Genomic DNA, 114,715 nt, shown 5'->3' with positions numbered 1-114,715 from the left:
ACCCAAACAATTAGGTGTTCCCATTGATTGTGACATCACTCTCACTGAAAAAAATCTTTGGATCAGTTCTGCACCAAAACTCCAGTCCGCACTCGTACAAAATAGGCCACTCCCACAGAATGCTGTGGTTTCTGGAATGAAATTCCCTGTGCCACTATCTCGAACTCTGCGTGACCGTGGAGGGATTTCTATATTGGAAATCTATGGATCCACAGAAACAGGAGGAATTGGTTCCAGAGACCCTTTGAGGCAAAACAGGTTCCAGTTACTTCCAGGATTAAAAACAAAGTTTCAAACTTTAGAAGGATTAGATGAAACGGAACTCCAAATTCAAAGTCCTTTTCTTTCGCAGAAATCCTTTGTGTTGACAGACCAAGGTTGGACCAAAGAGGAAATACCAGCTAACGAATACTATTCGACAGGAGATTTAGGGAATTGGTCGGAACTTGGATGGTATCTTTTAGGAAGAAAAGATAGGATCATCAAACATAGTGGGAAAAGAGTTTCTTTAGATCGGATTGAATCAGAAATCCTCGGGCTTTCTCTAGAAGGTGAATTTTTTTGTGTCCCTGTCTTCGATGATTTTGGACAAACGATTGGGCTGTTTTCAACAGGAACTTTAACTACATCGGAAATATTGCAAATTTTACGAAGGGAGTTGCCAGATAGCCATGTACCCAGGGTAGTGCTAACAAATATTACGATACCAAAACTACCCAATGGAAAGCCAGACTACCCCACCATCACAAAACTTTGTAACGAGGAATACCAACGGATCCAAAACCGAATGGCAAAGATTTCGAAACCAATCGATTCTCATTCCAGTATTCTAGAAATTTTAGAATCCATCCTTGGAAGAAAACCAGATCCCGATAAACATTTAATTTACGATTATGGAATGGATTCGATTCAATATACTGATTTAATTCTGAAATTAGAAAAAAAAATAGAACATAAAATCCCAGAAGAGGATAAACAAACCAGTTACTTTGTCAGCCTTTCTGGGATTGAAGAATATATTAAAGAAAAACTCTATTTATTAAGATGAAATCCCTATCTTAATTTGACAAATATCCAATTGGAATCGGATGTTTTATCGTGATACAAATGGATCACAACGTTTGTCGGTTTCATCTTATATGTGAATACATAATTGAAAGCGATGTCTAAGTCTCCAGTTACCATCCCTTCTTTAAACCTTCCATAAAAAATTCTGTTATTAGTACAAATGGCTACTTCTGTGAAAAAGTTTTTCCCCACTGCAGTTTGGATGGGCACATTTGCGAGTTCTGATTCATATTTGTTATACAACAGGATTTTTCCAGTTCCATCCACCTTTACAATTCCAAAGGCAGCTGCATCCGCTTCCGCTTGTGTCAATGTTCCTAATTTGCTAAGAATATTCGGGTCTATAAATTTACTCATTAATTTAGTTCCTAATTGAAATTTGTTTTTTTTTAAGTTTCGTATTCAGAATACATGGAGTTCAATTGTTCTTCCATTCCCTGGATGAGAGCGATTACTTCTTCCATAGAATTTGTTTTTGTTTTTGTGAACAATAGTGTCTTTTCTTCGTATAGACTTGAGAGTTGTTCTTCTAATAACCCAGAATCGACTGGAATTGTCTGGTCTGTAGTTACACTGAAAGTAGAATTTTCTTTTTCTGCATACAATGCTTCTACTTGTGCGATTAAATCCTTTGTCACTTCAATGAGACTGGTTACGTCTTCTGCGCCACGCACTTGATTGCGAACTAGCTCATTGATCCAGTATATGACAGAGTTCTGAGATTTTGCTTTTTCTAAGCGCAATCGTTCAGAAAGAGGATAGTGTTCGTCGATTTCCCTTTTGGTAAATATCATAGTCTAATGCATTAGATGGGGAAATTGTGAGTTTTCTCTAAAAAAAATATATAAAAAGTGATTTTTGATAACCCAATGGGAAATAATAGACATAAGTTTGAAATACTCAATGAAAAATATGAGGTTTATCCTCAACTCATCCGTTTAGAAAACTTTTTAGTAACAATCCTAGTTGTATTTGCAAGCATAATCATTTTGCAGTCATTCCTCGGGAGTATCCCTGCTCCATTCCCTATCTTCATTACTTGGGGGACAGTCCTGTTAACCGTTCTTTATCTCTTTTTACTCAATAAAAAACGAAAACTCATCAAACAATGGATAGGGCCAAAATTCAAAACGGCTGATCCTGTGCTTTTACTTTCTGGACTAGGGATCGATATCAATGAATATTCAGATACCCTATTACAAAACTGTTCTTCCCTCAATAAACGAATGGATATCATTAGCAATCATATCGTAGATCTCAATGAAAAAATTCATATCGCAGGCAAGGACATTGACCGCGTCTATCAAATCGTATCGCAACTCGCAACAGATGAAGTTAAACTTATGGAAGCAGTCGGGAAAACTTCTGAAGAAATTGATATTATGTTTGATATTGTGAATATTGTAATCGCAGAAATCCAAAGTAGAACGGAAACTATGGAGAATTTAGTATTTTTAAGTAAGGATGGGCGAATTAAAGTAGGTGATACAAATAAAACCATTAAAAAGTTTAGTGAATCTTCTGGTAATATTTTGAAACTAATCGATTTAATCAACGGAGTCTCAAAAGAAACAAACCTTCTTGCAATCAATGCTGCCATCGAAGCAACTCACTCTGGTTCTGAAGGAAAGGGATTCACAGTCATAGCCGATGAAATTGGAAAGTTATCTACAATGACTGCAAACAACGCTAGACAAATCACTAAGATACTCAAAGAAAACGTAAATGATTATGGGAAAGCAGAAAGATTGGGTATTGAATCTGGTAACGCTTTTCAATTTATTGCGGATGAAATTCATATTGTTCATGGAACTATAGCGGAAGTGATTCAATCCATTCAAGAATTGAAATCAAGAGGTGGTGCCATCCTTTCGAAAGCAAAAACCCTTGATGATATTGCGGAAAGGGTTAGGGATACGTCCGGTGAAGTTTATGGTGAAATTGTAACGATACATACAAATTTAGAAGATATCCAAGGTCTGTCTGAGAAAATCCGCAGGGAATGTGAGGAAATTCGTGAAGAACAACAAGGAACCTTACAACTTACCTTTAAAATGAAAGGGCAATTGCGGGAAATTTCGAGTCAAACAGACGAAATTTTAGGAGCACCGGAATCTTAATTTTTATGGTTTCTCCCTTGGTAACTTACAAGAAATAATAGACCGATCATTCTATGTTTCCAATCCTAGTGTTTATGAGACACAGAGATATTCTTCTAGAATACAAAGTAAATCCCTTGTGGCATTTTTTAGAACAAACATATGGGTTCGAACAAGCCTTTCGTATGTTTAAACCCTATGAAGGTGCCAATATTCTACCTCAACTTGTGGATCAAAACACTATGGTAGTGACTATGCCCCTGATCTTATCAAACACGAATTATGTGGGGACCCATTTCGGAGGATCCCTCTACTCTATGTGCGATCCTTTCTTCATGTTTTTACTAATGATGAATTTGGGAAAAGATTATATGGTTTGGGATAAAGGGGCCAAAATTGATTTTGTCAAACCCGGAGAAGGTACAGTCACTGCCACCTTCCATATCCCGAACAGTGAATTTGAAGACATAAAAGAACTCTTAAAAAAAGAGAAAAAAACTATTCGGACCTATGAAACGGAAGTGGTCGGCGAAGATGGCAAAACCGTCGCCAAAATTACAAAAGATTTATACATTCGAAGATTGGTATAAATCTCTAAAACTGAATTCGATTGTTTCCATCAAACCCAGACCTGGGCAATCGAAATTCTAATTTGGATCTAGACTTAAGTCGGATATAGGATGCCCCTTTCGGACATTCTCCAGACCATCCGTATCCTTGCCCGACTTCAGAAAATAACTCTTGTTTTATGATGGTTCGGTCAGAATTCAAAAACAAAATTTCCACAACTAAACTTTTACTATTTGTTTCTAAAACGATTCGGCCAACTCGTGCCGCTGGAAATTCCGAAAGTTTCCATTCCCAGACCTTTCCATGAAATTCATATTCATAGTTAGGTGATCTTGGAGGGAGTGTGGCTGCCGATTGGTAATCTCCCAATTGGTTCTTACGAAACTCTGATCCAATTCCTAAATCCCAATACCTCTGAGAATAAAAAAGTGCATAATTCAAAGGTAGGCCCACAGAAAGAATGAGGAGTAAGGGAGAAAACCAAATGGTTTTTCTAAATTTATCAAAGGAAGGAGAATGCCCAAATCCCTTTTCCCCAAGAAGGATTAGGTAAAAACAAAGAAAGGCCCCATCAGAATTTTGGATTTGAACTCCAAAAAAGAGAGGGATGAGAAGTAATATTGCCTGTTTCCAAAGACCACGTTCCCACAAAAAAACACCAATCAAAAACGAAAAGACAACTGTACCAAGGATTCCTAAGTCATGTACCAACCAAAGATAAAAGTTAGGTGGGAAATCAATCATTCCATTGGAAGTTTTGATTCCCACTCGGTAGGGATCCAAAAGTCCTAAGGGGAAGGACCCAATCCCATTCCCTAACCAAAGATTATTTTTAATCCCTTCTACACAGATTGTCAGTAACTCCGCTCGGATCAGATCCATACGTTTGAGTGCTAAATATGGTTGAGATCTCCAAAGAGAGACTGCATCCATAAAACGTTTCGATAACTCAACTAGATCCCAATCTTTTTGTAAAAAACTAAGTCCATACAGTGTGAGAAATCCCAAAACAGGAATGAATAAATACAAAACAAACCTTGTGATTCTTTTTTTTGTAATGGATATAATCCACAAATCGGTAGTTAGGTGGATAATTCCGATTGTATTGGAAATGGTCCAGACTACCCAAAAAGCTTTCCCTTGTTTGAGTCCAAGCCAAGTCACAAAAAGAAAGGATAAAATCGCAAGAACCAAACTAAACCTTTCTTTGGATTTTCGCCAATTAGTGATGAGTTTTGTGATCCATAGAAACGAAAGGATTGGTAGGATCCAAGACGCAGAACCTGAGTCCTGCAATAGTCCTGTTGTTCGTCCGACCTTAACACTTTCTAAAGTCCCTTCGGAAAAAAATTCCAAACTCCAGAGAGACTGAATCGCCATGACGAGTAAATTGATTCCTAGTCCTAAAAAAATTCCAAACCGAATCTGCTCCGACAAACTGTCCTTAGACGGTGTTGGCATAGACCTTTCTTCAGAGAAAAGATATAAAATCACAAGAGAAGTGGGAACCAAGATCTTACATGAAAGGCCCATCGCTTCTCTAGAGGAAAGAGAGGGGAAGTATAAATACTCCTGGATTCCAAGCCCTGTAACCAAACCAAGACCTTGGTATTGGAAAAGACAAAGCAGGGTCAGAATAGAAAGAAACAGAACAAAACCAAAGTATGTGGAATACCAAATGGGTTGGTTGGATTTCCCAGTGGGGTTTCGGATCATCCAGTCGGTTAGTATTTGCTCGGATTGTTTGGGAAGGGCTGTTTCATTTCGGCCAAGAAGGATGAGGATGACCTCTCGGCTCCAAATCCCGAGAATGGAGCCGAGAAATAGACCTACGAGCTGATACGAACCCACCATCGGTAGTCCCGATAGATAAGGGAGCCGGAGGAAGGTGAAAACCCCGAGAGCTGTAAATATCCTACCCCATTTTCTCTGGTAGAGTTGAGGAAAGAACGCAAAAGCAAACTGCAAAAGAAAGGAAGGGTAGAAAGAGGATGCCGGTACAGGCTCTACATACCGATGGAGGCTCCAAACGAAAAAAGTACAGAAAGAAAAGAAAAGAAGATCAAAAATAGGTAAGGAGCGCAGGCGGCCTAGAAAATTCACGATAGAAAGAGTTTAGAGCCTGGGCCAGTGAATCAATTGTAAATTTAAAGGAAACGGGAGAATTCGGGGTGTTTAGTGAGAAAAAGAATCAAGGGATTCTCTTAATCTAGAGAATCCACATCCATTCCGGTAGCAGGATAAGCAGACAAAGAATCCATGCGGTAACCAGCACGGTTTCGGCTTTTTGCCATTTGTTCTGCAAATTCTACGGTAAATCTTGTCCACGGAAGCGCCTTGAGCCTCGCGATCGGAATTTTTTTCTTTGTTCCTTCGCAGATCCCATAGGTTCCGTTTTCAATCTTTTCTAACGCAAGTTCGATCTCGCGTAGAGTTTCAATTTCGTTTTCAGTCAAAACAGAAGATAAAGCTTCTGAATTGAGTTCGGATGCGATGTCCGCAATATCCCCCATTTCTTTCAATCCAGAAGGAGAACTGGTGTCTTCCCATTGGTTGAGTTTGATGAGAAGCGACTCTTTTTTCTCTTGGAGGAGCTCACGCACCTCTTCGATGAACTTTTTGTCCACTCCCTTCTCTGCTGATGAAGATTTTGCAGCTGGTTTCGGCATCTTATCCCTTAGACTTTGGATTCCTTGTGATCAGTATGTGATTTGCAAAATTTGCAATATTTTTTAGTCACAAGTTTTTCCGACTTCGTCTTCTTATTTTTAGTCTGGAAGTAATTTGACCGCCCAGGTATCGCACATGGGACACAGGTTAGTTTTATGATTTCTCTCATAATTTATGCCATGACGTACCGACCCCATATATAGTCAATCGACAATAGCGGGTTTTTTCGGTTCCTTCCGGAAATAGGTCGCAAATAAACTTCCCAAGAGCGAATGAGTCAAACTCGATAAAGCACTAGGAATGGCGGTGCTTGGATCTAAAAAATGGGTCTTTGCCAAGACCGCCCCAAGCCCAGAATTTTGCATCCCCACTTCAATCGATATTGTTTTTGCTGTTTTGGGGTTCTTAGTCAGAAACCAACTGAAGATCCCACCGAGTCCAAACCCACCTAGGTGCAAAATTACCACTGCAAAGAAGATACGAAAGTCTGACTTAAGGATGGTTTCTTTTCCGCTGGCAATGATCGAGGCCACAATCATCGCTATGAGGAATACAGAGAGAACCGGAAAAAGGTCTTGTATCTCTTTTGTGAGTTTAGGGAAAAGTGACTTTAAAAATAAACCCAGAGCCACAGGAACTAAGATCACTTGGAAGGTAGTAATGACAAGACCCCACCTGTCAATCTCCAATCGACTTCCAATGAGTAAGGCCACAAGGAATGGTGTCATAAAAATTCCAAGGATGGTAGAGACAGAAGTTAAAGTGACACTTAGAGGTACATCTGCTTTGGAGAGAAATGTTATGACATTCGATGCGGTTCCGCCAGGGCAACAAGAAACAAGGATCAGTCCCACGGCATAAGCTTCCGGCAGTTGGAACAAATACCCAAGAGAGTAACCTAACAGTGGCATAATGGTATATTGCAAAACCGTTCCAATGAGAATGGGTTTGGGTTGTTTTAAAATCCGAAGGAAGTCTTCTGCCTCAAGAGTGAGTCCCATCCCAAGCATAATGGCACCAAGGCTATAAGTGATCCAAGGGCCTTTAAACCAAATGATTTTTTCTGGATATAAAAATCCAAAGCCTGCGATAAGGAGTAGGACCAGAGGGAAGGCATTCACTATCTGTTTAGAAATTTTTATCAACATATTTGATGGATTCACTATTCGCCTAACTTTGGCTCAAGTATTCTTTCAAAGCCTCTTTCACTCGGGCCACATGTTCTTCTTCGATGGCAATGTGAGGTGCCATCCGTAACCGACCCAAACGAACAGCCGTGGTGATTCCTTTTTGTTTTAAGAAAGATTGGATGGCTTCAGGTTGGAATTTAGAAGGATCCTTGTGTCCAGTGATGGCAAGGATTCCTGTTTTGACGGTGGGAAAAGCATCCGATTCCAAAGTAAATCCAAGGTCGTGGATTGATTTTTTAAATAGATCTGCAATTTCATAAATTCGTTCTCTCACTCGAGAAAATCCAAGTGTGGACAACATCCGAAGGGATGCATAAAAATAAATCCAATCATTGAAGTTGATGGTACTTTGTTCAAATTGGTCGGCTGCCGGTTTCCATTCATCTCTGTAAGGAAAATAGCTGGAATCGTTGACTACACTGGCTTGGCCTTTGAAAATAAGTTGGAATCCTATGGATTCTTCTTTGGATAAATACACAACCCCAAGTCCCAAAGGACCAAGTAACCACTTCCAGGCGGCAAAGGCACAAAAAGCCACTTTGATTTTGCTAAAGTCAAGGGCGATATGGCCGACGGCTTGGCTTCCATCAATCACAAGTTTGGTGTGATGGGTTTCACAAAGCTTTGATACGGCTTCCATATCAAAAACCACACCCGTGCACCAATGAACAGGTGATAGGCTAAGAATAGATACATCCCCTTTTTCTAATTCCAACTTTAGATTGAGAAGAAAATCTTCGGGAGTTTTTCCCACAGGGATAAATTCGAGCCCCACACCTTTTTCTTTCCAATGTTCCCATGGATAGACATTACTTGGGTATTCGTTTTCCAAAACTAAAATCCGTTTTCCCTTAGGAATCTGGATGCTATGAGAATAAAGATTGATCCCCTCACTCGTGTTATGTACAATCCCAATCTCAGAGGGATCGCAGGCAAGGATTTCTGCGATATAACCTCGGATAGAAGACTTGATCAAGGGCTCAGCAAAGTTCGGAGCAAAGATACCGTATCTTGCATATTCCTGAAAGTAGAGGTTCATCATCTCGATGGCATAGGTAGATACCGGTGTGGTTCCGCAATAATTCAGCCAAACAGAATCAGTTTGTACGGGAAAGTATTGGGAGATCCCTTTCCAATTGGCAAAGGGAGGAAACGAAGGAAGTTCAGAGTGATTCACAGACATGCAAAAATAGAAATATCTGAAGCGACAGAAGAGAAAAGTAAAAAAAAATGGGACCGTGCTCTCTTCTCGGATTTACCTCTCTCGGTCGGCGTTTAGTCACAATATCGCCCTTTTTCGCAAACTCATTGGACCAAAAACCAAGTTTACTGCCATTATTAAGTCCAATGCCTATGGGCATGGACTTCTTGCCACCGCCTCCATCGCCCTGGATGCCGGTACCGATTATTTGGGGGTCAATTCTTTAGAAGAAGCCTTATCCATTCGGAGGGTGTATACCAAAGCCACCATCCTCATTATGGGAAGCATTCCTAACCTCGCGGAAAGAAAAGAATCCTTGGCTGATGAAAACTTTTGGGTGATGGTCTCTCGTGTGGAAGAAATGGAAATCTTAGCCAAACTTTCCCCCACTCCCAAAATCCATTTGAAAGTCGATACGGGAATGTCAAGGCTTGGAATCCCAACCAATAATGCCGAAGTCCTGGCTAAAGAAATTTTTGAAAAAAAACTACCTCTCTCTGGAATTGCCACTCACTTTGCAAGTACAGAAGATTTTACAGAACATAGTTACTCGATGTTACAACTCGGTAGGTTCCAAGATACGATAGACACATTCGCCAAACATGGGTTTATTGATCTGATTTGTCATTGCGCTTCTTCTGCTTCTGCCATGTTGTTTTCCGAAGCAAGGATGGACTTGGTTCGTGTCGGAATTTCTCTTTATGGACTTTGGCCCAGTTTAGAAACCAAACTTTCTCTCTCTCTTATGAAAAAAGATGTGGGGATGTTAAAACCAGCGCTTACGTGGAAAACACAAATCCAACACATCCAAAACCTAAACCAAGGAAGTTTTATTGGTTACGGGTCCACATATAAAACCACTCACGATACGAAATTGGCAGTTGTTCCCGTCGGATACTATGAGGGACTGGACAGGAAACTTTCCAACAACGGGTATATGTTAGTTCGCGGTGAACGTGCTAAAATTTTAGGTCGGATTTGTATGAATATGACAATGCTTGATATCACACATATTCCAGATGCCACCATTGGTGACGATGTAGTCATTATTGGAAAATCGGGAAACGAAACCATATCAGCCGATGATCACGCGACTTGGACAGGAACTATCAATTATGAAGTGGTGACAAAAATTCTAGGATCCTTTCCCCGCATCATAGAAGACTAGAGGATTTATATGTCAGAAAGACAAATTTATAACTGGAAAAATCACAGACTCACTTACGTTAAACATAAATCTCTGAATCCAAAATCCAAAGAAACCATTGTGCTTATCGGTGGTTGGTGTTCGGCGGCAGGGTATTGGGGTCTTAACATTCCTTTTTTTCGTGAACTGGGCGATGTCATTGAACTAGACTTAGTGGGTCATTATCCCGCTCAAATCTTTGATCAAAAAAAAGGACTCACCCTCCAAGATTTTTTAGAAACACAAGCGCAAGGAATATGGGCCTCTGCGGGCGAAAAAGACATCACTCTCGTGGGTCACTCCACAGGTGGAATGGCAGTCCTTGCCATCGCTTCCCTATTCCCACAAAGGATCAAACAAGTGATCTCCATAGCACCTTTTGTCCACGGTCCCGTACCTGGGATTTTAAAAATCGGTGTGGTGGGACTTCGGGCGAACTTAGGAAGTTTTTTTGACTTTGGATTTAAACTTGGGAAGTCCCTCCCTAAAGCTTTACAAATTGGATTTTCTTATGGAGTGTATGACTCTGCTGCCTTCCATGCAAGAGAAGACATTAAACAATTCTTAAAAGAATACAACCCACAATTTGAATGTTTGAATCCAAGACAAATTCTCATGATCCTTGAGATGTTGGACAGAACTGACATCAGACCCATAGTCTTTGGAAATCGGGTTCCTACCCTCATCATGCGTGGAGAAGAAGATCCTATCATTCCAGGAAAGGATGTAATGGAATTAGAAAGAACCACTCCTCATGTGAAGGCAGTTTTATTTTCTGAATGTGGACACTTTGTACATATGGAAAAACAAAAAGCGGCAGAGAAAGTAATGAAAGATTTCATTCTAATGAAAAAAGCTTCAGCGGCTAAAAAATCTTTTTTTTAAAACAGGCGATGGTTTAAACTCGGAAGTTGGTTTCTAATATCAATTAACTTTTGTAAGTCGATATCTGCAATGGCGAATCCTTCTTCATTGTCTATTTCATCTAGAATTTCTCCCCAAGGGGAAATGATAAGTGAATGACCAAAGGTTTTACGATTCCCATGAGGGTCATGGGTTCCTGTTTGGCCCGGTGCCAAAACATACATAAAATTTTCGATCGCACGAGCACGGAGTAATACATGCCAATGGGCAACCCCTGTGGGAACCGTAAAGGCTGCCGGCAAAAAACAAAGTTCCACACCCTTCTCGGACAAAGCACGGAAAAGTTCTGGAAATCGAATGTCATAACAAATTGCCGAAGAGATCTTTCCATATTCGGTTTGGATGACCTCAGGAACTTTTCCGCCACTCTCTGTAGAATTAGATTCGCTGTAATTGAACCCATCCCCAACCACCGCATTAAAAAGATGGGCTTTGTGATACCGAAATACTTCTTCACCACTGGGACTAACAATGACGGCAGTGTTGAATACCTTACCCGTAGGAGCTTTTGTGGGGAACCCTCCTCCGAGTAGAAAAATTCCGAGGTCTTTTGCTGTCTCTTTCAGAAAGGCAGTGGTCTCCTCTTCAATTTGGCCAAGGAGATTTTTTTTCTCTGCTTCCGAACCCATAAACGAAAAGTTTTCCGGTAGGCCTATGACTTTGGCACCGGCACTCGCAGCCTCTTCCACAAGTTGCCTACACTTAGTTAGGTTATTTGAGACTCTTGCTGTACTTGTGACTTGCACTGCGGCGGCTTTAAATTTCATTATCATAAATGAGGTCTTTTATGAACCACCATTCTGAAAAAATCAATCATATCTTGGAAGCTCTTCCCTATTTGATCAATTATTCGGGGAAAACCATTGTCATCAAATATGGTGGAGCTGCCATGGTGGAAGAAGAGTTAAAAGCATCTTTTGCAGAAGATATTGTACTCCTCAAATACCTAGGAATCAATCCTGTTGTTGTACACGGTGGTGGGCCTGAAATCAACTCCCTTATCAAGTCTTTAAACCTCAATACCCAGTTCATTCGTGGCCACAGAGTCACAGACGAAGCCACCATGGAAGTGGTAGAGATGGTTCTCACTGGCAAAGTAAACAAACAGATTGTTTCTCTCATCCAAGAAAAAGGGGGGAAACCAGTTGGTCTATCGGGAAAAGATGGTGGCCTTGCCCTTGCAGAAAAATATCTTATGGAAGTCGAAGGTGAGGACGGTAAGGTTCAAAAAATCGATTTAGGCCTTGTGGGAGAAATCTCCGAAGTGGATCCCAAGATCATATTCACCTTACAACGTGAAGGTTTTATACCCATCATCTCACCTGTTGCCATGTCGAAAGAGGGCCAAACACTCAATATCAATGCTGATACCATGGCAGGGGCCATTGCACAAGCTCTCCATGCAGACAAACTCATTTTACTCACAGACACACCCGGTATTCTGATTGATGGTCAATTGGTAACGGGTCTAAAAAAAGCGGACATTCACAAATATATAAAAACTGGACAGATCTCTGGTGGCATGATACCTAAAGTAGAGTGTTGTTTGGGAGCCATTGACTCAGGTGTCAAACGGGCCCACATCATTGACGGTCGAGTTCCCCATTCCGTCTTAATTGAAATATTGACGAACCAAGGGATTGGAAGTTTGATCGAACAAGGATAGATTCGGATGCCTACTAAACTACTGACATTAAGTCTGATTTCAGACATTACAAGCCGTATCAATTCGCAAGAAGATTTGGATACACTTCTCGGCGAGATCATGGGAATCACCCGTGATGTTCTTCAAACAGAAGGCTCCTCCCTTCTTCTATATGACAAAGAAAATGATCAGTTAGTGTTCAATACAACGAGTGGTTTAAAAGAAGAATCCCTTGCCCACCTAACAGTTCCTAGGGGAAAAGGAATCGCCGGAATGGTTTTAGAAACTCTCAAACCAGAAATTGTCAACGATGCCGCAAACGATCCAAGAATATTCAAAGCCATTGACCAAAAAGTCGGATATGTCACAAGGAATCTCCTTTGTGTTCCTATGATTGCCCAAGGAGAAGTACAAGGTGTACTCGAAGCCGTAAACTCTTTGGACAACCGTGATTTTAATAACAACGATATCAAAATTCTAAGATACCTTTCAAACTTAGCCGCCATCGCCGTCAAAAATCGCCTTCTAATAGACAGCTTAAATTTACGCGCCAACGAACTCAATTGCCTCTTTCAAATTTCCCAAGCCCTTGCTAACATCCAAAGTTCGGATGAATTTATGGACCTTGCTGTCAAAACCATATCCGAAGTTTTACAAGTGGATCGGGTTTGTCTCAACTTTGAAAAAATTGAAAAGAAGGGCCTTCCAAGATCCAAATCCAAAGGATTTTCGGACCAAATTCATGATGAAGATGTAGAAGTTTTACTCTTTGCTGACAAAGCCGATTGGATGTTTAAAGGGATCAAAATCATTACCGCAAATTCTCCCCAAGGAATCCAACTCACTCACAAAGGACTTTTCCAACATAGTCTGATCCTTTTCCCCATTCTCAAAAACAAAGAATGGCTTGGTTCTCTTGTGGTATCAGACAAAACATCCCGCACTCGTTTTGATGAAATGGACATTCGGATTTTGCGAACGCTGACAAACCAAGTCGGGGAAGCCTATACCGCCTTACAAGTAAAGATACAAAGTGAACGTTTGAAAAACATAGACCGCGATATGCAAGTCGCAGCTATGATCCAAAAACACTCACTCCCCATCATTCCTAAACAATACTCACTTTTAGAATTTGATACCTACTACCAAGCTTCCCGTGAAATTGGTGGAGACTTCTATGATATGGTAGTTCATGGAAAAGATGAAGTCTCTGTAATCATTGCCGATGTATCTGGAAAAGGAACACCAGCTGCCCTTTTTATGGAGTTTTCAAAAACAGTTTTACAACAAGAAGTTTCTAAAACCACTTCCACTAGCGAAGCTCTCTTCAATGCAAATCAAATCTTACAAGACAAATCTGGTTTCCTTATGTTTGTCACCGCTATGCTTGTACGAATCAATATGACCAAAAAAGAATTAACCTATTCTTCTGCAGGTCATAATATGCAAATCATCTATCGCAAAAAACATCATAAAATCCAACACCTTTCCGGAAAAGGCCAACCGATGGGGATTGGAAATTGCGAATTTTCCGAACATACTGTGAGTTATCTTCCTGGTGATTTATTGGTTTTATACACAGATGGTGTAACAGAAGCCATGAATACGAAAGAAGAACTCTTTTCAGAAGAGAGATTGGAATCTGTCATCCTATCCCATATCAATGATCCACCGGAAGTGGTAAGACAGGCAATTTTACAAAAAGTAAGTGAATTTGTGGGAGAAGCAGAACCACATGATGACCTTTCTCTCTTTATTATTCGTCTAAACTAATAATAAGGAGTTTTTATGAAACGCATTCTATACGCCATGGCAGTGGCCTTACGATTGGACAAACTGCACAAAGCTATGTTAGATGCTGTCATCGAAACGCGCGTCAAAAACGCACTACAAACATCTGACAAGTTACGTAAGGAACAAGACCGTATGCGAGAAAAAGATTTTCGCAAACAAATGGAAGACTTACAAAACAATCATAACAGTAGTTTTGAAAATTATAAGTTAGAAACAGAAAATCTAATTCGAATTTTCAAAAACCAAATCCTTGTCGAAAAAAAAGAAGTTTTAAAAGAACGCGAAGTGGTGCGCGAAATGCAACGCCAAGCGATGATCCGCGAAAATAGATTCCAACACTACATCTTACGATTCAAAGAAATTCTCTTTGTCAATAAAAAGGTGGTAGAATCCATCCAAAGCCTTGTCAAAGTTGAATCTAACATCGAAGACCTGTTATACGAAATCGACAACTATGATGAAAGTAAATTCATCAAAAAACCAGAAATGATTTTGGATACCGAGTTTCTAAAAGAACTCCACCAAAAAGAAGAAGAAATCAGGGACAATATCCTCAAGTTTCAAAAAAAAGTAGAAAACAGCTGATCTTTATCGATCAGCCTTTCGCTTTCATTTCATTCGGTTGGCCTGTCGAGGCAAGGAGAGCTCGCCATAAAGTACTCCTCTCGGGCCGTAATACCTTTCTTTCGGCAATGGCAAGGGAGATGGGCATGACAGTAAACACATTGTTCCAAATTCCCACAACACATCCCGTCCTTCCCGCAAAAGCAGCGTGTACCGCGTTTTGTGCGAGAAACCCGCAAAACACAGAGTCTTCAGCATTGGCCGGGACGGAGCGAATGATATAACTTGGGTCTATGTACTTTAAGTTGAGAGTGACTCCCTCTTTTTTGAAATATTCCGTGATTTTGTCTTTAATGAAAATTCCAATATCCGCCAACTTCTTGTTACCCGATTGGTCTTTTTCCCCTTTGTCTTCAAAGTACTTTTGACCGGCACCTTCTGCCACAATAACCACAGCATGCCCTCTTCTTTGTACTCTTTCTTTGAGAACATGGAGAAAGGCACCTTCTCCTTCTAAATCAAAATCAAGTTCCGGGATGAGGACAAAATTTACATTTTTAGAAGCCAGTGCGGAATTGACGGCGATAAAACCAGAATGCCTTCCCATCAGTTTCACAAGGCCAATTCCATTCGGTGCCCCCTTGGCTTCTTCATGGGCGCAGTTTACGGCTTCCACCGCCTTACTAAAGGCAGTCGAAAATCCAAATGTCTTCTGAACATAATTGATATCATTATCAATGGTTTTGGGAATCCCCACAATGGCGATGTCTTCCTTTCGTTTGCGCACTTCCTCTTGGATGGCCTGGGCCCCGCGGAGTGTCCCATCCCCACCAATACAAAACAACATCTTCACACCGTAGAGAAATAATGTATCCACCATATCTCCAATATTTTGGCTCCCGCGAGAAGAGCCTAAAATAGAACCACCAAAGTTCATAATATGAGCCACTTTGTCGGGAGTGAGTTCAACCGGCCTATGCCCAAATTTTTTCACAAGGCCTTCATAACCAAAGGGAAAGCCCAAAATACGGGGCACTTTGTACCGGTAGTGAAGCTCCATTACGAGAGCCCGAATGACATCGTTGATTCCTGGGCAAAGACCGCCGCAAGTCACAATGCCTGCCGTGACTTCTTCCGGGCGAAAGTAGATCTTTTCTTTGGGACCTGCTTGTTCAAAGAAAACGGGACTGGTTTCTACCGTCTTTTTGGCATCAGCAGGCCCTGAAAATATCGTTTGGAAAAGAACGACGGAGTTGTCTTCCGTCCAGTAGTCGTACCCCGCTGGGTTTGGAATGGTGCAAGGACCAAATTGTTCGACCTTGGTATCGTTTTCATTCATCGATAAACTTATAACAAAAAAAGAGAGAGAGGAAAGCAAATTTCATTGCCAAACTAAGGAAAAGCAGGCAGAAATGCATTTAGATGCTTAAAAAGATAGTACTACTTGCCCTTCTCGCCTCTATGACGAGCCTCACTCTTTTAGCACAGGGATTACCTTTCTTTTCCAGTTATTCGTTTTCAGATCCAAGAGCTTCTTTATTCCAAGTGGGCGGGTCACATAACGGAAATTTGGCGATCCTTATCCCTTTCCGATTCCCAAAGGAACTAGAACTCGGATATGATGGGAAACTCCCCAAATCGGACGACCCAATGGCTGGGATTCAAATTTTTTCACCCGTAATCCCCTTCACAACAACAAACCCTTACCGCAATCCAGAAGGGAATTTTGATGTCCGCCCCGAACGAATGAACTCAGCCCTACTTTCTTACCAACCCAATGTCACTTATGTGTATTACCGCAGCGGTTTCACTTTTGACTTAGGCCTAAGCATGGGAATGTCAATGAACCAAGGTGCTTCTGGCTATGTGGATATAGCAGAGTCAAGAGTGAGGATCAAATACCGACTCAATCGAAATTTGTTTTCTTTTATTAAAAATTCTCGTTGGGAATTATTTTTACAACTTTCCGAACTCCACCGTTTTGATAACGATATCAATAGCCGTCTTAACTCTTCAATCCGTGCCCAAGAACCTTCTCGTACAAACTTTGTGGGAAGGCAAGTCTACATCACACCTGGAATCAGCATTTCGAATAGCAATTTAACTTTTGAAGGTATGGTTCGAGTTCCGCTCAACGCTAGGGAAGCAGGTCGAACTTTGGATGAACTTTGGGCACCGGAAATCCAAGGAAACTTGGGTCTCAAATATTATATGCCTGTGGCTCCATCATCTAACGCTAACTAGATATTTTCAATTCGAAAGTTGCCAAACCGGCAACAACAATCATTTCTAAAACAAAATACAATTCACCAAAGATCGTTGTTTGTTCCAAATTCAAAACAAGATATACCATTGTCACCAAACAGTACAAAAAGTTAGCAATCGCAATCACACGTAAATAAAACTTCCACTGGAACGGATCCGTAAGATAACATAACAATGAATATATGGCATAACCTACGGGTAAAATAGATAAAATAAAAAGTGTTTCTATAGGCATCCCGAGTAGGTCTACAAATAAAGGGAGCACGAGAGTAAGTAACACTGCGGAAAGGATAGCACCCAATCCATCCATAAGAAATATATACCTGGGATTATTTTTAAAAAATGTCATTGAATCTACCATGGTTCTATCTTTACTTTTTATGGCACATCGAATTTGATTCTAAATTAAAATCGTATCGAACCACCGACCGGGCTCTACGCTGCAATCTTTCCCAAATGATTCTAAATCGATATTTTATTCCAATTTAGGAAAGGATTTCCGCTTTCGATCCCTTGTGCAGGGCAATTACGCTTCACTCACAAACCGTTTCCAAGACAAATCCACATCCATCTTAGAGATATTTTCTTTTCTACGAGAAATACGAAACTCAAGTTTGTTTGCAGGTTCACGTATCTCATTCCAAACAATTAAGGTTTCTTCTGTGGGACAACTTGCCTCACCACAACTCACTTCTAGAATTTCTAATTCAGCATCTCTTGGTATGTTTGTGTATTCTTGTAACCAAGTAGCAAGTTTGGAATGGAAAGGGAATCCACCACCAAGCGTTCCTTTGGCGACAGATTTCCATCCATGACTGTGATTATTCTTTAATAAACCCACCTCATCCCCCTTGACATCGCAAGCGTCCATCACTTAAGTCTTAGACTTCCGAGATGGGTCATAGTTGAGAATTGGTGACAACCATCGTTCCACTTCCGATTTTTCCATTCCTTTGTCTTTTGTATATTCTATCACTTGGTCTTCGTTGATTTTACCGATGGCAAAATACCTAGACTCAGGGTGGGAAAAATAATACCCACTCACACTGCTTGCCGGCCACATCGCACAGGATTCTGTGAGTTGGATGCCGGCATTTTTTTCCACATCCAGAAGTTTCCAAATTTTCTTTTTTTCGGTATGATCAGGACAAGCAGGATACCCAGGGGCCGGACGAATGCCGCGATACTTTTCACGAATGAGATCTTCTGTGGTTAGATTTTCATCTTTTCCAAATCCCCATTCTCCGCGCATTCTATGGTGCATGTATTCGGCAAAGGCTTCGGCAAATCGATCCGCAAGAGCCTTCACTAAAATCGAATTGTAATCGTCTTGTTTGGCCTCATAGGTTTTTGCTAACTCTTCAATTCCATGCCCAGCCGTGACCGCAAAAAAACCAATGTAGTCATTTTTATTTTTTTCTTTGGGGGCGATAAAATCCGCCAAACTATAGTTTGGTTGGTTAGTCATCTTGACAGTCTGTTGGCGTAACATCGGGTATAAACCCAAAGATTTGGACTTAGAATCATCTTCAAAAATTTCAACCACTTCGCCATGAGAAACTGCTGGAAACATTCCTACAACAGCTCTTGGTTTGAGGGACGGGTTTTCCAACATTTCTTTTAAAATGATTTGTGCATCATTAAACAAAGAGGTGGCTTCTTTTCCAATCACTGGATCCTTTAGAATTTGAGGGTAACGACCTTTGAGTTCCCAAGCTAAAAAGAAGGGAGACCAATCGATAAAAGGAAGTAAGTCAGTTAAACTGACATCATCAATTTTTTTTACTCCCGTAAAACTTGGTTTTGGTGGAGTATAGTCATCCCATTTGGCATGGAATTTATTTTTGATGGCATCCTGAATGGGTAGGATATTTCTCTCGTTCTCACGAGAATAAAATTCTTCTCGGATTTTGGTTTGTTCTTCGATCACAGATTTTGCATAATCCACTGCTGTTTGCGGGTTGAGTGCACTGTTCATCACATTCACAACGCGAGACGCATCCATCACATGAAGCACAGGCTTGGAATACTGTTCGGCAATTTTCACGGCAGTGTGTGCCGGGGAAGTTGTTGCCCCACCAATCAGAAGGGGAACTTGGAAACCTTGGCGTTCCATTTCTTTGGCAACATAAACCATCTCATCAAGAGAAGGAGTGATAAGACCAGAAAGTCCAATCGCAGCCACTTTTTCTCTTTTTGCCGTTTCTAAAATTTTTTCACAAGGAACCATCACACCCAGGTCTATCACCTCATAGTTGTTACATGCAAGCACAACCCCCACAATATTTTTCCCAATATCGTGAACATCTCCCTTTACAGTTGCGATGAGGAATTTAGCTTGTTTACTTTCGTCTTTTTGGTTTCGTTTTTCTTCTTCCATGTAAGGAAGTAAGTAGGCCACAGCTTTTTTCATTACCCGTGCACTTTTTACTACTTGTGGTAGAAACATCTTCCCTGCACCAAAAAGTTCCCCTACTACTTTCATCCCATTCATAAGAGGCCCTTCAATCACTTCAAGGGGTCTTGCAAAACTAGTACGAGCTTCTTCTGTATCTTGGGTTACAAATTCATCAATCCCTTTCACAAGAGCATGAGTGAGACGTTCTTCTACAGATCCACTCCTCCAGGCATCATCTTTCTTTTGGACTTTAGCCTCACCATGGAAGGTAGCTGCTGCATCAATCAAACGTTCTGTGGCATCGGGGCGACGATTTAGAATTACATCTTCAATCAGCTCGAGTAAGTCTTTTGGGATTTGTTCATAAACTTCTAACATTCCCGCATTCACAATCGCCATATCCATTCCTGCTTGGATGGCATGGTATAAAAATACGGAGTGCATCGCTTCTCTAACAGGATTATTGCCACGAAATGAGAAGGAAATATTACTTAAGCCCCCGGAGACTTTGCCGCCGGGACAAACTTTTTTGATCTCACGAGTGGCTTCAATAAAATCCATCGCATAGTTATTGTGTTCTTCGATTCCAGTCGCAACAGTAAGGATGTTTGGATCAAAAATAATATCGGTAGGATCAAAATCTAATTTTTCCACAAGAAGGTCATAAGCACGTTTACAAATACGGACTTTGTCATCTTTCGTTGCCGCCTGCCCTTGTTCGTCGAATGCCATCACTATGGCCGCAGCCCCAAATCTTTGGATCGTGCGCGCATGACTAAGAAAAACTTCCTCTCCCTCTTTCAAAGAGATCGAGTTAACAATGGGTTTACCTTGGATGCATTTTAATCCAGCGAGTAACACTGACCATTTGGAAGAATCCACCATAAAAGGAACTCGAGCAATGTCTGGTTCGCCGGCAATTAAGTTTAAAAACTTAGTCATGGAAGCTTCTCCATCCAGGAGAGCCTCATCAAAGTTAATGTCGATGATGTTCGCACCCGCTTGCACTTGTTGGAGAGCGACTTGGACCGCCTCTTCGAAATTTCCATCTAAAATAAGTTTTTTGAATTTCGGAGATCCAGTGACGTTATTTCTTTCCCCCACATTGATAAACCCTTGGTCTTTCGTGAGTTTTAATGGTTCAAGACCCGCAAACGTACTGACTTTCGGTTGTTCTTTTAGGGGACGAGGCGCAATGCCCGACACAGCTTCTTTAGCAGCTCGGATATGGTCCGGGGTTGTTCCACAACATCCACCCACAATATTTAAAAATCCTGCTTCTGCAAAGTTCTTCATCCAACCACCGAACTCTTCTGGTGTTTGGTCATACCCACCAAAGGCATTGGGAAGACCTGCGTTCGGGTAACAAGACACATAACAATCCGCTACACGAGAAAGTTCTTCTATATAGGGGCGCATCTCCCCGGCACCGAGCGCACAATTAATTCCAACGGCGAGGGCTTTTGCATGTTTGATCGATATATAAAATGCTTCTCCTGTTTGGCCGGAAAGTGTTCTACCAGAGGCATCGGTAATCGTCACCGATAGTACTACGGGAATTCGAATTTGACGTTCTTCAAACACCTTCTCGATCGCAAAAATACAAGCCTTAAGATTTAAGGTGTCAATATTTGTTTCTGGTAAAAGTAAATCCACTCCACCATCGAGAAGAGCTGAGACTTGTTCATAAAAACAATCCACTAACTCATCAAAGGTGACAGCACGGAAGGCCGGATTATTCACATCCGGGGAAAGGGAGGCAGTTTTCACAGTAGGCCCAATGGAACCCGCAATGAATACATCTGTTTTCCCAGTTTTTTCTTTGTATTTGGCGACTGCATTTTTAGCACAAGTTACGGCCGCAAGGTTTAGATCCCGAACTGCAGACTCCATTTGGTAGTCGGCTTGAGAGACTATGTTGGAGCTAAATGTATTGGTTTCAATGATGTCGGCACCGGCTTCAAGGTATTCCAAGTGGACCGATTCAATGATATCGGGCCTTGTGATCGCCAAAACATCATTATTCCCTTTAATGGAACAGGGCCAATCCTTAAATCGATCTCCACGGAAGTCATCTTCTTCCAAAGTATGTCTTTGGATCATGGTGCCCATAGCACCATCTAAAACGAGAATTCTCTCATTAATTAGTTTTAAAAGGGATTTAGAGGAAGGATTGGTATATTCAAATTTCATATAATTATATTAGTATATAGTAAAAGGGCGCATGGATTTAGCCATACACCCATAGATCTTTTTATTTACTCGGGTCGGAACACTTGGCACCTTTAAGAGGTGGTTTAGTCGTTACAATTACCGGGAATTTGTTTGCTTCTTTTGCATTCACTTCAATAGAAGGTTTGTGTTTTTCCGGAACATCATAGTCCGGGAAAATCGCATCAATTGGACATTCATATTGACAAGCATTACAGTCAATACAAGTGTCCGGATCAATGTACAAAGTGTCCGGAGCTTCATGAAAAGCCTCTACCGGACAAACTGCTGCACAACTTGTGTATTTACAATCAACGCAAATTTCAGTTACAACATAAGCCATGAGAAACTCCATTGCCCCTTTCGGACTTTTCCAAAAAGGGCGATTTTTTTAGTATCGGTAATGGTCCGGTTTGTAAGGACCTTCGAGTGGAACACTGATATAATCAGCTTGTTTTTGAGATAGTTTTGTCAAACGAACTCCCAATTGTTCCAAATGAAGTGCTGCTACTTTTTCGTCCAAATGTTTTGGAAGGCGGTGTACACCTAACTCATATTTTGTTGTGTAAAGTTCAATCTGAGCCAAAACTTGGTTTGTGAAAGAACTAGACATTACGAAAGATGGATGGCCTGTAGCACAACCAAGGTTCACCAATCGACCTTCTGCAAGAACGATAATAGATCTACCGTTAGGGAAAGTGTATTTATCCACTTGCGGTTTGATTTCTTTTTTGATCACACCTTTTTCAGAATTCAAACGAGACATTTGGATTTCTGTATCAAAGTGACCAATGTTACAAAGAATGGCACCATCTTTCATTGCTTTCATGTTTTCGAGAGTGATGATATCATCATTTCCCGTTGCCGTTACAATGATATCTGCGTTTTCAATCACATCTTCCACACGAAGAACTTGGTATCCTTCCATCACTGCCTGAAGAGCACAAATAGGATCGATTTCAGTCACAATCACACGCGCACCGAAGTTACGAAGGGATGCCGCAGAACCTTTTCCTACATCACCATATCCACAAACAAGTGCTACTTTACCAGCAAGCATCACGTCTGTGGCGCGTTTGATTCCGTCAGCAAGAGACTCACGGCAACCATAAAGGTTATCAAACTTTGATTTTGTGACTGAGTCATTTACGTTGATTGCAGGGATTTTAAGAGTTCCCGCTTTCAATTTTTTATGAAGTGCGATTACACCTGTAGTTGTTTCTTCAGAAACACCTTTGATGTCTGCAAGAAGTTGTGGGTATTTTTCATGGATGTAATGAGTTAGATCATGACCGTCATCAAGGATCATGTTTGGTCCTTTACCACCGTCAAAAAATAGTGTTTGTTCAATACACCACCAGTATTCTTCTTCTGTTTCACCTTTCCATGCAAATACAGGGATTCCTACTTTTGCAATGGCTGCTGCTGCATGGTCTTGCGTTGAAAAAATGTTACACGAGGACCAACGAATGTCAGCACCTAATGCAGCCAAGGTTTCAATTAGAACCGCTGTTTGGATTGTCATGTGAAGTGATCCACAAATTCTAGCCCCTTTCAGTGGCTTAGAAGTTCCGAATTCTTTACGAAGAGCCATAAGGCCCGGCATTTCTTTTTCTGCCAAAATGATCTCTTCTCTTCCCCATTCTGCAAGAGAGATATCCTTCACTTTAAATGGCAATCTTTCCGATTTTGTTTCAGTTGCTGTGGACATAGTGTCCTCCTTCTTCCTTTGTTGCTTTGATAGTTAAAATTTTAAAACTTGATTCTGTTTGGATCTCATTCATTGATCCGACGCGAAATCCGGCATTGGACAACCAAGACTCAAATAATTCTGGTTCAAACCCAAGCCATAGGTCCGCAAAATTATCACGCATATACTCCGCGTTGTGTTTTCCCAAATCAACAATACACAAAACCCCACCTGGTTTTAGTACCCTTGCCACTTCTTCGAGCACCGTGGGTGGATGAGAAATATGGTGCATGACCATGGAGGCAACAACCGCATCACAGGAATGAGTTGCGAGTGGCAAATGTTCCATAGGAGTTTGAATGAGACTTACGCTGGGATTTTTTCCATAATTGGCGGAAGCACTTTCAATCATTTTAGAAGAGTTATCCACTCCCGTAACATGTTTGGCTTTATTCAAAAGAAAAGGAATGAGCCCGCCAGGCCCACAACCCAAATCCAAAATGTTTTCACAATTGGGAAGCTCCTGCAAAATCCAAGAACGGTAAAGTTTGGGATGTAAGGTCTCTTCTTGTAACTTTTCCCAACTTTCGGCTACGGTATCAAAAAAGGATTTTGATTTTCGGTCCCTAGTCTCCAGAATTTGGTGGACCATTTTTTGATCCCGCTCCCGAGAAGGAAGGTCTTCTTTATACGATAACAATAATTTGGTGAGCTCTAGGGGAAACCTTAGATTTAGATCTTCTTCCTCGGGAAGAAAACTATAAACAAGGCTTCCTTCCCGGCGCGACCCAATGAGGCCAGCCTCAGTGAGTATTTTTAAATGGCGTGAGATCCGAGACTGGCCCATCCCCAAAATTTCCACCACTTCGTTTACAGAAAAAGCGCCAAAACTGAGGATATGTAGGATCCGAATCCGTGTTTCATCGGATATGGCTTTGGTTGCGGAAAGCAGGTGACCAGAGGGCCTAGATTGAGAAAGGGTTTCTGTTGCCATATCCAAGATATCTACATATCAAGAAATCTTGATATGTAGACTCAGGCAAGCAAAATATAGAAAAATTTAGGAGATTTTAAAGAAATTGATCTTCCTTTTAAGGGTTTCCGCTAAATTTGCGATCCCGTTGGAGGTAGCTGTCATCTCTTCGAGCCCCGCCGCTGTGCCTTGGGTCAAATCGTTGATGCTAAAAATGGCCTGGGCCACTTCCCCGATCGCATTTTTTTGCTCTTCCATAGAGAGTCGGATGGCTTGACTGATTTGGTTCACCTTGTCCACTTCTTCCCCCACCTTTTGGTTGATGATGAGTTGTTCTTTGGTGCTAGTCTCAATGGAATCTGTCATTTCATTGAAGGAACTCACTCCCTGGATGATTCTTTGGATAAGTGAGATGGTTGTTTCAATATTTTCACGACCATTTTCAATTTCCTTTTCATTGGCTTGGATGAGTTCTCCAATATCACCGATTGAACTTGCTGTTTTTTCTGCCAACTTCCCAATTTCATCCGCAACCACCGCAAATCCTCTTCCATACACACCAGCACGAGCGGCTTCAATGGCAGCATTTAACGCAAGTAAGTTGATTTGTTCCGAGATAGTATTGATGATTTCAATCACACTTCCAATTTCTTCAGAACTATTGCTAATTTTAGTAATGGAATTTCTCATCGAATCTAGAGAAGCCTGGCCAGATTTTGCTTCTTCGGAAATCAGAGTTACATCCTTAGATGCCTTCCCTACTTGCCTTCCGGTCGCTTCGATCAAACTGGAAAGTTCTGCCATTTTTAATTTCAAAAAATCCACTTTGCGGAACTGGTCTTCTGCCTGTGCATCTACGTTTTGTACTGCTGCTGAAATCTCTTCAATTGAAGCAGAAATTTCTTCTGCAGAAGCAGCTTGTGTTTGGGCATTGGAAGAAAGCATATTTAATGAAGCTGACATTTGTTCTGCGGATGATGCCAAATCTTCCGAAAACACCTGATTAGAACCAACCACTTCAGAAATTTGTTTTAAAGTAGCATTTAAGCCACGAGCAAGCCTTGCAAACTCATCAGAGGATTCCATTTTTGCATTGTGGCGAAGATCCCCAACTTCAATGTCTTGTAGAATTTTTCCAATGGTTTTCATTGGTTTAAATCTAGCAGTAAACAATAAATAAATAGCAAGTGCAATGAGTGCTGCCCCAACGATACTAATCACCGTTAGACCCCGAAGCGAAGATAAACTTTCCACCTCAATTTCTTTTAAATCAATCGTAGAGAAAAATTGGAGGCCATACTTTTCACTTACCTTTCTTCTTAGTAAGAAGGTAGATCCTTCCCAAGGGTTACGAAAAGATTCTGTTTCCCCAGCATTTTTTGCCAAAGTTTCAAATTCAGAATCTTTAAAACTATGCATCAAGTATTTGGGGTTGGGATGGTAAACCATAGTAGATTTTTTATCGAGTAGGAAAGAATATCCAGTCGTCCCGATTTTTACGTTTTTAAGGAAGGACTCCATTGCTTTTCCTACAAGAAATGGCATTCCTGCCATACCAACAATGGTTCCATTGGCACTCTTTACAGGACTTGTCACCATAATCACAATATTCCCGTTAAATGGTGATTTTACTGCAGTCCCCACATGTATTTTCCCTTCTTTGGCAGCATTGATATTTTCCAATACATCAGGATTGGAAGCTAAGGAATAACCAATACTGGCTCCATTGGGAAGTCCAGAAGCAACAATGGGAACTCCCTCTGCAAAGGAAGCAATGAATGCATTTTCCAAAAGAAGTTGCGAATCCCCGAGAACTTTGGCAAGCACTGGTTCTGCTAGTTTGTAATTTTTGGTTTCAAGAGCAGACCTAACTACGGGTAAAGACGCTACTTCTTTCAAATTGATTTCCACGGACTCAAAGTAAACATTGATACCCGCTTCATTACTTTGATTGAAATTGTATAATTGGTTCGAAAAGGCTTTTTCTAAAGACTTTGCATTGACATTGAATGCATAAATCAAAAGGAAAATGGATAACACCATCACCATAAGGGAAAATATAATGGGAACTGTGTTTCTTAAGTTTCGATAATAAGGAGAAATCCTCTCTTTGAGTTCTGCTTGGAAGATCTCATCTTCCAAAACCAAATGGGATGCTTTTTCCAATAAGATAAAAGAAAACACAACATTGAGAAGTGCCGTAAGAATCAATACACAAACAATATAAAAGGAATCCGATTTACTAGTCTCGGGAAGATAAAGGATGGGACCTATTACAATAGGAAAGGCTAAGACCCACTGGGCACTGCCCACAAGAGCACCTACCACAGGCATTTTGGCAATCAGGTTCCAAACAGCAACATAGGTTTTTGGATCCTTTTCTGTTTGAGATTCAAGCTCTACCAGACCCTGTTTGATTGCTTTTAATTTTTTAGGAAAGATAAACGACGGAAGTAACAAACTTACAAGGGCTGCGGCGATCGTTGCACCGATGAAAGTTTTGATCTGCGTGGGACTTAAATCGACATAGAATAGAATTAAAGCGATTCCGATGGGAACCACGATTCCCAAGGAAAAAACTTGGGAGGCGAGAGTGAATGCCCTTGCGTAGCGTTTGTATAACTTCATTGAAACTTAGACCTAAGACGCAAGGTAATTTCCGCAATCCGTACGGCAAGGTTTTATGGATTTCCCCGAAGTTTTCCTAAAAAGAGAGTTTCACTCCCAGGTTGGCAGAGTAGAGATCTTTGCCACCATACAATCCTTCCGCAATCACCTTTACGAGGTATAAATCCAGTTCCAATCCCACAATTCCATACCCAATCCCCCGTTTGGAATGGGACTCACCGCTGGCTCGAAAACCAAGCGTTGCGTTCGGACTTTGAGCAAGGAGTTCCTTGTCCAAGGCGGCTTGGTATTCGCGGGGAAGTTCCAGAGGAAGGGAATCGTTTAGGGTAACAACAAAGGGACCACGGCGAGAGAGGGATGCAGAGTTATTTCCTGAGTTCCAGCTATACCCACCACCCACGATGACGTTCGCAATCCAAAACACACCAAGACCCGTACGTAAATCTACGTTTGTAGTTTGAACCTTGGTGTTAAAAGCAAAGTTGGTATCTCCCCCCCACTTTCCCTTCACACCCTGGAATTCAATTTGGGCAGCTTTACCTTCTAGGTAACTTAGGCTCATATTTTGCTCCATCACATGATGGCCCACACCCACATTGATCCCATTCCAAGTGATCAGGTTCATCAAAAAACCTTCTTTTTCAATCAATTGGTAACGAACCATCCCACCATACGACCGTACGGCGATACGACCTTCATAATTTTTATTATTAGATGCAGCTTGGATTTGGTCTTCCGTAATCGCTACATTCATACCATGTAGAAAAATTCCTATCCTTCGAACATAACCACCTTCAGAGGTTCCAAGTAACCAACCTGGGTTGATATCTAAATGGAATGAAGGAATGGCAGCACCACCAACGTTTGGTAGTTTCGGGTATTTGATATAGTCATCTTTGATTTGGATATCGTCTTTTTTGTATCCAGCTGCAGAAACACTGACTCCGAATTGAATGCGACGGACAGTTCCTGTTCCAATATTACTTGCACCTACGTTGGCAAGAAAACCAGCTTCTAAATTTGTTTTGAGAACTTCGTTTAAGTATCCCGTTTCAAATTTTTTAAGGGAACCATTCCCAGCTTCCGTAAGTGTTGGTGGCAAAAAACTACAGGCCGATCCTTCGCAAGTAAATTGTGCATACAGTTCGCTTTGCGACGCTGTTGTGACAAATACGAGTATAAGCAGCAGATTTCGTAACTTCATATAGAACATTGATTCTCTACCTATGGTAACAATTGGAAAGGAAAATTCTTTCCTAAACTGACACTTCTTTTGCTTTTTTTGCCGTACTAATCCAAAAAACTCCCGTGAGTACGAATAAAGTACCAATACCGTGTAGTATAGTTATCGGTTCGTCTAGTAACCAATAAGCCAAAAAAAGAGTCGACATTGGTCCAACAGAACCGACTATAGCGGCTGTTTTGCTGCCAACACGTTTAATCCCTTCCGAAACAAAAATGGCAGGGACAACTGTATTCACAGTCCCCATAACAAAAGCCAAGGCATAAAAAGAAAATGGTTGGATGAGCTCTTTAAAAGAACCAAAAATTGCAAAATGAATAAATACTGCAAAAGAAGAAATAATCAAAGCCCAAGCAGTAAATTTTCTAGCACCTAACTTTGGAATGATGGATCCACTCCCCATTAAATAAATGGCATAAGTAAGAGCGGAAAGTAAAATAAAAAATGCACCCAAACTCACATCTTTCGCAGAACCTAATTGAACATCTTGTCCATAGGCCAAAAAGACTCCAGTATATGTCAAAACGAGAGAAAACACTTCTCGGATATGGATTTTCTTTTTTAAGAATAAAAAAGATAAAATCACAACAAGAGTGGGATAAATAAAAAGAATAATTCGTTCAAGCCCAGCACTAATGTACTTCAGTCCCAAAAAATCAAATAGGCTTGCTAAGTAATAACCCACAACTCCCATAAGAAGAACATTCAAAATGTCTTTTTTAGTAAGTATGGTTTTCCCTTCTTCTTTTTCTGCCTTCCAGGCAATCCATGCCAAAAAAGGAAAGGCAAACAACATCCGAAAAAATAAGGATCCGATGGCTGAAATTTCATACCGGTAGGTCAGCTTTACTACGACAGCCTTAGCGCTGAATAAAAGTGCTCCCATCAGAACAAGCACCACCCCTTTCCATTCTGTACTCGCATTTTCTCTCACAAACCCATCCTGAAAAACGCAAGAAATCCCGATAGTTTTATTGAATGAAACTAAATTTGGCACTTGGAATCTCTATCCTTTCTGGTTTTGTCCTTTGGGCAAAGCCTGCGGATGAAATTTCCAAACCCTTGTTACGTGTGTTTCCAAGTTTTCGGCCAGAAGAATGTGAGGACTGGGCAATTCGACCTTTTATTTGCAAACAATGTTTAAGAGAAGGAAAAAGATATGCTCAGGAAATTCGATTTTTTGAAGATGGACCCTACCGGTCTCATGGATGTTATGCAGAACCTGGAGGTTTTGAAAGTTTAGAGGAAGAAAGAAAAACCGGGAACGAAAGTCCCCGGTAGGATCTGTAGAATTATTTTTTTACGCAACCCATAATGCCAGCAAAACCTGGGGCATTTTTCAAACAGTTTGGATCAAATTTTCCTTCCATACACTGATCGATCATTTTTTGTTTACCTTGTTGTAATCCTGCGAGAACTGGTGCTGCCGCTGGATTCTTTTTAGCTTCTTCTTCGATTTGAGTGAACGTGCTAGCGAGAGCAGACTCACACTCTTCTTGGGTATACACTTTGGATTTACAATTCGCCAAGAAAAGCCCGAGAGCGAGCGCCAAAATGAGGGATTTTTTCATGAAAAACTCCGATACATAGATTTCATGTTAGCTTCTTTTTTAGAAAGGGATTTGAAAACAAAAAAATGATCCACCATATTGCCATAGGCACACCCCACCCTACCCATTTAGCCAAATTTTACCTCAAAATCCCTGGAGCAAAAAAAATCCAGGAGTTCTATTACGAATCGGGAGAGGTCCGTTCCGTTTGGATTGGATTTGGTTCGGTCATTCTTATGTTAGAAGAAGGAGAAAAAAAGTCCCCTCGAGCTCTAGTTTTTTCTTTTTCGGAAAAAGATAGAGCCGAATGGATTCAGTTTCTAAGCCAAGTAAAAATCCAAAAACAAACGGATTACACTGCATACTTTTGGGATAGTGATGGAAATTTGTTAGGAGTAAGCCAATACCCAGAAAAACTAGAGGCCTTTTTAGAAATGAGTTGAGAAAACAATTAATTTTACATAAGGTAACATTCACTTAGGAAAAGAAACCCAAGAGAATGAGCATCAAACAGAAGTTAGCATTAGGTTCATCCATCATCACCCTTCTTTCGTTGGGGGTAATTCTCACACTTATCTCTTATGTCATATACAAAAATGCAAAAGAAAATGCTTTGGAAAATATATCTGTCCTCGCAGATAAAATTTCTCTGGATGTGGGTGACTATTTATCTGGACCACTTAACGAAGCCTATTTATTAAAACAAATTTTACAAGAACCAAATCTTCTCGATCGAGAACGAGTGTTCCGAATTTTAAATGTGATGACTTCTTCCAACGACTCCATCCTCGGTACTTATGTTGTATTTGAACCCAACGCCTTCGATGGGAAAGACTCTAACTACCGTAATACGAAATATCACGATAATTCAGGCCGATTTATTCCCTATTCCGTAAAATCAAATGGTAAAATTATCATCGAACCCGTGGTTGGGTTTGACCTTCCCGAATCCGACTTTTACCAACTGCCAAAAAAAAATAAAAAAGTCGAACTCATCCCACCCTTTGACTATAAAGTCGATGGAAAAGATGTGACCATGATCTCTCTTGTTTATCCGGTGATTCGGAACCAAAACTTTATTGGAATTGCCGGGGCTGATCTTTCTTTAGAAACCATTCGAACTTACCTGCATAACTTAAAAATTCTAGAGGGAACAGTAAAAATCACTCTTGTCGCAAGTAACGGTTATGTATTATTCAATGGCCTCAATCCAGAGACCAAGGATGTGAAGTGGAAAGACGAAGAAGATAAATATATCAACCTAGCCATGTCCTCTAAACAAAGACAAACTTATTCCGATTCTGACTACTTCCATGTGAGTTTACCAATCCAACTGGTAGAAAATACAGCACCTTGGACACTCCGTGTTTCTTATCCGCAAGCAAAAATCACAAGTGAAATTCAGTTTATTTTTTGGATTGCCTTAGGACTTGGGATCACTGGCATTCTTTTTTCCACTTTAGCGAATGTGATTATTTTTCGTAAGTTAGTTGATAGAAGATTACAATCGTTGATTCGATTTACAAAGAATGCAGCTAACGGCAATTTATCGAAAGAAATAGCTGATGATAAAAAAGATGAAATCGGCAATCTTGTTGAAGCGGTTGTGGCCATGGTAACAAACATTCGGCATATCTTGAGTGTAGCTCAAACTTCTGGGTCGGACTTAACAGACACCTCCCGATTTATGGAGAACACAATCATTGAACTTTCTGATTTGGCCCAGAGCCAAGCCGCATCCTCGGAAGAAGCAAGTGCCACCGTAGAAGAACTAAATGCATCTTCCGAAACCATCAACGCCAATGTGGAACAGGCAGTAAACAATTCCAAATCCATTCATACTTCACTGCATGCGATCCAAACGCTTGTTCAAAAAATCACAACAGAAGTAGAATCCTTTGGAGAAATTGCTGTGGCTGCCAATCAAAAAGCAGAAGAAGGAAGAAATATGGCAGGACTTACCTCTAAAGCCATTGAAGAAATCCAAGAGAAGTCTTTAGCCATCACAGAATTTTCGGATGTCATTTCCAATATTTCAGAGAAAACAAGCTTACTTGCCTTAAACGCTGCGATTGAAGCGGCGAGAGCTGGAGAATCGGGCCGTGGGTTTGCCGTTGTAGCCGAGGAGATTTCCAAACTGGCTTCTCAAGCAGCAGAATCAGTATCTCAGATCAATACACTCTCGGAAGAAGCTTTAGATTCCATCCAAAACGGAGGCAACCAAGTCACAAAACTGATTGATTTACTTCGAGAGATTATCAGAGAAGTTTCAGTGATCTTCGAAAAAGCCCAAGATATTGTTCCTCTCATCCAAGACCAAAAAACAAGAACTGACCAAATTTATGCAGAAATTGAAGAAATTACTTCCCTTGTGGAATCCATCCAACAATCCACAGAAGAACAAAAAAGAGCGACCTTCGAACTATCCAATATGACCATCAATATTTCCAATGGTTCGCAAGTTTTATCAGAACAATCGGAAACAATGTCTGCTAACTCACTTCGCATGACAGGAATTAGTTCCAAATTATCGGAAATTTTATTAAAATTCAACCTATAGGGATTAATGAATCATCACATTGCCGCTACCCATGAACATTAACAAAGACGATGCGCCATGGTACGGAATTGCCAGAGAAGAAAATCAAAGGAATCTTTCCAAGCGACTGCATAAGCCCAAAGGAGACCACCCGTTTGGAACTTGGAAAGACTGTGTCTGGTCGGTTTTGCAACAAAGCTAGAGGCGTTATTGCCCAGCCACCTCGCGAGTCAAAAATCTTTTGTTGTAACAACTACTATCCAAATAGACCACCTCCTTTGCTCATACCTTAGCTATGCCTTTTCTAGTACTATAAAGAAAAAACGTCAAGAAAACATTTGATCAAAACTAAAAATAAAAGAAGATAGCGTAACCATGGCAAAAGAACAAGAGGAAAAAACCTTAAGTAAAATAGACCAATCTAACTCGCTCCAGCTGGATTTTGAAGTCTCCATTTTTGACCTCTTCAAACACTACTTCCAGGTTAGACTCCGTGTCAAAACGGAAGAGGCGGAAATGAGTTTTTGTTTGCCCAGTTGGACCCCTGGTTCTTATATGATTCGGGACTATGGAACCCACCTTCATAAGTTCGAAGTGAAAAACTCAAAAACAGGAGAAAGTGTTCCTTGGGAAATGGTAGATCTACATCGATGGAAATTGAAAAATCTACCAACCGAGTTCGAAATTTCCTATATTATTTATGCCTTTGAAGACTTTACTGTAAGGACAAATTATTTAGAAACAGAGTTTGGATTTATCAATTCCCCTGCTTTGTTTTTGTATCCGGAAGGGAAACTAGAGCAACCATCTACCATTCAATTTCAAGTTTCTAATCATTTTCCTTATGTATATTCGAGTTTGACTCGTAGCGAAAAAGACAATCATTTGTTTTTATCAGAAAATTTTGATGAACTATTCGATTCCCCCTTCCACTTGAGTAGACAAAACTCCGTCTTTTTTACAGCAGGAACCACCAAACACGAATTACTTGTGGAAGGTGATGTGACTTTTGACTTCAAAACGAAACTGGCTTTGGATCTAAAACGAATTACAGAAACACAAATAGATTGGATGATGGACTCACCCAATCCCTACTACTTATTTGTTCTCAATTTGAGTCTGCCTGCCTATGGTGGTCTGGAACATAGAGCTTCTAGCATCAATTATTTCAACCCGGAACTGATTTATGATGAGGAAGAGTATAAAAAATTACTCGAACTTTTATCTCATGAATACTTCCATCTTTGGAATATAAAACGGATTCGCCCGATCGCACTTGGCCCATTTGATTACCAAAAACCAAACCTAACCCGCGAGTTGTGGATTGCCGAAGGATTTACTAGTTTTTATGACGCTTACTTTCTTTATCATTCCGGATTTCTTTCGAAAGAAGAATACTTATCTAAACTTCAATCAGATATATTATCTCGAGAAGACAATGAAGCAGATTCGTGGATGAGTTTGGAAGAATCATCTTTTACTGCCTGGACAAAGTATTACAAACGGAACGCAAATAGCCACAACATCACTGTTTCCTATTATACCAAAGGTGGAGTCATCGCCTTATGTATGAATTTATTTTTACTCAAAGAATCAAAAGAAAAAAAAACAATCCGTCATGTGTTTCAAAAACTAAATGAAGTTTTTGTTAAAACTAAAGAAAGAGGATTCACCAAACAAGAATTTTTCGATACAGTAAAAGAAGTCACGGGCGTAGATCTTAAAACTGAGTTCAATCAATACTTAGAATACCCGAAACCAATCCCTGTGGACTATTATTTAGATATCATTGGTATCCAAAGAATCCAAACTGATATGGTTGGCGACACCGGATTCAAAACAAAGGAAAAAAATGGAAACCTTTACATTCAAAAACTCCTTCACAAGTCTGACGTAGACTCCTTTGATTTGATGTTAGATGATGAAATCCTTGCCATCAATGGGAAACGAGCCACCACAAATTCCCTGCAGAAATTGGAGAAAAATTTAGGGCCTGGTGAAAAATTCCATCTCATCCTTTCCCGTGCAGGGAAAATCAAAGAATCGATGATTACCGCTTCTGGGTATTACAAAACAAGAAAATTTGTGATAGCAGAAGACTCCTCCGATGACAGAAAAGAACTACGAGAATTTTTCCTAAGGAATATTGTATAAATGCCAGCTCTTTTTAACTATATTTTAACTCCATCCAGTAAAGATGAAGTTCTTCTCGACAGGCCTCTCCCACTCTCACATAGACACCCCAAACATTGGATTCATATCACTGCAGAGAATGAAGAAAAACTGATGTTTCTCTTCCAAAAACATGATATCCACCAACTTACTATTGAGGACATTCTAAACCCCAATAGCCGAATCAAACTGGAGATCTTCCCCAATTATATATTTTTTGTTTTTCGTGGTTTCCATTTTGAAAGAAACCAACTCACACAAAAAAACTTTAACTTCATCTTAACACCAAATCAAATCATCTCGCTTACTCTTGACTACCGAGATAGTATTGGTGACATCATCGACCAATGGAAGGTGAATAATAAAATTTTAGCTCGTGGGTATGAATTCATTGTTCACAAAATTTTGGATATAGAAACAGACCATACACTTGCCATTACTCAGAAAATCGAAGAACGGATTGAACATTTTGAAGAACAAATTTTTGGGAATGCGAAGTCTTTAGATATCAGCAACGTTTATAGTTTGCGAGCAAGCCTACTTTCGATCAAAAAAGGGATGCTGCAAAATAAAGAAGTTTTGGAAGATTTGGAAAAAATCAAAAATAGTTTTTTTAGTGATGAGGCCGATGCCTTCTTTCGAGATGTTAGAGACCACTCTCTTCGTATCTTAGAACAAGTCGATAGTAATATCGAATCCATATCCTCAGCTCTTGAAGCTCATATTGCCATCTCGACTCGTAAAACCAATGAAATTATGAAGATCCTAACCATCATGACGGCCATCATGTTACCGATGTCTCTTGTAGCAGGGATTTATGGGATGAATTTTCGTCATATGCCCACTCTCGAATGGGAATATGGTTTTATCTCAGCACTCGGGGCCATGGGATTTTTAGGGATTCTGATGTTACTTTATTTTAGAATCAAACGTTGGTATTGACTCTAAATCAAACCGCGAATTTGAACTAGTAATTCAGGATCTTCTTCCGGAGGTTCCACCTCTCCTCTTGTCCATTGGTTGAAAAGATCCTTCAAACGTTTGTTAAGCGAATCAAACTCTGGAGAATTAGGAAATAGGATGACGGAATTTGGTTTTACCGATTTCCCAGTAGTCGATACAAAAGCAAAATCGGGAATCATTTTCTCTAAGGTCTCAGCAGAAAATGCAGGATAGTTAGAACCAAGCCAATCCACGGAAGGTAAACAATTCTTCTGAAAATAAGCATCACTGAGAGCCGAAACAAGAGCTCTTTTCAGTTGTTGTTTTTTTTCTTTTTCGAGTCGTTCTTCTCTTTCTCTTAGTTTCTTTTTAAAAAAACTTTCCCTGCGTTTTTGATACAAAAATTGGCGGTCCATCTGTGCATAAGTAAGAATTGATTTTGCTTTCGCATAACCTGAGTTTACGATGGGAGTGACACCTAAAAAGTAAAAAAGTTTGTAAAACCAAGGAATGTATTTAAAATAAACGGACTGGAGATTTTTACCATAGGTTTTTACAAACTCATCATCTTTGAAAATAGGTTTTAATTCTTTTTCATTTAATTCAATGATGGCCTTCAAATACAAAATATGTTCTGTAGTGAACCGATAGTTTTGAAAAATTAAGTGGTTAATGTCTTTGATATTGTTTTGGTTGTTATTTACAAAGACAGCAATCTTTGCGTCTTGGTCATGCCATTCTGCAGAAAGGACTTTGGGATTTTTTCTTAAAAGATCCACAATGATGGTATCATGTTCGTTGTCTTTTTCCAAATTGATTCGAAGAAGTCTAGAATCAAAGTCAAACTGGCTATCCAACATCTTCATATAAACTTTAAGGAGTCTGTCTACTTCCCTTTTTTTTTCAAGTTCAACATATTTGGCCGCCATCTCAGCCACTTTTCGCAAATTATGAATTAAAGGATAAAAGCCGTTTTCTTTTAGAATTTCCTTAAAGCCATATAACATTTCAATTTTGGAACGAATCAGATCAATTTCACTGGGCTCGGTATTCCCACTTACCGGTGTTGCGGATTGAATCCGATCAAAGGCCAATCGAATTTCTGTATCAAAAGCCTTGGCCAAAGGTTCTACTTTGGTCATCAAATACTCATTGGCGATATGTAAAAAATTGGCCGCTTCCATTTCCGGTATTGAATAAAACCCGACATGAGGAAGCACAATGATCCTTGGATCGGCTTCAAATTCATCGATCATGAGTCCACGAGAACGTTTCAACATTTCAGCTGACGGTTGTAAGGGAAATTGTTTTGGTTCCAACAACCGGTCTAACTCATCACCGGTGCCTTTCTCTTCTTTATAGTCAATGTCTGCAAGTTTGTTAAGGACTGTTCTCCAAGTATCCTCTGTTAAAATACGTTTGGCTTGGATGTATTGGAACAAATGATCCGTAGATCTTGTGATCAGTAATTTATAAGGTTCTTCTAAAGGCATTCCCCCTGGAAGTCCCACGAGAAAGGTAACTAAACGTAATTCACCCACATCGGCATCAAATTTGATTTCAAAAAGTTGAGTGGTAAGTCCATAATCAATGAGTTGCCACATAGCATCTAGAGCAGTTTCACGATCTAATTTTAGTTTTTCGAAATTGGAATCAGTAGGCCGGAACAAATGACCGGCTTCAATATTTTCACGCGAACTTTGGATCTCCACTGTTTTCATAATGGACAAAGCTTCTTTTTGTAAGATGATCCCCGAAGACCTTCCTAAGGTTTCTTTGGTGGTGAGTTGTAAGAAGTGATCGTGTGGAGGTGATATTCTCATAATTTAGATAGCAGTGAGTCCGCCATCAACAGTCCAATTCGATCCAGAAATGTATCCGGATTCTTTTTGTAGGAGGAAATTGACGACACGAGCAATTTCGGAAGGTTCTGCGATTCGCCGAACGGGTGTTTTTTCTATAATTTTTGTTTTATGATCGGACACCTGGTCTTCTTGGATTCCCATATTAGTATCCACATAACCGGGACTCAATGCATTGGCCGTAATTCCAAACTTCCCCCATTCATCGGCAATGGAGCGAATGAAACCAACTAACCCATGTTTGGAGGAGGAATAAGCCACAGAGTTTGCAGAGCCTACAAGGGATAAAGAAGAAGCGATGGCAACAATGCGCCCAAAACTTTGGGTTTTGAAAATGGGCAAGGTTAATTTGGAGAGAAGGAACAGAGAATTTAAATTGATCCGGAAAATGGATTCCCATTCTTCCGCAGAAACTTCTGTGATAGGATGATACGGCCCACCAAATCCGGCATTGTGGACCAAACCATATAGATCCCCGGCATCCGAACTCTCTTGGATGATTTTGGAAAGGCTTCTCTCCACTACAAAGGGAGTTTCTGCCAAATCCACTTCTCTAAAAGTCTCCTGTAAAATGGGAGATGTGGGCCGGACTTTATCCAGGTTCCAGACAGAAAAACCCGCAAGGACAAGGGTACGAACGATTTCCCTTCCAATTCCGCCACTGCCACCGGTCACGAGTACAATCGATTCCTTGAATTCCATGGAAACTATAAGATTCCTTTTTTTGGGGTAATGGATAAGTCATCGACAAAGATAGATTTAGGCAAGTGGGAAATACTCCACAAATACTCGGAAATGTCCGAAATAGAAACCATATCATTCTTGTCAAACTGGGGTCTTGTGTCCCAAATTTCGGTCGCCACGGCCCCAAGGCTGACATGTACCACCTTGGTTTCCAAGGGTTTCCACTCTTCCCTGAGCGCCCGAGCGATTCCGAGAACGGCATGTTTGGAGGCACAATAAGCAGCAGAATCTGGAAATCCCTGTTTCCCAGCCGTGGAGCCTAAAAAAACAAAAGTTGTATTCTGAAAAAAAGGCAAATAAGGAGAAAAGGCTTTTGAAATCAATAGAAGAGCTTGTACATTCAATAGAAAATGCGCTTCTAGATCTTTCTTTTTCAGTAAATCAATGGGCCCAAAAAGGCCATCTCCCAATGCAAAGTAAACACAAAGATCCGTTTCTCTTAATGAGGGTTGGTTGGGGTTTCTTTTTGATCCATATTTTTCCGAAAGGGAAATCTCAAACGTTCGCAGGTCTTTCTGATTTGTGGCATCAAAGGAAAAAGTTCCTTTTTCTGCATTTGTGAAAGATTCAAGAATCTCTTTCCCCTTTCTCGAAAATCCAAAAACTGAGACGGACCTGTCTTCTAAAAAACGTTTGTGGAGCCCTTGTCCAATTCCGGAACCAATTCCAAAAATATACACATGGGCCCCTTCCTTCATATCCGCCTAGCCATCACTTGCATAAGGAAATGAACTGCTTCCAAATGTTTATTGGCCTCAGCCACCGACTTTCCCCAAACTGTAGGGCCATGACCTTCGATGAGTAAAAAAGGAACTTGGGGACTACCTTTGGTTTCTATGTAACGTTTGATTTCCGATGCAATGCTCGGGACATGGGTATGATTGTAAAAAACAGGAAACTTAAGATTTGGTTTTTCATCCCAGATCCCAAAGGCCTTGATGATCTCGATTGGTGGGAGAGGAAAATCGCGAAAGCCCTCTTCCTTTCCTACACCAAACTCAAGTAAGTTGGAATCTAAGGTATGGACATGGAGGGCGGCACCTGCATCAGGAATCTGAGAATAGACCACCTGATGGATGCTAGTTTCTGCTGAGGGTTTTAACCCCTCCCTTGCGGAAACCAAAGACCCATCGGCAACAGATACACAAACAAAGTCTTTGTCAGTTAGTTCTCCTTTGTGTTTTCCAGAAGCAGTGATCCAAAACTGTTCACCAGTGCGTGCCGAAAGATTTCCAGCAGTGGCATACATCCACTGCCTTTCATAATAGGTATGGGAAAGTTTTGTAAGTTCCTGAAGTGACGTATGAGACTCCAAATCTATTTGTTGACTCGCTCCACATAAGACAAATCTCGGAGGTCAATTTTGACTGTGTCCCCTTGTCTGATAAAAATAGGGACTTGGACTTCTCCACCCGTTTCTACCGTCACACGTTTGAGTGCAAGACCTGTTGTGTCCCCTTTCAAACCATCTTCTGCATAGGTAACTTCCAACACAGCAAAGTTCGGAGGTGTGACACCAATGGGTTTGTCATTGTAAAACGCAACTTCCACCGGTGTTTCTTCTTTCATAAAAGGAAGGATGTCTTCCACATAATCTTTAGAAACAGGGATCTGTTCGTAATCGTTGACATCCATAAAAATGATTTGGTCACCGTCAGCGTAACAGTACTGCATTTTGCGGCGTTCTAAATCCACACTTTCCAGTTTTTCTGCAGCTTTGAAGGTTCTTTCAATGGAAGAATCGCGGACAATATTTTTAAGTTTGGTACGGATGAATGCAGAACCCTTTCCTGGGTTCACAAACTCGGTTTTGACGACGGAATAAAGCTCATTGTCAATCTTGAGAATCATTCCTTTTTTTACTTCTGTAATGCCTAAGTTCATAATTTCGTTACTCGTAAACAAAATCCGAGGGACTTGGCCCTGTGTCAACCGAAGTATGGTCATAAGCGATGACTTGGTCGGATTGGAAATGGCAATTACAAAACCGAATCACTACTCTTAAGGATTTGGAAGAAAAACTGACTCTCACTCCTGAAGAGAGGGAAAGTTTTGCACCGGCATTAGAGGAATTTAGTTTTGCCGTCACCCCTTACTATTTGGAAAGGATCGACAAAGAAAATCCAAATTGCCCCATCCGCAAACAAATCATTCCCCGGACCGGTGAACTTACCAAAAAACCCAATGAAGTAGAAGATCCGCTGGCAGAAGAACGATACATGCCAATCAAAGGTGTGACCCATCGTTATCCCGACCGGGCCATTTGGTACATTTCTCATGTCTGCGCAGTTTACTGCCGGTTTTGTACAAGGAAACGGAAAGTTTCAGACCCCGAAGAAACCCCGAACCGACAAGAATGGGAAAAAGCTCTCGCATATTTTCGCACCCACACAGAACTCCGAGAGATCATTTTGTCCGGTGGGGACCCGCTCACACTTTCTGACTCTTCCCTTGATTATCTTCTCACAGAACTGAAATCCATCCCCCATCTCAACCAAGTGCGGATTCATACGCGCCACCCAGTCACCATGCCTATGCGGCTCACCGAAGATCTTTGCAGTGTTTTTGCAAAACACTTTCCCTTATATATGGTCACTCATTTTAACCATCCGAACGAAATTACGGATGAAACTAAAATCTATGTTATGCGACTGATCAAACAGGGCCATGTTTCTATTTTTAACCAATCGGTTTTACTTTCCGGAATCAATGATGATGAGAAGGTTCTATCGGAACTCAATTACAAGCTGATCTCCATCGGTATCAAACCCTACTACCTCCACCAATGTGATGAGGTATTTGGAAGTTCAGACTTTGTTGTACCCATTGAAAGAGGAATCGAAATTTATCGCAAACTTCGGGGCTTCCATTCAGGAATTACCATCCCCAATTATGTAAAAGACCTCACGGGTGGCGGAGGGAAGGTTCTTCTCTCACCCGACTATCTACAAAAGAAAACGAAAGATGGGTATCTCTTTCAAAACTATTTAGGAGATGAATATGAAGTGGGCCATTAAAATTCTTTTAGTTTTGATTCTCACCCAAACAATGTTCTGCCAATCGGTTAAAGAGAATCCTTTAGAGAAAAATCCAGAATCTCTCAAACCAAATTTAAACCTGGAAATCAAAAAACTACACCTAACAAAAGAGTTGCGACTCACCTACCATGCTGTTTGGGTTGCAAAAGAAAACTTTGAGTTACTCAAATCTGGCTCTATTTTTGGAACGGGAAATAGTTATGAAATCCGTTTGGATTTGGAGGGAAAAATCCAGTGGCTCAGGTTATCTTCCACCGACAGAGAGAACCAATCCCAGTTTCCCTACTTCTATAAAGAGGAAGTCCAAAACCCGGATGTATCCTATTTTGTCTGGGGATCCAAAAAATGTAGTGTCCTTGTTTTCCCGTATCGGAATTCCCAACTCTATGCGCGTTGGGAGGGGATTCATAATGGGTTTTTACTCGTTTTTGAGACCATTGCTTCTGATTCTACCGGACCCAAAGAGCTGGCAAAAGAACTCCACCAAATGGTCCAACAATCTCTGGAACTGTACTAGCTTTGGATTTCGCACAAAGCCCGATTTTTTTAGAAAAAAAGATTAGGCAAATAGAATGGAGCCCTTAGATTTTGAGGAGAAATTTTATGTGGTTAAAACTCGGTGAATCGGAAGTTATCAATTTGGATTACGTTGCCTCTATTAAAAAAAATCCTAACCAACCTTCCATTGAAATCATTTACCAAGATCTCAATAATGTAAAATCCCTTCCTTTCCCTGGCCAAGAAGAACGTGATCGTGCCTTCAAAGCCATTTTAGAAAATCTATCCCGTATGAAATTATACTTTGAATAAACAATGGAATTTGAAGCACTAAACCCTAATCTCTATGCGCAAGTTTTGGATGAATTAGAACTCATCCCGTCGACGAAACCCTACCAAATCCTTTTTTATGGATCTAGGGAACGTGGCGACTTCCATCCAGAATCCGACCTCAATTTTTATTTGGTGGCCCACTCCACGGATCAAATGAAATCCCAGTTCATTGATTCGATCTCTCGTGCCTTACAAAAGTTAGAGGACGTGGCTCCTGTCAATATGATTGCGGGAGACGCAGACTCACTTCGACATAGATTAAAAATTTCAGAACCGGGGAGCCTCCAACTTATGGAAGCCTCTTCTGTATTTTTTGGCGAAGGACTTTTTGAAGATCTAAAAACCGATTGGGACAAATGGAAACAAAGAGAAATTCCAAAATCTGACCTTATCCAATATTTAGAAAAAAGAATTCGTTTCTTCAAACAACAAGTCACAAGAAACACAAAAGATGAAATCTCTCAATTAGAAAGAATCACCACTCTCACCCTACATATTTGGGCCCTGCAAAATATCCATGACTTAACGCATGTGGAACTTTTAAAAATGGATACTCCCGACCAAGTAGCACCACTTTTTACCAATTTATACAGAAAAGAAATGGAAGATTCGGTTTGGGAACTTTTAGAACTACAAACTCGCGTTCGTAAACTAAAAGTAGACATTCGTTGGAAACGCGAAGTCTCTCGTGAAGACATCCACGAAACCAAATACAAACTCATCTCTCTTCGTAACGATGAAGAATTTATGATGAATCTTTGGGCTTAAAAAATAACCCTAAGAGTTCTTGATTTAGAATACATATTTTACAGATACTTTTGGCAATCTATATGTAACGCCTTACCTTTTAAGTTCACGAAAGATAAACTCTTTTATTTGTTTTTATCTGATTCGGAAAATTCTGAAAGGAAATTTCCAAATCCTCGTTCTTTCAATTTTGATTTGGGAATAAATTCCATCGAGGCCGAATTCATACAATAGCGTTTGTTTGTTGGTTTTGGGCCATCATCAAAGACATGGCCTAAATGAGAATTCGCTGATTTGGAACGTACTTCTGTTCGAGTCATACCGTACGAATTGTCCATAATTTCTACCACATTAGTTTTTACCAAAGGTCTTGTAAAACTTGGCCACCCAGTCCCCGATTCAAATTTATCTTTCGAGCTAAACAAAGGTTCTTTCGAAACGATGTCTACATAGATTCCCTCTTCATGATTGTCCCAATATTCATTCTGGAAGGGGGGTTCTGTATCATCTTCTTGGGTGACTCGGTATTGCAGATCAGTGAGTTTTTTTCGTAGTTCCACATTTTCTGGTTTTTTCGGAGAGTGCGAAGAGGATTCAAAACAAAAAGAAGTCAGGAGCAAAGAAAATACAAATAGGAAAGTATAAATAGGTAATTTGGCAGCTCGGTTCATAGAGTTTAGACTGATAGGAAAAAGCAAAATTATGCTTTCCTTTATGCGAAATTGATTTCGTCTAAACCTCGTATGATCATTGCCCCTTTACCGAAAAATGAGACCGCGCGTCTTTCGGCCTTAAAAGGGCTCGAAATCCTCGACACTCCTGAAGAAGAGATGTTCGATGAAATCACGAGACTTGCCTCCATGATTTGTAATACACCGATCTCTCTTGTGAGTCTTATCGATGAAACAAGACAATGGTTCAAATCCCACCATGGGCTTAGTGCTCGCGAAACACCTAGGTCATTTGCCTTTTGTTCCCATGCCATTTTAGGGGATGAAGTTTTTGTGGTTCCCAATGCCAAAGAAGATGATCGTTTTAAAAACAATCCTTTAGTGGATGAAGCGCCCAATGTTATTTTTTATGCCGGTATCCCTTTGGCTCTTGATGACCAAATCAAACTAGGAACTCTTTGTGTCATAGATAACAAACCAAGAGAACTCAATGCAGACCAAATCCAAATGTTACGACTCCTTGGAAAACAAACCATCCGTTTATTGCAAATGCGAAAAGCGACTGAGCGATTGGCAGTTGAAAAACAGGCAGCACAAAGAGCCACGGCCGCAAAAAGAGATTTTATCGCTGCCATTAGCCACGACATTCGAAATCCTTTAAATTCTCTCCTCGGGATGTCTGAAATGATTCGGGAGGCAGATTTAAGTCCAACTGTTCTTGGTTATGTGGATCATATACGAAACGCCGGCGAAGTGATCCTACATTTAGTGAATGATACTATTGAAATTTCTCGTTTGGAAGAAAACGCAAGTGTCACCAATAATGAGTGGTTTGAACTTTACCAATGTATACATATTTTAGATTCTTTTTTTAAAGCAGAAACGAAACGGAAACAAATAGAATTCAAAGTAAACAATCAAGTGAATCAAAATATAATCCTGCATTCTGACAAAAGGAAAATCGAAAAGATTTTTTGGAACCTAACGGCCAATGCAGTAAAATTCACAAACAAGGGTACGGTTACTTTTTCTGTTCATTTGGAAACCAAAACAAAGGACGAAGGCATTTTACATATTGAAGTGAGTGACACAGGTCCCGGAATTTCTCCTGAAGTGAAAGAAAAACTCTTTCAAAAGTACAACCAATTTGTTCCCGAAGGTTGCGGGATCTCTGGTTCTGGACTCGGTCTTTCCATCGTAAAACTTTCGTTAGAAGAGTTGAGAGGGGAAGTGGAAGTTGAATCTACTTTAGGGGAAGGTTCCACATTCAAAGTAAAAATTCCAATCCTTTGGAAATTAGCGGAAACCAAATCCTTACCCCAAGGAACCGAGATTTCGCCTAAATCCCCTCTACCCAGTTTTTCCAGACCCCAAAGAGTTCTCATTGCCGATGACAATGATCTCAACCGAAAAGTCCTACGAAGTTATTTAAAACCCCTACAATTTGAAATAAAAGAAACAAGTAACGGTATCGACGCAGAAAGGGAACTCAACGAATCCCCCTACGATATTGCCTTTTTGGATATCGAGATGCCGGGAAAACACGGAACAGAAATTGCGAAGGGATTGGTGGGAAAACCCCACAGACCTGCTCTATTCGCCTGTACGGGTCTTTGTATGCCTGAGGAAAAAGTCCAAATCCTCGCCTCTGGATTTGAATATTTTATGCCCAAACCGTATCTAAAAGAAGAACTCTACAAATACCTGAGAGAGCTTGCCGAAAAAGGAGATTAAGGCATTCAGATATTTTTACCTTTCTTTTTTAGGCCGTTTTTTTATTGTATCCTATTTCCATGACTAAGAATGACACCGAAGTTGGAAATGACTTCCAATCTTTCGGATTACGTCCTGAAATACTACAAGGAATCACTGATGCAGGCTTCGAATTACCAAGCCCTATCCAAAAACAAGCGATTCCGCTCGTATTGGAAGGAAAAGATTTAATCGCACAAGCGCAGACCGGTACCGGAAAAACTGCCGCTTACGGACTCCCCTGTTTGAACAAAATCAATGTGAATGATGGCATGCAAGTGCTTGTGCTCACACCAACTCGTGAACTTGCACTGCAAGTATCTGATGAACTGTTTAAATTGGGAAAACATTTAGGAATCAAAACCACCACTATTTATGGCGGCAGTTCCTATTCTAAACAAATCACTCAAGTGGCAAAAGGTGCCCAAGTTGCTGTGGCAACTCCAGGAAGACTTCTCGACCTATTGAAAGGAAAGGAACTTAAAAATTTCAAACCTTCCATGGTGATATTGGATGAAGCAGATGAAATGCTCGATATGGGCTTTATGGATGATATTGAATCCATTTTTAATCTACTGCCAACCAAAAGACAAACCTTACTTTTCTCCGCAACCATGCCGGAGCCCATTAAGAAGTTGGCAAGTAAGTACCAAACGCACCCTGCACTTGTAAAAATTGCAGCAACAGAAAAATCGTCTAAAAACATCGAACAAGTGTACTACGTGATTGATGAAGCAGAACGTGAAATTTCTGTCGTACGAATTTTGGATTATGAAAACCCTTTTAAGGCAATCATCTTCACAAAAACTAAAAAAGAAGCAGATGATCTTAAATCAACACTTAGTTTCAAAGGATATCCTGTTGAAGCTCTCCACGGTGATTTAAACCAGAAACAAAGAGAACAAGTTTTAAAAAGCCTACACGATGGGCGCGTGAAAATCCTTGTAGCAACCGATGTTGCCGCTCGTGGTCTTGACGTAAAAGATTTATCACTCGTGATCAACTACCACCTTCCTTTTGATAGCGAAAGTTATACACATAGAATTGGTCGTACGGGTCGGGCTGGAAAGTCAGGAAAAGCGGTAACTCTTGTAACCACAAGAGAATCTCGTGCACTCCTAAGACTCAAAGGAACCTCCGGAACACAACTTACGATTGCTTCCCTTCCTACTAAAAAGGAAGTTTTGGCAAGAAGAGAAGAAGACTTCCTAAACAAAGTGGTAGAAACAGAAATCCATGCGGATGCAGAAGAAGTTTTAGAAAAACTTTTGAAATTGGACGACAAACGTTCTTTATCTTTGAAACTGCTTTCGAATATGCTCGATCAAACCAAAATCAGTGGCCCGGAAAAAATCGGAAAAACTGCTGGAGAATGGAGTGAAACTCCTCCTGGTGGTGGCGGATCCGGTGGAAGACGACGCGATGGTGGCGGATCAGGCGGCGGAAGTCGCGGTGGTTACCGTGGCGGAAGATCTAATAGCGAAAGAAGCGAACGTGGGGAAAGAAGTGAACGCGGTGGTGACACTCGTCGCAGCAGTGCTCCCCCTTCTAAAAAAGAAGGTGGAGTTTACGTAAAAGCTGCCGGGAAAAAAACTCAGCGTTTTCGAAGTAAGTAGTGGCTAACAAACCACTCTTCCCCGTTTCGATAACCCCATAACTCGGCACAGGCGAGAAAGAAAACTTTCCAATAAACAAACCATTTGGTTTTTTCTTTTTCGCCGTAAGTACTCGCAAGGATAGGCATTAGTTTATCCTTGTTTAGTATCATGTTATCATACCAAGCCTCACTGGTTCTCGCATAATGAGTTCCATTCACAACCCAATGATTTTCGATTAAAAAATCTTTTTGGAAGTATAAAAACAAATCATCTGATGGCATCTGCCCACCGGTAAAAAAGTACTTGGCCATCCAATCGGTTTCATCAATGACCTCAAAAGGATAAGCAAATTCTTTGTGAGTGAAAATGTGGACAAAAAACTTTCCATCGGTCACAAGAAACTTTGATAGTTTTTCAAAGAGTTTCTCATAGTTTTTCATATGTTCTAACATCTCGACAGAAACAATCCGATCAAACTTGTCTTTGGTAGTAAAATCGTTCATGTCTTTTGTGATGATGGTCAGGTTTTTTAATCCCCTTTCTTTCGCACGTTTGTCGATAAATTCTTTTTGAGTTCTCGAATTGGAAACACCTGTGACTTTAGATTTAGGAAATTTTTCGGCGATATAGAGAGAGATACTTCCCCAGCCGCATCCCAAATCCAAAACCTTCATTCCATTTTTGATCTCTGCACGTTCTACGGTGATCCGAAGCATCTCTTCTTCCGATTCCGCAAAACTCGTATCGAGGGTAGGCCAATATCCAGAGGAATACTTCATCCTTGGTCCCATCACATACGTAAAAAAATCGCTCGGAACTTCGTAGTGTTGTTCGTTGGCAGCTTTCGTATGTACAGCGATCGGTGATTTTTTTAACTCATTCACATAGTTCATTTTGTGTTGGAGTTGGGCCGTGGCGTTTTCTTTTCTTTCTTGTTTGATTCGGACATTCAATAGTTGGCGGATACGAAACCGAATGAGCCAATCTGGGAAAATATCTTTCTCCAAAAACGAATTGATACTAAAAGCCGAGCCCTCTTCTTTAGGGGAGGAATCATTGAAATTCATATTTTATCCTTACTTATTTTTGTTTTGAAAACCAAGGGAAAAATGCATTGGTGGTGCGTTGGTATTCCCGAAACACATCTCCTTTGGAAAGGAGTGAGTATTTTTCGGCAAAGGGAACCCCCGATACAAATCGCAAGAGCACAAACATAAAGAGCGGTGTGAAAAGTGAGATCAATGCATCTGGCGAAGAAAGAACCGGAATGATTCCAATCCCGACCCATAGGATCCATTCAAAAAAATAGTTGGGGTGGCGAGAATACTTCCAAAGCCCAACGTTACAAACCTTACCTTTGTTTGTCGGATCGTCCACAAATTTGTGGAGGTCACGGTCAGAAATTCCTTCTCCCACGACTCCCACCAAAAATAAAATCCACCCAAGTAATACCATCAAATACCCGTTAGGCCCCAATGCTCCTGAGTTGGGAAATAAATTCCACTGGGCGGCAAAATAAAACGGAAAGGAAAGAAGGAGTGCTAAAAAGCCTTGTAATAGAAAGACATTGGTAAACATCTTTAAGTGGACTTTGTCACCGTAGTCTTTACGAAATCCAGTGTAACGTTTGTCTTCGGGATGGTTTGTGCGAATCCGCGTCCAAAAAAGAAACCCGGACAACCGAAGGGCCCAGATCCAAACAGGGACGAGCACTGCCAATTTGGCAAACCCGTTCCCCCGTCCGAAATAAACAAGGATAGAAGCAATGCCTGCAATCACAAGCCCCCAACCCACGTCTATGACTGCATAGTTGTCTCTGGACTTTCCCCAGAACCACATCAGACTCATAAACAAAAATGTAAATATAACAGCTGCTAAATAAGATAATAATAAATTGTCCAAAGGATGGCTCCTCTCCCTATGCTTTGGTTTAGACGACTTTCAGTGAGCTTTGAAGTCCGAGTAAAGTTTTTTATAAAGAATTTTTTCCAAAAACTTAGGAGAGAAAAACCGCATCCATTCCAAAAACCGACCACTTAGATTGAAGGTCACAAGTCTTGCTTCCTTATCCTTTGCCACAGCCATTAACACATGGGCCACTTCCTTAGCAGTCTTACGTTTTCCTTTGGCAGGTGCTTCCGAAAGTGTTTCCCCAGCGGCATCTAGGCCTGATGTTCGTAAAGCCGTATCCGTATAAGGCACACAAACAAGAGAAACTCCGAGTCCCTCTTCCCTTGTTTCTATCCGAAGTGATTCGAGTGCTGCATGTAATGCCGACTTGGAAGCAGAGTAAGCCGCACGACCTGGCACACCATACAAAGCAGAGACAGTGGAGGTGGTGACAATATTTCCTTTGGCGGTGAGTAAGTGGGGCAAAAGTCCTCGCACCAGTTGGACTGGGCCAAAGAAATTAGTCGCAAACGTTTTACGATACACATCCATCGATAACGAATCAAACCGGCCATGGGCCGTAATCCCTGCGTTATTAAACAAAACATCGATTTTAGAAACTTTCTTTTGGATCCACTCGACTGCATCGAGTACCGATGTGGGGTCAGAAAGGTCGCAGGCCACTCGGTGAATGATTGCCCCTTCGTGTTTGTTTTTGGGGGATGTAATTTCTGCAGCCCTTCTTGCTAAGAGAACAAGTTCACAGGGGAAAGGAGCGAGTTCTTCATACAAGGCCTTTCCAATCCCACTCGAGGCACCGGTGATCACTACCACCCTATCGTTCCAAAAATCTTTTTTCATAGCTGCCTTATCCTCTGATTCCCACTCGACAAAGGATAAGGAGACCCGAGGATCTGACGAGTGAATTTTGATTTTAAAACTTAGAGGAATTATGTTAAACAAAGTATGGGAAATCCAAGGTTCCTTTGGACTCGAAAACCTGAAACAAACAACAAGGGATCTTTCTGAATCACTTTCCCCCAAAGAAGTCCTCGTTCGCCTAACAGCGACTTCACTGAATTATCGTGATTATTTAATGGTCATAGGAACGTACAACCCTCGTCAAAAACTTCCTCTCATTCCTTGTTCGGATGGAGCCGGTGTTGTGGAAGCTGTCGGGTCAGATGTCACTCTTTGGAAAAAAGGAGACCGAGTCCTTCCTATTTTCGCTCAAAAATGGATGGATGGTGCCCCCAATATGGACAACCTTCGTTCCACTCTCGGTGGACCAAATGACGGATGTTTGGCGCAGTATGGGAAGTTCTCGGAAACTGGCCTTGTGGCCACACCAAGCCACCTAACAGACGCAGAAGCCGCAACCTTAGGTTGTGCCGGCCTTACTGCATACAATGCCGTAGTGAGTTTTGGTGGGATTGAACCCGGCTCGGATGTCGTCTGTCTCGGAACGGGTGGTGTGTCTTTATTTGCCTTACAATTTGCAAAAATGATGGGAGCACGTGTCATCATCACCTCTTCCAGTGATGAAAAACTGGCCCGTGCCAAAACCCTTGGTGCCGACGAAACCATCAACTACTCCACAAAAACCAATTGGGAACGAGACATTCGCAAACATACGAAAATGGCGGGAGCGGATCTCATCATCGAAGTCGGTGGTGCCGGTACCATGCCAAAATCCATGATGAGTGTAAAACCTTACGGTACCATTGCCCTCATTGGAGTTCTTGCTGGTGGGGAATCGAGTCTTTCTCTTTATCCCATCCTCATGCAAGGGGTAAAAGTCCAAGGGGTGATTGTGGGAAGCCGAGCCGACTTCGAAAGAATGAACCGAGCCATCGAATTTAACAAAATCAAACCAGTTGTGGACAAAGTGTACGGTTTTGATGAAGTTCCAGAAGCCTTGCAGTATCTACAAACAGGAAAACATTTTGGGAAAGTGGTGGTGAGTTGGGAATGAAGCGTAAGCACCTGATTCGATTGGCGAGTGCAATTTTTCTGGCCTCGCCATAGGCCAGAGCCAAGGTGGGAAAGTGTTCATGGTAAGAAAATAATATCTTTAGCATTTTTAGGGCGCCTCGGAATGGTTTGCGGATCCACATTTGATTCCATACCGACCGCGCTATCCGCTCCAATCTTTCCTACGGAAAGGATTTCCGCTGCTATCGCTGGCGCGGGGATTTGGAATAGAATCATCAGATGGACTCATCTGGGGTACAGCATCAGAAATAAAACTGGGGGAACGTAATAAAAAAGCTTGTTTTAAGGTTATACCCTAGTTATACTTTTTACATGAAAACTGCGATATCAATTCCAGACGATCTTTTTGTTTCTGCGGAAAAGACCGCTAAAAAATTGGGAATTCCCAGAAGCCAATTGTTTGCGAAAGCTCTCGAAGAATTTATACAAAATCATTCAAAAGAAAAAATTACAGAGAAACTAAACGAAGTTTACGCAAAGAACAATGATGCAACCGATCATTCAATTTTAAATATTTCTGTCTCAACCCTAAGAAGAAGTCTTAAAAATGACTCGTGGTGAAATCTGGTGGGCGGATCTAGGAATTCCCTTAGGAAGTGAACCAGGTTTTAAAAGACCAGTCTTAATCGTTCAAGATGATGCTTTCAATGAAAGTAATATTAATACTATCATAGTAGTTCCCTTAACTACGAATATGAACTTAGCCACTGCTCCTGGGAATGCTTTGTTAACCAAAAAAGAAACAAATCTCTCTAAAGACTCAATTGTAAATGTTTCTCAAATTGTAACTCTAGATAGGGAAAGATTCATAAACAAAGCTTCAGAATTAAAAACTAAGAATATGAAGAAAGTGGAAGAAGGAATGAAACTGGTACTTTCTTTAGGCTAAACCAAACTGCATATAATATGTGCTAGTATAGTATTCACCTGACAGTTCGTAAAGAAACAGTGGTCACACAATCTCTAATTAGAAAAATGATTTTTACCACAAAGTCATTTCCTGGGAGGAAAATACATGACCAACAGCAATACCAGCGTAAGCACCAAAACAGCGAGAAGAAACTACCAGACGTTCGGTTCAGAAGGTTGAATCGACAGAGTGTCTGGCCCACCCTTTCCCATCATCCAAACAAACCGTACATTTCTTACGCAATAGATACAAGTTGTACCCAATCTCCCCAATCATCGAACTAATTGTTCCCTATCAAGCTACTTTGCCTTAACCCAATCTTCCTGCAAAAGATACAGTTTGTAGTGTATTTTAGACAATTCGCGAATATTTTAGGAAATTTTACTCAAAACGTACGATTCTTGCATTCTACAAGCTCTTAGGAGAAGACCGCAAAACTTGGTCTTTTAACAATGCAGATGCGAAGATTACCCATTTTACTCTTTTTATTTATGTTTGTTGGTTATGAAATTTTCGGCCAAACGACTGTTCCGCCTACGGATGCTCCAACAAATGCAAACCAACTTCCGAACACCTCAACAGCCCCCATTCAAGAACCACCGAAACCAGCAGCCCCTCCGACTTGGTCGGAAGGATTTACGGCAGGAGCCCTTGTGCGAGTTCGGCCTGAGATGAAATACAATTTAGATTTCAATCGTAATACAAATGACAACGTGGATTTTACGGGACAGAAGATTCAATTTTGGATTCAGAAAGAATTTACCAAAGATGTTGTTGCTAAAATTACGTTTCAAGATGCAAGGCTTTGGGGAGCAGAAAAAGGATCACTCACGGGACTTTCTACAGCCAATGATGGAACGAGACAAAGCACAGACATTCGAGAAGCTTATATCGAAGTAAAAAACAATTTTGATCTTCCCTTCCATATCCAAGCAGGTCGGCAAATTCTGCGATACGGTGACGAACGTTTGGTGGGATCACTCGATTGGACCAATGTAGGCCGAAGTTTTGATGGACTTAGACTCAAGTGGGAACAAAAATACCTATCGTCTCATGTGTTTGTTACTTCCGTGAGCGAACGTCACTCCGATATCGCCGGGAACACAACCTCCTTTGGGGTAAAAAACCAATATAGCCCCTATATGGATTGTCCTTATAACGGGACAAAAGCCTGTACCTTCAAACCAGATGCCCAAAGACAAGAGTTAGGTGATTCATACTTTACAGGATTTTATAATACTTTAAAACCCTCTGACTTCTTTCACATCGACTTATACTACTTAGGTTTACAAAAAGAATACTTACGCACAAACCAGTCTCTTGTTCTCACCACAGGAGAAACAGGAACACCTGGATCTAGAGCCGGAAGATGGGATATCTTACATACCTATGGAATCCGTGTCACAAACAAAACCCAAGCGAACAAAAAAGCTCTCCAAGCCATTGACTACTCTTTCGAATATGCAGTGCAAACCGGAACCACAGGAAAATCCATCCGACCGAGCTGGGACAACCAAAGGACCGAAGTGACCTTGACCGATCCCTTAACCAATGGGACTTATAGCCATAACCTTTACTCTGAAAAAGAAAGATACAAAACATTTGCTTTTGGGGCCGATCTCGGATATACCATCGATAAACTGAGATTAGGTGTTGCCTACGATGTGGGAAGTGGAGATCCCAATAGAACCGACGGGTCTGTGGCCAGTTTTCAAAACTTATTTCATACCAACCATTTATTTTATGGGATGGCCGATCAAGTCAGTTGGGTCAATATGAAATCAAAATCAGTCAACGTAAGTTACAACTTAGGAACTTATGGTTCGGTTCGGGTCGATTATTTTGCCATCGAAAAACACAAACTCCAAGACAGTTGGTATGATGTAGCAGGTATTGCCAAATCTGGAGCGAGCACAGAATCTACTTCCAATAATAGTTATGATGTGAACCAAGTCCTAACAACAAACGGAGCCGGAAACAATAGACCCGTATCCATGCTTGGGCGAAGTTTGTTCCGTGAAATTGATTTCAAATACAATGTTCCATACAAAAATTTAATCTTAGAATGTGGATATAGTATGTTATTTGCCGGCGACGCCATCCAAAACCGCGTGAACGATCGCACTGTTAACTCGCAGGCTTTCACTAACCAATTTTCCAAAAATGGGCAGTTTGCTTATCTAATGGTCACGGCCCAATTTTAATTTTTAAAAGGGAGAACTATTCTGCAGATACGGATGCGAGGATCCAAGGATTCTTTGGCACCTCGCAATTGTTAAACGACTTCTACTGCAATCGCTTGCGTAGGGAAATTTTATACCATTGATTCTATTTTACAAAATTCATCAAAGGGAAGGATCGAAATTTTATCAGATATTTGTTTTTGAACCTCTCCCATATGGACTTGATAGAATTTCGGGACGGGTGTTCTCTCGGCAAAGTATGGAAGGGATGATGTTAGATTTGTATCTGATAGTTTACATTCAACGGCAAACTTAGGTTTTTTATCCTGGATCACAACAAAATCCACTTCCCTTTTGTCGGTATCTCGTATGTATCTAAGTTCCATTTTGTGACCTTCCACATCTTCCCAAAAATGACAAAACTTTAACAACTGGCAGGCGACCATATTTTAAAAACGCTGCCCTAAGTCTTCCACTTGGCTATAATCCCAGAGATAAAGTTTTTGTTCTTTTTTTACGGCTCTGATTTTTGGAGATCCAAAAGGGGGAATGAGAAAAGAATAATACAAAGAGTCCAGGATCTCGATCCATCGTTTACAAGTTTTAAAATCAATTTGTAAATCTTCAGCAAGGGATTTAAAAGACAAGGGCGAACCCACTCGCCTTGGCAACTCTTCTGCTAATAATTGCATTTTATTGATATCTGATACATATTCTAAATCTCGAAGATCCGAACGAATGAGTTTATTGACACGTTCCAGATGCCACCTTCGTAAAAATCGTTTGTCTGCTTTATGGAAACTTTCAGGGAATCCTCCATATGTAAACAACCTGGTTAAGTTTGCTTTTGTGTTTCCCACCTCACTGAGTGTATACGGATGCAAACGGTAGTAATAGTATCTTCCCAGTAAAGAATCTCCGCCTTTTCTAAAGTGGTCAAGCCTTGCTGATCCCGTAATTAAAAAGGAATGTGTATTCTTTAAGGTATCGTAAAAACCTTTTACCAGGTTACGCCAATTTTTAAACTTATGAATTTCATCGAGAACAATCAACTTCTCTGCAATGGGCCATTCTCTATTTCTGATTTTTTGGGCGTGGACGGGATTGTCCCAATTGAGATAGGCAGGGTGATTATCCTTAAAATTGGATAGGAATGATTGTGCTAGAGTGGTTTTCCCTACTTGCCTCGGGCCACCGAGGAAAACCATCCGTTCTTTCAAATCACTTCGGATTTTTTTGGCCAAATACCTCATGAGTAAAGTGGACATAAATCTACTTTACTCATGAGTAAAATGGAGTCAATGCTATTTTACTCATACCATCTTTTGGTCAAACAACTTTCAATTGTAATAGTCCCGTCATTGCCTCAAACTCTAAATCGGATACTACATACAACAAATCTTTGGTCTGTGCGAGTAAACGTTCTTCACCCCGATTCCCTAAATCCTCAAATAAAGAAACAATTTCTGTCCAATGGCTTGTTATCTCTTTGAATTGTTTATGTGCATTATGAAAGATCGGATCTTTTGTAATCGCATATGCTTCTAATAAAAAGTCTCGATATAGATTTCGAAAAATGGCACCACCTGTTCCTGCTTTTTCCATCATCATAGCCGTGGTTCCAAAATCTCTCTTGGGATCAGAGGAAGAGTGAAACCATTTCTCTAATTGCGATGCTAATTTTTTGATTCCTTTATAAGAAACATTAGTAATAGGCGGATGCAGATACTCACGCGCATTGTTTTTCGCAGCAAAACGCACAATCTTTGTGAGTTCCGGTATTTTTTTCCCCGGCGCTATTGTATAAAATAGATTTTTGGAAGCCATGGGCCCCTTTTCACTTCGTGCCAACTCCAAACTTTTTAAAGAAGTATGCACCTTAGTTCCTTGTTGTTTGGTATCAACCAAATAGGCGTTTGATTCATCATAGCCATAGAAGGCCACGTAATGGCCGGCAAAGTGAAATGGTTTCGAAAAATACTCTAAGTGAAAAGAGTCCAATTTTAATCCAACAGGAGTTCCCTGATCAATTAAATCTCGAACAGAAGACCAAGCCTTTGTTTTCGAAGCGGTTTCTTGAATTTTTAATTTTAAGTTTAGATTTTTTGCTATATTTACCGTTAGTTGGTCAGGTTTGATCCTTCCTCCAATAAAAGGGAACTCCATCGATTTCATTTTCCAATAAATAAAACTAAGACCCTCGCCTATCCCGAATAACATTGGTTCCGATAATTCCACGTCAATATGTTTCAAAAGAGTTCCGGTGGCGGTGGTTTCGCAGTGGACTCCCACAAAAGGAGAAAGTTTGGGTAGGATCATTATTTAGGTGATTGCCAACGTTGTAATGGTTTAGCATAAACCACTAAAATGTTTCCATTTAATTTTCTCTCAAGGGTTTGACAAAGTGAGAGGGCTGGCGATTCCAAAACCGCATATTTAAAAGTAGTACATAAACCCTTTGGTTTTGCCAATGTACCTTTTTTGTAGATTGCCAAATGGGCATTTATCTTTTCTTGAATGAACATACACTCCTTCTCTAAGTCCCGACTTGGGACAACTAAATCAGAAAGATCATAAGAATTAAATTCGAAACCAGGAATCCAATCGTAAAGAATGCTACTAGTAAGAAAAGAATTTGGGTTCATGGTTCTCATCATTCATCCAAGGCCGACATCAAGGGCCATCATCAGAACAAACCCAAACATAGCCCCGAGGGTTGACATTTCCGTTTCTTTACCAGTATGCGATTCTGGGATCAATTCTTCCACTACAACAAAAATCATAGCTCCTGCAGCAAAAGAAAGTGCAAAGGGAAGTAAACTTTCCACATAAAAAACAAGGGTAGCTCCCAATAGCCCACCGATTGGTTCCACAAATCCAGAAAGTTGTCCATACCAAAAACTCTTACGAGCACTAAAACCTTCTCGTAACAAAGGGATGGAAACCGCAGCACCTTCAGGTATATTTTGGATCCCAATCCCAAAGGCAACTACTGCTGCCGCCATGAGTGCTTCATAAGTAAATCCATCACCTAGCGCTCCAAAGGCGACTCCGACTGCCAAACCTTCGGGAATGTTATGGAGAGTGATGGCAAGTACAAGTAACAAACTTCTTTGAAAAGAAGACTTCCCTCCTTCTAAATGATTTTCCTCCAGGCCCACATGAAGGTGAGGAAGGAGTTTATGTAGAGCATAAAGAGTGAGTCCACCAGATAAAAACCCAAAACTCGAATGAAGCCAAGCAGGATTTCCAGCTTGTTCGGAAAGAGCAATGGAGGGCAAAAGTAGAGACCAAAAACTGGCAGCGATCATAATCCCAGAAGCAAAACCTAACATCGCATTGAAGACAGGTCTTGGTACGGTGCGAAAGAAAAAAACAAAACTGGCACCAAAGGCCGTACAAAACCAAGTAAACCCCGTGGCAAGGAGAGCCAAAACCACAGGGTGCCATAACATAAGAGAATCTAACATCTATTTGGCTGGCATCATTCCGACAAAAAGAGAACTCATTTCTTTGGCACGCCAAAGTCCATCCGTATCTTTTTCTACAGACACTGGTCGAAAACTAGAAGCACCCCGAGTGGCTACAAAAAGTTTCAATTTACCCGTGGCCTCATCTCCCGAATATGGGTTTGTATAAGTTTCGACTGTTAAAGGCAAACTCGGCGTGTATCCGTTAGCTGGTTCCGCCCCTTTCCAATACCCACTCGATAACATTTTGTATTTATCCAGTTGCCCGAGTAGATATTTATCGCTCCCACCTAAATCCATTCCATCCACGGCAGAGGGTTTGGTGGACTTTTGTCTGTTTTTGGAGAGGACAGAAAGGATTACGGCTTTCGTTCCAAAATCTTGGTTTTTGTTATAAAGAGAAATCGCAAGCACTAGGATTGCCGCTCCGCCTTCCGGTGTAATAGCAATTGACGACTGCAATGATTTGAATTCTTCAATCGTTCTAGGTTCAGAAGGAATGATCACAGGATTTCTTCCGGTCAAGTTTTGTGCCACAAGTGAAACACTAAAACATAGTAAGAATAAAGAGGTGATTGCTTTCATGGGAGAGAATTTTAGAACTATTCCGATTCGTTTCAATCCTTTTTCTTCATTTTTTTCTTTACCAAATGATTAGAACCAGTAGAATCTTTGTATGAAAAAAATATTAATCGTTTCTCTCTTTTTCCTTCCTTTCCTTCTCACCTCACAATCATTAAAAGATGCAAAAGAATTCCAAGCCCTCTCTAAAAAGATGTGTGCGAAATCATCGGAATGTATGAAAGAAAAGTTGAAAGAACTACCCGCTGACCAAAGAAAGATGGTCGAGGCCCAATTTGTAAACGGGAATGTCTGCGAATCCCGTTACAAAAATTATGTAGTGGAAGGCCAAAAACCGGCAAACGACAAACCCACAAAAAAACTCACGAAAGAAGATATAGAGAACATGAAAAAATGTGCCAAAGATATGGCTGCTTTCTCTTGTGCCGATTTAGAAGAAGGAAAAGTTCCTGAGTCTTGCGAAAAATTCCAAGAAGAAGATTAAACTTGGTCTAAACTTCCATCCAATACGGGCTAATTTCACCTAGCCCGTGTTTACCGGCAAGTTTCAACAATAACCGGTCCATTCCGATCGATATCCCTGCACAATCGGGAAATCCAGTTTCCAAACAATGCAGAAAGTCCTCATCAATGGGGAACACTTCTTTTCCTAACTTGTTCCGTAATTGCTGTTCTTCTCGAAATCTTTTTCGTTGTTCTTTGGCATCATTCAGTTCATAAAAGGCATTGGCAAGTTCCAACCCGTCCCAGTAGATTTCAAATCGTTTGGCAACCCCATCCACTACCCTTGCCAGAGCCGCACATTCCGGGGGATAATCGTATAAAAAAACAATTCCATCACCTAATTTAGGTTCCACTAAGTTAAGGAATACCAAAAAGAAAAGGTCTTCATATTGCCAAGATTGGAGTTCTGCCAAACGGGAGGTGGTGAGTTTTTGTTTTTCAATTGTCTCAAACAAATCCTCACGGGAAAATCCATGTCCGACATTTTGTACAAAGACCTCTTCCACAGAAAGATGGCGGAGAAAGTCCGGGTTCGATGTTTTTTTCTGATCCTCTTCGGTTCCAAAACTATGGATCAATTCTCTTAAAAAAGTTTCTATATAATGACGTAACGAAGTATCATTCATTCCTTTCACATAAAGTTCTAACATAAGAAACTCTTTGGAATGGAACTCACTTCCCATCTCACCAGATCGGTATGTATGGGCTAACTCAAAGATCCGAGTCATCCCTTTTGCCATCATCTGTTTCAAACTGTATTCAGGAGAAGTGATGAGGTATCCTTTCTCACGTGAGTCAGGAGAGCGCACTTCAAAAGGATCCAAATAAGGTTCCATCCCCACAATGGGCTTTAAGGTAGGAGTATCCACTTCCAAAAATCCATCCCTCCATAAAATCTCACGAACCTTTCGGATGATTTTGGAACGAAAAATGAGTGTATCTTTTGAGAGTGAGACCATACATTACCTCCAATGGCGAAAAAAACAAAATACCTGAATGTGCGCGAAGTTCAGAATGCGTATGAAATTGTCATTTTGTCTAAAACCGTTCACAACGAACTCGAAGAAGAAATGGATTCTGTGATGCATATGTTATTTTTCCAAACAAGATCCCATATCCAAATGGATCTTTCCAACCTACCTTACCTTCCCATCACTCTGCTTACCAAACTCTTAAACATGGCGCGTGACCTGCGATTGAAAAAACGAGTCCTTGTACTCCTCGGTCTCCCTATTTCTAGTTATCTATATTTAAAACGATTTGGCCTCACTCGACTTATCTTTCCAAGTCCGGCCATCCTTAGGGAGTCTCATCGAGATTCCAGGGGATAATTTCCAAATTCACTCCCATCTCACCTAACAAAAGCATAGTTCTTTTGTCGAGAACCACCCCTTTTGTAAACTCGGATGCAAACTCTACCGAGGCATAAATGGTCGATTCATAACTTTCCGTGAATTCTTTTAAGTCTTTACGAACAGGTGCTAATGTTTTAAGCAGATCCCAAATATGATCGAGTAAGGGGAATTCCGGCCCCAGTTTGGAATTGAGCTGCCAATGACTCGGAATTGTCATATTTTCGATGTCTTTTACATCCGCACCATGATAATAGTCCGGTTGGATGCCCAGTTTCTCCGTTACTTCTAGTGGCCGGAGCCTTGGGTCTGTGATGGCGAACATCGCCCACGATTTTGCTTCTCTTTGTGTTCCCGATTCCATTTTTTACTTTTTTTTTCTACTACAAGAACCAAATTGAGAAAGAACTCAAGGGAAAAACATGAAAAATATTTTGGTAATTGAGGACGATCCGGATATCGGCAACCTAATCCGGAAATCACTCGATTCTGCTCACTACACAACCTCCGTTTTCGAAAATGGCGAAGAAGGTTTGAAATTTTACAAGTCCAATCATCCTGATTTAGTGATTCTGGATCTCTCTCTCCCGGACATTGATGGTATGGAAATTTGCCGCAGCATCCGTAAGGCCGACGAAAGTACGCCGATTTTTATCCTTTCCGCAAGGACAGAAGAAATCGATCGTATCATGGGACTTGAGTTAGGTGCTGATGATTACATCACAAAACCATTTTCGGTGCGCGAATTAAAAACCCGAGTGGATGTTTTCTTTCGTCGTTGGGATAAAAAAATTGGGATCAAACCCAATGTGGGCCAAGCCGGGGAAATCATTCGTGGTGCCTTAAAAATTGATTCCATTCGTCGTCGTGTCACTCTCAACGAAAACATCATCAATATTTCTAGAAAGGAATTTGACATCTTACAACTGCTAGCTGGTTCACCTGGGAAAGTTTTTTCTCGCGAAATGATTTTGGAATCGGTTTGGGGTGTGGAATGGGATGGTTTTGAAAGGATGATCGACAGTCATATCAAACGCATTCGTTCCAAACTAGAAAAAAATTCCGCTCAACCAGAATGGATCGAAACCATTTGGGGAATCGGATATCGTTTCACTGATAACTTTGAGAACATTGTTGTTCCCGATTAAGGAACCATTATGGAAGAAGTAAAAAAAGACAAATCCCTCATCGACGAAATTAAGTTGTATGAGAAAAAAGCCAAAGAAATTGAACAAAGAGCCAAGGAGAAGTATATGGAACAAGTAAGCGACATCAAACAAAAGTTAGGTAAGGCCAGCGAAGAAGCTTCTATCAAAGCAAAAGAAGTAATTGACACAGTCGGAACCTATGTAAAAGAACATCCACAAAAAGCAGCAGTGATTGGATTCGGTGTGGGACTTGGTCTTGGCCTTGCTCTTGGTTGGGTTTTTAAGAAAAAATAATTGGAACATAAAGAATCAAAACATCGTAAAAAAGGCGGAATCAAAGCCGCCTTCGAAGACCTAGTCACCAAACTGGTCGCGTACGGCGAAGTGATGGTGATCTACATCCAAAAGAACCTCCAAGTTTATATTAAAAATTTGGTGCTCTCTTCTGTTTGGGTATTCTCTTCTATTTTCCTTATTTTTTTAGGCCTCATTTACATTTCCTATGGAGTGTTTTTAAGCTTTCAAAAATTTCTCACAACAGGGGATCCCATCCTTGCGAGTTTCGGAACAGGTTTTGGATTTTTAATTTTTGCCATTTTATTTTTATCATTAGTATTAAAGAAAAAATAATTCCATGCGTTTCAATCCCCTAACAGACCATGAACGGTATATAGAGAAAGATCCAAAAGACATGTCTCTTTCAGAACTTAGGATGTTACTCAAAATCAAACGAATGGATTTGCAACTCGGGTGGAATGAATTTGAAGGCAAAATCAAATTCTGGCAACGAGTGGTTCGCACGGTGCGTGAGTCGGGAATGATCGACCAAGTAAAAGAAGGATTTCAATCCTACCTGCAAAATAAATCTCCAAAAGAATAAGGGTTTCCCTACCAAAAGCCGATCCTTGTAAAAACAAAAAAGGATTCCTCATGGCATCAGACGAAATTTTAGTATTTACCACAATTGGCGACCGCGACATGGCCGAAGAACATATTTCGGAAATGTTAGAACAAGGAATCATTGTATCGGGCACCATCTTCCCCGAAGTGGAACTTGTTTATTTGTGGGAAGGAAAAATCACCGTCGATACCGAAAACAAAATCCTCCTCAAAGCCAAAGCGGACAAGTATGATGCCATCGAAGAGTACATCAAAAAACGCCATCCCTACATTGCTCCCGAAATCATTCGCATGGAAGTCAGTTTTGGTTCTCCCGCCTACAAAGCGTTTGTTGCCGATAAGATCAAAAAAAATAGTTGAGCCAATCTTTTTCAAACCTCCTACTCCTAAATCTACCAGAAGCCTTTCCGCTATTTAGTGGGCGCCTCGAACTTTTTTTAGTACCAAACTGTTAAGGTTTAACGACCGGGCGTACTCCGGGGTCCGCATTCGCTCCCGTCTTCGGAGGCAAAGCCTCCTCCGACCAAGCCCTTCGTATGCCCTGGCGCGGAGATTGATGGTTTAAGAAACACCGTAACAAAACCTATTTTAGTCGATCCCGACTCATTTTTGGAGAAGGAAGTCAATGTCGTCCAACCAGATCTGATCTACATCAAAAATCAAAATTTGTCAATCTTCGACCCGAATGGCCACATCCACGGTGTCCCCGACTTACTTGTTGAAATTATATCTCCAGGATCCATCTCTCGTGACACAGTGGATAAGTTTGCCATTTATGAAAAATATGGGGTTTCTGAGTACTGGATCGTCTTTCCAGAACAGAAAGTTGTCGAAGTATTTGTTTTAAAATCGGGAAAGTATTCTCTTACTTGTAGTACGGAAAATACAAATGGGAAGATTATTTCTTCTACATTCCCAAATTGGCAACTTGGATTAGAACAATTATTTTCGTAATTTCTAAACTCTTCACCGACCAGAATTTCTTAAAATCCTTAAAGAAATTTAATATCCCATTTTATTCTATCTGAGTTAGAAATGATCATTACGTAAGCAAAAATCAAACATTTACCAAATGGCATTCACTTTGTATTGTGCGATGAGTGAATCCTTTGTGAGAATTGGCATCTTCTCAAAGTTAGCTTGACAAACTAAAATACGATCAAACGGATCTTTGTGTAACTGAGGTAGTGACAAAAGTCTAAATGTATGCCCCATCGTTATTTCTAAGGTTTTACAATCCAAAACAACTAACGATTCTGAAATGATTTTCTCAGGAGAATTCTGCAGATTAAGTTTTCCAAGTCTATATTTAATGATCATTTCCCATACACTGGCAACGCTGAGATAGATTTGATTTTCTGAATTTTCCACTATCTGTAGAACCTTTTTTGAAAGATTCATTGGTTCATATAAAATCCATAAATATGTATGAGTATCCAGTAAATAATTCAAGAGTGAAATCCTGAGATTTCCTCATCCGGCAAAGGCTCAAAAAATCCTTCTTCGATTTTTGCTTTTCCCTCATACATTCCCATCTTCCGTTTCATTTTTTTATCAGAAGTTATACGAACTAACTTTACAACAGGTTTTCCTGCTTTAGAGATCACCACTTCCTTTCCTTCTAGTGCCTGCACGATCAACTTCGAAAGATTGGATTTCGCATCATGAATGTTATATTCCATACCCATAAATTAGCTAACTAGACGGGCTAAATCAATTAAAATTCCGCTGATGATTTTTAAAAAAACCTCACCATCCTCTAAATTTGTGTTGCCGAATGGCTACGCATATTTCATTAGTCAAATGACTACACAATGGATTTAAGAAGAGACGTATTCCAAGCAATTGCCGATCCCACAAGAAGAGCCATCCTCCTCCTCGTGGCAACCCAGTCTATGACAGCGGGAAATATTGCTTCCCACTTTGATAGCAAACGTCCAACCGTTTCCAAACATTTACAAATCCTTACCGAATGCGAGTTACTCGCCAAAGAACCAAATGGTCGGGAGATTTATTACCACTTAAATCCAAACAAAATGTTAGAGATCGCCCATTTCCTTGCGCCCTTCCAAAAACTTTGGGACGACCGGTTCAACAAACTAGAATCTGTGATGAAAAAGTACCAAACAAAAACATAAAGAAATAACAGAACAGTAGGAAAATAGTATGGAACTCAAAACAAAAATCATAGCGGAAGACGGCAAACAAGAGTTAACGATCGAACGTGAGTTTGACTTACCTGCCTCATTAGTTTTTAAAGCACACACGGAACCTGACCTCATCGAACAGTGGATGGGAAACAAAGTCCTAAAGTTCGAAGCAAAAAATCATGGAAGTTGGATCTTTGAGACTAAAAATCCAGAAGGGGTTGTGTTGTTTCGAGCCAACGGAGTGTTACATGACATCGTTCCCAATGAAAGGTTTACAAGAACCTTTGAGATGGAAAACACAGGATTTGCCACCCAACTTGAATTTTTTGAATTTCAGAAGATATCTGAAAACAAAAGTAAACTCGTTATGCATATCATCTATAAGTCTGTAGAACAAAGAAACCAAATTCTGAAGATGCCTTTTGCCGAAGGAATCAATATGGCTCACAATAGGTTAGAAAAAGTAATCAAAAACAAGGATTGATTAAAAATAAAATCAATTAATTGGTATGGACACAAACTTAAAAAAAACTATGACAAACACTCCTGACTCTTTTTTTAAAGATACAAAATCCTGGAAAAAAGAATTTGAGATACTTCGCAAAATTGCATTGGGAAGTAAGTTAGAAGAAGAAATCAAGTGGGGACAACCTTGTTATACGCACAATGGACAAAATGTTTTTTTAATCCATGGATTCAAAGAATACTGTGCCATTTTATTTTTTAAAGGAGCCTTAATGGACGATCCAAACAAAATTCTGATTCAACAAACAAAGAATGTACAAGCTGCCAGACAAATTCGATTCCAATCTGCCTCTGAAATTACAAAAATAAAAACAGTCTTAAAATCCTATATCAAAGAAGCCATTCAGTTAGAACTATCTGGTGAAAAAGTGGAGAAAAAACAAACCTCTGCATTTGAAGTTCCCATAGAATTCAAAAAAAGACTCGATAGAAATTCCAAATTAAAGACAGCTTTTGAGTCTTTAACCCCAGGTCGCCAGAGAGCTTACCTACTCTATTTTTCTTCTGCAAAAAGATCGGAAACAAGAGAACAAAGAATCGATAAACACCAAACTCATATTATTAATGGGAAGGGAATCGATGATTAGAATGTGGACTGGAATTTAAAATTTCAAGTTTGGATTCAAATCCTCAACCTCAATGAAAAAGAATTCATTATAAGAAAATAGGAGAATTTTATGTCAGAAAAAACAAAAAAAATTGCGTATTGGTTTTTTACCCTTTGGTTGTCTTTGGGCATGGTATCCACTGCGATAGTGCAACTTATGAAACTTCCCGAAGAAGTAGAAAAGATAAACCAATTGGGTTATCCCACTTACTTTTTAACACTTCTCGGCGTTTGGAAAATTCTTGGAGTCATTGCCGTCCTCGCACCTAAGTTTTTATTACTAAAGGAATGGGCATATGCAGGATTTTTCTTTGCGATGTCGGGAGCAGCCTATTCACATATTGTTATGGGAAACCCAATGAGCGAAACTCTACCCTCAGTGTTATTACTTGCGCTTACTATCATTTCTTGGTATCTAAGGCCAAAGCAACGAAAGATGTTCTAAAGATAGTTTTCTAAGAGACATGATATGAATGAAATCTCATGTTAAAAAAATCTTTACAACCATTGGAAATTGGCTCTGATACTAGCAAGGCAATCTCCAATGGAACAAAATTATTCCTATATAAGAACATCTATCCTTTCCATCATTATGTTCTTTTCTCTCCATTGCCAATCAAACATTCAGAAATTGGTTGGAGCAATGGAAGAACCAACGCAATTCAAAGCTTTAATCAATAATGTCAGCGATATTAACATGACAGACGATTTTGGTCAGACTTTACTGATCCATGCTACTGTAAGCAACAACATCGAGGTAGTTTCCATATTATTAGACAAAAAAATAGACGTTAAAATTAAAGATAAAGGTTCAAGAAGTGCACTCGACTATGCCGTACATTATGACTGCTTGGATATTTTCAGATTAATCCTAGAAAAAAATCCAACTATTATACAGGATAGAAATTTTATAGAAGGTATCCTCTTAAATGCTGTCGAATTAAATAAGGCAGATTTTGTTGAAACAGTTTTAAATAAAATAAATTTAACAAAAGTAAAATTGAATACAACAAACAAATTTTTGCTTCACACAGCCCTAATTCACTCGAACCAAAACAAAGACACCATCGAAATGATAATTAAAAAAGGTGCTGATGTTAATAGCATTGAATCCGATGATAAAACTCCAATTTTTCGACTTAAATCCGATGCTAATATTGATTGTTTAAAGTATTTAATTGAAGCAGGAGCTAATTTGAATCATAAAGACAGTGATGGCCACAGTGTTATGTATTACTGGGCTGCAATTCAGAAATTTGATTTTATCAAAGAAATCTTAAAACGCGGAGCTATTCCAGAAGAAGGTATGTTTGTTCTAGTGATCACTGAACGAAGTTACAATAACACAAAAACAAAAACCGACTACCAATATTCAGAATCTCTAAAATACGTTCCCGAAAATTATGGAGGTACCGTCAATAAACAAGTAAATACAATTGAAAAAGTATCAGATGAAAATCAAATCCCTCTTATGGATTTCGTGCAAGTGCATGATAAAGAATTGTATAAAAAACTCAAATCACTCAATTACAAATAATTTTGATCGCTTGTATTCATTTAGCCAATGATAACAACCATAAAAGGCAATGAGTAAAAATACAATGTATTCTGCGGTGACAAAAGGGATCTCTTTTAGAAAATACAACCCAATACAAACTACATCCACAAGAACCCATAAAAACCAAGATTCTAGTGTCCGTCTCGCCAAAAGAAAATTCGCGACGATGCTTGCAGTAGTGGTGAATGCATCCCAATATGGAAAACTTGGTGGCATTTTAAAAATATTGGGAAGTAGACCAGGTAAATAGAGAGTGAATTTGCCCAATAGATAAGTAGATACTAGTATGATAAAAAGCAATATCGCATTTTTTCTCCAGCCCATTGAATGAATTTTCAAAAATTGCCCTGACTTTTTACGCCAAATCCACCATCCATAGATACTTGATCCAAAAAAATAAATTTGTAATAACATATCCGAATACAATTGGATCTGAAAGAACAAAAAGAAAAAACAAATCGAATTGAAAATTCCAACTGGCCAAGTGAGAATATGATTTCGAGAGGCTAAATACACACAAGCGAGGCCGGAACTTGTGCCGAACAATTCAAGCAGCGACAACGGATAACCAAAACAAACGATAAGAGTATAGTTTAGAGAAAAAATATCTGCGATTGTATCCATTGGGCATTTAGAATTCAGAAATTAACTGAGGAATTACTTTTTTTAAGTCAACCAAATCTTTCGTATTTTTCTAGTTGTTAAACCCGAAAGAAATCTTCCTTAAAACCTTTTTCGCCAAGCCATTTGCTTTGCAAAAGATTGTATCCTACGATTTCAAAATCACGAGAGATCCATTTTCTGTATTTTTTTTTGGACCTTGAAAAAGCATAAGGATCCGTAAAAGACATCTCTTCTTTCATCACCGCATAGTCTTCGTTTGTTGGCACAGTAAAGTACAAGTAATTACAATACTTTGCCATTTTTTCCAAAACACCGGGGATCATTCCATCCGGAAGATATTGGATCACAGAATTACAAATCCCAAGTTCCACCGGTTCTTTTTCTAATTTAGGAAGTTTTAGAGTTTCTAAGGATTCATGATAGAGATGAAATTTATCAGAACGTTTCACCCAGTCTTTTTTCTTTAGATCTTCATAAGCTTCTTTGGATGCATCGACAGCATACACTTTTACCGGTGAGAAAGTCTTCACCATCTCTCGAAGTAAAATCGCCTTCCCAAATCCGAAATCTGCCATTTTATAAACAGGGATTTCCATCAATTGAAAGAGCGCTTTTAAATATTCCGCATGTTGTTTGGCATTGTAAGAACCGTCTACATCAAGTCCACTTCCGTAAATATCTGACCAATACGACCCGTCGAACTCTTTGCCATTTTTACCGAGACCAAAGTTCTTTTTGTTCAAAAAACGCTTCATTAGAATTGAGTCCCTAAACTTTGTAATTCACGTATCATTTCTTTAATGTATTTCGGTTCCTTTGCCAGTTGTTCGACTTCCTCTTCAAAGGCTTTTGTGACCAGTTGGTTGTCTTTTTTCATCCGGTTCAAATAGGATGTGAGTGTTTCTTTTGTGATTTTTCTTTCAGGAAAATCTGCCATGAGTGGATGCGAAAAAAATCTTTGGCGGATGGAATCTTCTAGTTCACGAATTTTTGATTTGATGATTCCTACAAACCGTTTGATGGACGTATCATGGAAGGATACATCTGTTTGTTGGTTAGGGATAAGTTCATCAACCTGCAATTTGATTTCTAAAATTTCAGCGATATTCATATTGTCTCTCGCACCGGAGAGTTTGGTCATAAGTTTGGATTTTTTTTCCCGTAAAGCAGGGTCCTGTTCTTTATCGGGATGGATGAGTTTTGCTAAATTTTTAAAAAGTGTATTGATGTCTGTGCTTAAGAGACGTTCAGATTCTATGATTTTTTTTTCTTTTTCGGTTTGCGACTTAGTCTTTTTTCGTTCGCCCGACTGGGATCCTCTTCCCCGAAAATATTCCGATCGGTATTCTTCATACTTCTCACGAAATTCTCGATACTTTTCTTCGTGAGATTCTCTTTCCTCTTCAGAATCAAACCCAGTTCGATTCATATCGTCCAAATCAATTTCTATCCCAAAGGTGTTCTTGATTCTAGACTCCATTTGGTTTTTATACCGAAGGCGTTCCAACCGTTCAAACTTAGTTTCCAATTGGTCACGATACTTGCCATAGAAGGTTGTATCTTCCAAAATTGAATCAGTACAGATATCGAGTAAATACCTTCGTAGAAATTCTCTTTGCATTTTGCCAAAGGATAGTTTTTCTTCGAGGAGGATGGCGCACATCAGTTCGAAACGAGTTCGTTCTAGTTTTTTTTGTTTTTCTAATTCAGGTAGAACATCTTGTACGTAGGTTTCGTTTACCATTTGGAACAAGGGTTCAATTTCTTTCGTACGTTCTAAGGTTTCCTTATGTTTACGAAGGGCATCGTTAAATTCTTTTTGGGCTTTGGTTTGGTTGGAGGAAACTCCCGTCCAAATCAAAGTTTCCTCGGTGATCACTGGATTAGGTTTGGATTTTTGCTTTGGCATTCAGGGAAAAGAAAAATCGCCAGATGGATTTCATCTGGCGAGTTCGAAGTTTTGTTGTTAGACGACTATGCTTTCATCAAATTCAAAGCAGCACCTGCTTTGAACCATTCGATTTGTTGTGCGTTATAAGTATGGTTGACTGGGATTTCATCCTTTTTGCCATCCTTATGGTTGAATACAAGTGTTAGAGGTTTCCCTTCTGCAAAACTTGTGAGTCCTACAATATCAATCACATCGTCTTCTTGGATTTTATCGTAATCTTCTTTGTTTGCAAAAGTAAGAGCTAACATCCCTTGTTTTTTTAAGTTTGTTTCGTGAATCCGAGCAAACGATTTTACAAGAACAGCTCTTACACCTAAATGCCTTGGTTCCATGGCTGCATGTTCTCGTGACGATCCTTCTCCATAGTTTTCATCCCCAACCACGATGGATCCAATCCCTTGGGCTTTGTAAGCTCTTTGGGTTTGCGGGACCGGTTCATAGTTTCCTGTCAGTTGGTTTTTCACTTCATTGGTTTTGCCATTGAAGATATTAGTCGCACCGATGAGTAAGTTGTTGGAAATATTGTCCAAGTGCCCACGGAATTTTAACCAAGGGCCTGCCATAGAGATATGGTCTGTAGTACATTTTCCTTTGGCTTTGATGAGTAGTTTTAACCCTTTGAGATCAGTTCCTTCCCATGCTTTGAAAGGAGCAAGAAGTTGGAGTCTTGTGGAAGCTGGATCTACAATCACTTGTACACCGGAACCATCGGCTGCTGGAGCTTCAAAACCTGCATCCTCAACCGCAAAACCTTTGCTAGGGAGTTCTTCCCCTGTAGGTGGGTCCAGTTTTACCTGTTCCCCTTTTTCGTTGGTAAGAGTGTCTGTGAGTGGATTGAATCCCAAGTCCCCCGCAATGGCAAGAGCCGTTGTGATTTCAGGAGAAGCCACAAATGCATAGGTGTTTGGGTTTCCGTCTTGGCGAGCTTGGAAGTTTCTGTTGAAGGAGTGGACAATGGTGTTCTTTTCTTTTTTATCCGCACCCACACGAGACCACATTCCAATACAAGGTCCACAAGCATTCGAAAAAACTTTGGCTCCAATTTTATGGAAGGAATCAATGAATCCGTCTCTTTGGATGGTGTAACGAACGAGTTCCGATCCAGGAGTGATGGTAAACTCTGCTTTGGTTTTTAATCCTTTGGCAGCAACTTGTTTAGCAAGGGATGCAGCTCTTGAGATATCTTCATAAGAAGAGTTGGTGCAAGATCCGATAAGGCCTACTTCTACTTTGAGAGGCCAACCATTCTTTGCTGCTTCTTCTTTCATTTTAGAAATAGGAGTCGCAAGGTCAGGAGTGAAAGGACCGTTTACATATGGCTCTAAAGTATTGAGATCAATTTCAATCACTTGGTCAAAATACTTGGATGGTTCTGCATACACTTCAGGATCCGCAGTAAGATGAGCTTTGTATTTATTGGCAAGATCGGCCACATCACTTCTGTTAGTGGATCTTAAGTATCTTTCCATGGATTCGTCGTAACCGAATGTGGAAGTGGTTGCTCCAATTTCAGCACCCATGTTACAGATGGTTCCTTTTCCTGTGCAAGAAAGAGCTTCGGCACCAGGTCCAAAGTATTCTACGATGGCACCAGTTCCCCCTTTGACAGTAAGGATCCCTGCTACTTTTAAGATTACATCTTTTGCGGAAGTCCAACCATTCAGTTTTCCTGTGAGTTTGACACCTATGGCTTTAGGCCATTTGAGCTCCCAGGCAAGTCCTGCCATCACATCACAAGCGTCAGCTCCACCCACACCAATCGCGACCATCCCAAGACCACCAGCGTTCACTGTGTGCGAGTCTGTTCCAATCATCATCCCACCAGGGAAAGCATAGTTTTCTAAAACAACTTGGTGGATGATACCAGCACCTGGTTTCCAAAAACCGATTCCATATTTGTTAGAAACGGAGGATAAAAAATCATATACTTCTTTGTTTTCTTTAACAGCAACACCGAGATCCGCACCGGACTCGTCTTTTGCCGTGATTAAGTGGTCACAGTGAACGGTGGAGGGAACCGCTACTTTTTTACGACCCGCTTGCATAAATTGGAGAAGCGCCATCTGCGCTGTTGCATCTTGCATCGCCACTCGGTCTGGCGCAAAATCTACATAGTCGACACCGCGACCAAAACTCTTCGTTGGATTTCCATCCCAAAGGTGGTTGTATAAAATCTTCTCTGTAAGTGTGAGGGGCCGACCCACTACCTTCCTGGCTTGTGTGATGGCCGCTTCCATTTTGGAATAACGTGCCGCAATCATTTCTATATCAAATGCCATCTGAACCTCTTATACCTATCAGACCGCAGGAAAAAAGGGAATCAATCGAAAATTAAACTACAAGTGCTAAAATCAGTAAAATTGGCTCCAAGTGAGAACCAGTATCTTTTTAGCCGTCAATACGGACATAAACTTCGTCGGCTTTGAGGATAAGCCCAGTTTTGATTTCGATAAGCCTGGTGTTGACAAAAACACCGTCTTGGTATGGAGTCACAATTCCGGTAATGATCACATCCAGTTTCAAAACATCACCTATTTTCCGCAAGGTGGCAGTATCTGTTGGTGCATCAAGTCCAAGCCCCGCTTCTTTTAAAACTTTTTGATTCGCAAGACGGTCTAAGATCTGGAAACGATCCTTTTTTACAAGCTCAGTGGTCAATTTTTCCGCAAGGATTTCTCCATAGGGGCTTTTTTTACCTTCGTTGTCTAAAAAGGTCAGTACGACAAGACGTTGCGGTTGGAAATAAAATCCTTTTTCCGAAAGAGATACAGCCAGTTGCTCCAGAGGTGGAACAGTAGTTTTTTTTGGTTTGGACTCTCTCTCTTCTCCCAGGTAACACGCGCTAACGCTAAATAAAAAAACAATTAAAGTTAAAATTCTAAAAGGCAAGTTCCATCCCAAGCGAGGTAACATATTCATAAAACGATTTTCCATTAAAGCCATTCCCATACATAAAACCACCGGGAACCCCAATCAGCATACCGTCTTTATAAAATTGATTCTGGAAATTCAAAAAAAAAGTAGTTTTTAGTTTTCCCGGATGTTTGCTGCGAAAGGAGGCTGAAAAAGTTTCGGGGGATCTCCCATTTTGGTCCTTAACCTGAAGCAAGGGATCGTTAAAAACATTAAAAATTTGGTTCCCGACATAAAGGGAATAGTTCTTGGAAGATCCCAAAAAAAAGATAAAACCCAAAGAAGCAATGTCTTGAGCGGGTGAAAAGCCCACCTGCCCATTGGGAAAGGAACCAGGACGGGCATTCACATAGTTGTATTTGAGATTTAGTTGGACTTTGTCACTACCAAAAAAAAAAGAGAACTTCCCTCCCTCTGCACCATAGGCTGTCACAGGATTTTCTGTTTTTACATTATACACTGATGTTTGTACTCTTAGAAATTGTGCAGGAGAGAAACTTCCTTGGTATTCATATAATTGTTTGGGATCCACTAATAATCTTTTATTGGAATCGATCTGACGAAAGATAAGTGTTGCTGATGGATGAACTGGAGCAGCCAAGTTTATCTGAGCTAACGAAGGTTCACCGCTTTGTTTGGCTTCCCAAATATTTGCCGTTTGTGGCGAAACATCAAAATCCAACTTTGATCCAGAATTTGCATTTGGGTTCCATTTTGTAGGACTAGTCATATCTTTTTTTGAATCTGTCAAAAGATTCAAAGAAAGAGACTTTAATTGATTGGTAGGAACGGAGGTATCCGCATTTCTTTTTTTTGTCTTGGATTTGAGTATTATTGGATGTAAAACATCATCACCTAACTCTTGTGAGTTAAGGATGTTTACTTCTCTAATCGCTGGATCTTTTATGGGCGCAATAAAAACTACCCCAAGAAGACCTAAGCCTGAGAACAAGGAAACAAATACCGAAGATTTCGGGGAGTACATAAAGAAACTGTAGAAACATCTTTCCTAAAATCCAACGAATGTAAATCTATTTTTAAAATAGAAACATTGAATCTCCATAGGAATAAAAACGAAACCCGTTCTTCAATGCATACTGATAAGAATCCAACACTAGTTGAGTCGTAGCGAAGGCACTGACAAGAAGAAGGAGGCTAGACTTTGGTAAGTGAAAGTTCGTGATCAGCCCTTGAACGGATTGGATTCTGTCACCAGGCGACAAAAAGATGTCAGTTTGACTTGCTCCTACCTTATATTTCTGTATTTGAGAATCAAATACAGTTTCTAAAACTCGAAGAGTTGTAGTACCGACAGCAATGATACGTCTGCCTTCTTTTTTCGCATCGTTTAACTTTGCTGCTGTGGATTCAGAAACTAAGTAATTCTCCCTATGTAGTGTTTTAGTCTGCCATTGTTCGGTGGTGAGAGGACGAAATGTCCCATAACCAATTTGTAACTCTACTGGCAAAAACTCAGCGCCCATTTTATGAAGATTCTCTTTCAACTCTTCGGTAAAATGTAATCCTGCTGTGGGTGCAGCGACAGATCCTGACCTATGCGCAAAGATAGTTTGATAACGAACTTTGTCTTCCTCGGTTACATTTCTTTTGAGGTAAGGAGGAATAGGGATGTTTCCGAAGATCTCAAAATCCGAATCAGAAATTGGACTTTCGGAATACAAATTCGAAAGTTCTTCCCTTGGTCCTTGATAGGAAAACTGGAAATTTTTATAACCAACCGGGAATAGCCTCTCACCTAACTTTAATTTGGCTCTATTCTTTAAGATACATAACCAAGTTTGTTGATTTGTATCTTCTGCTTCCAAAAAAATGGATTCGTGGATACGACCCGATTCTACCTGCAAAAACACTCGCCGGTAGGATACTTTGGTCTCATTATACACAAAAACATCCCCCGGTTGCACTAATGTTGTTATATCCCGAAATAAAGGGGCTTCCCAATATTTGGATTTAGCTCTGTCAACGACCAAAAGCCGAGACTTATCCCTAGTTTCTAAGGGAAATTTGGCAATCTGTTCTTCGGGTAGGTGGAAATCGTATTCCTGTAAAAAATCCATCTTTGTATAGCCTTGGGAAAACCTTGTCAATTAACCAGAAATATTGGGAATGGTAGGAGAACTATGTGGAAATTTTTAGAAAACCTCGAGAAACGCGGAAAATGGATTTTAGCAGTTTTACTTCTGGTCCTACTTGTTCTTTCCGTTTCTAGATCCAACCAAAAGTCCGATTTTTTGGACTATTACCATGCGGCCGAACGTTGGGGAACAGGTGAAAATCTTTACCGCTTCGATGTTGCCTTCGAACTCCAAACAAAAATCAAAACCATGGAAGATCTCTTTCGACCAGAGAACCTCCACTTACTTTCAGCACTCCAAAACGAAACAGCAACCTATATTTACCCTCCTCTATTTTCCTTTTTACTCATTCCTTTTACTTATCTATCGGAACCGAATGCCTCTCTCGTTTTTGAGCTACTAAGTTGGATCTCTTTACTCGCAATTCTATTCCTTATCTTTCAAAATAAGGAACTATCCAGTAATCATTCGAAGTTTCCTTATTTACTCCTCCTCGGAGCCTTAGTATTTAATTTTCGATTTTTAGAGAGCCATATTCAAAACAACCAAGTAGGACTCCTTCTCATTTTACTTGTGTTAGTATCATTAACAATAAGATCTCATGCGGTGAGTGGACTTCTTTTGGCTCTCGCAGTCAGTATCAAAATCACTCCCTTAGTTTTTCTTTTTGTCTTCGTTTATGAAAAAAAATACCAACGGATCCTTTGGTTTTTATTCGGACTTTTCCTCTGGAATGCACTTCCTCTGGTTTACCACTGGGACTATACCATTCAGATGACAAACGAATGGATAACAAAAATTTTAGGGAATGCTTTTAGCAACCCACTACTGCGTTCCTGGAAAAACAATCAATCTTTAAGTTCTACCTTAGCAAAGTACTTTGTGTCCGGAGCAGATATGATGAACCAACCGACATATGGGATGCCATTCACCAACCTCGCACCTTCTTTTCTAAAAATCATCCAACTTTTCTTTATGATATTATTTGGGATTCCGCTTTTGCTGCTATGGAGAAAGAAAAACAAACAATGGGAAATTATTTCTCTATTGTTTTTAATTTCTGCACTGTTTAGCGGAATTAGTTGGGTGCATAGTTATATCATTTGCCTTGTACCTATTTATTTTATTTTAGATCGAGTTACAAATACCAAACACAGTCAGAAAGAACTTTATCTTCTACTTTTTCTCCTCAGTTTGCCACTGCTCACACACAGAACATTCGTTGGATCAAAAATAGAATCTGCACTTTCTATGTTTTCTGTTTTATTTTATACAACGAGTCTCTTGTATTTCTATATTGTAAGGTTTGCATTCCATGAAACAAAAAATCGGAATTGATGTTAGGCCACTCGCCTATGGAATGACCGGAAATTCGAGGTATTTAGCAGAGGTACTGAAAGTCATTCTGCCTAAACACAAAAATAAAGAATTTTTTCTATATACGAATAAACCCATTCATCCTGTATTTCAAAACTTGTTAGGCCCTAATACGAAAGTGGTTCTAGAACCAAAAAATATTCCAGGACCTATTTATTTAAATTTTATATTACCAAAACGTTTAAAACAAGATGGGATCGAAGTGTTTTGGGGCACGATACAAATGTTACCTTTCCTAAAACTCCCCATCCCGAGTTATGTAAACTACCATGATCTCAACTTCATCTCGGCTCCCGAAACCATGGCGAAATGGAACTACTGGCAACATAAATTCCTCTCCCCTATCACTATGAAAAATGCAGATAAAATCTTTTGTTTATCCAAAAATACAAAAGAAGAAATCTCTGCATTTCGGCCCGAATTCAAAAAAAAATGTCTCGTTGTCTATCCCGGTGTTATCAAACAGAAAACTGCCAAAACAAAAACAAAGTTCCCTAAAGATTTTTTTCTTACCGTAGGAACTTTAGAACCTAGAAAGAATATCAACTGTTTAGTAGATGCATTTTTAGACTTCAAAAGAAAATACCCAAAGGATAAACATTCTTTACTCATCATGGGCAGGAAAGGATGGGGGGAAGAAGGTGATTTCTTATATCAAAAACTGAACGATGCTAAGATTCAAACTCAAGGGATACAGTTTATTGAAAAACCGGACGATGCCACTCTATCTGAAGCATTTAAACAATGTAAGGCGTTCTTTTTTCCATCCTTACATGAAGGATTTGGATTACCTTTACTCGAGGCTATGTTGGAAGACAAACGTTGTGTTGCCTCCGACATCCCAGTGTTTAAAGAAATTTTATCCAACAAATGTGACCTTTTTGTTCCTCCCAAAGAAACAAAAACCTGGACTCATAGTTTTGAATTGATGTCGGGACCAAAAAAAACTAGGTCCCCAAAATTCCCCGCCAATCAATGGACATGGGAAGAAACAGCTAAAAAAATAGAAGAGGTACTCTTTCAATGAAACTACTCAACAAATGGATCTCCCAATGGAAAGAAATCCGAAGTAAAAAAGAAACTGCTTACTTTGGAACTTCCTTGTATGATGAATTAACAATAAACCCGATCCCTTCTATTTTACTCATAACATCCTCCCTCGCTTTATTTGTTTATAGTTTACCATACGCATTCTATTTAGGTAAATTTTTCTATTGGTTTGTTGGTGTTTTAGAAATTACCAAAGTTTTAAAAATCCCATTTTTAGATGAACTGCGGTATTACCATTATCTTTCCGTGTTTGTATATTTTTACATCGCCTCCTCTCTTCTCATTGACATTAGCCGATTGTTAAACAAGTGGAATCAAAAAACTGTCTTTGTGAAAAATGAAATCTGGCAAATCCAAAGATTTGGATTTGGGAAAAAGCTGATTAAATTCAACTTGGAAAACGAGGGATTACGACTCGGGTATGAACACGGTGGGCTCAGCGATTATTTGGGATGGAACCGAATGGTTTGGGACAAAAATGGAGAAACATTATTTGCCACTCCCTATTTTTTCCCTTTCAAAAAAAACAAAATCATTGTGAATCGAATTTTAAAACGTTAGATCGGAATTTCCTTCTTGAAAAAGTTATTCATCTTACTTTTACTACTCGTTCTTTTTTTATTCCATCTTAGATACCTTTCGAGGGCTTTCGACTGGGATTCTTGTGTTTATGCACTCAATATCCAAAAAGATAGAGTTGAATCCGCATTCTTTAATCCTCACCATCTAGGGTTTGAGTCATCGGGACTACTCTATTGGAAAGTGCTTCGTTCGATTTATCCTACAACGGATATAATGTTTTTTTTGCGTCTCCGAATTCTTAGTTTCTCCCTATTCTTTTTAGGACTCTTTATTTGGCTCTACTACAAATTATACAAAGATTTAATCCTTGGGATCATTCTTGCTCTCGTCATCCAAGTAAGCCAAGCTTTTTGGTTCTATAGTTTACACAATGACACCCCACTCATCCACTCCTGTTTGATGGCTCTACTTTTTCTATTTACGATCTATTTTTTAAGGCAGGGGTTACTAGTGAGGCATCTTACAATTTTGTGGATCATCCAACTTTTTAGTATCTACTTCCACCAATCCAATGTAATCCATTTTGGAATGGTTCCGATGGCTGTGTTTCTATCTCCTAACAGAAGTTTAGGTAAAAAGCTGAGACTCATATTTTTTTATTTAACCTGCCTGGGAATCGCGACGATTCTTTCTTATTTATTTGTTGGATTCATTATCCTTAAACGAGGACTCGGGCCACTTGATGAAAAACATTTTTCTTTTTGGATGTTCTTATATGCCGCCATCAATCGTTGGGGCACAAGCCTCGGAGAAGAAAAAAACTATGTATTGTACTTCTATCGAGGGATAGGAGATGCATTCCTTGTTTTCCAGAACGTGATTCCTAAATTCCGAGTGAACCTATTCGACTTCCAAAACCCCAAACACCTTCCCTACAATCTGAATCTTTTATTCTGGATTTTTAGTTTGAGCCTGGGAATTTTGAATTTCCGTACTATGTGGGTCCGATACAAACAAGAACTGTTAGTGATGGCGTTTTGGATTATACCTTCCATTGGATTTTATACCTGGTGGGAAGGTTACTTCTTTGAATTTTGGGTAGGAACTACCATTGCCCTTTGGATATTAAACTCCTTTGCGCTAAAATCGTTATTTATACCTATGTTGCCAAAATTCTCTAATGCCATTCTACATACCATCTACTTGGTATTATTTCTTTTTTACTTCAGTACAAATTTTACATTTTCCACTCTTCCCAGATCCATCGGTCCAAAATTTGGATATACCGAAGGAATCCAGGGACCTGTTGAAAAGTTAGCCGAAGAATCAATCTACCATTAGGAACCAAACAAATGTTATTTAACTCTTTCGAATTTTTAGTTTTCTTTTTTGTAACGATCATTGTTGGAAATATTCTAAAGAACCGCTGGCAAAAACTTTTTTTCCTACTCACAAGTTATTATTTTTACATGGCTTGGCAACCATCATCGATTTCCTGTACGGCGATGGCTGCAGAAGGGTTCAAATTTTACACAGATAGACTCTATTGTGATTTCAAAATCAATCCGTACGTTTTTATTCTAATTTTTTCCACGATTATTGACTATTTCGCCGCAACACTCATTGAACGAAAAAAAGATGGTGATAGTGTCAGGGGATGGTTGCTTGTATTATCTTTAATTGTTAATATTGGAACTCTTGGATTTTTTAAATATACTGACTTTTTACTTGGGGTCATCAACGACATCCATCTATTAGGTGCTTATCAATTTCCAAAACAAAACATAATACTCCCTGTAGGAATTTCCTTTTATACATTCCAATCAATGAGTTATACCATCGATGTATACAATCGTAAAATAGAAGCTAGAAAATCATTTTTAGATTTTGCCTTGTATGTGGCTTTTTTTCCACAACTTGTTGCGGGTCCCATTGTTCGTGCAGAAACTTTCTTTCGCGATTTAGACTTTCGACTTAGTGTCTACAAAGAACATTTTGATGCTGCCTTTGCTCTGATTTTAATCGGGTTTACAAGAAAAATTGTTTTCGCAGACAATTTAGCACGTGTTGTCGATTCAACATTCGCAAATTATCAAAACTTAAACTCAATTGAAATTTGGACCGGTGCTCTTGCCTTTGGATGGCAAATTTATTTTGACTTTGCAGGATATACAGATATTGCCATTGGAGTTGCGAGGTTATTTGGATTTCAATTCAATCCAAACTTTAACTTCCCCATGTCTTGCCGAAATATTGCAGACCACTGGTCCAGATGGCATATATCCTTTTCAACATGGATTAGAGATTACATATACATTCCATTAGGTGGTTCAAGAGTGAGTGTGATCATGTATATTCGGAATATTATGATCACTTGGTTGTTTGCCGGTCTTTGGCATGGCGCCGCTTACCACTATGTAGGTTGGGGGATCTGGCAAGGCACAATGTTACTCTCACATAAGTTTTATGGAGATACGAAAGTAGCAAAATTCCTAAATGGAAAAGGCGGGAGAGTGTATGACCTTTTCGCACGAATATTCACCATGTTTTGTTTGTCCTTTGGATTTATCATGTTCCGAGCAGAAACAATGGAAAAGGCAATTCCTATGATGAAGGCTCTTATTTTTCTAAATGATTCAATAGCACCACTCACTCGTTGGTCAAACTACCGATTCGGAATACTCATCGTCATTTGTTTTACAGCTAGTTACATTTTCTCGAAAAGACAAATCCCTACTCTTCTCACTGGAAGTTGGATGAAGTATACAGCCTTTGTTATTGTGAACGTATTATTATTATTACTTTTTGGAGTCACAGAAAGTCAGAACTTCCTCTACTTTCAATTTTAGTTATGAACTTACTCAAAGAAACCATCGCCTTTCTTACCGACAAAAAATTAGTCGTTGCCATCCTTTTTTTACTCACCTTGGAAGGTTTGCTTCAGCTCGGACTTTACAAGCCCTACTTAAAAAAAAATTCCTATGCTTCTAACATCAACAGAGTCACAGAACACGTAGTCTCCAAACGAGATGTATTAGATCCTGATATCTTAATTGTAGGTACTTCAGTTGCTTTCGAAGGAATCAGCATCCGAATACTCAATCAAGAACTTCAAAAATCTGGCTGGAAAACGCAATCCATTGCGGTTCGGGGATCTGAATTGGTTGTTCAACATCGAATTCTGGAAGAATATTTAGATAAGTTCCCAAACGTAAAAATCATCCTCCATGTGATGGAACCAGGGATGCCGTGGGTGGACAGAAAACATATTGTAGATCCTACCTTAGCAATGTTATCGGAGTTAGGAAATTTCAAAGCAATCCCAACGGTTCTAGATTTCGAATACAATCTGGAATTTTCAAATTATTTGTATCTAATTTTTAAGTCCGTTGCATATCGCAAAGATTTATCTGATCTTGTGATCAACTTCAATGAAAGACTAAAAGCCATTACAAGAAGAAATAAAAATCCGAATTTAAACGTTTGGGATTATGAAAATGACCATCCCGAATCAATTGATGAATATGAACTTAAAAGCGTGGATGATTGTTTAACAAGGTTAGCACTCCATCTTCCAATCGAAATTCCAAAAGCTTCCAACCCTGACCATAGACGTATGTTATTTGAGACTTGTGGAATTGCAAGCGTTGTCCCTCAAGATTCCAATGAAACCGAAGATACAAAACGATATTTCAGAAGATTAAAAAAAATGTATAACTTCATTGGAAGTAAAAACATACATATAATCAATATATTTGCACCATACTCCGATGTAATCAGGAAGGTAAACAATGAAGGTAGAATGAAAGTTTGGCATGATGGGCTCTCAGAAGCATTGTCTTCCCACCAAACTTTGGATGAAATGGATCTTCAAGATTCTCTCGGTGAAACTAATGGAAAATATTGTTTTGATTTGATTCACTTAAACGAAGCTGGTATGAAAGAGTTTACAAAAATTCTCGCCAAAGAACTGGAGAAAAAAATTGGGAACCGATGACATCACTCTAAGCCAATTACAATCAGAAGTAAACGATTGGATTCAGACGATTGGGGTAAGATATTTCTCTGAACTTACCAATCTAGCAATATTAATGGAAGAAGTTGGTGAACTTTCTAGACTTATGGCTAGAAAATATGGAGACCAATCATTTAAGTCTGGCGAATCTGCAGACAATATACCAAATGAAATCGGTGATATTCTTTTTGTCCTAACTTGTTTGGCAAACCAGATGGGAATTTCTTTACAGGATGTCATCCAAACCACAATCCAAAAAAACACAAAACGCGATCTCAACCGCCACAAAAACAATCCCAAACTTTAAACAAAAGAATGGATGGGGATTCCCGCCTCCCGTCGAATGGCGTTCCAATAGGCACTAAGATGGGCGGGATGTGAATTCATATCAGATATACAATAATCAAACTTTGTGCGAAAAATTGGATCGGCATCTAAAACCGATTCATACTTAGGGTAGTCCGACCACATCTTCTGAAAAAATTGTTTCTGGCCTTCATAATCATAATCCTCACGGAAAAACATATAAGCATGTGCTAAATCATGTAGCAGGTGTTCAAATGCATCTCTTTTCCCTTCCACCAAACTTCCATTAATTGCATCTTCCCAGCTTATCGTCGAATACCTATAACCTTGGCTTTGCGATTCTAACATTTCTAAAGAACTAGGATTATAGTCGATGAGTCGGATGTCCCACTCACCAATATGCCATTTCCAAAGTGCAAATCGTACGGTATCCGGCATCCCATAAAATCTTACTACCTCTAAAAACTCTTTAGATTCATTTCGATTTGGCAAAGGCCTGCCCATTCTTAGAAAAGGATGTCTTTTCACTCGACGCTCTAAATACAATAACACAATCTGAAAGGTAAGTTGACTGTCGGATATTCGGCCAGCCTCCCAATCCAACTTCAATAAACGCAAGTTTGGCGCAATGGTTTCAGATTCCTTTTTTAATTCTATTTCGGGAATGCAGATTTTTTTGAAGGAGCCATAGATTCGACCATTTTCGTGGGGCATAAGAATTCTAATTAGAAAGTCCGTAGTACTCCGTATCTAGATGGAACATCCCCCCCAACTCGCCACCAAGGAAAAACAAAGTCCCATCAGAAAATTTTATACCACTGTGTTTTGATACACTATACTTTGCCATACCCATATCAAAAAAATTATTACTTTTCGCGTAATCAAGTTTTTCCATCGTTCTACTCGGTTCACTCGTATTATAACGGTAAGCTCCACCATAAAAAAGGATTCCGCCATCTGGTAATTCTGAAGCAATACTCCACTCTCTGCGGTATTTTGAATTGGCAATGGTAACTATTTGATTTCGTGTTCTATCATATAACATCGTAGAATTGTTCAAATTGGATAATTGTGCACCATAAATGAGAACATTCCCATCAGCTAGTTTCATACATTTTAACGCAGCAACTGGGATTGGCAATGAAGGACCCCAAGAAAAAGTTTCTGCGACCGGATCATAGAACTCTGTAGTATCTTTTGGTGCAAAAATTCCGTCAGTCCCGCCTATCACAAGTACTCGACCATCATCCAATAATACAGAACACGAGAATGATCTTGCTGTCATCATTCGATTTGCAATTTCTGTAAAAGTTCCTGTTGCAGGATCATATAACTCTGCAGTATTTAGAGAGGTGAAATAAGTCGGTGTTATAGGAGCAAAATCACGAATCCCACCCAATACGATTACTTTTCCATCTGCGAGTTTTACAATATTATGTAAATGCCTGGGTCCATTCATATTCCCCGTCGGCGTAAAAGTCGTCGTTTCCGTATCGAATATATAACTAGTGGTTAGTGCATAAGGAGTCGCGGATTGAATTCCCCCAGAAATGAGCAGATTTTTTCCATCCAACATCACACCGCGTTCACCACGCAAATTCTCTGGCAAACTCGGATTTGTCAGTGTAAAACTGGCGGAACCCTTCCGTAGAATTTCAGCGCTAGAAGAAGAGCCATAAATTGCAATCACATCTCCATGGACATTTTGGAAAGCATCAAATTCGAATCTGCCGTGGTTCAACTTAGGACCTTGAACAAGACCTATGAATTGGACGGTAAGTGAATTCGAAACAACATTCGATGCGTTATCTTTCGAATTCATAAATTGCAAAGTTAAAGAACCTGGACTATTTGAAGAAAAATTCGTTTCAAAATACACCCGATATGTAGTTTCATTTATTTTCTGAACTGATCTAAGGACAATTGATTGTGCGAGAGACCCACTCAAAATCGGCGGTCCAAAATTCGCCAATGGTTCTGAGCTGGTAAAGTCCCAATACCTAGGTGAAAAAAAAGTATAATCTGTAATAGGAATATAACCAACTAACGAAACTGAAGGAACTTTCGTATCTATGATGATAGGAAGTTTATCATCAACGAGAGTCTCGCCAGCGTTGGAAACTACTCCCGATAGCACCAATTCGTACCGCCCATCATCAATTAGTGGGTCAAATTTTATTAAAAGACGATCAGAATCAATCTTTGTGAAACTAATATTTGGAAAAACTGTTTGATTGGCTTCTGCCAGATAATTGGTATCTAAATTCGCAAGTTCTCTGTTACACTGTAACAGCACTTGATCCACACTACCGATAGACTTTCCATTCGTATTTGTTTCACAATTGAAAGGAGTTGAATAAAAGAAAGCACTAAGAAACAGTCCGTTTGCTGATTTTTGATCATATAAGTTTTCGTATTCTGATGGGAACATACAGCTAATGGACAAGAAAAGCGGTAGAAACAATAATTTATTCAAAACTATATTCCTCCGTATTACCAAGGATATCACCAATTCTTCCACCAAGGATCATCCCACCACCTGCAGAAGAATAACGAATCTCACAACCTTCCCACCTAGCATTTAAAGAACGACTTGTCATATAAAAACGATTGATAGATTCCGACCACGACTCTGTATCCTGAATTGAGTCGTAGGTCGAGCCATTGACAGTACGATATTCCAAACCTCCAGCGACAATGATTTGATCCTTACCATAAGGAAAGACAAAGGAAGAGCCCCACTCCCTCCCAAATAAAAGATTTTTATGGTCTCGAATTGTGTCCGTGATTGGATTGTAGACTTGGGCTCGTAACACTGGCTGGCTTATATCAAACCGAGAATTCACTCCACCAAGGATCAGAATCTCGCCGTTACTCAATCCATGAACAAAATGATTAAACCTTTTATATAACTTTGCGGAAGAATTTGTCAAAGTCTTTGAATTGATATCATAAACTGCAATTGAATCCAAAGCATAAGCATTAAAATCATTTGGACCAGGTCCAGTCACATCAGAACGTTCCCCACCGAATATCACCACCTTACCAGATGAATGCGATAAGATCTGAGCCTGTTTCCCTCTCGAGTCCGCCAAATTTCCAATGGTTTCTACTGTCATTGTCGCAGGATCATTTGTGATATGAACCAATTCTACCATTGCAACGGATTGAAATGGTTTGAACGGGCTAAGTCCTCCCACAACCAAAACATCACCATTCGGGAGGACCGTCATTTTATGTAACTGCCTAGGTGTTGTTAGGTTTGGACCTTCTACCCAAATATTTGTCGCCGGGTCATATACTTCCGTTGAAGTCAACCCCCCGTTTGAAGGGTTCCCTACCTTACCACCAAACCCTCCAGAAACGAAAAGCCTACCGTCATTAAGTTTGACCACATCAAATTCTTGTCGACGGTAAACCATATCAGAAGCCTGGCTAAATTGTTTAGAAACAGAATTATAGAATTCTGCATGGCTCAGTGTTCCATTCCCATTGATCAAAAAATCTTTCTTTGCCCGGCCACCAAGAACCAATCTTCTTCCATCATCCAATTCAATCCCGACACAAGACCTTCTTGCCACATTTAAATTCGGGCCACTCTTAAATGCGAAAACGTTAACTGGAACCATAACCGTTCCTTGTGAGTTCGACGCTTTATCATTTATACCTTGGAAAGAGATTGTCAAAAGGCCACCATTAGAATTTGGATCCCCAGCAAATAACAAACGTATATTACGCGAAGAAACTATAATATCAGAAACTACCAGACTGTTTTTTGCAGTTCCAGATAACGTAACTTGGGACAAGTTTCCATCCCATACAATATCTTCATTGGAAACAATATCCAAAAACCCAGATTGTAATTCGGAGATATCGATTCCATTCCCGGTTCGAAGTTCAAGGATCGGCGGTTGCGAATCGATTTCAAATTCGAAATTCGCAGGATTTACAAGAAGTAATTCGTTTAAATAATAATCTTTTAAGTTGATACTGAATTTGCCACTTGTTATCGAAGGTTTCATCCGAACTTCATATAAATATCGACTTCTTGGAATTACTTGAGAAATAGGACTCACACCAGCTCCAGAAACAGGTAACCTTAATCCATCCGTCTTGGTTGTAAAATCATGATTGGTTGAAATATAAATAATTCCACCTGGTTGGACTTTGTTGGTTGAGAATTCCATATTGACTACAGAATCAGCACCAAGTAAAAACAATCCCATGTTTGCAGGCGAATTCGGATCAAATGCATTTTTGCCCGATGTCAATTGACAAGACAGAAAACTAGAGAACAGGAGTATAAATTTAGTCTTTCCCATACAGCTCCACTCTTGTGTCTGCCAAAACAGAATCTCCAAAGATAACAATCCCTCTACTTGTTTGGATTGCCGTATGTTCTGAACGGGCATTCATCATTGTATCAATGACAAAATTTTTCCTTTCGGCATGATCATATAATTCTAAAATACCCGATTTATAATAAGTATCTACCCCACCAGTATATAAAACTTGCGAATCCGAAAATGGAACGATAGAACTTCCATTTTTCATCCTACTTGTAAATCCATTACTTTGTGTTATAGAACTTGCCTCAGTCCATGATTCAATACTTCGAGAGCCGACGCCACCCCCCGTCACGCCACCAAGAACCAATCGATCTCCACCAGATGTTATGACTGTAGTGACATTCGATCTTGAAGTAGGCATAACAGCTGTCACTGTATACAATGCCTGGGAATTTATATTCAAAATTCTGATAGTATTTAAATAATTTGCGTAAGGATCCGTTCGATCTCTTCCTCCAAAGAACAACACTCTTTGATTGTTTGCATCATATTCAGCAAATTGAAACATTGTATTCATCGGAAAGTTTGTGCTAGGAGGTAGGGTTGCTGCAGTTAAATTACTAACGGAAATAATTTCATGTTCATTCGTAAGGGCAGTATGATCCGTCCCTACTTGGAATTGCCCCCCAGAAACCAACAAGTCACCATTACTCAAACATACCATGGAATGACCATACCTCGCTCTTTGCATTACTACGGGGAGTTCTACTACTGTTTGGTCCAATCCATTGATTTTAAAAATTTTGTTACTGACCTGAGAATTCATCGTGACAGGCCCTGGTATTGTTTTACCGCCAGAGACATACACCACCCCATTAGAATCCGAACAGACAGCCATTCCCATCAAACTTTGACTCAAGGGAGGAAGTAAGGTACTTGTTCCGGTTTCTGGACTAAAAATCTCAACAGTGGCTACAGTATTTCCCAAGATAGATACACCACCGACTAGAAGAATTCTACCATCAACTAAAAGTTTCGATGTGATCTGGCCTTTCGATTCAGAAATATTTCCAATATAACGTGGATAAGGAAATTTGAATTCGAACTGTTTTCCGTTAAATGCATACGTAAAGAGTGACTCTGGCTTTTGGATGAATATGGAAATGGGTTCTCTCCATTCTGACCTTGAAGAGACAGAAAACAATACGCGAATCTTTGATTCAGAAAGAGGGAATACATCTCTTAATACCAAATCATTAGCGTAATGACTCGAAATATGAAAATGACTTTTATTAAAATGGATAGCGATAGGTTTACTTAAATCGAGATCTAATATTTCCGTATTCACAAAAGAAGGGTAATCGTTCGGTTTATATCTGGATGTGATTTGAACTTCATCTTGGGATACTAAAGAAGCCAAAACGGCAACTGAACCACCAGTTAGCGTACTTGGATCGAATAAATTTTGTGACTGGTTTTGTATCTTACATTGAAAAACGGATAAAGCTAAGAATAAACTAAAAATGCATCGCATATCCTAACTTCCCAATCCTTTCAATTCCCATATACCCTTGGTTTTCCCAATGGAACTCGAGCCAAACACCCGACTTTTCCTTAGGATTAGGGCCCAACAGATAAAAATCAAACACATTTGCCGACCAAAGTACGAGAAGCATCGTCAATGCTTGGGATAAATTGGTTCGCGAGGACTCCATCCGTTGTCTGTGCGGTTCAATCAAATAATAGTTCAGTGCCACCGTTTCTGTAATGCGAGGGTTTGGTGGGATTCCCACTGCCGATTCATAACTTGCCTTATCCTTTCTATAGGTGTTGTACTGATAGCCTGCATATAGAGCCCCGAGAGCAAAGATAGACATGTATACTTTTCCCTTTTCTTCTTGGCCCCTGGTGTATTGTCCCCACCCGGGAAATAAAAAGGAACGAAAGGCGTATGTAGGATTGTAAGGATTGAATAAGGGAGCATCCGCAAGGGAAGTTTCTGGATTGACTGCGTAAGTGAGAATCGTGTCTTCGGATTTCTCCGCATATTCCTTAGTATAAGGCTTTTGCAGTTTTTGGTTTGCCTTTGACCAATCTCGTAATGAGGTAATCACGTAATTCGACAATTCGGAGTAAGAAACTTCTCCATTAAAATTGGAATCAGCCCTACCTTCTAATCCATAAATAAGATACTTAGTAAAAATACCGTACCCAGATTTTGGATCTTCAAAACTAGAATAACCGACTTTAGAAGAATAAAAAACAGAAACAATTTCTGAGTCTCGAAATGTAATTTCTTCTAAATATTTACGCCCTTCTTCCCCTTTTCCATCTTCTGGATTACGACAAGCATCTATAAAAAAAACAACTCGCTTGAGTTTGTATTTTCTTGTCATTTCAAGCAGTTGCTCCACGGCAATTCCTGACTCAAATGGTTTTAGAGGACTTGCATCCTCTGGAAGTAAATAAACTCTATCGTTATAATCGACAACACCATGCCCAGAAAAATAAAATACGAACAAATCATCGGGATTTGTTTCTTCTAACAAAGCCTCAAAATTAGACAAAATATTGTACTTTGTTGGTGTCGAATTCACCGAACCTTCTTGAACTAAAGTTTGGATCCGATTGTAAGAACCATAACTAAATAGAATTTTAGTTATTCCCAAAGCATCACTTTTTGCAGTTTTTAAATCACCAAGAGTCAATTCTTTATATTCACTTACACCTACCACAAACCCAAATCGTTTAGATGGGACATCCGCAAACATCACGGACGGGGCAGTAAAAAATAAGAATATTAGAATTTTAGATTTCATCAATGTTACTGTTCGACAGCCAAATCTGCAGCTTGTTTTTCCAAACTTAAAGTATTCTCACCCACTTTTCTAGCATTTATCACAACTTCTCGGTTGATTTCTTCCATTTTTTGGACAACAGCGATCATTTGGTCTTTGTCTCGATTCAACACCTTGGATTCTTGATCCAGTTCTTTTGAAATCGATTCAATTAGATCCAATGATTCTAATACCTCATTGTTAATATTTTTTTGAGAATTAATTTTGTTCGTAGCAGTTTTTATCACTCCACTTAAGAGCTCATATTTTGATTGGAGCGATTCTGTCTGTTGGAGAGAAACGGAAGCGAGTTCGGTTCCTTCCTGAATGAACCGATTGGAAGTGGTGATGATTTTTTTGATTTTAGTGGCGTTTTCATTGGAATTTTCAGCCAATTTTGCAACCTCTTGGGCCACAACCGCAAATCCTCGTCCATGTTCCCCCGCCCTTGCCGCTTCGATGGATGCGTTGAGAGCAAGCAAATTGGTTCTGTCCGCAATCTCAGCCATAATATCGTTTACTTCACTCACTTCTTTCTGAGATTCGTTTACTGAACGAAGTCTTTCTTCTAAATTCTTAACTGTATGCGAAAGTACATTACTTCTATCTTGGAAATCACTCATATTAGAATTCAATTCTTCCACAACCGTTCCAATTTCAGAAATACTCAGTTTGAGTGTATCCGACTTATGGTTTAACAACGTGATTTGATTGTGTTGTTTGCCGATATTGTCTACGGAAGATTGAATACTTTCTGAAAATGAAGAAACAAACTCAGTCAATTCATGAATGGATCTGTCTTGTGATTCAATTTGAAAATTGAAATCGGTTGTAATTTCCCGGATCGATTTTAAAGTTTTGAATAACTCAGATCCAACCTGCACCAAATTGCGGTTTAAATTGTCTGCTGTGATTCTTTCCGTTTCTGCAATTTTTTGTCGATCTTCCGATTCATTTTTGATTTCGTTTAGTAAATTTAAGACTGCCGATGTTAAATACCCAAAACAAATTAAGAACAGTATTTTAAATACTTCATTAGAGATACCAACCGTACTCTTTTGGCTTTGGAATCCTTCCACCTCTTTAAACTCTACTCCTTGCCCATAACCAATGACAGAAATCAGTATCAAACAAAAAGCAGAATAGTAAGTACTCATCAGTAGAGTTCGTTTGGAAAATAAAAATGCAGAATAGACTACATAAAAATAATACAACACATAGAGTGTAGGTGATTTGATTAAGTCTGCAGCAACCCCACTGCCACCCATTAAGCCCGAGGCTGTGACCGCAAATAGAACCGTTATGTCCAAAATGATGAGGGCCTTAGGAAAAAATGGATGTAATTTTTCTTTTTTGAATAGATACGCCTGAAGACCTCCATACAAAAACATACAAGTAATTCCCACGAGATAACTCGTAGTTTGCAATGTGGTTGAGGTTTTATAGGAGCCGAGGGTTGCAATAATATAGAACCCCGCCAAAAGAAATCGGACTCGATTCACATACACAGGGCCCAACTCTACCCAGTTCTTTTTGGTTTTTATTGATTCTAAACTAGTTCTCGTCGACATAGGATGATGATCGGGAAAGGAAAGTGAAAGGGAAGTGATTTTCTTTTTTTACCCCCCGAAAGCAGAAACTCTCTTGACAAAATATAGTTCAATATTAAACTATTCAATATGGAAACATTAAAAACCAACAGCAATTCCGTAGAAAAAAAACTTCACCCCGCCTCAGAGCGTGGGCATGTCAATTTCGGATGGCTGGACAGCCACCACTCCTTTAGTTTTGGCCATTGGTACCATCCAGAAAAGACAAACTTCGGAGCACTCCGCGTCTTAAACGATGATATTGTCGAACCAAGTATGGGGTTTGGAACACACCCTCATCAGGATATGGAAATTATTTCTATCCCACTCTTTGGAGAGTTGGCCCATAAAGATAGTACAGGTACGAATGGTATCATCCGTACGGGAGACGTGCAGATTATGTCTGCAGGTTCAGGAATTATGCACTCGGAGTTCAACCATAGTAGCGAAAAGAAAGTGAACTTTTTGCAAGTTTGGATCCTCCCTAAAGTGAAAGGTATCGAACCAAGGTATGCGCAAAAAACTTTTTCGGAAGCAGGACGTGTGAATCGTTTCCAAACCGTTGTCTCTCCGATTGATGATGAAGCCGTATGGATCAACCAGGATGCCTACTTTTCTTTGGCAACTTTAGATCCAGGAAAAGATCTTTCTTACAGAGTCCATGCTCCGGGGCAAGGGATCTTTACCTTTCTCATCAGTGGAAAACTGAAAGTAGAAAATACCACTTTAGAACGTAGAGATGCCGTGGGACTTTGGGGTGCGGATGAATACAAATTTCAGGCAGAAGTAAAATCAGAACTTCTTGTAATTGAAGTACCAATGAAATAGAGAAATTCTCTAGAAAGGACTGATGTTGCGATCAGTCCTTTTACTTCTTTAAAAACTGACTTATTTTTTCCGTAAGAGCCAATTTCTTCCCAGTAATCCCCACACGATTCTCCTTACTTTTTTCCCTCACCTTTACTCCAATTGAATAGAATCTTCACCCCGATTTGCCCCTCCTTGGGTCTCATTTTTTTAATTTATATGAATTTTTTTTCGTGAATATATTTTCATATTGGTCCAATTAGGTAAAAGTAGAATTTTCCCACCGAATGGGAAAATCGAAGGAGAATACAATTGAAAAGTTACCAGTGGATTTTGGGCTTTGTTCTTTTTACACTTTCAGCCAATGCCTTTGCAGAAAGTAACACCGGCGTTCCGGCGCACGAAGCCTTACAGGTGTCTTCTTTTAGAAAACTAGATCCCATTCTCTCCAAACAATACAACAATGGCCAACTTCAAATTGTCGGAGCAGTTTATGATTTGGAAACAGGGGAAGTAAGTTTTCTCGATGAAAAATATATCTCTTCTATTACAAAGTAGGAATCAAAGATGGACATTATACAAGCATTAGTTGCAAACTTACAAACACCAATGTTTCTTGCCTTTTTACTGGGAATCATAGCCACGGTTTTAAAAAGTGATCTAAAATTTCCAGATGGAATGTATACGGGGCTCACAATATATCTCCTCTTTGCCATCGGGTTAAAGGGCGGGGTGAAACTTAACAGTACAACTCTAATTGAATTCTACAAACCAGCAATAGCGGCACTTGTCTTATGTGTGACAATACCACTCCTTGCCTATGGACTTTTAACAAAATTTGGTAAATACGATAAAGCAAATGCGGCTGCCCTTGCCGCCCATTATGGGTCAGTGTCCGCTGTAACATTTAGCGAGGCACTTGCATTTCTCGATTCTCTTCATATTAGTTATGAAGGTTTTATGCCAAGTATGTTAGCCATCATGGAAATTCCCGCTATCCTTGTGGCATTACTACTCATAAAAATGAATCCAAAAGAAAATACGGAAGAGTCCTCTTGGGGAAAAATTTTACACGAACTCTTCACCGGCAAAGGAACCTTGTTATTATTAGGTGGCCTTATCATTGGAATGATCTCTGGAAAAAAAGGTCATGAACAATTTGCTCCCCTTTTTGAAACACCATTTCGGGGAATGTTGATCTTGTTTCTTCTGGAAGTTGGTATTGTTACTGGAAGAAGATTGTCCGACCTCAAAAAAGCAGGTGTGTTTTTGATCGGTTTTGGAATCCTATTTCCAATTTTCACTGCAATGTTCGGATTGTATTTAGGAAAATTCATTGGATTATCCATGGGGGGTGCGATGGTTCTTGGGACACTCAGCGCCAGTGCCTCCTATATTGCCGCACCTGCCGCCGTAAGGATTGCCATTCCCGAAGCAAGTCCAGCTATCTATTTAACAGCATCTCTTGCCATCACCTTTCCGTTTAACCTTTCTGTTGGATTACCCTTCTATCTCACTGCCTCGAAATATCTTTATGGAGCCTAAATATGAAATTAGAAAAAGCAAAACTCATTACTATCATTGCCGATGAAGCATTGCAAGATCGATTGGTATTGGAATTAAAATCAGTCAATGTAAAAGGTTATACGATCAGTGAAGCCAAAGGGGAAGGAATCAACCACAAGCACCTAACTTCCTGGGAGGGGAAAAACATTAGATTAGAATCTTTAGTTTCAGAAGGCAAAGCCTTAAAAATTTTTCAGATCATCTCCGAAAAATACTTAGAAAAGTATCCAATGGTGATTTTTATGAATGATGTGGAAGTGATCCGAAAAGAAAGATTCAGCTAAATCTTCCAACTGAAGATCTAAAAGGTATGGCCCATATCCAAATAAAACAATTGGTCTTCTTTGGAATAGGCATAGTCGAGTAAAATGACCGTGGCTTGGTCCCAAATCAATCGGAGTCCCACCCCACGGGCATGTTTATAACCTAGAGCATTCACGTCACGTAATTTGTCCCAGACTCGACCCACGTCATAGAACGGAACAATGCTTAGCTGAAAGAACTGATCCCAGAAAGAAAAACTTCCCACACGGTAACGTAATTCAATATTATAAAATCCAATGACAGGTCCAAAAAAACGCTCCTGCCTAAACCCTCGAAGTGTGTTCTGTCCCCCAAGAGCACCAAACGGACCATCGATGGAAAAAAGATATCGATATTCAAAAAAAGGAACATTCCCTTCAATTTTTGTGAGTGCCACACGTTGTGCGATCACAAACTCTTCAAATAGTTTCGGGAATGGTTGGTAAAAGTTCTTCGCTTGGGCAAAATGTCTGATGTAATTAAAATCCGAACCGATCGTTCGTTCCGCTTTATTGATATTATATTCAATGAGCCAACCGCGGTCTGGATCGGGTTCATAATCTCTCGTATCATAGGCAATGCCTGCACGCAGGTAATTTAAATTTCCCCCATTGATACCAATGATTTTCCCTGAATTCGCATCTTCTGTAATTTTGGAATTATCTTCGATTGCCGGAACTTTCAAACCTGTTAAAGGTTCCCTTGCCTCTGTGGAAGTTCCATCATACCGCCTAACAGAATTTTTAGAAAACTCCACCCCACCCCAAACGCGAAACACTTGGAAAATGGTTTTATCTGCAGAAAACTGTCCGTAAGTCGTTTCAAACTGATAGTCGTGGTAATGTTGGTTCGATGTGAATTCTTTTCCCGGCCCACGATTTCGTGCATAGGAATTTGCATTTTCAAAGTCAGAATAAGTGGCATTGCGAGTGATCCGACTTCCATCCATATTTCTATCTTTGTAGTATAGTGGCTGTAAACTCTCGGTTCCCACACCAAAATACTGATTATAAAAACTAGCATCATGCCCCACATAGGCCCTAAGCCTGTAGGCGGTATCTGCAAAGTAAGGAGCATCCCAAGCTAAATAATTGTTTTGTGTCCCACGATTGGTTCTGTAAATTCCCACGTTGAACATATGTTCGTAGGGAGTGTATTTGAACGAAGAATCTGATTTCGTACCATTATAGAAAATATTGGCGAGCACACCAAGACCAGATCCATTCACAGCATCATTGCCGAACAAAGGAAGGCCGGTCGCATACCATCCTTCTTTTTTATTGGCAAGTTCCTTCTCGTCTAATTTTTTGAATTCACCGAGCCACTCAGGAACATCAGATTTTCTTTCTTCTGCTTCAATCCCCAAAGGAAACGAAATCCCCATTGATACAATGACCAAGAGAGAGATCAGATTCCGAAAGAGCATGAAGTCTATTTTACTTCGCGGACTTGGATGGTTTCGACTCGATCTTCCCCAGCAATAATATCAGAAAGGATCACCACTTTTTCACCCATTTGGAGATATCCATTGTTCACCAGAGTTTGGATGGCCAGTTTGATTGTTTTTTCTGGATCAGAAGAAAAATCTACACGGTAAGGAATCACTCCCCTTGTTAGCCAAAGCTTTCGTCTAACAGACGTCATGTTAGTGAACGCATGGACAATCGGATATTTAGGATGAAAGGATGCTAAATTATTGGCCGTGATCCCACGACGAGTGATCGCAATGATGGCATGGGCTTGCATGGAATCGGCTAAATTCGCAGCAGAACGGGCCATTTCTTCTTTTTGGTCTTTTGGTTTTCTTTGGGCAGCAAGTCCTAAGTTGATCGATAGCTCCATTCTACGGGCGATTTTATCCAACATCTCTACACAGCGTACAGGGAATTTCCCCATCGCCGTTTCCCCAGACAACATGATTGCGTCAGCTTCTTCGTAGACAGCATTGGCAACGTCTGTTACTTCTGCCCTTGTAGGAGAAGGATTTTGAATCATAGATTCTAATAAGTGCGTTGCGACAATGACACGTTTCCCTTCTTCTTGGCAACGTTTGATGATTCGTCTTTGGACAATGGGAAGTTCTTCGATTTCTATTTCCACACCCAAATCCCCACGTGCTACCATGATGCCGTCGGATTCGCGAATGATGGCATCTAAGTTTTTTAAACCTTCTTGGTCTTCGATCTTTGCGATGATTTGTGCATGGTGATTTTTTTCATCAATGATACCACGAAGTTGGATCACATCTTCTTGCGAACGAACAAAAGACAAAGCCACAAAATCAATATCCTCTTCCAATCCAAAGATAATATCTTTGAGGTCTTTGGGAGTGATGGAAGGTAAATTGACTCGAATTCCAGGTAGGTTGATGTGTTTTCTAGAACCCAGCTTACCACCATCTAACACAGTACAAACGAGTTCGTTTTCACGAATCTCTTGTACCGCTAGGTTGATGAGTCCATTGTCCACAGTCACTTTGTCGCCAACTTTTAGGTCTTTAACAATATCTCTGTAGTTTACAAAAACACTTTGTGCCTCTGCTTCCATCCCAGGGATGATATGAAAAGTAAAGGTTTCACCGACTTTTAAGTGGAGATCGTTTTGTACATCACCAGTTCTGATTTCCGGCCCCTGTGTGTCGAGAAGGATCGAAATTGGGTGTTTGTGCAATTCATCTTTGTTTAAAGATTTTATAATACGAATGATCTTTCTATGAAACTCATGATCTCCATGGCTCATATTGATCCTTGCGATATTCATTCCGGCCAAAGCCAAACTTCGGATCATATCTTTGGAGGCAGTCGCAGGACCAATGGTACAAACGATTTTTGTTTTTCGAGCTCTTAGTTGTTCAATTGCAGGCATAATTTTAAGGTTTCAATCTAGGTAAGATTCTATTCAGAAAGTCTAATTGCGATTCCGCAATGTCAAATTTCTCTTGATTCGGAAATTTTTCGCTTCGTTGACGGTCACTTTCTGCAGTCACTTTGTCTAAAAGTTTTTTGCCATACCGTTTTAGGTAGCCAGTGGAGATCAGAATTGGCCAAGGGAACTTTTCTCTTTGGTTTCGAATCGGGAAACTGTAGATTTCCTTTCCACCAAACTTCTTCAAAAAAAATATTAAATTCTCTTCGGTAAACTTTCCATTTAATTTAGAAAGTACATACTCACGATCTGGATATACCCCAAATTCCCAAGCTTCATCTAAAATACGAATGATGGCTTCAATGGATTCTTTCCATTTTTTCTCTTCTTCTGGGCTTCCTTGTTTGACAGGCTCTGGATAATCTTCTTCCCCACCATTAAAACCGGAAGTAGCGGCCGCTGACTGTTGGGAGTGTTTGGATTTTTTTTCTGCATCTTTTTCAGCTTCTTCTCTTTCCTTCAAACGAGCTTTTACAAGACGTTCTTTTTCTTGAGAAATCTTTTTGACTTTTTGGTTCGCCAAATCTCTGGTTAGTTGTTGTTGCAACCTTGCTTTGATGGGAGGAATTTCAAATTTATGAACCGTCATACTCCCCATAATCATTCGCCAGATCCGAGTGAAAAAAGGCAGGAATTGGAAAAGGCTTTGGGCCTCAATCTCTTCTAAAAGTCGTTTCGGACTTTCGTCGTTCAAATGAAGAGTGACATTCATCTGATTTAAAACTCGAATCTCCAAATCCGAATGTTTGATTTGAAAGGTTCTTTTGGCAGACTCAATGGCTTGCGGAATACAAGATTTATGAAGGATAAATTCATTGTATACTTTGTTGTCTGCATATTCTGTATATAAAAGTTCTGGTTGTGAAAGAAGTGTCGCCCGAAACTCATCTGTCAATGGTTCCCCACTCACACGAAGTAAGTTGACCTCCACAATACGACCAGCTTCCGCAAGGAAAGCCATAAGGTCATCAACCTGTTGTTTGCGTTTTTGTTTTTCTTCTCTTTCTTTGTCTTTTTCTATAATTTCATTTAGAACCAAACATTCTTCAATGAGAGTTTTTTGGTCACCATAAGAATCATTCATATACCCTTTAATCTCTGTTAAAAGGTTACGCGGATTACTCCAAGAATCTTCGGTAATTTCCCCCATCACCCCTAAATTCTTTAGGGCCGGGTAAATTGTATTTTTAGTATAATCAATGTATCCATCATACCGATCGGCAATTTCAGACGGCCGATTGTAAAGAAATACACTTTTATTGGCAGGCCTTGAGGCCGAATCATTGCGAAAGAAAAATAAGATCTTATCATCCACCAATTGTTTTAATATGGGTTTTAAATGGATGATGATGGTAGCATCCTTTTGTACTTTTGTTTTGTCATAAGGGCATTGGAATAAATTCCCAATTTCAGTCGACGCATAGGTATCAAACAACCTGTTAGAATCCACTGCTGCTTTGATGACCTTACGCATCTTTTCTTTTCCAACATACTTTCTTTTTTCATTGAACCAACCCTTGATGGCAGCTGTAGAAAGTTCATTGAGTCCGAGTGCATAACGAAACGCAGTTCCCCCATCAGAGGTTGTGGGTCTTGCAAATACAGTATTGTGTTTGATGAATGTCTTTGGATTTTCAGGATCCCCGGGTTCGTTCGGATGAAACTCGAGGACATTCATCTTTCTGATGATGGCAGGATTTTGTTTATAACTTAGATCGATCACATAGTTTTCTGTACGGTCACGATCTATCGAACTATCACGTTCAATTTGTTCTACATTGGGAAGGACTTTGTTTTGTAAAAACTTATCCGTCCATTCAAAGATCACAAGGAGAACTTTATAGATTCCTTTGTAGGAAAAATCCCCCCGTGAATCCATAGCCTGCACCTTTTGGAGGCAGGCTGTGTAATCCATTACTTTTAATTCCGGGAGGTTTGGATCCAACATGGTTTTTTAGCGAATGTCCTTAGTTAAAAAATCCTTTTTTATACAATAACTCTGCATTCAAAATCGCAGCACCCGCTGCACCTCGAATCGTGTTATGCGAAAGTACTACCCATTTCCAATCTAAAATTGGATCTTCTCGAAGCCTTCCGACAACGGTAGTCATTCCTCTACCTGTCTCTAAATCAAGACGTGGTTGGGGCCTATCATTTTCTTCGCGGTAGAGAATAGCCGGATTTGGTGCAAACGGCAATCCCAATTTCTGCGGTTCCCCTTGAAAATCGGCCCAAACCTTAAGAATCTCTTCTTTTTTTGGCTTTTTGTCAAAGGAAACAGAGACACAAACTGTATGTCCGTCAAAAACAGGAACACGATTGCAATGTGCCGAAATTTTAAAATCAGCGGACTGAATGATCCCGTCTTTCACAGAGCCTAAACATTTTTGTGGTTCGACTTCTGCTTTGTCTTCTTCCCCACCAATGTATGGAACAACATTCCCAAGAATGTCCATGGTCGGAACTCCTGGATAACCCGCACCAGATATAGCCTGCATAGAAAACAACATCACAGACTTCAGTCCAAAAGCATCCATCAAAGGTTTTAAAGAAATGGTAACGCCCATAATCGTACAATTGGAATTGGTAATGATTTTTCCTTTGGTCTTTTGGAATTGTAAAACATCCAAATGATGCGCATTCACTTCCGCAGAAAGAATCGGAACGTTCGGATCCATTCTATGATTTTTAGAATTAGATAGAACCATCACGCCAGCTTCTGCATAAGCGGTTTCCACTTCTCCAGCAATCGATGCATCAAGGCCGCTAAACACGAGTTGCACGCCCTTCGTCACTTCAGGATTTGGTAAAGAGATGATAATGTTTTTGGCATAAGCCGGGATATCGGAGGAAATCTTCCAACGAGATTTCATTACCTCACCATATGTTTTGCCAGCGCTTTTTTCAGAAGCTGCTAAATGAGTCACCGTAAAATAAGGGTGATTCTCCAAAAGTTGAATGAATCTTTGACCGACGGAACCTGTTGCGCCCAGGACTCCAACTTTGATTTTTTCCATAAAATTCCTTATCTAATGTAAGGATTGAAAAACATCCTATTTCGGAAAGAGATTTCCAATTCTTTTGGCATAAATCGGATTCATTTGTTCCATTCCCACATAAGTGAAGTGGTGGAAGTCAGAAAAACCCTGCATGGGCAAACTTCGGTGGATGTCCCAATAATGGACAGACCCTCCGGCCAGAGATTCCAAATATTTCAGGTGGTCCCGATACCAATTTGAATCCTCATACCAATCAAGCGAGATGGGACTCTCGGGATTGTTGATGAGTAAAAATGGGACATTACGCTCTCGGAAATGATCCGCTATTTTTTGGAGATACCGAAAGTGAAAGTATGGCCGGAACGATTCCTCGCGAATCCTTTCTTTTGCCAATTTTAAAGCGACGAGGTATCCAATTCCTGGTCGCTTTTCCAAACCCTCTAACAATCGGTAGTGAAAGTATTTCCGATATTCTTCATCTTTCATTCCCAAATACCGAAAGTCTTCCGTTCTTGGATCCCGTTCATACTGGATTCCCGATCGGGCCTCTTCCAATCCAAAGGTTTGTTCGAGCCTCACCCCCATTGGGTCGTAATGATAATCCAGATAGGCGCCCGTTGCCTCGTTTGCAAACCATACCCGTTCGAGTTTGACAGTGACTGACTTTTTATCTTCGAAGAATTTAGAATCTAAATGCAGGTGAACCCAACCTTCTTTGGTGAGTAAGATCTCTTGTTTGGTTTTTCCATTCGAAATATCCATCCGACAAGGTTTTCCGGCCAAAAGGAAAGAAGTAACCTCCACCCAAAAACCTTTGTTTTTGATTTTTTCTGTGGGGAAAAAACTAAAACTTTGGCCTGTCCATCCAAGCCCATTGATCCCTTCTGGAATGAGAACTCCTGCATACGCATGGTAACTGGTATTACGTCCAAAACGGTGTTGGATTAAATTTTGTAAATTTTGTTGGTAAATGTCTTTATAACGATAAAAAGAAAATCCAGAAGAGATTACATACTTCGACCAGGTTTCCCAGTCCATGGAATACCCAACTTCTTGTAATGTCTCCCAAGGAAATACCCACAAAGATTGCGGAGCCTCAGCAAATGTCAGTGCATCCTTCACCACAACCGATTCGTCTACAGAATCATTCCGTCCCTCAGGAAACATAACGTAGGTTCGGTGGAGCCTGTAGTCTATAAAATTAATTGGATAGACCACAAGATCCGGCTCCAGAGGATCCAACCAATTGAGCAATAAATACACATAAAGAGGACTATTCCCTGCATATGCTAAATAAAAAACATCCACATCCAAAGAAAAATCTTTCAACAAAGATTTCTTTAACATACCGGCATCAATCGAATAGTAGGCAACCGAACTTCCTACAATGATGATTCTTTTTTTTGTTTTGGGAAGATTCCGTATCCTTTCATATTCATACAAAAAATTGAAAAAATGGTTTGTGTTCCAAGGAGATTCATTTGGTAAAAGAAACTGGAGTTTCTTAAAAACTAGAAAATCTAAACCAAATAACGAAACCACAAAGAGGCATATAAATAATATCCGTTGTTTCATATATCCGCCTAAAATACAAAATACACGAAAGGTTTACTATCGGCAGAAAACAAAACGACGAGGATAATGAAGATAGAGGCCAAAACTCCTAAAAAAACGGTTTTTCCTAAGGAATTTTGCCATTTTTCAAATACACCTAACAGTTGCTTATTGTCCTTAAAGTAAAAATTCCCCAATATATGTCCAATAATTATGACTAACAAACAGTAAAGAAAGGTCTTTTCCATCGTGTAAGGCAGAGAAAAACCCTCTTTTTGGGTAAAAAGTCCCTGTAGGTAGCACAGTGAATTAGCAAAATCTATGCTTCGGAAGAAAATCCAAAGTAAACTCACTAGAACAAAAGTTCCCAGGATACGAAAAGGCCGCATCCAAGAAAAATTCCATAACCTATTCCCTTGTGTCCTTCTTTCCAAGATTAGCAAAATCCCATGGCAACTCCCCCAAATGATAAAATTCCAAGAAGCACCGTGCCAAAACCCACCAATTGCCATCACAAGGAATAAATTTCGATAGGTGAGGAGAGGGCCGATTCGGTTGCCACCAAGCGAGATATAAATGTATTTTTTTAGCCACTGAGAGAGAGAAATATGCCAACGTGTCCAAAACTCCGAAAACCCATTCGCAAGGTAGGGCATTTTAAAATTCTCTGGTAAACGGAATCCAAAAAGAAGTGCCGTCCCCTGGGCAATATCAGTATAACCCGAAAAATCGCAATAGATCTGTAGCGAATAGGAAAACATCCCAATCCATAATGCCTTAGCGGAAACCTCCGTTGGCCTTAAAAATACAAAATCCGATGTTTCCGACAAATGGTCTGCCAGGACCATTTTTTTAAATAATCCAAGTAGAATGAGAAAGACCGCAAAAAGGACTGGGATTCTGAGAAAAGGGAGGGGCCTGCGGATCTGAGGCAAAAAGGATTTTGCGGTGACAATGGGACCTGCCACGAGCTGTGGAAAAAAAGACAAAAAGAGAAGATACGACAAAAACTGCCGTTCAGGTTCCAGTTCCCTCTTGTAGACATCGACCATATAGGAAATCGACTGGAAGGTATAGAAGGAGATGCCCACAGGAAGTAGCCAATGAGCCCCAAAAAGTGTGTCGGGGGTTGTTAAATTGAAAATTATTGACCAATTTTCAGCAATAAAATGCCCATATTTAAAGAAAAAAAGAATTCCGAGGCTATTCGCAAGGGAGAGACCTAAAGCGAACCTCCGCCACCCCTGAAATATAAGAGCGCCGAGCAACCTTGCCAAAGAATAATCAACCAATGCAATCCAAAGCAACAGAAGGAAGTAGTATGGATTCCAAAAGCAGTAAAAAGCCGCACTTGTAGCAAGCAAATAAATGATTAATATTAATCCCTTAATTGACCAATTAAAATCAATGATGTGCCAATATTTGATCAACAAAATGCGCAAAAACCACCAGATTCCTAGAGCAGCAGGAAGAAATATAGCAAAGGTTGCCGAATTAAAAAGCATAAATATGCCTATAATTAATCAACTATACATTATACTTGCATTTTACCCCGCAATTCGGGCAGGTGCAAGTAACCTCTGCCTTAACTCTACGCCCCTGCGCCCCTTCCACTTTCCCGACTGCCACAAAATCGAATACAATCCCCTCTGGAACAAAGTGTCCCGACCCATATTTAGCCGTTCCTTCAATCAAATTGGAGCAGGCATGGCATTTCACCCTAAGCCGTATCGTTTCCGCCATAATAGAAAGAACGCTGGCCGAGTGACCCCGAGTGGCAACCACTATTCAGATCTCTGCCAATTTTACATGGGCATGCATTTTCCCTACACATGACAACTTGGCAGTATTTTGACCAGGATCGTGTGGTCCCGGCTTGCTCCCTTTTGCCGAAAACTCTGTTGCATGTCCCGCAAGTAATCTTCCGCTCTGGGGCCAATAAATGTCGGAATTTGGGCGCTTCAGGCCTTGATTACCTAGTTTCCAGGAATAAAATCCAATCCATCAGGTGGGCCCGAGTCTTTTTTGTAAATGGGTATCCCTTTCAAAATACTTTGAAAAAGAGGAATTTTGCACTAAAATAGGATGAATTTGCAGCTTCCTCTCCCCCAACAGAACTGCCGAAATCTCGCCACTGAGCAATCCAGGATGGTAAGTTTCTGGTTTTTCCTATTCTTTCCCTCAAGAAGGAAGGAAACCGGATTTCTTTTGAAGTTCGAAAGTTTGAGGGGCGACCATCGGGCACTTTTCCCAATTGCCGTTCTACTGCCTGCCCGAAACAAGGCATGCCCTAGAACGGTTGCCCATGATGGAGCAGCAACTGCCCCGACCCGAACAGCCTTAGAAAAGATAGCAACCATTAGGTGTCCAGCTTCAGGCAAATAGCCCGAGATGTGATATTTTGAGTATTTGCCTATTTTTGGGCAATTTATCTAGCTAAGGCTGTAGGGAATTAGCGATGGCGAGCTTTGAGAAAAGAAATCCTGGATAAATGCTTAATAATGGTCAATTTAAGAAAAAGGTTGCCTATGTCCCATAAAGCTGGATTTGAAGGAAATGACCCTGTGGTGCGCACAGGGCAAGGTCTTCATCGTACCGAATCCTAGGATTTAAGACTTTTTGGAGCTAGATTTAGAAGAAGGTTTACCCTTCTTTACAGGAGTTGTGGACTTGGATGTACTTCGTTTCGTTTGGGAGCTAGCGGACTGTTTTTTTGCTGATTTGCGTCCAGTGCGATCACTGGAAGATTTGTCCTCTTCTCCAGCCAAAAGGTCACTGGGGACCCTTCCATTACGTTTGGCCATGTAGATGAAATGTCGGACATATTGTGTGTATGGTTCGTGGATGGACTTAGGATCGAAGTTTTTAGGATCCTGGAGGAGTTGATTGACAACGGCGACAGGTAGGTCGTCCTTACTGGTTGCCATAAGTATTTCCAATCGTTTGCAGATCTCCGAATCATTGACTTCAGTAGAGAGTTTTCGCATAGCATTGAGGAATTTTTGGAAGGCAACTCGCTTCGGCTGAGACATATCCCCAGAAAACCAAAAAGTCCTGAGCTGGCAATCGATTTTACTGAGAAATGCTCTGGTGGATTCTCAAAAACAGATGATGCTTTACAGATTCCTAATGTTTTGAATTGGGAAGATAACCCCGTCCCTCTCACTATACCCCTCTCTACATTAGAGGTCTCAAAGAAAATCTCCAGCTCGGGAATCGAGACATCGGAAGGAACAAAGGTGCTCGCTGTTTGGATTTCAGATGGAAAGGTTTCCGGTGAGACAAGTTCTGTTTCCTTCGGGACAGTCACCTCAAGAACCAAACCGTCGCGAAGTTCGATGGGAGTAAGTAGTTCGTCGTTCGGAATGATTACAGGGAGGTCTGCTTCATTTGCAAAAAGACCCACCGTAGGAAAAATAAAAAATATAGAGAGCAAAATCAGGAAGGCGCTCTTTTGCAACTTTTGTGCCAAATTTTTTATTTTTTCCAGAAAAAACATAGGATTACCCTCAGTTTTCATCGAAATCGTAGAAAAATAAAGCTTTTTTTAAGCAATTTTGGCTATTTTTTGATAATTTGCGAACGCACCCTAAGTTTCCATTCCCAGAGAACAATCTCATGTTCGAGGTCTTGGGCGGTCTCTTGCTCTTTGGCCAGAAGGGCATAAATCATATGGGAGATCTCTTTGGAAAAGCCTGCATCCAATTCCTTTTCAAAATCTTCTACACGGTATTCCAAAATAAGAACTGCCAATCGGAATGCTTCCGTCATCGCAATGAGCTGAGGTTTGACCACATCTAGTTCTGGCTTTTTTAATTCGTTTTTGATCATTACATCCAAAAAAGTTCGGATGAACATGACATCATCGGAAGAGAGATGAAAATCCAATAGGAGTTGTTTTACTTTATCCAGCTCCATCGCTCGCAGGTGGATTCTTGCCAAAAACACCGGATTTTCGCTATAGGTATTGAGGTTTTGGTTTTTAGCCACATCGGTCGCTCGGACCTTGTCGTAATCGACCACACCCTTGTCTTTGGATTCATCGGTTTTTGGGGACTGAGATTCCGCTGAGGTATTGATCCTTTTTTTGATTACAAGGATATTCATACTTGGGTATCGGATCTTAAAGGAAACCATGTCGGATCTAGGAATCTCTTCATCGACCACTAAAAACTGGGCATGCTCCCCCCTCTCCCAGGCCGCCATCAATTCTTCTTTATTTTTATAATGGTAAATGACAACGGGAAGGACATCGCTCAGACTTCCCGTACCTAAATAAATAGTTTTGATTTCGTTGGAAAACCCATGTTGGTAGGGAATGACGAGTTTTCCTGCTTTGACGTTGACAAAGGAAAGTTCCCCTAAATGGAAATGGGAAACATCAAAATCGTCCCCAAAAAAGCCCACTCGGGGGACATTGACTACGATAGAATTATTCCTGGCACCTTTTGGGACTTCTGGTCCGGTCTCGGTGAAAACGACGTAGGTAAGCTTGGACAGTCGGACTTTGACGAGAAAACCGGCAGGGGTTTTTCGCTCTTCGTATACAGTGTCATCCATCTTTACATTAAACCAAGTTGTTTCATTTTATATTGGAGGGATCCCCTCGAAATACCTAAGGCCTTTGCCATCCGGATTTGGTTGCCAGAAAAGATCCGCATAGCCAGAAGAATCTTCTGCCTTTCTAAGGCCTCTGTTCCACGCCGCAAGTCTAAATCTTCTGCATCGGGAATCTCCAAATCCATCTTGAACTTTCCAGGTTCCAAATCCGCTGGTTCCACCTGGTTCGACCGGCAGGTCAAAATCCCTGTAAGAATTGCATTTCGTAAGTTCGTAAAATTTTCCGAATAAGTTCTAGATACCAATTCCTGCAAACTCAAAGCCCCTAATTGCAAACCCGATCGGTTCTGAGAATCACATAATTCTTCAAATATAGCCTGAACCAAAGTTTGCAATTTTGCTTTGGGAAGGAACCTAAGGGATGGTAGTACCAACGAATTTTTTCGCAAAAATCTTTCAAACTCAGGTAATAATTCTTGGCCCATTTCTTCAGGTCCAAGTAAAAATAGAGAACCAGAATATCCGGATTTGGACCACCAATCCGAGAGGATTTGTTGTTGGCCTAAATTGAGTAATTGGATTCCAACAAGAACCAAACTTCCGGACCGAGACTCTTCCCCCCAAAGGGCAAGGGCCTTTTCCAACTTTCCAAAATGGTCAGGCAGGGATTCTACAACGAGAATGGGAGCACCCGGCAATTGGGTTTGGTGGATCCATTTTGCCAAGGTTTTCTTTCCAGAACCAGGAGGCCCAAGAATGGTAAGGATTTTTTGCTTCGTAAATTCCGAAGTCGCAAGGTCTAAATTGGGAATTTCAGAACGGTATAAAGAATGCGAATTTTCTGAAGTTGCTACTTCCTTTCCACCCAAGCGGACTTGAGTTTCTCCCCATTCATTCCCAATCTTTTCGGCAAAAAAACTGAGGAAAATTCCTGCGGGGAGAGTTAGGGAATCATCCATTTCCGCTAGTAGAAATCCGATTTCTTTTTGTTTCGATCGAACCCGAATGGCCAGCGCATTTGTTTTTTTGTTGAACAATTCAAACTCTGATCCAGAGAAAAAGATCGGTTCCTCGGAGTGCATCAATTCTTCCCAATGCAGAGAACCGCGATTCAAAAAGGAATAATAAAAACCGTCTTCACCATATCCGAAACTCGCTGATTCGTAAAAAGAATCTTCATCCTCGACCTTTAGTACGACTACTCCTGCTGAGAAACCGAGCTCAGTACATAGCCTTTCCCACAAAATTGGGAGGACAGAATCCATCCAATCCTTGCCTGTTTTTTCGGAGGCAAGTAGGGAAATGGCTTGGGAAGGCATGCTATGAAACTGTTTAAATTTAATCACTTTGTCAAGTACGTACCTATTTGAATGTCGGATGTCCGACCAAAAGAAAGGAGATAGTTTTTGCTAATTTTCAGTATGTCGGATGTCCGACAATGAAGAGAGAAGAGGCCAAAAAATCCTTTTTTTGCTCCATTCTAAAAATACAATTGATCCCAAATTTTCGGCAGGAAAGCATACCATTTGGGAAGGGAAAATAGAGATAGATGATCACCATTGCAGTTGCAAACCAAAAAGGCGGAGAAGGAAAAACGACTACTTCTTTGAATCTTGCCATGGGGTTGGCCCGTCGCAATCTTAAAACCCTACTCATCGATATGGACCCTCAGGCGAATTCCACGGGAATTTTTCTGAATCCAGAGACAGTTGAGAAAGACCTTGCCCACCTCTTCCAAAATTCAGCCAACCTTAAAGATATCATCACACCTGCATATAACGAGCATTTGTGGGTAGCTCCATCTAGCATGCGCTTGGCGGAAATGGAAACGGTTTCCGTAAACTCCGTCGAGGCCCCCTATATCCTGAGAGACTCCCTCGCTGCCGTTAAGGAATTTGATTTTGTCATTATTGACTGCCCCCCTTCCCTTTCCATCTTCACGGTGAATAGTCTTGTGGCTGCAAACTTTGTCCTTATCCCCCTCCAAGCAGAAAAGTTCTCCATGGACGGAATCATGGGCTTACAACAAACCATCTCCTCGATCAAAAAAAGGATCAATCCGGAACTGGAGATCTTAGGGGCTCTTATCACCCAACTCAAACCCCAGACCTTACTTACGAAAACCATCCTACCTGTTTTGACCAAATACTTCCGAATTTTTGAACATACAATTTCGGATGGAGTGGCCATCGGAGAAAGCCACCTGGCAAAAAAATCTGTTTTCGATTATAACAAAACCTCTCGTCAGTCTCAAGAGTATGAGGGTTTTATAGAGGAGGTTTTAAATGAGCTTAAAAAGTAAACGCCTCGGAACTCTAGCCGACATCTACCAAGCAGAAAATTTAGATGGGACCATTCGTACGATTCGTATGGATAGAATCCTACCCTCCGAACACCAACCGAGACAGGAAAGAAAAAAGGGGATTGAGGAGCTTGCACAGACCTTAAAGGTGGATGGACTTTTACAACCCATCATTGTGTCCAAAGGGGAACGCGAAGGTCATTACAAAATCATTGCTGGCGAAAGAAGATACCACGCCGCCAAATCACTCGGCTGGGCCGAAATTGAATGTAAAATCCTAAATCGCCCTGATAAAGAAATTTATAAATTAGCCGTCATTGAAAACTTACAAAGGGAAAACCTATCCCCTTATGAAGAGGTAGATGCCCTCCTCTTTTTAAAAAACTCCCACAACTACACAGATCAGGAATTAGGTGACCTTTTTGGGAAGAGCCGCAGTTATATGACTGAAGTCCTTTCTATTACCTCGATGTCAAAAGAAGACCTCGACAAATGCAAAAAAAACGAAATCTACAATAAGAACCTTCTTGTCCAAGCAGCCCAAGCCGCTAAAAAAGGAAGCCTCGACGATTTTTTAACCCTCTTCCACAAAGGGGCATTAAAGACAGTCAGAGACGCCAAAGACTTCAACAAACAAGCGAAATCCGGCGAACCGGGCTCTGCAAAAAACTCACTTTTTTCTGGATACAAAATCCGGAGGACAGGAACAGGGATTCAGATTTTGTCCGACGACGAAATTTTACTCGGAGACATTTACAAGTTCATCCGCAAAGAATTGGTAAAAAAATACGGGGACTCGGCATAACCCAGACAAGTACTAAGCAGTCAAGTACTTAGGAAAAAAATTTATAGTACAGCTTAGGAAAAATGCTGTACGAACTTGACATCTGCCGGAATCCGACAATAATGTGACATAATAAAAGTGATTTGAGTTTGAGCAGGCGTTTCTTGTGGCCCAAGAGACGGGGGATTTATAGTATCCCAAACCCGAAATATAAAAAAATTCCCCTGGTGTTCCAGGGGGTCGGGGTTTCCCGAAGGAATGTTGTTGGATGAGACATAATTAACATTATGTCAGATAATGTCAACTCCTTCGTAAAATTTGCTTAAATTTGGTTTAATTTTTGCAGAAAAGCGGAGGAGCTTTCGTGAGCGACCAGCGGCATCCCTATATCCGACTGATGACCGACATCATAGATTCTGGTGTTTGGGCTGGCCTATCCCATGCGGCCAAAACACTCTACCCGGTCTTATTGAAATTCAGTGACTACAACTTCAAACCAGTTTGGCCTAATACAGAAACATTGATGAGGCTTACCGGATTCAAAACAAAAAAATCCATTGTTTCTGCCAAAAAAGAACTCACACAAGCGGGCCTACTCTACCAAGTCCCCGGCAATGGACGAACCTCAACAAGGTATCATTTTTCTTTTCATTACGAGGGTTCCAGAATTACCCCCCTGGGGGATACAAATATAACCCTCAGGGATTCCGAAATGGGGGCCTCTGGGGGTTCAAAACTTGCTCCTAAGGGGGGTGCGGACGGGACCCCAAACCATATTAATATAACTATATCTAATACAAACAATCTACCTGCGGTGCCAGCGGCGGGAGAATTGAGCAAGGAAAAGGAAGAAAAAAAAGCATTCGAAACTTTAGTGGAACTCTTTGGACCTGAGATTGCATTAGAAGCTTATAAAAAAGCAGTCTCCTTACACATGGAATCAAATGCATCCTATGTTCAATCGCTCTGCCGGGAGATCATTTCCGCCCAAAGGCAGGAAGTGATTAAAACTGAGCAGAAAGTTTCCGGGGAAGAAACCTTTTCCCACCCTGCCTCCTGGGCTGGGTTTTTATCCTGGGCAAGCAAAGAACTGACCCAATCCTCATGGAACCAACTTGAGAAGGTGCAGGTAGAGACCGATGGGAATGTGATCGTAGTCACCTCTCCCCTTCAGGGGCATTTACGCCAAATTGTGAATATGTATTTTACGGAACGAGTAAGACCGGCAGTCCTTGTAGTATTCTCAGAAAAAGAAGAAGGATCGCGCCTCAGTGAAATTCGATAGACTGGATAGAAAAACGGTATTTTTTGGAAGGAATCAGCACCAAAAAGCGCAATGAAAGATCATTTAATCCGCACAAGCCACCCCTACTCTTTACCAATCAAATCAGTTTCCACTTCGGGAACCTTCGAAGTCAAAAATGAAGAATTTTTATCGTTTTTTGAAGAGAAGGAACAGTCCTCACTTTCTTCCATCATCTTTCAATTTGATGATGTGGTTTATTTTAATGGAATCGAACTTTTACCTGGCAAAGATGGTTTAGACTTTTTTCCCGATTCTTTCCGGTTTGAATTGTCTCACGATGGAAAGTATTGGGAACCAATTTTACAAGAGTCTTCCTTTCGGAAGTCTTTCAAAACTTCAGCAAAATGGCTTTTTTCTCTTACTAGTGCCCGTTATGTGAAGTTTGTTTCCAAAATTTCGAGAAAAGCCAGTAACGGGAAAAATCGGATTAGTTTTGGTCAGTTGAAAATACTCGTTACAGGAGTTCAATCGATCCAAGCAAGTTCTGAGTTGGATAGGCTGTATGTGAAAGAAAATCTTTTTGATACAAGGCCTGACTACGGATGGTCTTCTAAAAAGAAAGAAGAACCGGAAGAAGAATATTTAATTTTAGACATGGGTTCTGTGAACCGCATTGAAGAGATGCGAATGCTCACAAAGAATGACCCGATCACAAATTTCCCTGAACGGTTTGTAACATATTATAGCGAAGATGATATTACTTGGCACCAATTACACGAAGAAAACTTCTTTTTGTCTGAGCCTGGGACTTGGTATAAGTGGAGATTCTCTTCGGTCAACTTAAGGTATTTGAAATTGGTTTTTTTCCAAGAGAAACAACCAAACAAAAAAGACTACATTACAGAAGTCATTGAACTCGAGTTATACTCTAGTCCCGATAAAAAAGATTCCGGTGGTCCCACAAGAGAACCCCTCCCCTATGCTTCGGTTCTTAGGTCAGGGATCATTCGCCTTGCTGTAGATGGAGAAGTCAAGGAAGGTGTTGTCGTTCAAGCTAATGACAGGCGCCTTCGGGATGCGACTACGGAATATCGAGGGATTGTAGAGCTCGCATCAGATGGGGAAGAAAAAGCTGGGGTTGCCGTGCAAGGCAATGATAAACGTCTAAAAATCGCCACTGAACTCACCCATGGCCTTGTTCGATTGTCAAGAAGTGGAGAAGCAAGACCTGGACTTGTCGTCCAATCTGATGATGAACGTCTGCGAAATGCTTCTACCGATCATCCGGGAATCGTTGAGCTTGCGTTAGATGGGGAAACTCGCCCGGGCGTAGCTGTCCAAGGAAATGATTCTCGTCTTCGTGTTGCCACAAAAAAATCCATTGGCCTTGTGCAACTTGCTGAAGCGGGGGAAGTTGCTATTGATAAAGTCGTTACTGGAGATGATCCAAGGCTTAGAGATGCCACAAATACTGCCAAAGGAATTGTGCAACTCGCACCTAATGGTGGTGAGGAACCGAACACTGTGGTTCAAGGCAATGATAAACGCCTCAAACATGCCAGCACAGAATTACATGGGATTGTACAATTGGCTCATTCAGGTGAAACCAAATCGGGTGCGGTTGTCCAAGGAAACGACAAACGATTGGCGAAGGCGGGGTTTCACGATGCTGGCATTGTTTTACTCGCAAATCATGGAGAAGCTGTTCCCGGTAAGGTGGTGCTTTCTGATGATCCTAGATTGTCTGATAAAAGAGATCCAAAGCCACACACCCATCCTTATGCAGAAAAAGAACATGATTTTAATTCACATACAGGGCTTTTGAAAATCACAGGAGAGGCGGAAGCTTCTTCTAAAGGATTTGTGCCGCCTCAAGCAAACGACGCTGTGATCTACGGAAAAAATACAAAAGTAGGAACAGGAGTTGTGGGTGTATCCTCTGGCACTGGTGTAACTGGGTTTGGGGATTCTGTCGGCGTGTATGGAATTTCCAAAGGAAAGATTTCCAAACAATCAGCGGGAATTTTAGGCGCAGGAACGACGGCACCGGGTGGAAGGTTTTTATCTCAGTCTGATTTTGCACTCGTAGTGGATGGAAAAGGAATTCCTGAGATGGAGCTTTCTGGATCAGGCAAAGCAATTTATGCAAATGGAGAGTCTCTATTTGAAGGAAATCTTCGTATTACAAAAGAAGGTGGTGAGGAGTGTATTGCTCGTTACTTCCGATTGGATGGGAAGGATGTTGTGACTGCGGGGGATTTACTTGTGGCAACGGAAGAACCAGGAGTTCTTGGAAGGTCCAAACACCCCTACTCCACAAACGTCATCGGAGTTTGTGTCACAAATGCCCATGTCGTTTTTGGAAAACAAGAAAAGGCTGTCGAGTATGTTCTTGTGGCACTTCTTGGAATTACAAAGATGCATGTCGACGCAACACAAGTGCCGATTTATCCAGGAGATCTTTTGGTTTCTGGATTATCCTCTGGTCATGCTGTCAAAGCGGATCCCACAAAATTAAAACCAGGAATGCTAGTGGCAAAAGCGCTTGAGGCCTGCAAACGAGACAAAGGAAATATCCTTTGCCTTTTAACTTTCTCCTAAAAACAAAGGGAATGGGGCGGGTTTTTTGATAAAACCTGCCTCGATAGCCCGTTTCAAAAGATACTCCACAGCTCCGTGCCCCTCTTCCCCTAAATTTTTTGTGAATTCATTTACATACAAATTGATATGAGATTTGATTACCGCATCTTCTTTGTTTTGCGAATTGGCGCGAATGTAATCCATCATTTCTTTGGGTTCTAGGTAAGCGGCACTCAAACTTTGTCTCAGATTGGTTTGAAACTGAAGAGCTTCCTCTTTTGGTATATCGCGGCGGATGGCAATGGCACCTAAAGGAATGGGGTAACCCGTAGATTCCTCCCACCATTCTCCAAGATCCACTACCTTTTCCATTCCCCGTCCTTCATAGGTAAATCTTTCTTCGTGGATGATGACACCAAGGCTATCTTCCTCACTCATGACTTTTGGAATGATTTCATCATAACGGAGTGGGTGTGGGTTATGTTTTCCATTAGTATATAAAGATAAAAGAAGATTGGCAGTAGTTAACATTCCTGGAATGTAAAGTTTTTTGTAATTGGTAAGATCTGTTTTGGAATTTTTCTTTCTAATAAGTAAGGGACCGCAACCTCTCCCGAGGGCGGAACCAGTTTCGAGTAAAATGTATTTGTCTATGATTTGAAAGTAGGCAGCAAACGAAAGTTTTGTGACAGGAAATTTTCCCTGGAAAGCAAATTCGTTTAAGTTTTCTACATCATATAATTCTTCTTTGACCGGGTAACTCGCGTTACGGATTAAGTGGTAGAAGAGAAAGGTATCGTTTGGGCATGGGGAATAAGCAAGAGATATCATAGATTTAAGAAAAACTCCTTTATGGGTGTGATCCAGAGGATCCGAATGATTAAAAATACAAACAGGGTAATGGAGATCCCAAGAAATAGGCGTAAAAAAGGCCTTTTTAGTCCCCCTTCTAGTAATAAGGAAAAAGGTAGAATGAGTGTGAACATTCGGCTTAAGTTATCAAAAGATCTCCAATACCCCTCTTCTGCAATCAGGATTACAAATAAACTTCCGAAGATCGGAAATAGTAGGTTAATATTTTGTGAAAAGGATTCTTTGAGTGATTGGATGCTGACAACCGACAGGGAAATCAAAGAGATAAAAAATAGAATTTTGGGAAGTTCTTTCGCTTTGAATTGGAAAGATCCACCCTCTTGGAAACTTTTAAAAAATCCAAATAGAGGGAGGTCTGTCATATCACGAAATCCAAGAGGATTGGTTCCCAAGTGGTTTGGTGGATGGATCCAGCCGTAACCCACCAAACAAAGAAATGCGATGCCAGGGAAGGAATAAAGAACTATTTTCCCCCAATTTTTTTCCATGAGAGCCATAAAAACTATGGGCACAAGAAATAAAACTCCTAACTCACGAGTGATTACCATCAGTAGAAAAAAGAAAACGGAAAGAAGGTCTTTTTTGTTTTTAAAGAAGTAGAAGGCTATGATTCCAAAACTGACAAAGAGGGAGTCGGCAACGAGTAGTAAATTTGCGTTTAGTGAGAAAGGAGAAAGTAGATAAAAGACAACAAACCATTTTTTTGTTTCTGGAAGTAGAGAATACAAACAAAAGACAGATACGGAGAATACTAGAAATAGAAAGAGGAGAGTGACCAAGGGGTAGTAAGAGAAACCAACTACCATTGAGACTGCACCAACAAAAAGAGAGAGTCCCATTCTATGAAAGCGGAAATGGTAAGAATCGACTATCAGATCCCAATCACCACCAACAAACAGATCTTTTGCGAGAAAATAGAAGAATTGCCCATCATACCCGCCTGACTTGTAGATCACAAAATTTGAATCAACGAGGTTTGGATTGATTTCGTAAAACCCTTCCCAAATTCCGATAAGTGCGGAAAGAGAGTGTTCATAGGGAGCTATTTTGTGGTAGATAAGTCCCCCGACTCCTAAAAGGAAAAAAACCAATAAAAACCAAAGTTGGTGCCGTTTCACACTTCCATTTTGCAAAATTTAACAGATTCGAAAAGGAATTTCTCTGGAATTCTACGAAGATTCTGACAGTTTGTATCCAAAGTTGGGGTAAATGAAAGAAGTTCTCGTTACAATCCAAAGTGTGTATCAATATTTAGAAAAACTTGGCCCCAAAAAATCCTTTCAGATTTTGAAGAATCTTGGTTATGAAAAGTTACTTTCGTTAACCGGAAAGGTTCCTAAGGAAAGGCTTATCGTTCTTACGCAGAAGTTAAGTGAGGACACGGTGGTTGAACTTGTAAAACAAATTCCAGAAAAGATCCTTGTGGAGATGATTCGTGAGAATGATGACGATGATTTGGTTTACTTTATTCACTCCCTTCCTATGGCGGATTTAGCCCTTGTTTCACGGAGCATTCCTCCTCATGACGTGGGGTTACTCGCAAAAACTTTAGGTAAAGAGACTAGTGTGGAAATTCTTAAAACTTTAGGAATTGAAAAGTCCATTGCTCTTCTTAAAGAAATTCCTATGAAAGACTTCCTTTGGTTGGTGGATGAAATTCATGTGGGACCCGTCATCCAACTTGTGAATGAACTTTCTGTAGCAGATTGTAAAAAGTGGATCAAACAACGGGGCCTTGCGGAACTTCCGATACTGGTAAAATTTTTTGGAGTCACGAACGCTCTTGTGATTTTTAAAAAACTGGGTATGAACCAAGCTTTAGAAATGATGCAACTGTTAGGAACTCGAGAGATGTTGGAATTGTCGCTTCTTTTGTCGGGAATGCATTTAGAGGAAAAGAATATGCCGGCATTGGCTTTACTAAAACCAAACGAACTCCCATCCAAAAACAAAACAAAACAAGCTCCGAAGAAAAAACAAATCCCGAAAAAGAAAAAAACTTCTAAACGGTAATATTGACTTTAGGCAAGAAAATTGTGAATTTACTTCCCTCACCCATCGTACTTTCTACAAAGATTTCGCCGGACATTTTGTCCACTAGTGATTTA

117 protein-coding genes (2 of these 117 cut by a window edge) are annotated in these 114,715 nt (G+C 40.2%); 53 read left to right on the top strand and 64 right to left on the bottom strand.

What is annotated here, in order from left to right; genetic code table 11:
* A protein-coding gene (locus JWG40_RS11425) for a non-ribosomal peptide synthetase (RefSeq protein WP_205285923.1) crosses the window boundary here: on the top strand, nucleotides 1-1,048 show its 3' portion. Its footprint begins 356 nt before the window's first position; the window shows 1,048 of its 1,404 coding nt (coding positions 357-1,404); its start codon lies beyond the left edge, outside the window; the stop codon is at nucleotides 1,046-1,048.
* A 5-nt stretch (nucleotides 1,049-1,053) separates the two neighbouring features.
* Here JWG40_RS11425 and JWG40_RS11420 read toward each other — a convergent pair whose 3' ends face one another.
* Both JWG40_RS11420 and JWG40_RS11415 read right to left on the bottom strand, forming a co-directional pair.
* A complete protein-coding gene (locus tag JWG40_RS11420; protein ID WP_205285922.1) occupies nucleotides 1,054-1,425 on the bottom strand; it encodes a PAS domain-containing protein in 372 nt (123 codons plus the stop codon).
* 32 nt (nucleotides 1,426-1,457) lie between these two features.
* Nucleotides 1,458-1,862 (bottom strand): hypothetical protein, encoded by a 405-nt coding sequence (locus tag JWG40_RS11415; protein ID WP_205285921.1) that lies wholly within the window; start codon nucleotides 1,860-1,862, stop codon nucleotides 1,458-1,460.
* 75 nt (nucleotides 1,863-1,937) lie between these two features.
* Here JWG40_RS11415 and JWG40_RS11410 point away from each other — a divergent pair, with 75 nt between their 5' ends.
* Nucleotides 1,938-3,188: a methyl-accepting chemotaxis protein gene (locus JWG40_RS11410; RefSeq protein WP_205285920.1), complete on the top strand. Its 1,251-nt coding sequence runs from the start codon at nucleotides 1,938-1,940 to the stop codon at nucleotides 3,186-3,188.
* A 74-nt stretch (nucleotides 3,189-3,262) separates the two neighbouring features.
* Nucleotides 3,263-3,757 (top strand): YiiD C-terminal domain-containing protein, encoded by a 495-nt coding sequence (locus JWG40_RS11405; protein WP_205285949.1) that lies wholly within the window; start codon nucleotides 3,263-3,265, stop codon nucleotides 3,755-3,757.
* A 4-nt stretch (nucleotides 3,758-3,761) separates the two neighbouring features.
* On the opposite strand, the gene JWG40_RS11400 is transcribed toward JWG40_RS11405, so the two are convergent.
* The 5 genes from JWG40_RS11400 to JWG40_RS11380 form a co-directional block, all read right to left on the bottom strand.
* The gene (locus JWG40_RS11400) at nucleotides 3,762-5,840 is read right to left on the bottom strand and encodes a hypothetical protein (RefSeq protein ID WP_205285919.1); all 2,079 of its coding nucleotides are present in this window, start codon (nucleotides 5,838-5,840) and stop codon (nucleotides 3,762-3,764) included.
* Between the two features lie 101 nt (nucleotides 5,841-5,941).
* The gene (locus JWG40_RS11395) at nucleotides 5,942-6,406 is read right to left on the bottom strand and encodes a TraR/DksA family transcriptional regulator (protein WP_205285918.1); all 465 of its coding nucleotides are present in this window, start codon (nucleotides 6,404-6,406) and stop codon (nucleotides 5,942-5,944) included.
* Between the two features lie 8 nt (nucleotides 6,407-6,414).
* On the bottom strand, nucleotides 6,415-6,576 hold the full coding sequence (gene rpmG / locus JWG40_RS11390) for a 50S ribosomal protein L33 (protein WP_081431684.1): 162 nt from the start codon (nucleotides 6,574-6,576) through the stop codon (nucleotides 6,415-6,417).
* A gap of 34 nt (nucleotides 6,577-6,610) precedes the next feature.
* The gene (locus JWG40_RS11385; RefSeq protein WP_205285917.1) at nucleotides 6,611-7,555 is read right to left on the bottom strand and encodes a bile acid:sodium symporter family protein; all 945 of its coding nucleotides are present in this window, start codon (nucleotides 7,553-7,555) and stop codon (nucleotides 6,611-6,613) included.
* Between the two features lie 22 nt (nucleotides 7,556-7,577).
* On the bottom strand, nucleotides 7,578-8,780 hold the full coding sequence (locus JWG40_RS11380) for an aminotransferase class V-fold PLP-dependent enzyme (protein ID WP_205285916.1): 1,203 nt from the start codon (nucleotides 8,778-8,780) through the stop codon (nucleotides 7,578-7,580).
* A gap of 55 nt (nucleotides 8,781-8,835) precedes the next feature.
* Here JWG40_RS11380 and alr point away from each other — a divergent pair, with 55 nt between their 5' ends.
* Both alr and JWG40_RS11370 read left to right on the top strand, forming a co-directional pair.
* Nucleotides 8,836-9,966 carry an alanine racemase gene (alr, locus tag JWG40_RS11375; protein ID WP_205285915.1) on the top strand — a complete coding sequence of 377 codons (1,131 nt, stop codon included), beginning with the start codon at nucleotides 8,836-8,838 and terminating at the stop codon, nucleotides 9,964-9,966.
* Between the two features lie 9 nt (nucleotides 9,967-9,975).
* On the top strand, nucleotides 9,976-10,869 hold the full coding sequence (locus JWG40_RS11370) for an alpha/beta fold hydrolase (RefSeq protein ID WP_205285914.1): 894 nt from the start codon (nucleotides 9,976-9,978) through the stop codon (nucleotides 10,867-10,869).
* Here the strand turns inward: JWG40_RS11370 and JWG40_RS11365 are convergent.
* Complete coding sequence (locus JWG40_RS11365) at nucleotides 10,866-11,675, bottom strand: carbon-nitrogen hydrolase family protein (protein WP_205285913.1); 810 nt, start codon at nucleotides 11,673-11,675, stop codon at nucleotides 10,866-10,868. The two genes, JWG40_RS11370 and JWG40_RS11365, sit on opposite strands and share 4 nt — an antisense overlap.
* 20 nt (nucleotides 11,676-11,695) lie before the next feature.
* Between JWG40_RS11365 and argB the strand changes: the two genes are divergently transcribed.
* From argB to JWG40_RS11350, 3 genes are read left to right on the top strand one after another with little or no spacing between them, the layout of a single operon-like run.
* Nucleotides 11,696-12,574 carry an acetylglutamate kinase gene (gene argB, locus JWG40_RS11360; RefSeq protein WP_205285912.1) on the top strand — a complete coding sequence of 293 codons (879 nt, stop codon included), beginning with the start codon at nucleotides 11,696-11,698 and terminating at the stop codon, nucleotides 12,572-12,574.
* Nucleotides 12,575-12,580: 6 nt separating this feature from the next.
* Nucleotides 12,581-14,326, top strand: coding sequence for a SpoIIE family protein phosphatase (locus JWG40_RS11355; protein ID WP_205285911.1), 1,746 nt, complete (start codon nucleotides 12,581-12,583; stop codon nucleotides 14,324-14,326).
* A 15-nt stretch (nucleotides 14,327-14,341) separates the two neighbouring features.
* Entirely contained in the window at nucleotides 14,342-14,932 is a 591-nt protein-coding gene (locus JWG40_RS11350; RefSeq protein WP_205285910.1) for a hypothetical protein, read from the top strand.
* A 10-nt stretch (nucleotides 14,933-14,942) separates the two neighbouring features.
* Here the strand turns inward: JWG40_RS11350 and JWG40_RS11345 are convergent, their stop codons facing one another.
* A complete protein-coding gene (locus JWG40_RS11345; protein WP_205285909.1) occupies nucleotides 14,943-16,250 on the bottom strand; it encodes an ATP-dependent 6-phosphofructokinase in 1,308 nt (435 codons plus the stop codon).
* 83 nt (nucleotides 16,251-16,333) lie between these two features.
* On the opposite strand from JWG40_RS11345, the gene JWG40_RS11340 reads away from it, so the two are divergent.
* A complete protein-coding gene (locus JWG40_RS11340) occupies nucleotides 16,334-17,155 on the top strand; it encodes a hypothetical protein (RefSeq protein ID WP_205285908.1) in 822 nt (273 codons plus the stop codon).
* Here JWG40_RS11340 and JWG40_RS11335 read toward each other — a convergent pair.
* From JWG40_RS11335 to JWG40_RS11295, 9 genes are all read right to left on the bottom strand, one after another.
* On the bottom strand, nucleotides 17,148-17,537 hold the full coding sequence (locus JWG40_RS11335) for a hypothetical protein (protein WP_205285907.1): 390 nt from the start codon (nucleotides 17,535-17,537) through the stop codon (nucleotides 17,148-17,150). The genes JWG40_RS11340 and JWG40_RS11335 overlap by 8 nt on opposite strands.
* A gap of 165 nt (nucleotides 17,538-17,702) precedes the next feature.
* Nucleotides 17,703-18,017, bottom strand: coding sequence for a hypothetical protein (locus tag JWG40_RS11330; RefSeq protein ID WP_205285906.1), 315 nt, complete (start codon nucleotides 18,015-18,017; stop codon nucleotides 17,703-17,705).
* Between the two features lie 33 nt (nucleotides 18,018-18,050).
* The gene (gene metH / locus JWG40_RS11325) at nucleotides 18,051-21,767 is read right to left on the bottom strand and encodes a methionine synthase (protein ID WP_205285905.1); all 3,717 of its coding nucleotides are present in this window, start codon (nucleotides 21,765-21,767) and stop codon (nucleotides 18,051-18,053) included.
* Nucleotides 21,768-21,828: 61 nt separating this feature from the next.
* Nucleotides 21,829-22,128, bottom strand: a complete 300-nt coding sequence (locus tag JWG40_RS11320) for a ferredoxin family protein (protein WP_002980754.1) — start codon at nucleotides 22,126-22,128, stop codon at nucleotides 21,829-21,831.
* Nucleotides 22,129-22,176: 48 nt separating this feature from the next.
* Complete coding sequence (gene ahcY, locus JWG40_RS11315; protein ID WP_205285904.1) at nucleotides 22,177-23,496, bottom strand: adenosylhomocysteinase; 1,320 nt, start codon at nucleotides 23,494-23,496, stop codon at nucleotides 22,177-22,179.
* Nucleotides 23,480-24,469: an ArsR/SmtB family transcription factor gene (locus JWG40_RS11310; RefSeq protein WP_205285903.1), complete on the bottom strand. Its 990-nt coding sequence runs from the start codon at nucleotides 24,467-24,469 to the stop codon at nucleotides 23,480-23,482. Before JWG40_RS11310 ends, ahcY begins: the two co-directional genes overlap by 17 nt.
* A 66-nt stretch (nucleotides 24,470-24,535) precedes the next feature.
* Nucleotides 24,536-27,076, bottom strand: a complete 2,541-nt coding sequence (locus JWG40_RS11305; protein WP_205285902.1) for a methyl-accepting chemotaxis protein — start codon at nucleotides 27,074-27,076, stop codon at nucleotides 24,536-24,538.
* Nucleotides 27,077-27,152: 76 nt separating this feature from the next.
* Nucleotides 27,153-28,280: an Lsa36 family surface (lipo)protein gene (locus tag JWG40_RS11300; protein WP_205285901.1), complete on the bottom strand. Its 1,128-nt coding sequence runs from the start codon at nucleotides 28,278-28,280 to the stop codon at nucleotides 27,153-27,155.
* A 52-nt stretch (nucleotides 28,281-28,332) separates the two neighbouring features.
* Nucleotides 28,333-29,253, bottom strand: a complete 921-nt coding sequence (locus JWG40_RS11295) for a DMT family transporter (RefSeq protein WP_205285900.1) — start codon at nucleotides 29,251-29,253, stop codon at nucleotides 28,333-28,335.
* 44 nt (nucleotides 29,254-29,297) lie between these two features.
* Between JWG40_RS11295 and JWG40_RS11290 the strand changes: the two genes are divergently transcribed.
* Nucleotides 29,298-29,600 carry a hypothetical protein gene (locus JWG40_RS11290; protein WP_205285899.1) on the top strand — a complete coding sequence of 101 codons (303 nt, stop codon included), beginning with the start codon at nucleotides 29,298-29,300 and terminating at the stop codon, nucleotides 29,598-29,600.
* A gap of 11 nt (nucleotides 29,601-29,611) precedes the next feature.
* Here the strand turns inward: JWG40_RS11290 and JWG40_RS11285 are convergent, their stop codons facing one another.
* Nucleotides 29,612-29,890, bottom strand: coding sequence for a TIGR04454 family lipoprotein (locus tag JWG40_RS11285; RefSeq protein ID WP_002975661.1), 279 nt, complete (start codon nucleotides 29,888-29,890; stop codon nucleotides 29,612-29,614).
* 65 nt (nucleotides 29,891-29,955) lie between these two features.
* Between JWG40_RS11285 and JWG40_RS11280 the strand changes: the two genes are divergently transcribed.
* From JWG40_RS11280 to JWG40_RS11265, 4 genes are all read left to right on the top strand, one after another.
* Entirely contained in the window at nucleotides 29,956-30,312 is a 357-nt protein-coding gene (locus tag JWG40_RS11280; protein ID WP_205285898.1) for a VOC family protein, read from the top strand.
* 56 nt (nucleotides 30,313-30,368) lie between these two features.
* Nucleotides 30,369-32,429, top strand: a complete 2,061-nt coding sequence (locus JWG40_RS11275) for a methyl-accepting chemotaxis protein (RefSeq protein ID WP_205285897.1) — start codon at nucleotides 30,369-30,371, stop codon at nucleotides 32,427-32,429.
* Between the two features lie 354 nt (nucleotides 32,430-32,783).
* Nucleotides 32,784-34,562, top strand: a complete 1,779-nt coding sequence (locus tag JWG40_RS11270) for a M61 family metallopeptidase (RefSeq protein ID WP_205285896.1) — start codon at nucleotides 32,784-32,786, stop codon at nucleotides 34,560-34,562.
* Entirely contained in the window at nucleotides 34,563-35,522 is a 960-nt protein-coding gene (locus JWG40_RS11265; RefSeq protein ID WP_205285895.1) for a magnesium transporter CorA family protein, read from the top strand. It abuts the gene before it with no gap.
* Nucleotides 35,523-35,524: 2 nt separating this feature from the next.
* Here the strand turns inward: JWG40_RS11265 and JWG40_RS11260 are convergent, their stop codons facing one another.
* The 5 genes from JWG40_RS11260 to efp are packed head-to-tail and all read right to left on the bottom strand — an operon-like array spanning nucleotide 35,525 to nucleotide 40,012.
* The gene (locus JWG40_RS11260) at nucleotides 35,525-37,345 is read right to left on the bottom strand and encodes a hypothetical protein (RefSeq protein WP_205285894.1); all 1,821 of its coding nucleotides are present in this window, start codon (nucleotides 37,343-37,345) and stop codon (nucleotides 35,525-35,527) included.
* 3 nt (nucleotides 37,346-37,348) lie between these two features.
* Complete coding sequence (locus JWG40_RS11255; RefSeq protein WP_205285893.1) at nucleotides 37,349-38,086, bottom strand: SDR family NAD(P)-dependent oxidoreductase; 738 nt, start codon at nucleotides 38,084-38,086, stop codon at nucleotides 37,349-37,351.
* Between the two features lie 5 nt (nucleotides 38,087-38,091).
* A complete protein-coding gene (locus tag JWG40_RS11250; protein WP_205285892.1) occupies nucleotides 38,092-38,826 on the bottom strand; it encodes an SDR family oxidoreductase in 735 nt (244 codons plus the stop codon).
* On the bottom strand, nucleotides 38,823-39,443 hold the full coding sequence (gene mtnB / locus JWG40_RS11245) for a methylthioribulose 1-phosphate dehydratase (RefSeq protein WP_205285891.1): 621 nt from the start codon (nucleotides 39,441-39,443) through the stop codon (nucleotides 38,823-38,825). Before mtnB ends, JWG40_RS11250 begins: the two co-directional genes overlap by 4 nt.
* 2 nt (nucleotides 39,444-39,445) lie before the next feature.
* Nucleotides 39,446-40,012, bottom strand: coding sequence for an elongation factor P (gene efp, locus JWG40_RS11240; protein WP_205285890.1), 567 nt, complete (start codon nucleotides 40,010-40,012; stop codon nucleotides 39,446-39,448).
* A gap of 68 nt (nucleotides 40,013-40,080) precedes the next feature.
* Between efp and JWG40_RS11235 the strand changes: the two genes are divergently transcribed.
* The 4 genes from JWG40_RS11235 to JWG40_RS11220 all read left to right on the top strand — a co-directional run bounded on the left by JWG40_RS11235 (nucleotide 40,081) and on the right by JWG40_RS11220 (nucleotide 42,765).
* On the top strand, nucleotides 40,081-41,145 hold the full coding sequence (locus JWG40_RS11235) for a KamA family radical SAM protein (RefSeq protein WP_205285889.1): 1,065 nt from the start codon (nucleotides 40,081-40,083) through the stop codon (nucleotides 41,143-41,145).
* Nucleotides 41,129-41,683 carry a hypothetical protein gene (locus JWG40_RS11230; RefSeq protein ID WP_205285888.1) on the top strand — a complete coding sequence of 185 codons (555 nt, stop codon included), beginning with the start codon at nucleotides 41,129-41,131 and terminating at the stop codon, nucleotides 41,681-41,683. The genes JWG40_RS11235 and JWG40_RS11230 overlap by 17 nt, the downstream gene beginning before the upstream one ends.
* Nucleotides 41,684-41,769: 86 nt before the next feature.
* Nucleotides 41,770-41,976: a hypothetical protein gene (locus tag JWG40_RS11225; RefSeq protein ID WP_002975617.1), complete on the top strand. Its 207-nt coding sequence runs from the start codon at nucleotides 41,770-41,772 to the stop codon at nucleotides 41,974-41,976.
* Nucleotides 41,977-41,979: 3 nt separating this feature from the next.
* Nucleotides 41,980-42,765: a hypothetical protein gene (locus tag JWG40_RS11220; protein ID WP_205285887.1), complete on the top strand. Its 786-nt coding sequence runs from the start codon at nucleotides 41,980-41,982 to the stop codon at nucleotides 42,763-42,765.
* Nucleotides 42,766-42,869: 104 nt separating this feature from the next.
* Here the strand turns inward: JWG40_RS11220 and msrB are convergent, their stop codons facing one another.
* Entirely contained in the window at nucleotides 42,870-43,415 is a 546-nt protein-coding gene (msrB, locus tag JWG40_RS11215; RefSeq protein ID WP_205285948.1) for a peptide-methionine (R)-S-oxide reductase MsrB, read from the bottom strand.
* A gap of 72 nt (nucleotides 43,416-43,487) precedes the next feature.
* Between msrB and JWG40_RS11210 the strand changes: the two genes are divergently transcribed.
* Both JWG40_RS11210 and JWG40_RS11205 read left to right on the top strand, forming a co-directional pair.
* On the top strand, nucleotides 43,488-45,149 hold the full coding sequence (locus JWG40_RS11210; protein ID WP_205285886.1) for a hybrid sensor histidine kinase/response regulator: 1,662 nt from the start codon (nucleotides 43,488-43,490) through the stop codon (nucleotides 45,147-45,149).
* Between the two features lie 59 nt (nucleotides 45,150-45,208).
* Entirely contained in the window at nucleotides 45,209-46,783 is a 1,575-nt protein-coding gene (locus JWG40_RS11205) for a DEAD/DEAH box helicase (protein ID WP_205285885.1), read from the top strand.
* Here JWG40_RS11205 and JWG40_RS11200 read toward each other — a convergent pair.
* Genes JWG40_RS11200 through JWG40_RS11190 form a run of 3 tightly spaced genes read right to left on the bottom strand, consistent with a single transcriptional unit; the run spans nucleotide 46,762 to nucleotide 49,516 of the window.
* Nucleotides 46,762-47,832, bottom strand: coding sequence for an SAM-dependent methyltransferase (locus tag JWG40_RS11200; protein WP_205285884.1), 1,071 nt, complete (start codon nucleotides 47,830-47,832; stop codon nucleotides 46,762-46,764). The two genes, JWG40_RS11205 and JWG40_RS11200, sit on opposite strands and share 22 nt — an antisense overlap.
* Before the next feature lie 13 nt (nucleotides 47,833-47,845).
* On the bottom strand, nucleotides 47,846-48,667 hold the full coding sequence (locus tag JWG40_RS11195) for a DUF1295 domain-containing protein (RefSeq protein ID WP_205285883.1): 822 nt from the start codon (nucleotides 48,665-48,667) through the stop codon (nucleotides 47,846-47,848).
* 39 nt (nucleotides 48,668-48,706) lie between these two features.
* Nucleotides 48,707-49,516: an SDR family NAD(P)-dependent oxidoreductase gene (locus JWG40_RS11190; protein WP_205285882.1), complete on the bottom strand. Its 810-nt coding sequence runs from the start codon at nucleotides 49,514-49,516 to the stop codon at nucleotides 48,707-48,709.
* A gap of 91 nt (nucleotides 49,517-49,607) precedes the next feature.
* On the opposite strand from JWG40_RS11190, the gene JWG40_RS11185 reads away from it, so the two are divergent.
* From JWG40_RS11185 to JWG40_RS11170, 4 genes are all read left to right on the top strand, one after another.
* Entirely contained in the window at nucleotides 49,608-50,630 is a 1,023-nt protein-coding gene (locus tag JWG40_RS11185; RefSeq protein WP_205285881.1) for a zinc-dependent alcohol dehydrogenase family protein, read from the top strand.
* 332 nt (nucleotides 50,631-50,962) lie between these two features.
* Nucleotides 50,963-51,211 (top strand): ChpI protein, encoded by a 249-nt coding sequence (locus JWG40_RS11180; RefSeq protein ID WP_205285880.1) that lies wholly within the window; start codon nucleotides 50,963-50,965, stop codon nucleotides 51,209-51,211.
* A complete protein-coding gene (locus JWG40_RS11175; RefSeq protein ID WP_205285879.1) occupies nucleotides 51,198-51,539 on the top strand; it encodes a type II toxin-antitoxin system PemK/MazF family toxin in 342 nt (113 codons plus the stop codon). Before JWG40_RS11180 ends, JWG40_RS11175 begins: the two co-directional genes overlap by 14 nt.
* Before the next feature lie 473 nt (nucleotides 51,540-52,012).
* Complete coding sequence (locus JWG40_RS11170) at nucleotides 52,013-53,764, top strand: alginate export family protein (protein WP_205285878.1); 1,752 nt, start codon at nucleotides 52,013-52,015, stop codon at nucleotides 53,762-53,764.
* A gap of 110 nt (nucleotides 53,765-53,874) precedes the next feature.
* On the opposite strand, the gene JWG40_RS11165 is transcribed toward JWG40_RS11170, so the two are convergent.
* From JWG40_RS11165 to JWG40_RS11140, 6 genes are all read right to left on the bottom strand, one after another.
* On the bottom strand, nucleotides 53,875-54,129 hold the full coding sequence (locus tag JWG40_RS11165) for a hypothetical protein (protein ID WP_205285877.1): 255 nt from the start codon (nucleotides 54,127-54,129) through the stop codon (nucleotides 53,875-53,877).
* Nucleotides 54,130-54,192: 63 nt separating this feature from the next.
* Nucleotides 54,193-55,011, bottom strand: coding sequence for an ATP-binding protein (locus JWG40_RS11160; protein ID WP_205285876.1), 819 nt, complete (start codon nucleotides 55,009-55,011; stop codon nucleotides 54,193-54,195).
* Between the two features lie 61 nt (nucleotides 55,012-55,072).
* A complete protein-coding gene (locus tag JWG40_RS11155; protein ID WP_205285875.1) occupies nucleotides 55,073-56,062 on the bottom strand; it encodes a BtrH N-terminal domain-containing protein in 990 nt (329 codons plus the stop codon).
* Nucleotides 56,062-56,388: a hypothetical protein gene (locus JWG40_RS11150; protein WP_205285874.1), complete on the bottom strand. Its 327-nt coding sequence runs from the start codon at nucleotides 56,386-56,388 to the stop codon at nucleotides 56,062-56,064. Before JWG40_RS11150 ends, JWG40_RS11155 begins: the two co-directional genes overlap by 1 nt.
* A 12-nt stretch (nucleotides 56,389-56,400) precedes the next feature.
* Complete coding sequence (locus tag JWG40_RS11145; RefSeq protein ID WP_205285873.1) at nucleotides 56,401-57,213, bottom strand: ZIP family metal transporter; 813 nt, start codon at nucleotides 57,211-57,213, stop codon at nucleotides 56,401-56,403.
* Nucleotides 57,214-57,834 (bottom strand): DUF6935 domain-containing protein, encoded by a 621-nt coding sequence (locus JWG40_RS11140; RefSeq protein ID WP_408611513.1) that lies wholly within the window; start codon nucleotides 57,832-57,834, stop codon nucleotides 57,214-57,216.
* 55 nt (nucleotides 57,835-57,889) lie between these two features.
* Here JWG40_RS11140 and JWG40_RS11135 point away from each other — a divergent pair, with 55 nt between their 5' ends.
* Entirely contained in the window at nucleotides 57,890-58,279 is a 390-nt protein-coding gene (locus JWG40_RS11135) for an LA_2478/LA_2722/LA_4182 family protein (protein ID WP_205285872.1), read from the top strand.
* Nucleotides 58,280-58,286: 7 nt separating this feature from the next.
* Here JWG40_RS11135 and JWG40_RS11130 read toward each other — a convergent pair whose 3' ends face one another.
* Nucleotides 58,287-59,258, bottom strand: a complete 972-nt coding sequence (locus JWG40_RS11130; RefSeq protein ID WP_205285871.1) for an amino acid--tRNA ligase-related protein — start codon at nucleotides 59,256-59,258, stop codon at nucleotides 58,287-58,289.
* A gap of 12 nt (nucleotides 59,259-59,270) precedes the next feature.
* Between JWG40_RS11130 and JWG40_RS11125 the strand changes: the two genes are divergently transcribed.
* Entirely contained in the window at nucleotides 59,271-59,630 is a 360-nt protein-coding gene (locus JWG40_RS11125) for a hypothetical protein (RefSeq protein ID WP_205285870.1), read from the top strand.
* Here the strand turns inward: JWG40_RS11125 and JWG40_RS11120 are convergent.
* On the bottom strand, nucleotides 59,599-60,015 hold the full coding sequence (locus tag JWG40_RS11120) for a DUF4279 domain-containing protein (RefSeq protein ID WP_205285869.1): 417 nt from the start codon (nucleotides 60,013-60,015) through the stop codon (nucleotides 59,599-59,601). The genes JWG40_RS11125 and JWG40_RS11120 overlap by 32 nt on opposite strands.
* Before the next feature lie 58 nt (nucleotides 60,016-60,073).
* Here JWG40_RS11120 and JWG40_RS11115 point away from each other — a divergent pair, with 58 nt between their 5' ends.
* The 6 genes from JWG40_RS11115 to JWG40_RS11090 all read left to right on the top strand — a co-directional run bounded on the left by JWG40_RS11115 (nucleotide 60,074) and on the right by JWG40_RS11090 (nucleotide 62,653).
* The gene (locus tag JWG40_RS11115; protein ID WP_002975764.1) at nucleotides 60,074-60,799 is read left to right on the top strand and encodes a response regulator transcription factor; all 726 of its coding nucleotides are present in this window, start codon (nucleotides 60,074-60,076) and stop codon (nucleotides 60,797-60,799) included.
* A gap of 9 nt (nucleotides 60,800-60,808) precedes the next feature.
* Nucleotides 60,809-61,093, top strand: a complete 285-nt coding sequence (locus JWG40_RS11110; RefSeq protein WP_002979579.1) for a DUF883 family protein — start codon at nucleotides 60,809-60,811, stop codon at nucleotides 61,091-61,093.
* Nucleotides 61,094-61,429: an LBF_4227 family protein gene (locus JWG40_RS11105; RefSeq protein ID WP_205285868.1), complete on the top strand. Its 336-nt coding sequence runs from the start codon at nucleotides 61,094-61,096 to the stop codon at nucleotides 61,427-61,429. It abuts the gene before it with no gap.
* A 4-nt stretch (nucleotides 61,430-61,433) separates the two neighbouring features.
* On the top strand, nucleotides 61,434-61,679 hold the full coding sequence (locus tag JWG40_RS11100; RefSeq protein WP_205285867.1) for a hypothetical protein: 246 nt from the start codon (nucleotides 61,434-61,436) through the stop codon (nucleotides 61,677-61,679).
* A gap of 50 nt (nucleotides 61,680-61,729) precedes the next feature.
* Nucleotides 61,730-62,059, top strand: a complete 330-nt coding sequence (cutA, locus tag JWG40_RS11095) for a divalent-cation tolerance protein CutA (RefSeq protein WP_205285866.1) — start codon at nucleotides 61,730-61,732, stop codon at nucleotides 62,057-62,059.
* A 249-nt stretch (nucleotides 62,060-62,308) separates the two neighbouring features.
* A complete protein-coding gene (locus tag JWG40_RS11090; RefSeq protein WP_205285865.1) occupies nucleotides 62,309-62,653 on the top strand; it encodes a Uma2 family endonuclease in 345 nt (114 codons plus the stop codon).
* A gap of 111 nt (nucleotides 62,654-62,764) precedes the next feature.
* Here the strand turns inward: JWG40_RS11090 and JWG40_RS11085 are convergent, their stop codons facing one another.
* Both JWG40_RS11085 and JWG40_RS11080 read right to left on the bottom strand, forming a co-directional pair.
* Nucleotides 62,765-63,151, bottom strand: a complete 387-nt coding sequence (locus JWG40_RS11085) for a type II toxin-antitoxin system VapC family toxin (RefSeq protein ID WP_205285864.1) — start codon at nucleotides 63,149-63,151, stop codon at nucleotides 62,765-62,767.
* The gene (locus JWG40_RS11080; protein ID WP_205285863.1) at nucleotides 63,148-63,381 is read right to left on the bottom strand and encodes a type II toxin-antitoxin system Phd/YefM family antitoxin; all 234 of its coding nucleotides are present in this window, start codon (nucleotides 63,379-63,381) and stop codon (nucleotides 63,148-63,150) included. The genes JWG40_RS11085 and JWG40_RS11080 overlap by 4 nt, the downstream gene beginning before the upstream one ends.
* Nucleotides 63,382-63,513: 132 nt before the next feature.
* Between JWG40_RS11080 and JWG40_RS11075 the strand changes: the two genes are divergently transcribed.
* The 5 genes from JWG40_RS11075 to JWG40_RS11055 all read left to right on the top strand — a co-directional run bounded on the left by JWG40_RS11075 (nucleotide 63,514) and on the right by JWG40_RS11055 (nucleotide 66,518).
* Complete coding sequence (locus JWG40_RS11075; protein WP_205285862.1) at nucleotides 63,514-63,837, top strand: ArsR/SmtB family transcription factor; 324 nt, start codon at nucleotides 63,514-63,516, stop codon at nucleotides 63,835-63,837.
* Nucleotides 63,838-63,865: 28 nt separating this feature from the next.
* Nucleotides 63,866-64,333 carry an SRPBCC family protein gene (locus JWG40_RS11070; protein ID WP_205285861.1) on the top strand — a complete coding sequence of 156 codons (468 nt, stop codon included), beginning with the start codon at nucleotides 63,866-63,868 and terminating at the stop codon, nucleotides 64,331-64,333.
* Between the two features lie 25 nt (nucleotides 64,334-64,358).
* Nucleotides 64,359-64,961 carry a YdeI/OmpD-associated family protein gene (locus JWG40_RS11065; RefSeq protein WP_205285860.1) on the top strand — a complete coding sequence of 201 codons (603 nt, stop codon included), beginning with the start codon at nucleotides 64,359-64,361 and terminating at the stop codon, nucleotides 64,959-64,961.
* 90 nt (nucleotides 64,962-65,051) lie between these two features.
* A complete protein-coding gene (locus tag JWG40_RS11060) occupies nucleotides 65,052-65,426 on the top strand; it encodes a DoxX family protein (RefSeq protein ID WP_205285859.1) in 375 nt (124 codons plus the stop codon).
* 99 nt (nucleotides 65,427-65,525) lie between these two features.
* Nucleotides 65,526-66,518 (top strand): ankyrin repeat domain-containing protein, encoded by a 993-nt coding sequence (locus tag JWG40_RS11055; protein WP_205285858.1) that lies wholly within the window; start codon nucleotides 65,526-65,528, stop codon nucleotides 66,516-66,518.
* On the opposite strand, the gene pnuC is transcribed toward JWG40_RS11055, so the two are convergent.
* The 7 genes from pnuC to queA all read right to left on the bottom strand — a co-directional run bounded on the left by pnuC (nucleotide 66,501) and on the right by queA (nucleotide 74,105).
* Nucleotides 66,501-67,163, bottom strand: coding sequence for a nicotinamide riboside transporter PnuC (gene pnuC, locus JWG40_RS11050; RefSeq protein WP_205285857.1), 663 nt, complete (start codon nucleotides 67,161-67,163; stop codon nucleotides 66,501-66,503). The two genes, JWG40_RS11055 and pnuC, sit on opposite strands and share 18 nt — an antisense overlap.
* Before the next feature lie 77 nt (nucleotides 67,164-67,240).
* Nucleotides 67,241-67,918, bottom strand: coding sequence for a class I SAM-dependent methyltransferase (locus JWG40_RS11045; protein ID WP_205285856.1), 678 nt, complete (start codon nucleotides 67,916-67,918; stop codon nucleotides 67,241-67,243).
* Entirely contained in the window at nucleotides 67,918-69,072 is a 1,155-nt protein-coding gene (locus tag JWG40_RS11040) for a hypothetical protein (protein ID WP_205285855.1), read from the bottom strand. Before JWG40_RS11040 ends, JWG40_RS11045 begins: the two co-directional genes overlap by 1 nt.
* Before the next feature lie 65 nt (nucleotides 69,073-69,137).
* Nucleotides 69,138-71,393: an aconitate hydratase gene (locus JWG40_RS11035; protein ID WP_205285854.1), complete on the bottom strand. Its 2,256-nt coding sequence runs from the start codon at nucleotides 71,391-71,393 to the stop codon at nucleotides 69,138-69,140.
* 109 nt (nucleotides 71,394-71,502) lie between these two features.
* Entirely contained in the window at nucleotides 71,503-72,033 is a 531-nt protein-coding gene (locus JWG40_RS11030) for a FlgO family outer membrane protein (RefSeq protein WP_205285853.1), read from the bottom strand.
* Nucleotides 71,993-73,012 carry a hypothetical protein gene (locus JWG40_RS11025; RefSeq protein ID WP_205285852.1) on the bottom strand — a complete coding sequence of 340 codons (1,020 nt, stop codon included), beginning with the start codon at nucleotides 73,010-73,012 and terminating at the stop codon, nucleotides 71,993-71,995. Before JWG40_RS11025 ends, JWG40_RS11030 begins: the two co-directional genes overlap by 41 nt.
* 52 nt (nucleotides 73,013-73,064) lie before the next feature.
* A complete protein-coding gene (gene queA, locus JWG40_RS11020) occupies nucleotides 73,065-74,105 on the bottom strand; it encodes a tRNA preQ1(34) S-adenosylmethionine ribosyltransferase-isomerase QueA (RefSeq protein ID WP_205285851.1) in 1,041 nt (346 codons plus the stop codon).
* Between the two features lie 63 nt (nucleotides 74,106-74,168).
* Here queA and JWG40_RS11015 point away from each other — a divergent pair, with 63 nt between their 5' ends.
* The 7 genes from JWG40_RS11015 to JWG40_RS10985 are packed head-to-tail and all read left to right on the top strand — an operon-like array spanning nucleotide 74,169 to nucleotide 81,394.
* A complete protein-coding gene (locus tag JWG40_RS11015) occupies nucleotides 74,169-75,461 on the top strand; it encodes a glycosyltransferase family 87 protein (RefSeq protein ID WP_205285850.1) in 1,293 nt (430 codons plus the stop codon).
* 22 nt (nucleotides 75,462-75,483) lie between these two features.
* On the top strand, nucleotides 75,484-76,527 hold the full coding sequence (locus JWG40_RS11010) for a glycosyltransferase family 4 protein (protein ID WP_205285946.1): 1,044 nt from the start codon (nucleotides 75,484-75,486) through the stop codon (nucleotides 76,525-76,527).
* Complete coding sequence (locus tag JWG40_RS11005) at nucleotides 76,524-77,111, top strand: LIMLP_18675 family protein (RefSeq protein ID WP_205285849.1); 588 nt, start codon at nucleotides 76,524-76,526, stop codon at nucleotides 77,109-77,111. The genes JWG40_RS11010 and JWG40_RS11005 overlap by 4 nt, the downstream gene beginning before the upstream one ends.
* A gap of 15 nt (nucleotides 77,112-77,126) precedes the next feature.
* A complete protein-coding gene (locus tag JWG40_RS11000; protein ID WP_205285848.1) occupies nucleotides 77,127-78,413 on the top strand; it encodes a hypothetical protein in 1,287 nt (428 codons plus the stop codon).
* A gap of 11 nt (nucleotides 78,414-78,424) precedes the next feature.
* Nucleotides 78,425-79,921, top strand: a complete 1,497-nt coding sequence (locus tag JWG40_RS10995) for an MBOAT family O-acyltransferase (RefSeq protein ID WP_205285847.1) — start codon at nucleotides 78,425-78,427, stop codon at nucleotides 79,919-79,921.
* Nucleotides 79,922-79,923: 2 nt separating this feature from the next.
* Nucleotides 79,924-81,069, top strand: coding sequence for a hypothetical protein (locus JWG40_RS10990; RefSeq protein WP_205285846.1), 1,146 nt, complete (start codon nucleotides 79,924-79,926; stop codon nucleotides 81,067-81,069).
* Entirely contained in the window at nucleotides 81,056-81,394 is a 339-nt protein-coding gene (locus tag JWG40_RS10985; RefSeq protein WP_205285845.1) for a nucleotide pyrophosphohydrolase, read from the top strand. Before JWG40_RS10990 ends, JWG40_RS10985 begins: the two co-directional genes overlap by 14 nt.
* On the opposite strand, the gene JWG40_RS10980 is transcribed toward JWG40_RS10985, so the two are convergent.
* From JWG40_RS10980 to JWG40_RS10955, 6 genes are read right to left on the bottom strand one after another with little or no spacing between them, the layout of a single operon-like run.
* Nucleotides 81,391-82,107: a hypothetical protein gene (locus JWG40_RS10980; RefSeq protein ID WP_205285844.1), complete on the bottom strand. Its 717-nt coding sequence runs from the start codon at nucleotides 82,105-82,107 to the stop codon at nucleotides 81,391-81,393. The two genes, JWG40_RS10985 and JWG40_RS10980, sit on opposite strands and share 4 nt — an antisense overlap.
* A 7-nt stretch (nucleotides 82,108-82,114) precedes the next feature.
* Nucleotides 82,115-83,869, bottom strand: a complete 1,755-nt coding sequence (locus tag JWG40_RS10975) for a Kelch repeat-containing protein (protein WP_205285843.1) — start codon at nucleotides 83,867-83,869, stop codon at nucleotides 82,115-82,117.
* Nucleotides 83,862-85,715: a Kelch repeat-containing protein gene (locus JWG40_RS10970; protein ID WP_205285842.1), complete on the bottom strand. Its 1,854-nt coding sequence runs from the start codon at nucleotides 85,713-85,715 to the stop codon at nucleotides 83,862-83,864. Before JWG40_RS10970 ends, JWG40_RS10975 begins: the two co-directional genes overlap by 8 nt.
* Nucleotides 85,702-87,216 (bottom strand): Kelch repeat-containing protein, encoded by a 1,515-nt coding sequence (locus tag JWG40_RS10965; protein WP_205285841.1) that lies wholly within the window; start codon nucleotides 87,214-87,216, stop codon nucleotides 85,702-85,704. The genes JWG40_RS10970 and JWG40_RS10965 overlap by 14 nt, the downstream gene beginning before the upstream one ends.
* Nucleotides 87,200-88,501, bottom strand: coding sequence for a caspase family protein (locus JWG40_RS10960; protein WP_205285840.1), 1,302 nt, complete (start codon nucleotides 88,499-88,501; stop codon nucleotides 87,200-87,202). The genes JWG40_RS10965 and JWG40_RS10960 overlap by 17 nt, the downstream gene beginning before the upstream one ends.
* A 5-nt stretch (nucleotides 88,502-88,506) precedes the next feature.
* Nucleotides 88,507-90,090 carry a methyl-accepting chemotaxis protein gene (locus JWG40_RS10955; RefSeq protein ID WP_205285839.1) on the bottom strand — a complete coding sequence of 528 codons (1,584 nt, stop codon included), beginning with the start codon at nucleotides 90,088-90,090 and terminating at the stop codon, nucleotides 88,507-88,509.
* Nucleotides 90,091-90,198: 108 nt separating this feature from the next.
* Between JWG40_RS10955 and JWG40_RS10950 the strand changes: the two genes are divergently transcribed.
* From JWG40_RS10950 to JWG40_RS10935, 4 genes are all read left to right on the top strand, one after another.
* On the top strand, nucleotides 90,199-90,936 hold the full coding sequence (locus tag JWG40_RS10950; RefSeq protein ID WP_205285838.1) for a pirin family protein: 738 nt from the start codon (nucleotides 90,199-90,201) through the stop codon (nucleotides 90,934-90,936).
* Between the two features lie 291 nt (nucleotides 90,937-91,227).
* The gene (locus tag JWG40_RS10945) at nucleotides 91,228-91,473 is read left to right on the top strand and encodes a carbonic anhydrase (RefSeq protein WP_205285837.1); all 246 of its coding nucleotides are present in this window, start codon (nucleotides 91,228-91,230) and stop codon (nucleotides 91,471-91,473) included.
* A 9-nt stretch (nucleotides 91,474-91,482) separates the two neighbouring features.
* Nucleotides 91,483-92,460, top strand: a complete 978-nt coding sequence (locus JWG40_RS10940; RefSeq protein ID WP_205285836.1) for a sodium-dependent bicarbonate transport family permease — start codon at nucleotides 91,483-91,485, stop codon at nucleotides 92,458-92,460.
* A 2-nt stretch (nucleotides 92,461-92,462) separates the two neighbouring features.
* The gene (locus tag JWG40_RS10935; protein ID WP_205285835.1) at nucleotides 92,463-92,765 is read left to right on the top strand and encodes a P-II family nitrogen regulator; all 303 of its coding nucleotides are present in this window, start codon (nucleotides 92,463-92,465) and stop codon (nucleotides 92,763-92,765) included.
* 17 nt (nucleotides 92,766-92,782) lie between these two features.
* Here JWG40_RS10935 and omp85 read toward each other — a convergent pair whose 3' ends face one another.
* The 10 genes from omp85 to JWG40_RS10885 form a co-directional block, all read right to left on the bottom strand.
* Nucleotides 92,783-94,210 (bottom strand): Omp85 family outer membrane protein, encoded by a 1,428-nt coding sequence (omp85, locus tag JWG40_RS10930; RefSeq protein WP_205285834.1) that lies wholly within the window; start codon nucleotides 94,208-94,210, stop codon nucleotides 92,783-92,785.
* A 5-nt stretch (nucleotides 94,211-94,215) separates the two neighbouring features.
* Complete coding sequence (gene pyk, locus JWG40_RS10925; RefSeq protein WP_205285833.1) at nucleotides 94,216-95,649, bottom strand: pyruvate kinase; 1,434 nt, start codon at nucleotides 95,647-95,649, stop codon at nucleotides 94,216-94,218.
* 4 nt (nucleotides 95,650-95,653) lie between these two features.
* Nucleotides 95,654-97,657: a hypothetical protein gene (locus tag JWG40_RS10920; protein WP_205285832.1), complete on the bottom strand. Its 2,004-nt coding sequence runs from the start codon at nucleotides 97,655-97,657 to the stop codon at nucleotides 95,654-95,656.
* A gap of 19 nt (nucleotides 97,658-97,676) precedes the next feature.
* The gene (gene asd / locus JWG40_RS10915; RefSeq protein WP_205285831.1) at nucleotides 97,677-98,726 is read right to left on the bottom strand and encodes an aspartate-semialdehyde dehydrogenase; all 1,050 of its coding nucleotides are present in this window, start codon (nucleotides 98,724-98,726) and stop codon (nucleotides 97,677-97,679) included.
* 36 nt (nucleotides 98,727-98,762) lie between these two features.
* A complete protein-coding gene (locus JWG40_RS10910) occupies nucleotides 98,763-100,283 on the bottom strand; it encodes a hypothetical protein (RefSeq protein ID WP_205285830.1) in 1,521 nt (506 codons plus the stop codon).
* A gap of 8 nt (nucleotides 100,284-100,291) precedes the next feature.
* A complete protein-coding gene (locus JWG40_RS10905) occupies nucleotides 100,292-101,353 on the bottom strand; it encodes an MBOAT family O-acyltransferase (protein WP_332470602.1) in 1,062 nt (353 codons plus the stop codon).
* A 436-nt stretch (nucleotides 101,354-101,789) separates the two neighbouring features.
* Entirely contained in the window at nucleotides 101,790-102,005 is a 216-nt protein-coding gene (locus JWG40_RS10900; RefSeq protein ID WP_083901925.1) for a hypothetical protein, read from the bottom strand.
* A gap of 866 nt (nucleotides 102,006-102,871) precedes the next feature.
* Complete coding sequence (locus JWG40_RS10895; protein WP_205285828.1) at nucleotides 102,872-103,294, bottom strand: phosphatidylinositol phospholipase; 423 nt, start codon at nucleotides 103,292-103,294, stop codon at nucleotides 102,872-102,874.
* Nucleotides 103,295-103,823: 529 nt separating this feature from the next.
* A complete protein-coding gene (locus JWG40_RS10890) occupies nucleotides 103,824-104,822 on the bottom strand; it encodes a hypothetical protein (protein WP_205285827.1) in 999 nt (332 codons plus the stop codon).
* Nucleotides 104,823-104,824: 2 nt separating this feature from the next.
* Complete coding sequence (locus JWG40_RS10885; protein ID WP_205285945.1) at nucleotides 104,825-106,141, bottom strand: helix-turn-helix domain-containing protein; 1,317 nt, start codon at nucleotides 106,139-106,141, stop codon at nucleotides 104,825-104,827.
* Nucleotides 106,142-106,371: 230 nt separating this feature from the next.
* Here JWG40_RS10885 and JWG40_RS10880 point away from each other — a divergent pair, with 230 nt between their 5' ends.
* The 4 genes from JWG40_RS10880 (at nucleotide 106,372) to JWG40_RS10865 (ending at nucleotide 111,755) form a co-directional block, all read left to right on the top strand.
* The gene (locus tag JWG40_RS10880) at nucleotides 106,372-107,124 is read left to right on the top strand and encodes a ParA family protein (RefSeq protein ID WP_205285826.1); all 753 of its coding nucleotides are present in this window, start codon (nucleotides 106,372-106,374) and stop codon (nucleotides 107,122-107,124) included.
* A complete protein-coding gene (locus JWG40_RS10875) occupies nucleotides 107,108-107,929 on the top strand; it encodes a ParB/RepB/Spo0J family partition protein (RefSeq protein WP_205285825.1) in 822 nt (273 codons plus the stop codon). Before JWG40_RS10880 ends, JWG40_RS10875 begins: the two co-directional genes overlap by 17 nt.
* 376 nt (nucleotides 107,930-108,305) lie before the next feature.
* A complete protein-coding gene (locus JWG40_RS10870; RefSeq protein WP_205285944.1) occupies nucleotides 108,306-109,193 on the top strand; it encodes a helix-turn-helix domain-containing protein in 888 nt (295 codons plus the stop codon).
* Between the two features lie 51 nt (nucleotides 109,194-109,244).
* Complete coding sequence (locus JWG40_RS10865; RefSeq protein WP_205285824.1) at nucleotides 109,245-111,755, top strand: discoidin domain-containing protein; 2,511 nt, start codon at nucleotides 109,245-109,247, stop codon at nucleotides 111,753-111,755.
* Here the strand turns inward: JWG40_RS10865 and JWG40_RS10860 are convergent.
* Complete coding sequence (locus JWG40_RS10860; protein WP_205285823.1) at nucleotides 111,741-112,565, bottom strand: 1,4-dihydroxy-6-naphtoate synthase; 825 nt, start codon at nucleotides 112,563-112,565, stop codon at nucleotides 111,741-111,743. The genes JWG40_RS10865 and JWG40_RS10860 overlap by 15 nt on opposite strands.
* A complete protein-coding gene (locus tag JWG40_RS10855) occupies nucleotides 112,562-113,740 on the bottom strand; it encodes an AZOBR_p60025 family cell surface glycopolymer formation protein (protein WP_205285822.1) in 1,179 nt (392 codons plus the stop codon). Before JWG40_RS10855 ends, JWG40_RS10860 begins: the two co-directional genes overlap by 4 nt.
* A gap of 76 nt (nucleotides 113,741-113,816) precedes the next feature.
* Here JWG40_RS10855 and JWG40_RS10850 point away from each other — a divergent pair, with 76 nt between their 5' ends.
* Nucleotides 113,817-114,620, top strand: a complete 804-nt coding sequence (locus JWG40_RS10850; protein WP_205285821.1) for a magnesium transporter — start codon at nucleotides 113,817-113,819, stop codon at nucleotides 114,618-114,620.
* On the opposite strand, the gene JWG40_RS10845 is transcribed toward JWG40_RS10850, so the two are convergent.
* Nucleotides 114,610-114,715, bottom strand: the final stretch of a protein-coding gene (locus tag JWG40_RS10845) for an ATP-binding protein (RefSeq protein WP_205285820.1). It continues 2,219 nt past the right edge of the window; 106 of the gene's 2,325 nt are visible here — the last part of the coding sequence; its start codon lies off the right edge, out of view; the stop codon is at nucleotides 114,610-114,612. The two genes, JWG40_RS10850 and JWG40_RS10845, sit on opposite strands and share 11 nt — an antisense overlap.

The sequence above is a fragment of the Leptospira abararensis genome (genome assembly GCF_016918735.1).
Classification (GTDB): Bacteria; Spirochaetota; Leptospiria; order Leptospirales; family Leptospiraceae; genus Leptospira_A; species Leptospira_A abararensis.
This window is presented reverse-complemented; position numbering and strand designations above follow the sequence as displayed.

Excerpts from the sequence above, each read along its gene's own strand:
- JWG40_RS11280 (WP_205285898.1), top strand. The coding sequence starts at position 29,956 with ATGATCCACCATATTGCCATAGGCACACCCCACCCTACCCATTTAGCC.
- JWG40_RS10960 (WP_205285840.1), bottom strand. The coding sequence starts at position 88,501 with ATGAAATCTAAAATTCTAATATTCTTATTTTTTACTGCCCCGTCCGTG.
- JWG40_RS11070 (WP_205285861.1), top strand. The coding sequence starts at position 63,866 with ATGGAACTCAAAACAAAAATCATAGCGGAAGACGGCAAACAAGAGTTA.
- JWG40_RS11220 (WP_205285887.1), top strand. The coding sequence starts at position 41,980 with ATGGAATTTGAAGCACTAAACCCTAATCTCTATGCGCAAGTTTTGGAT.
- JWG40_RS11265 (WP_205285895.1), top strand. The coding sequence starts at position 34,563 with ATGCCAGCTCTTTTTAACTATATTTTAACTCCATCCAGTAAAGATGAA.
- JWG40_RS10980 (WP_205285844.1), bottom strand. The coding sequence starts at position 82,107 with ATGCCCCACGAAAATGGTCGAATCTATGGCTCCTTCAAAAAAATCTGC.
- JWG40_RS11130 (WP_205285871.1), bottom strand. The coding sequence starts at position 59,258 with ATGGTCTCACTCTCAAAAGATACACTCATTTTTCGTTCCAAAATCATC.
- JWG40_RS11420 (WP_205285922.1), bottom strand. The coding sequence starts at position 1,425 with ATGAGTAAATTTATAGACCCGAATATTCTTAGCAAATTAGGAACATTG.
- JWG40_RS10940 (WP_205285836.1), top strand. The coding sequence starts at position 91,483 with ATGGACATTATACAAGCATTAGTTGCAAACTTACAAACACCAATGTTT.
- JWG40_RS11120 (WP_205285869.1), bottom strand. The coding sequence starts at position 60,015 with ATGGAATCGGGAACACAAAGAGAAGCAAAATCGTGGGCGATGTTCGCC.
- JWG40_RS11060 (WP_205285859.1), top strand. The coding sequence starts at position 65,052 with ATGTCAGAAAAAACAAAAAAAATTGCGTATTGGTTTTTTACCCTTTGG.
- JWG40_RS11005 (WP_205285849.1), top strand. The coding sequence starts at position 76,524 with ATGAAACTACTCAACAAATGGATCTCCCAATGGAAAGAAATCCGAAGT.
- JWG40_RS11285 (WP_002975661.1), bottom strand. The coding sequence starts at position 29,890 with ATGAAAAAATCCCTCATTTTGGCGCTCGCTCTCGGGCTTTTCTTGGCG.
- JWG40_RS11385 (WP_205285917.1), bottom strand. The coding sequence starts at position 7,555 with ATGTTGATAAAAATTTCTAAACAGATAGTGAATGCCTTCCCTCTGGTC.
- queA (WP_205285851.1), bottom strand. The coding sequence starts at position 74,105 with ATGGATTTTTTACAGGAATACGATTTCCACCTACCCGAAGAACAGATT.
- JWG40_RS11410 (WP_205285920.1), top strand. The coding sequence starts at position 1,938 with ATGGGAAATAATAGACATAAGTTTGAAATACTCAATGAAAAATATGAG.
- JWG40_RS11075 (WP_205285862.1), top strand. The coding sequence starts at position 63,514 with ATGGATTTAAGAAGAGACGTATTCCAAGCAATTGCCGATCCCACAAGA.
- JWG40_RS11335 (WP_205285907.1), bottom strand. The coding sequence starts at position 17,537 with ATGGTAGATTCAATGACATTTTTTAAAAATAATCCCAGGTATATATTT.
- JWG40_RS11135 (WP_205285872.1), top strand. The coding sequence starts at position 57,890 with ATGAAAAAAATATTAATCGTTTCTCTCTTTTTCCTTCCTTTCCTTCTC.
- JWG40_RS11155 (WP_205285875.1), bottom strand. The coding sequence starts at position 56,062 with ATGATCCTACCCAAACTTTCTCCTTTTGTGGGAGTCCACTGCGAAACC.
- JWG40_RS11115 (WP_002975764.1), top strand. The coding sequence starts at position 60,074 with ATGAAAAATATTTTGGTAATTGAGGACGATCCGGATATCGGCAACCTA.
- pnuC (WP_205285857.1), bottom strand. The coding sequence starts at position 67,163 with ATGGATACAATCGCAGATATTTTTTCTCTAAACTATACTCTTATCGTT.
- JWG40_RS11055 (WP_205285858.1), top strand. The coding sequence starts at position 65,526 with ATGGAACAAAATTATTCCTATATAAGAACATCTATCCTTTCCATCATT.
- JWG40_RS10995 (WP_205285847.1), top strand. The coding sequence starts at position 78,425 with ATGTTATTTAACTCTTTCGAATTTTTAGTTTTCTTTTTTGTAACGATC.
- JWG40_RS10860 (WP_205285823.1), bottom strand. The coding sequence starts at position 112,565 with ATGATATCTCTTGCTTATTCCCCATGCCCAAACGATACCTTTCTCTTC.
- JWG40_RS10920 (WP_205285832.1), bottom strand. The coding sequence starts at position 97,657 with ATGTTGGATCCAAACCTCCCGGAATTAAAAGTAATGGATTACACAGCC.
- JWG40_RS11190 (WP_205285882.1), bottom strand. The coding sequence starts at position 49,516 with ATGAAAAAAGATTTTTGGAACGATAGGGTGGTAGTGATCACCGGTGCC.
- JWG40_RS11080 (WP_205285863.1), bottom strand. The coding sequence starts at position 63,381 with ATGGAATATAACATTCATGATGCGAAATCCAATCTTTCGAAGTTGATC.
- JWG40_RS11365 (WP_205285913.1), bottom strand. The coding sequence starts at position 11,675 with ATGAAATTTAAAGCCGCCGCAGTGCAAGTCACAAGTACAGCAAGAGTC.
- JWG40_RS10990 (WP_205285846.1), top strand. The coding sequence starts at position 79,924 with ATGAACTTACTCAAAGAAACCATCGCCTTTCTTACCGACAAAAAATTA.
- JWG40_RS11165 (WP_205285877.1), bottom strand. The coding sequence starts at position 54,129 with ATGGAACTTAGATACATACGAGATACCGACAAAAGGGAAGTGGATTTT.
- JWG40_RS11320 (WP_002980754.1), bottom strand. The coding sequence starts at position 22,128 with ATGGCTTATGTTGTAACTGAAATTTGCGTTGATTGTAAATACACAAGT.
- JWG40_RS11270 (WP_205285896.1), top strand. The coding sequence starts at position 32,784 with ATGGCAAAAGAACAAGAGGAAAAAACCTTAAGTAAAATAGACCAATCT.
- JWG40_RS11030 (WP_205285853.1), bottom strand. The coding sequence starts at position 72,033 with ATGAATATGTTACCTCGCTTGGGATGGAACTTGCCTTTTAGAATTTTA.
- JWG40_RS10965 (WP_205285841.1), bottom strand. The coding sequence starts at position 87,216 with ATGCGATGCATTTTTAGTTTATTCTTAGCTTTATCCGTTTTTCAATGT.
- JWG40_RS10970 (WP_205285842.1), bottom strand. The coding sequence starts at position 85,715 with ATGGGAAAGACTAAATTTATACTCCTGTTCTCTAGTTTTCTGTCTTGT.
- JWG40_RS11010 (WP_205285946.1), top strand. The coding sequence starts at position 75,484 with ATGACCGGAAATTCGAGGTATTTAGCAGAGGTACTGAAAGTCATTCTG.
- JWG40_RS10885 (WP_205285945.1), bottom strand. The coding sequence starts at position 106,141 with ATGCCTTCCCAAGCCATTTCCCTACTTGCCTCCGAAAAAACAGGCAAG.
- JWG40_RS11040 (WP_205285855.1), bottom strand. The coding sequence starts at position 69,072 with ATGCCAAAGCAAAAATCCAAACCTAATCCAGTGATCACCGAGGAAACT.
- metH (WP_205285905.1), bottom strand. The coding sequence starts at position 21,767 with ATGAAATTTGAATATACCAATCCTTCCTCTAAATCCCTTTTAAAACTA.
- JWG40_RS11125 (WP_205285870.1), top strand. The coding sequence starts at position 59,271 with ATGGCGAAAAAAACAAAATACCTGAATGTGCGCGAAGTTCAGAATGCG.
- JWG40_RS11200 (WP_205285884.1), bottom strand. The coding sequence starts at position 47,832 with ATGAATTTCAATGATTCCTCCCCTAAAGAAGAGGGCTCGGCTTTTAGT.
- JWG40_RS10910 (WP_205285830.1), bottom strand. The coding sequence starts at position 100,283 with ATGAAACAACGGATATTATTTATATGCCTCTTTGTGGTTTCGTTATTT.
- JWG40_RS10875 (WP_205285825.1), top strand. The coding sequence starts at position 107,108 with ATGAGCTTAAAAAGTAAACGCCTCGGAACTCTAGCCGACATCTACCAA.
- asd (WP_205285831.1), bottom strand. The coding sequence starts at position 98,726 with ATGGAAAAAATCAAAGTTGGAGTCCTGGGCGCAACAGGTTCCGTCGGT.
- JWG40_RS11065 (WP_205285860.1), top strand. The coding sequence starts at position 64,359 with ATGGACACAAACTTAAAAAAAACTATGACAAACACTCCTGACTCTTTT.
- JWG40_RS11310 (WP_205285903.1), bottom strand. The coding sequence starts at position 24,469 with ATGGCAACAGAAACCCTTTCTCAATCTAGGCCCTCTGGTCACCTGCTT.
- msrB (WP_205285948.1), bottom strand. The coding sequence starts at position 43,415 with ATGAACCGAGCTGCCAAATTACCTATTTATACTTTCCTATTTGTATTT.
- JWG40_RS10850 (WP_205285821.1), top strand. The coding sequence starts at position 113,817 with ATGAAAGAAGTTCTCGTTACAATCCAAAGTGTGTATCAATATTTAGAA.
- JWG40_RS10900 (WP_083901925.1), bottom strand. The coding sequence starts at position 102,005 with ATGGCGGAAACGATACGGCTTAGGGTGAAATGCCATGCCTGCTCCAAT.
- JWG40_RS11160 (WP_205285876.1), bottom strand. The coding sequence starts at position 55,011 with ATGTCCACTTTACTCATGAGGTATTTGGCCAAAAAAATCCGAAGTGAT.
- JWG40_RS11250 (WP_205285892.1), bottom strand. The coding sequence starts at position 38,826 with ATGAAGGAAGGGGCCCATGTGTATATTTTTGGAATTGGTTCCGGAATT.
- JWG40_RS11035 (WP_205285854.1), bottom strand. The coding sequence starts at position 71,393 with ATGGCATTTGATATAGAAATGATTGCGGCACGTTATTCCAAAATGGAA.
- JWG40_RS11340 (WP_205285908.1), top strand. The coding sequence starts at position 16,334 with ATGCTTAAAAAGATAGTACTACTTGCCCTTCTCGCCTCTATGACGAGC.
- JWG40_RS10935 (WP_205285835.1), top strand. The coding sequence starts at position 92,463 with ATGAAATTAGAAAAAGCAAAACTCATTACTATCATTGCCGATGAAGCA.
- JWG40_RS11290 (WP_205285899.1), top strand. The coding sequence starts at position 29,298 with ATGAAACTAAATTTGGCACTTGGAATCTCTATCCTTTCTGGTTTTGTC.
- JWG40_RS11415 (WP_205285921.1), bottom strand. The coding sequence starts at position 1,862 with ATGATATTTACCAAAAGGGAAATCGACGAACACTATCCTCTTTCTGAA.
- JWG40_RS11235 (WP_205285889.1), top strand. The coding sequence starts at position 40,081 with ATGACTTGGTCGGATTGGAAATGGCAATTACAAAACCGAATCACTACT.
- JWG40_RS11150 (WP_205285874.1), bottom strand. The coding sequence starts at position 56,388 with ATGAACCCAAATTCTTTTCTTACTAGTAGCATTCTTTACGATTGGATT.
- JWG40_RS11110 (WP_002979579.1), top strand. The coding sequence starts at position 60,809 with ATGGAAGAAGTAAAAAAAGACAAATCCCTCATCGACGAAATTAAGTTG.
- JWG40_RS11345 (WP_205285909.1), bottom strand. The coding sequence starts at position 16,250 with ATGAATGAAAACGATACCAAGGTCGAACAATTTGGTCCTTGCACCATT.
- JWG40_RS11370 (WP_205285914.1), top strand. The coding sequence starts at position 9,976 with ATGTCAGAAAGACAAATTTATAACTGGAAAAATCACAGACTCACTTAC.
- JWG40_RS11305 (WP_205285902.1), bottom strand. The coding sequence starts at position 27,076 with ATGAAGTTATACAAACGCTACGCAAGGGCATTCACTCTCGCCTCCCAA.
- argB (WP_205285912.1), top strand. The coding sequence starts at position 11,696 with ATGAACCACCATTCTGAAAAAATCAATCATATCTTGGAAGCTCTTCCC.
- JWG40_RS11170 (WP_205285878.1), top strand. The coding sequence starts at position 52,013 with ATGCAGATGCGAAGATTACCCATTTTACTCTTTTTATTTATGTTTGTT.
- JWG40_RS11380 (WP_205285916.1), bottom strand. The coding sequence starts at position 8,780 with ATGTCTGTGAATCACTCTGAACTTCCTTCGTTTCCTCCCTTTGCCAAT.
- JWG40_RS11015 (WP_205285850.1), top strand. The coding sequence starts at position 74,169 with ATGTGGAAATTTTTAGAAAACCTCGAGAAACGCGGAAAATGGATTTTA.
- JWG40_RS11225 (WP_002975617.1), top strand. The coding sequence starts at position 41,770 with ATGTGGTTAAAACTCGGTGAATCGGAAGTTATCAATTTGGATTACGTT.
- JWG40_RS10895 (WP_205285828.1), bottom strand. The coding sequence starts at position 103,294 with ATGTCTCAGCCGAAGCGAGTTGCCTTCCAAAAATTCCTCAATGCTATG.
- omp85 (WP_205285834.1), bottom strand. The coding sequence starts at position 94,210 with ATGCTCTTTCGGAATCTGATCTCTCTCTTGGTCATTGTATCAATGGGG.
- JWG40_RS10865 (WP_205285824.1), top strand. The coding sequence starts at position 109,245 with ATGAAAGATCATTTAATCCGCACAAGCCACCCCTACTCTTTACCAATC.
- JWG40_RS11355 (WP_205285911.1), top strand. The coding sequence starts at position 12,581 with ATGCCTACTAAACTACTGACATTAAGTCTGATTTCAGACATTACAAGC.
- JWG40_RS11180 (WP_205285880.1), top strand. The coding sequence starts at position 50,963 with ATGAAAACTGCGATATCAATTCCAGACGATCTTTTTGTTTCTGCGGAA.
- pyk (WP_205285833.1), bottom strand. The coding sequence starts at position 95,649 with ATGCCTGCAATTGAACAACTAAGAGCTCGAAAAACAAAAATCGTTTGT.
- JWG40_RS10890 (WP_205285827.1), bottom strand. The coding sequence starts at position 104,822 with ATGGATGACACTGTATACGAAGAGCGAAAAACCCCTGCCGGTTTTCTC.
- JWG40_RS11230 (WP_205285888.1), top strand. The coding sequence starts at position 41,129 with ATGAAGTGGGCCATTAAAATTCTTTTAGTTTTGATTCTCACCCAAACA.
- JWG40_RS11255 (WP_205285893.1), bottom strand. The coding sequence starts at position 38,086 with ATGGAATTCAAGGAATCGATTGTACTCGTGACCGGTGGCAGTGGCGGA.
- JWG40_RS11205 (WP_205285885.1), top strand. The coding sequence starts at position 45,209 with ATGACTAAGAATGACACCGAAGTTGGAAATGACTTCCAATCTTTCGGA.
- JWG40_RS11045 (WP_205285856.1), bottom strand. The coding sequence starts at position 67,918 with ATGAAGCGTTTTTTGAACAAAAAGAACTTTGGTCTCGGTAAAAATGGC.
- JWG40_RS10880 (WP_205285826.1), top strand. The coding sequence starts at position 106,372 with ATGATCACCATTGCAGTTGCAAACCAAAAAGGCGGAGAAGGAAAAACG.
- JWG40_RS10950 (WP_205285838.1), top strand. The coding sequence starts at position 90,199 with ATGGAAACATTAAAAACCAACAGCAATTCCGTAGAAAAAAAACTTCAC.
- ahcY (WP_205285904.1), bottom strand. The coding sequence starts at position 23,496 with ATGTCCACAGCAACTGAAACAAAATCGGAAAGATTGCCATTTAAAGTG.
- efp (WP_205285890.1), bottom strand. The coding sequence starts at position 40,012 with ATGAACTTAGGCATTACAGAAGTAAAAAAAGGAATGATTCTCAAGATT.
- rpmG (WP_081431684.1), bottom strand. The coding sequence starts at position 6,576 with ATGAGAGAAATCATAAAACTAACCTGTGTCCCATGTGCGATACCTGGG.
- JWG40_RS11145 (WP_205285873.1), bottom strand. The coding sequence starts at position 57,213 with ATGTTAGATTCTCTTATGTTATGGCACCCTGTGGTTTTGGCTCTCCTT.
- JWG40_RS11260 (WP_205285894.1), bottom strand. The coding sequence starts at position 37,345 with ATGAGAATATCACCTCCACACGATCACTTCTTACAACTCACCACCAAA.
- JWG40_RS11405 (WP_205285949.1), top strand. The coding sequence starts at position 3,263 with ATGAGACACAGAGATATTCTTCTAGAATACAAAGTAAATCCCTTGTGG.
- JWG40_RS11275 (WP_205285897.1), top strand. The coding sequence starts at position 30,369 with ATGAGCATCAAACAGAAGTTAGCATTAGGTTCATCCATCATCACCCTT.
- JWG40_RS11350 (WP_205285910.1), top strand. The coding sequence starts at position 14,342 with ATGAAACGCATTCTATACGCCATGGCAGTGGCCTTACGATTGGACAAA.
- JWG40_RS11100 (WP_205285867.1), top strand. The coding sequence starts at position 61,434 with ATGCGTTTCAATCCCCTAACAGACCATGAACGGTATATAGAGAAAGAT.
- JWG40_RS11395 (WP_205285918.1), bottom strand. The coding sequence starts at position 6,406 with ATGCCGAAACCAGCTGCAAAATCTTCATCAGCAGAGAAGGGAGTGGAC.
- JWG40_RS11300 (WP_205285901.1), bottom strand. The coding sequence starts at position 28,280 with ATGAAGTTACGAAATCTGCTGCTTATACTCGTATTTGTCACAACAGCG.
- cutA (WP_205285866.1), top strand. The coding sequence starts at position 61,730 with ATGGCATCAGACGAAATTTTAGTATTTACCACAATTGGCGACCGCGAC.
- JWG40_RS11185 (WP_205285881.1), top strand. The coding sequence starts at position 49,608 with ATGTTAAACAAAGTATGGGAAATCCAAGGTTCCTTTGGACTCGAAAAC.
- JWG40_RS10870 (WP_205285944.1), top strand. The coding sequence starts at position 108,306 with ATGACCGACATCATAGATTCTGGTGTTTGGGCTGGCCTATCCCATGCG.
- JWG40_RS11025 (WP_205285852.1), bottom strand. The coding sequence starts at position 73,012 with ATGTACTCCCCGAAATCTTCGGTATTTGTTTCCTTGTTCTCAGGCTTA.
- JWG40_RS11175 (WP_205285879.1), top strand. The coding sequence starts at position 51,198 with ATGACTCGTGGTGAAATCTGGTGGGCGGATCTAGGAATTCCCTTAGGA.
- JWG40_RS10955 (WP_205285839.1), bottom strand. The coding sequence starts at position 90,090 with ATGTCGACGAGAACTAGTTTAGAATCAATAAAAACCAAAAAGAACTGG.
- JWG40_RS11210 (WP_205285886.1), top strand. The coding sequence starts at position 43,488 with ATGATCATTGCCCCTTTACCGAAAAATGAGACCGCGCGTCTTTCGGCC.